The sequence below is a fragment of the Geodermatophilus sp. SYSU D01106 genome (assembly GCF_054049995.1).
Genome location: NZ_JBJGYM010000002.1, coordinates 1 through 109,885 on the forward strand (window position 1 = coordinate 1; position 109,885 = coordinate 109,885).

At 75.9% G+C, this 109,885-nt stretch carries 120 protein-coding genes and 2 tRNA genes (1 of these 122 cut by a window edge); 54 read left to right on the forward strand and 68 right to left on the reverse strand.

The window, feature by feature from the left end:
- The coding region (locus tag ACI78R_RS02090) for an HNH endonuclease signature motif containing protein (protein WP_457039494.1) at positions 1-620 on the forward strand (620 nt) is incomplete at its 5' end.
- A gap of 16 nt (positions 621-636) precedes the next feature.
- Here the strand turns inward: ACI78R_RS02090 and ACI78R_RS02095 are convergent.
- On the reverse strand, positions 637-1,314 hold the full coding sequence (locus ACI78R_RS02095; protein WP_457039495.1) for a PaaI family thioesterase: 678 nt from the start codon (positions 1,312-1,314) through the stop codon (positions 637-639).
- Positions 1,307-2,461, reverse strand: coding sequence for an acyl-CoA dehydrogenase family protein (locus ACI78R_RS02100; RefSeq protein WP_336028888.1), 1,155 nt, complete (start codon positions 2,459-2,461; stop codon positions 1,307-1,309). The genes ACI78R_RS02095 and ACI78R_RS02100 overlap by 8 nt, the downstream gene beginning before the upstream one ends.
- Before the next feature lie 202 nt (positions 2,462-2,663).
- Here ACI78R_RS02100 and ACI78R_RS02105 point away from each other — a divergent pair, with 202 nt between their 5' ends.
- Positions 2,664-3,116: an STAS domain-containing protein gene (locus ACI78R_RS02105; RefSeq protein ID WP_083628309.1), complete on the forward strand. Its 453-nt coding sequence runs from the start codon at positions 2,664-2,666 to the stop codon at positions 3,114-3,116.
- Between the two features lie 18 nt (positions 3,117-3,134).
- Here ACI78R_RS02105 and ACI78R_RS02110 read toward each other — a convergent pair whose 3' ends face one another.
- Positions 3,135-3,989: an aldo/keto reductase gene (locus ACI78R_RS02110; RefSeq protein WP_073419038.1), complete on the reverse strand. Its 855-nt coding sequence runs from the start codon at positions 3,987-3,989 to the stop codon at positions 3,135-3,137.
- A 59-nt stretch (positions 3,990-4,048) separates the two neighbouring features.
- On the opposite strand from ACI78R_RS02110, the gene ACI78R_RS02115 reads away from it, so the two are divergent.
- Positions 4,049-4,630, forward strand: coding sequence for a histidine phosphatase family protein (locus tag ACI78R_RS02115; RefSeq protein ID WP_457039496.1), 582 nt, complete (start codon positions 4,049-4,051; stop codon positions 4,628-4,630).
- Here ACI78R_RS02115 and ACI78R_RS02120 read toward each other — a convergent pair.
- Positions 4,608-5,708, reverse strand: coding sequence for an EAL domain-containing protein (locus ACI78R_RS02120; RefSeq protein WP_457039497.1), 1,101 nt, complete (start codon positions 5,706-5,708; stop codon positions 4,608-4,610). The genes ACI78R_RS02115 and ACI78R_RS02120 overlap by 23 nt on opposite strands.
- Positions 5,709-5,829: 121 nt before the next feature.
- Between ACI78R_RS02120 and ACI78R_RS02125 the strand changes: the two genes are divergently transcribed.
- The gene (locus ACI78R_RS02125; protein WP_457039498.1) at positions 5,830-6,447 is read left to right on the forward strand and encodes a TetR/AcrR family transcriptional regulator; all 618 of its coding nucleotides are present in this window, start codon (positions 5,830-5,832) and stop codon (positions 6,445-6,447) included.
- A gap of 3 nt (positions 6,448-6,450) precedes the next feature.
- Here the strand turns inward: ACI78R_RS02125 and ACI78R_RS02130 are convergent, their stop codons facing one another.
- A complete protein-coding gene (locus tag ACI78R_RS02130; RefSeq protein WP_457039499.1) occupies positions 6,451-6,948 on the reverse strand; it encodes a DUF427 domain-containing protein in 498 nt (165 codons plus the stop codon).
- Between the two features lie 4 nt (positions 6,949-6,952).
- Positions 6,953-7,213, reverse strand: a complete 261-nt coding sequence (locus tag ACI78R_RS02135) for a DUF3618 domain-containing protein (RefSeq protein WP_073419035.1) — start codon at positions 7,211-7,213, stop codon at positions 6,953-6,955.
- Between the two features lie 90 nt (positions 7,214-7,303).
- On the opposite strand from ACI78R_RS02135, the gene ACI78R_RS02140 reads away from it, so the two are divergent.
- Positions 7,304-7,384 (forward strand) — tRNA-Leu (locus ACI78R_RS02140).
- Between the two features lie 10 nt (positions 7,385-7,394).
- Here ACI78R_RS02140 and ACI78R_RS02145 read toward each other — a convergent pair.
- Entirely contained in the window at positions 7,395-8,315 is a 921-nt protein-coding gene (locus tag ACI78R_RS02145; RefSeq protein WP_457039500.1) for a DUF6910 family protein, read from the reverse strand.
- Between the two features lie 199 nt (positions 8,316-8,514).
- Here ACI78R_RS02145 and ACI78R_RS02150 point away from each other — a divergent pair, with 199 nt between their 5' ends.
- Positions 8,515-9,369 (forward strand): hypothetical protein, encoded by an 855-nt coding sequence (locus tag ACI78R_RS02150; protein ID WP_457039501.1) that lies wholly within the window; start codon positions 8,515-8,517, stop codon positions 9,367-9,369.
- A 13-nt stretch (positions 9,370-9,382) separates the two neighbouring features.
- Here the strand turns inward: ACI78R_RS02150 and ACI78R_RS02155 are convergent, their stop codons facing one another.
- The 4 genes from ACI78R_RS02155 to rph all read right to left on the reverse strand — a co-directional run bounded on the left by ACI78R_RS02155 (position 9,383) and on the right by rph (position 12,464).
- The gene (locus ACI78R_RS02155) at positions 9,383-10,474 is read right to left on the reverse strand and encodes an HPP family protein (RefSeq protein ID WP_457039502.1); all 1,092 of its coding nucleotides are present in this window, start codon (positions 10,472-10,474) and stop codon (positions 9,383-9,385) included.
- 65 nt (positions 10,475-10,539) lie between these two features.
- Positions 10,540-11,052 (reverse strand): pyridoxamine 5'-phosphate oxidase family protein, encoded by a 513-nt coding sequence (locus ACI78R_RS02160; RefSeq protein ID WP_457039503.1) that lies wholly within the window; start codon positions 11,050-11,052, stop codon positions 10,540-10,542.
- Between the two features lie 78 nt (positions 11,053-11,130).
- Complete coding sequence (rdgB, locus tag ACI78R_RS02165; protein ID WP_073419031.1) at positions 11,131-11,742, reverse strand: RdgB/HAM1 family non-canonical purine NTP pyrophosphatase; 612 nt, start codon at positions 11,740-11,742, stop codon at positions 11,131-11,133.
- Complete coding sequence (rph, locus tag ACI78R_RS02170; RefSeq protein ID WP_457039504.1) at positions 11,739-12,464, reverse strand: ribonuclease PH; 726 nt, start codon at positions 12,462-12,464, stop codon at positions 11,739-11,741. Before rph ends, rdgB begins: the two co-directional genes overlap by 4 nt.
- Before the next feature lie 97 nt (positions 12,465-12,561).
- On the opposite strand from rph, the gene ACI78R_RS02175 reads away from it, so the two are divergent.
- Together ACI78R_RS02175 and bcp are read left to right on the forward strand one after the other, a co-directional pair.
- Positions 12,562-12,966: a YjbQ family protein gene (locus ACI78R_RS02175; protein ID WP_073419029.1), complete on the forward strand. Its 405-nt coding sequence runs from the start codon at positions 12,562-12,564 to the stop codon at positions 12,964-12,966.
- Between the two features lie 48 nt (positions 12,967-13,014).
- A complete protein-coding gene (gene bcp / locus ACI78R_RS02180; protein ID WP_073419028.1) occupies positions 13,015-13,503 on the forward strand; it encodes a thioredoxin-dependent thiol peroxidase in 489 nt (162 codons plus the stop codon).
- A gap of 15 nt (positions 13,504-13,518) precedes the next feature.
- Here bcp and ACI78R_RS02185 read toward each other — a convergent pair whose 3' ends face one another.
- The 9 genes from ACI78R_RS02185 to ACI78R_RS02225 all read right to left on the reverse strand — a co-directional run bounded on the left by ACI78R_RS02185 (position 13,519) and on the right by ACI78R_RS02225 (position 20,228).
- On the reverse strand, positions 13,519-14,106 hold the full coding sequence (locus ACI78R_RS02185) for a QsdR family transcriptional regulator (RefSeq protein WP_139252822.1): 588 nt from the start codon (positions 14,104-14,106) through the stop codon (positions 13,519-13,521).
- Between the two features lie 124 nt (positions 14,107-14,230).
- Complete coding sequence (locus ACI78R_RS02190) at positions 14,231-15,046, reverse strand: alpha/beta hydrolase family protein (RefSeq protein WP_457039505.1); 816 nt, start codon at positions 15,044-15,046, stop codon at positions 14,231-14,233.
- A gap of 281 nt (positions 15,047-15,327) precedes the next feature.
- A complete protein-coding gene (locus tag ACI78R_RS02195; protein WP_073419584.1) occupies positions 15,328-15,813 on the reverse strand; it encodes a DUF4262 domain-containing protein in 486 nt (161 codons plus the stop codon).
- 116 nt (positions 15,814-15,929) lie between these two features.
- Positions 15,930-16,898 (reverse strand): DNA polymerase domain-containing protein, encoded by a 969-nt coding sequence (locus ACI78R_RS02200; protein WP_073419026.1) that lies wholly within the window; start codon positions 16,896-16,898, stop codon positions 15,930-15,932.
- Positions 16,899-16,937: 39 nt separating this feature from the next.
- Positions 16,938-17,675: an MBL fold metallo-hydrolase gene (locus tag ACI78R_RS02205; protein WP_457039506.1), complete on the reverse strand. Its 738-nt coding sequence runs from the start codon at positions 17,673-17,675 to the stop codon at positions 16,938-16,940.
- A gap of 22 nt (positions 17,676-17,697) precedes the next feature.
- Positions 17,698-18,354 carry an HAD-IA family hydrolase gene (locus ACI78R_RS02210; RefSeq protein ID WP_457039507.1) on the reverse strand — a complete coding sequence of 219 codons (657 nt, stop codon included), beginning with the start codon at positions 18,352-18,354 and terminating at the stop codon, positions 17,698-17,700.
- On the reverse strand, positions 18,351-19,301 hold the full coding sequence (locus ACI78R_RS02215; RefSeq protein ID WP_073419024.1) for a PLP-dependent cysteine synthase family protein: 951 nt from the start codon (positions 19,299-19,301) through the stop codon (positions 18,351-18,353). Before ACI78R_RS02215 ends, ACI78R_RS02210 begins: the two co-directional genes overlap by 4 nt.
- Before the next feature lie 44 nt (positions 19,302-19,345).
- Positions 19,346-19,624 carry a MoaD/ThiS family protein gene (locus ACI78R_RS02220; RefSeq protein ID WP_073419023.1) on the reverse strand — a complete coding sequence of 93 codons (279 nt, stop codon included), beginning with the start codon at positions 19,622-19,624 and terminating at the stop codon, positions 19,346-19,348.
- 130 nt (positions 19,625-19,754) lie between these two features.
- The gene (locus ACI78R_RS02225; RefSeq protein ID WP_457039508.1) at positions 19,755-20,228 is read right to left on the reverse strand and encodes a Mov34/MPN/PAD-1 family protein; all 474 of its coding nucleotides are present in this window, start codon (positions 20,226-20,228) and stop codon (positions 19,755-19,757) included.
- 97 nt (positions 20,229-20,325) lie between these two features.
- Between ACI78R_RS02225 and ACI78R_RS02230 the strand changes: the two genes are divergently transcribed.
- On the forward strand, positions 20,326-20,682 hold the full coding sequence (locus ACI78R_RS02230; RefSeq protein WP_073419021.1) for a hypothetical protein: 357 nt from the start codon (positions 20,326-20,328) through the stop codon (positions 20,680-20,682).
- Here ACI78R_RS02230 and ACI78R_RS02235 read toward each other — a convergent pair.
- Together ACI78R_RS02235 and clpS are read right to left on the reverse strand one after the other, a co-directional pair.
- Positions 20,621-21,118: a DUF2017 family protein gene (locus tag ACI78R_RS02235; RefSeq protein WP_454553630.1), complete on the reverse strand. Its 498-nt coding sequence runs from the start codon at positions 21,116-21,118 to the stop codon at positions 20,621-20,623. The genes ACI78R_RS02230 and ACI78R_RS02235 overlap by 62 nt on opposite strands.
- Positions 21,115-21,411, reverse strand: a complete 297-nt coding sequence (gene clpS / locus ACI78R_RS02240) for an ATP-dependent Clp protease adapter ClpS (protein ID WP_073419019.1) — start codon at positions 21,409-21,411, stop codon at positions 21,115-21,117. The genes ACI78R_RS02235 and clpS overlap by 4 nt, the downstream gene beginning before the upstream one ends.
- A gap of 73 nt (positions 21,412-21,484) precedes the next feature.
- Here clpS and ACI78R_RS02245 point away from each other — a divergent pair, with 73 nt between their 5' ends.
- Positions 21,485-22,786, forward strand: a complete 1,302-nt coding sequence (locus tag ACI78R_RS02245) for a nicotinate phosphoribosyltransferase (RefSeq protein ID WP_457039509.1) — start codon at positions 21,485-21,487, stop codon at positions 22,784-22,786.
- Positions 22,783-23,349 carry an isochorismatase family protein gene (locus ACI78R_RS02250; protein WP_457039510.1) on the forward strand — a complete coding sequence of 189 codons (567 nt, stop codon included), beginning with the start codon at positions 22,783-22,785 and terminating at the stop codon, positions 23,347-23,349. The genes ACI78R_RS02245 and ACI78R_RS02250 overlap by 4 nt, the downstream gene beginning before the upstream one ends.
- Before the next feature lie 145 nt (positions 23,350-23,494).
- Here ACI78R_RS02250 and serB read toward each other — a convergent pair whose 3' ends face one another.
- Positions 23,495-24,745 (reverse strand): phosphoserine phosphatase SerB, encoded by a 1,251-nt coding sequence (gene serB / locus ACI78R_RS02255; protein WP_457039511.1) that lies wholly within the window; start codon positions 24,743-24,745, stop codon positions 23,495-23,497.
- A gap of 137 nt (positions 24,746-24,882) precedes the next feature.
- Entirely contained in the window at positions 24,883-26,640 is a 1,758-nt protein-coding gene (ctaD, locus tag ACI78R_RS02260) for an aa3-type cytochrome oxidase subunit I (RefSeq protein WP_073419016.1), read from the reverse strand.
- Positions 26,641-26,841: 201 nt separating this feature from the next.
- On the opposite strand from ctaD, the gene ACI78R_RS02265 reads away from it, so the two are divergent.
- Entirely contained in the window at positions 26,842-27,123 is a 282-nt protein-coding gene (locus tag ACI78R_RS02265; RefSeq protein WP_457039512.1) for a GlsB/YeaQ/YmgE family stress response membrane protein, read from the forward strand.
- A gap of 132 nt (positions 27,124-27,255) precedes the next feature.
- Here the strand turns inward: ACI78R_RS02265 and ACI78R_RS02270 are convergent, their stop codons facing one another.
- From ACI78R_RS02270 to ACI78R_RS02280, 3 genes are read right to left on the reverse strand one after another with little or no spacing between them, the layout of a single operon-like run.
- The gene (locus ACI78R_RS02270) at positions 27,256-28,080 is read right to left on the reverse strand and encodes a putative RNA methyltransferase (protein WP_457039733.1); all 825 of its coding nucleotides are present in this window, start codon (positions 28,078-28,080) and stop codon (positions 27,256-27,258) included.
- Between the two features lie 26 nt (positions 28,081-28,106).
- On the reverse strand, positions 28,107-29,351 hold the full coding sequence (locus ACI78R_RS02275; RefSeq protein WP_457039513.1) for an MFS transporter: 1,245 nt from the start codon (positions 29,349-29,351) through the stop codon (positions 28,107-28,109).
- Positions 29,348-29,866 carry a metallophosphoesterase family protein gene (locus ACI78R_RS02280; protein WP_457039514.1) on the reverse strand — a complete coding sequence of 173 codons (519 nt, stop codon included), beginning with the start codon at positions 29,864-29,866 and terminating at the stop codon, positions 29,348-29,350. Before ACI78R_RS02280 ends, ACI78R_RS02275 begins: the two co-directional genes overlap by 4 nt.
- Before the next feature lie 80 nt (positions 29,867-29,946).
- On the opposite strand from ACI78R_RS02280, the gene ACI78R_RS02285 reads away from it, so the two are divergent.
- Positions 29,947-31,536 (forward strand): MFS transporter, encoded by a 1,590-nt coding sequence (locus ACI78R_RS02285; protein ID WP_457039515.1) that lies wholly within the window; start codon positions 29,947-29,949, stop codon positions 31,534-31,536.
- 30 nt (positions 31,537-31,566) lie between these two features.
- Here the strand turns inward: ACI78R_RS02285 and ACI78R_RS02290 are convergent, their stop codons facing one another.
- The 3 genes from ACI78R_RS02290 to ACI78R_RS02300 all read right to left on the reverse strand — a co-directional run bounded on the left by ACI78R_RS02290 (position 31,567) and on the right by ACI78R_RS02300 (position 34,622).
- A complete protein-coding gene (locus ACI78R_RS02290) occupies positions 31,567-32,469 on the reverse strand; it encodes a cytochrome c oxidase assembly protein (RefSeq protein ID WP_457039516.1) in 903 nt (300 codons plus the stop codon).
- A gap of 107 nt (positions 32,470-32,576) precedes the next feature.
- Positions 32,577-33,494 carry a cation diffusion facilitator family transporter gene (locus ACI78R_RS02295; RefSeq protein WP_457039517.1) on the reverse strand — a complete coding sequence of 306 codons (918 nt, stop codon included), beginning with the start codon at positions 33,492-33,494 and terminating at the stop codon, positions 32,577-32,579.
- Between the two features lie 114 nt (positions 33,495-33,608).
- Positions 33,609-34,622 carry a M23 family metallopeptidase gene (locus ACI78R_RS02300; protein ID WP_457039518.1) on the reverse strand — a complete coding sequence of 338 codons (1,014 nt, stop codon included), beginning with the start codon at positions 34,620-34,622 and terminating at the stop codon, positions 33,609-33,611.
- 581 nt (positions 34,623-35,203) lie between these two features.
- On the opposite strand from ACI78R_RS02300, the gene ACI78R_RS02305 reads away from it, so the two are divergent.
- The 3 genes from ACI78R_RS02305 (at position 35,204) to ACI78R_RS02315 (ending at position 38,681) form a co-directional block, all read left to right on the forward strand.
- A complete protein-coding gene (locus ACI78R_RS02305; RefSeq protein WP_457039519.1) occupies positions 35,204-36,382 on the forward strand; it encodes an alcohol dehydrogenase catalytic domain-containing protein in 1,179 nt (392 codons plus the stop codon).
- 137 nt (positions 36,383-36,519) lie between these two features.
- Positions 36,520-37,746: an MFS transporter gene (locus tag ACI78R_RS02310; protein WP_457039520.1), complete on the forward strand. Its 1,227-nt coding sequence runs from the start codon at positions 36,520-36,522 to the stop codon at positions 37,744-37,746.
- Between the two features lie 41 nt (positions 37,747-37,787).
- A complete protein-coding gene (locus ACI78R_RS02315; RefSeq protein ID WP_457039521.1) occupies positions 37,788-38,681 on the forward strand; it encodes an aldo/keto reductase family oxidoreductase in 894 nt (297 codons plus the stop codon).
- Here ACI78R_RS02315 and ACI78R_RS02320 read toward each other — a convergent pair whose 3' ends face one another.
- Positions 38,682-40,004: a D-arabinono-1,4-lactone oxidase gene (locus ACI78R_RS02320; RefSeq protein WP_457039522.1), complete on the reverse strand. Its 1,323-nt coding sequence runs from the start codon at positions 40,002-40,004 to the stop codon at positions 38,682-38,684.
- A gap of 101 nt (positions 40,005-40,105) precedes the next feature.
- On the opposite strand from ACI78R_RS02320, the gene ACI78R_RS02325 reads away from it, so the two are divergent.
- On the forward strand, positions 40,106-41,302 hold the full coding sequence (locus tag ACI78R_RS02325) for an amino acid deaminase/aldolase (RefSeq protein WP_457039523.1): 1,197 nt from the start codon (positions 40,106-40,108) through the stop codon (positions 41,300-41,302).
- Positions 41,303-41,403: 101 nt separating this feature from the next.
- On the opposite strand, the gene ACI78R_RS02330 is transcribed toward ACI78R_RS02325, so the two are convergent.
- The 6 genes from ACI78R_RS02330 to ACI78R_RS02355 form a co-directional block, all read right to left on the reverse strand.
- Positions 41,404-41,793 (reverse strand): hypothetical protein, encoded by a 390-nt coding sequence (locus ACI78R_RS02330; protein WP_073419003.1) that lies wholly within the window; start codon positions 41,791-41,793, stop codon positions 41,404-41,406.
- A 48-nt stretch (positions 41,794-41,841) separates the two neighbouring features.
- Positions 41,842-43,446, reverse strand: a complete 1,605-nt coding sequence (locus tag ACI78R_RS02335; protein ID WP_457039524.1) for an ABC-F family ATP-binding cassette domain-containing protein — start codon at positions 43,444-43,446, stop codon at positions 41,842-41,844.
- 57 nt (positions 43,447-43,503) lie between these two features.
- The gene (locus ACI78R_RS02340; RefSeq protein WP_073419000.1) at positions 43,504-43,704 is read right to left on the reverse strand and encodes a hypothetical protein; all 201 of its coding nucleotides are present in this window, start codon (positions 43,702-43,704) and stop codon (positions 43,504-43,506) included.
- A gap of 93 nt (positions 43,705-43,797) precedes the next feature.
- Complete coding sequence (locus tag ACI78R_RS02345; RefSeq protein WP_073418999.1) at positions 43,798-44,223, reverse strand: DUF1801 domain-containing protein; 426 nt, start codon at positions 44,221-44,223, stop codon at positions 43,798-43,800.
- Positions 44,224-44,233: 10 nt separating this feature from the next.
- Positions 44,234-44,359: a hypothetical protein gene (locus ACI78R_RS02350; protein WP_281248051.1), complete on the reverse strand. Its 126-nt coding sequence runs from the start codon at positions 44,357-44,359 to the stop codon at positions 44,234-44,236.
- Positions 44,356-44,946 carry a class I SAM-dependent methyltransferase gene (locus ACI78R_RS02355; protein ID WP_073418998.1) on the reverse strand — a complete coding sequence of 197 codons (591 nt, stop codon included), beginning with the start codon at positions 44,944-44,946 and terminating at the stop codon, positions 44,356-44,358. The genes ACI78R_RS02350 and ACI78R_RS02355 overlap by 4 nt, the downstream gene beginning before the upstream one ends.
- A gap of 56 nt (positions 44,947-45,002) precedes the next feature.
- Here ACI78R_RS02355 and ACI78R_RS02360 point away from each other — a divergent pair, with 56 nt between their 5' ends.
- Genes ACI78R_RS02360 through ACI78R_RS02380 form a run of 5 tightly spaced genes read left to right on the forward strand, consistent with a single transcriptional unit; the run spans position 45,003 to position 49,855 of the window.
- Complete coding sequence (locus ACI78R_RS02360) at positions 45,003-45,533, forward strand: GNAT family N-acetyltransferase (protein WP_457039525.1); 531 nt, start codon at positions 45,003-45,005, stop codon at positions 45,531-45,533.
- Positions 45,534-45,547: 14 nt separating this feature from the next.
- The gene (locus ACI78R_RS02365) at positions 45,548-46,186 is read left to right on the forward strand and encodes a hypothetical protein (protein WP_073418996.1); all 639 of its coding nucleotides are present in this window, start codon (positions 45,548-45,550) and stop codon (positions 46,184-46,186) included.
- Between the two features lie 48 nt (positions 46,187-46,234).
- Positions 46,235-47,302, forward strand: a complete 1,068-nt coding sequence (locus ACI78R_RS02370) for a winged helix DNA-binding domain-containing protein (RefSeq protein ID WP_457039526.1) — start codon at positions 46,235-46,237, stop codon at positions 47,300-47,302.
- Between the two features lie 44 nt (positions 47,303-47,346).
- Positions 47,347-48,318 carry an aldo/keto reductase gene (locus ACI78R_RS02375; protein WP_457039527.1) on the forward strand — a complete coding sequence of 324 codons (972 nt, stop codon included), beginning with the start codon at positions 47,347-47,349 and terminating at the stop codon, positions 48,316-48,318.
- 58 nt (positions 48,319-48,376) lie between these two features.
- On the forward strand, positions 48,377-49,855 hold the full coding sequence (locus tag ACI78R_RS02380) for an FUSC family protein (protein WP_457039528.1): 1,479 nt from the start codon (positions 48,377-48,379) through the stop codon (positions 49,853-49,855).
- Here the strand turns inward: ACI78R_RS02380 and ACI78R_RS02385 are convergent.
- From ACI78R_RS02385 to ACI78R_RS02400, 4 genes are all read right to left on the reverse strand, one after another.
- Complete coding sequence (locus ACI78R_RS02385; protein WP_457039529.1) at positions 49,840-50,820, reverse strand: ABC transporter substrate-binding protein; 981 nt, start codon at positions 50,818-50,820, stop codon at positions 49,840-49,842. The genes ACI78R_RS02380 and ACI78R_RS02385 overlap by 16 nt on opposite strands.
- Positions 50,821-50,893: 73 nt before the next feature.
- Complete coding sequence (locus ACI78R_RS02390) at positions 50,894-51,340, reverse strand: nitroreductase family deazaflavin-dependent oxidoreductase (RefSeq protein WP_073418991.1); 447 nt, start codon at positions 51,338-51,340, stop codon at positions 50,894-50,896.
- Between the two features lie 67 nt (positions 51,341-51,407).
- Positions 51,408-52,631 (reverse strand): glutathionylspermidine synthase family protein, encoded by a 1,224-nt coding sequence (locus ACI78R_RS02395; protein WP_073418990.1) that lies wholly within the window; start codon positions 52,629-52,631, stop codon positions 51,408-51,410.
- Between the two features lie 4 nt (positions 52,632-52,635).
- Entirely contained in the window at positions 52,636-53,025 is a 390-nt protein-coding gene (locus ACI78R_RS02400) for a hypothetical protein (RefSeq protein WP_073418989.1), read from the reverse strand.
- Between the two features lie 126 nt (positions 53,026-53,151).
- Between ACI78R_RS02400 and ACI78R_RS02405 the strand changes: the two genes are divergently transcribed.
- The 4 genes from ACI78R_RS02405 to ACI78R_RS02420 all read left to right on the forward strand — a co-directional run bounded on the left by ACI78R_RS02405 (position 53,152) and on the right by ACI78R_RS02420 (position 57,424).
- Positions 53,152-53,997: a formate/nitrite transporter family protein gene (locus ACI78R_RS02405; protein ID WP_457039530.1), complete on the forward strand. Its 846-nt coding sequence runs from the start codon at positions 53,152-53,154 to the stop codon at positions 53,995-53,997.
- 26 nt (positions 53,998-54,023) lie between these two features.
- Positions 54,024-55,625: a helicase HerA-like domain-containing protein gene (locus tag ACI78R_RS02410; RefSeq protein ID WP_457039531.1), complete on the forward strand. Its 1,602-nt coding sequence runs from the start codon at positions 54,024-54,026 to the stop codon at positions 55,623-55,625.
- Positions 55,626-55,701: 76 nt separating this feature from the next.
- A complete protein-coding gene (gene ypfJ, locus ACI78R_RS02415; RefSeq protein ID WP_457039532.1) occupies positions 55,702-56,631 on the forward strand; it encodes a KPN_02809 family neutral zinc metallopeptidase in 930 nt (309 codons plus the stop codon).
- 4 nt (positions 56,632-56,635) lie between these two features.
- Positions 56,636-57,424, forward strand: coding sequence for an enoyl-CoA hydratase/isomerase family protein (locus ACI78R_RS02420; protein ID WP_457039533.1), 789 nt, complete (start codon positions 56,636-56,638; stop codon positions 57,422-57,424).
- A gap of 24 nt (positions 57,425-57,448) precedes the next feature.
- On the opposite strand, the gene ACI78R_RS02425 is transcribed toward ACI78R_RS02420, so the two are convergent.
- Entirely contained in the window at positions 57,449-58,291 is an 843-nt protein-coding gene (locus ACI78R_RS02425) for a siderophore-interacting protein (RefSeq protein ID WP_457039534.1), read from the reverse strand.
- Between the two features lie 350 nt (positions 58,292-58,641).
- On the opposite strand from ACI78R_RS02425, the gene ACI78R_RS02430 reads away from it, so the two are divergent.
- The 5 genes from ACI78R_RS02430 to ACI78R_RS02450 all read left to right on the forward strand — a co-directional run bounded on the left by ACI78R_RS02430 (position 58,642) and on the right by ACI78R_RS02450 (position 62,529).
- Complete coding sequence (locus ACI78R_RS02430; protein ID WP_457039535.1) at positions 58,642-59,529, forward strand: hypothetical protein; 888 nt, start codon at positions 58,642-58,644, stop codon at positions 59,527-59,529.
- Between the two features lie 3 nt (positions 59,530-59,532).
- Positions 59,533-60,147 carry a phage holin family protein gene (locus ACI78R_RS02435; protein WP_083628297.1) on the forward strand — a complete coding sequence of 205 codons (615 nt, stop codon included), beginning with the start codon at positions 59,533-59,535 and terminating at the stop codon, positions 60,145-60,147.
- A gap of 39 nt (positions 60,148-60,186) precedes the next feature.
- Complete coding sequence (locus tag ACI78R_RS02440) at positions 60,187-60,888, forward strand: DUF3618 domain-containing protein (RefSeq protein WP_073418982.1); 702 nt, start codon at positions 60,187-60,189, stop codon at positions 60,886-60,888.
- A 139-nt stretch (positions 60,889-61,027) separates the two neighbouring features.
- Positions 61,028-62,242, forward strand: a complete 1,215-nt coding sequence (locus ACI78R_RS02445; protein ID WP_457039536.1) for an ATP-binding protein — start codon at positions 61,028-61,030, stop codon at positions 62,240-62,242.
- A 71-nt stretch (positions 62,243-62,313) separates the two neighbouring features.
- Complete coding sequence (locus ACI78R_RS02450) at positions 62,314-62,529, forward strand: hypothetical protein (RefSeq protein WP_139252819.1); 216 nt, start codon at positions 62,314-62,316, stop codon at positions 62,527-62,529.
- Here the strand turns inward: ACI78R_RS02450 and ACI78R_RS02455 are convergent.
- The 6 genes from ACI78R_RS02455 to ACI78R_RS02480 form a co-directional block, all read right to left on the reverse strand.
- Entirely contained in the window at positions 62,511-63,206 is a 696-nt protein-coding gene (locus ACI78R_RS02455) for a response regulator (RefSeq protein ID WP_457039537.1), read from the reverse strand. The genes ACI78R_RS02450 and ACI78R_RS02455 overlap by 19 nt on opposite strands.
- Positions 63,207-63,340: 134 nt before the next feature.
- A complete protein-coding gene (locus ACI78R_RS02460) occupies positions 63,341-64,528 on the reverse strand; it encodes an acyl-CoA dehydrogenase family protein (RefSeq protein WP_073418978.1) in 1,188 nt (395 codons plus the stop codon).
- Positions 64,529-64,563: 35 nt separating this feature from the next.
- Complete coding sequence (locus tag ACI78R_RS02465) at positions 64,564-65,088, reverse strand: methyltransferase domain-containing protein (protein ID WP_457039538.1); 525 nt, start codon at positions 65,086-65,088, stop codon at positions 64,564-64,566.
- A 12-nt stretch (positions 65,089-65,100) separates the two neighbouring features.
- Positions 65,101-65,874, reverse strand: coding sequence for a meso-2,3-butanediol dehydrogenase (locus ACI78R_RS02470; protein ID WP_073418976.1), 774 nt, complete (start codon positions 65,872-65,874; stop codon positions 65,101-65,103).
- Between the two features lie 40 nt (positions 65,875-65,914).
- A complete protein-coding gene (locus ACI78R_RS02475) occupies positions 65,915-66,796 on the reverse strand; it encodes an arginase family protein (RefSeq protein ID WP_457039539.1) in 882 nt (293 codons plus the stop codon).
- Between the two features lie 251 nt (positions 66,797-67,047).
- Positions 67,048-67,815: a MerR family transcriptional regulator gene (locus ACI78R_RS02480; protein ID WP_073418973.1), complete on the reverse strand. Its 768-nt coding sequence runs from the start codon at positions 67,813-67,815 to the stop codon at positions 67,048-67,050.
- Positions 67,816-67,916: 101 nt separating this feature from the next.
- Between ACI78R_RS02480 and ACI78R_RS02485 the strand changes: the two genes are divergently transcribed.
- From ACI78R_RS02485 to ACI78R_RS02495, 3 genes are read left to right on the forward strand one after another with little or no spacing between them, the layout of a single operon-like run.
- Positions 67,917-69,731 carry a hypothetical protein gene (locus tag ACI78R_RS02485; protein ID WP_457039540.1) on the forward strand — a complete coding sequence of 605 codons (1,815 nt, stop codon included), beginning with the start codon at positions 67,917-67,919 and terminating at the stop codon, positions 69,729-69,731.
- Positions 69,731-70,153 carry a hypothetical protein gene (locus ACI78R_RS02490; protein WP_457039541.1) on the forward strand — a complete coding sequence of 141 codons (423 nt, stop codon included), beginning with the start codon at positions 69,731-69,733 and terminating at the stop codon, positions 70,151-70,153. Before ACI78R_RS02485 ends, ACI78R_RS02490 begins: the two co-directional genes overlap by 1 nt.
- Entirely contained in the window at positions 70,150-71,451 is a 1,302-nt protein-coding gene (locus ACI78R_RS02495; RefSeq protein ID WP_457039542.1) for a hypothetical protein, read from the forward strand. Before ACI78R_RS02490 ends, ACI78R_RS02495 begins: the two co-directional genes overlap by 4 nt.
- A 12-nt stretch (positions 71,452-71,463) precedes the next feature.
- Here the strand turns inward: ACI78R_RS02495 and ACI78R_RS02500 are convergent, their stop codons facing one another.
- Positions 71,464-73,014 (reverse strand): phospholipase D-like domain-containing protein, encoded by a 1,551-nt coding sequence (locus ACI78R_RS02500; RefSeq protein WP_457039543.1) that lies wholly within the window; start codon positions 73,012-73,014, stop codon positions 71,464-71,466.
- A 190-nt stretch (positions 73,015-73,204) separates the two neighbouring features.
- On the opposite strand from ACI78R_RS02500, the gene ACI78R_RS02505 reads away from it, so the two are divergent.
- From ACI78R_RS02505 to ACI78R_RS02520, 4 genes are all read left to right on the forward strand, one after another.
- Positions 73,205-75,004, forward strand: a complete 1,800-nt coding sequence (locus ACI78R_RS02505) for an FAD-dependent oxidoreductase (RefSeq protein ID WP_457039544.1) — start codon at positions 73,205-73,207, stop codon at positions 75,002-75,004.
- A gap of 156 nt (positions 75,005-75,160) precedes the next feature.
- Positions 75,161-76,432 (forward strand): zinc metallochaperone AztD, encoded by a 1,272-nt coding sequence (aztD, locus tag ACI78R_RS02510; RefSeq protein ID WP_457039545.1) that lies wholly within the window; start codon positions 75,161-75,163, stop codon positions 76,430-76,432.
- Positions 76,429-77,295, forward strand: coding sequence for a metal ABC transporter substrate-binding protein (locus tag ACI78R_RS02515; RefSeq protein ID WP_457039546.1), 867 nt, complete (start codon positions 76,429-76,431; stop codon positions 77,293-77,295). The genes aztD and ACI78R_RS02515 overlap by 4 nt, the downstream gene beginning before the upstream one ends.
- 353 nt (positions 77,296-77,648) lie before the next feature.
- Positions 77,649-78,080, forward strand: coding sequence for an ATP-binding protein (locus ACI78R_RS02520; RefSeq protein ID WP_457039547.1), 432 nt, complete (start codon positions 77,649-77,651; stop codon positions 78,078-78,080).
- Positions 78,081-78,124: 44 nt separating this feature from the next.
- Here the strand turns inward: ACI78R_RS02520 and ACI78R_RS02525 are convergent, their stop codons facing one another.
- The 3 genes from ACI78R_RS02525 to ACI78R_RS02535 all read right to left on the reverse strand — a co-directional run bounded on the left by ACI78R_RS02525 (position 78,125) and on the right by ACI78R_RS02535 (position 81,108).
- Complete coding sequence (locus tag ACI78R_RS02525; RefSeq protein ID WP_457039548.1) at positions 78,125-79,396, reverse strand: PP2C family protein-serine/threonine phosphatase; 1,272 nt, start codon at positions 79,394-79,396, stop codon at positions 78,125-78,127.
- Between the two features lie 28 nt (positions 79,397-79,424).
- Positions 79,425-80,153, reverse strand: a complete 729-nt coding sequence (locus ACI78R_RS02530) for an ANTAR domain-containing protein (RefSeq protein WP_457039549.1) — start codon at positions 80,151-80,153, stop codon at positions 79,425-79,427.
- 220 nt (positions 80,154-80,373) lie between these two features.
- Positions 80,374-81,108, reverse strand: a complete 735-nt coding sequence (locus ACI78R_RS02535) for a GAF domain-containing protein (RefSeq protein WP_457039550.1) — start codon at positions 81,106-81,108, stop codon at positions 80,374-80,376.
- 295 nt (positions 81,109-81,403) lie between these two features.
- Here ACI78R_RS02535 and ACI78R_RS02540 point away from each other — a divergent pair, with 295 nt between their 5' ends.
- Together ACI78R_RS02540 and ACI78R_RS02545 are read left to right on the forward strand one after the other, a co-directional pair.
- Positions 81,404-81,616 carry a hypothetical protein gene (locus ACI78R_RS02540; protein ID WP_457039551.1) on the forward strand — a complete coding sequence of 71 codons (213 nt, stop codon included), beginning with the start codon at positions 81,404-81,406 and terminating at the stop codon, positions 81,614-81,616.
- A gap of 230 nt (positions 81,617-81,846) precedes the next feature.
- Positions 81,847-82,656, forward strand: coding sequence for a GAF and ANTAR domain-containing protein (locus ACI78R_RS02545; RefSeq protein ID WP_457039552.1), 810 nt, complete (start codon positions 81,847-81,849; stop codon positions 82,654-82,656).
- A 53-nt stretch (positions 82,657-82,709) separates the two neighbouring features.
- On the opposite strand, the gene ACI78R_RS02550 is transcribed toward ACI78R_RS02545, so the two are convergent.
- Both ACI78R_RS02550 and ACI78R_RS02555 read right to left on the reverse strand, forming a co-directional pair.
- Positions 82,710-82,782, reverse strand: a tRNA-Ala gene (locus tag ACI78R_RS02550).
- A gap of 105 nt (positions 82,783-82,887) precedes the next feature.
- Positions 82,888-83,823, reverse strand: coding sequence for a M23 family metallopeptidase (locus ACI78R_RS02555; RefSeq protein WP_457039553.1), 936 nt, complete (start codon positions 83,821-83,823; stop codon positions 82,888-82,890).
- Between the two features lie 608 nt (positions 83,824-84,431).
- Here ACI78R_RS02555 and ACI78R_RS02560 point away from each other — a divergent pair.
- Genes ACI78R_RS02560 through ACI78R_RS02575 form a run of 4 tightly spaced genes read left to right on the forward strand, consistent with a single transcriptional unit; the run spans position 84,432 to position 88,636 of the window.
- Positions 84,432-85,928 (forward strand): mannitol dehydrogenase family protein, encoded by a 1,497-nt coding sequence (locus tag ACI78R_RS02560; RefSeq protein ID WP_457039554.1) that lies wholly within the window; start codon positions 84,432-84,434, stop codon positions 85,926-85,928.
- Positions 85,925-86,698 carry an HAD family hydrolase gene (locus ACI78R_RS02565; protein ID WP_217651126.1) on the forward strand — a complete coding sequence of 258 codons (774 nt, stop codon included), beginning with the start codon at positions 85,925-85,927 and terminating at the stop codon, positions 86,696-86,698. The genes ACI78R_RS02560 and ACI78R_RS02565 overlap by 4 nt, the downstream gene beginning before the upstream one ends.
- Positions 86,695-87,822 (forward strand): CDP-glycerol glycerophosphotransferase family protein, encoded by a 1,128-nt coding sequence (locus ACI78R_RS02570; RefSeq protein WP_457039555.1) that lies wholly within the window; start codon positions 86,695-86,697, stop codon positions 87,820-87,822. The genes ACI78R_RS02565 and ACI78R_RS02570 overlap by 4 nt, the downstream gene beginning before the upstream one ends.
- Positions 87,809-88,636 (forward strand): phosphocholine cytidylyltransferase family protein, encoded by an 828-nt coding sequence (locus ACI78R_RS02575; RefSeq protein ID WP_073418946.1) that lies wholly within the window; start codon positions 87,809-87,811, stop codon positions 88,634-88,636. Before ACI78R_RS02570 ends, ACI78R_RS02575 begins: the two co-directional genes overlap by 14 nt.
- A gap of 15 nt (positions 88,637-88,651) precedes the next feature.
- Here ACI78R_RS02575 and ACI78R_RS02580 read toward each other — a convergent pair whose 3' ends face one another.
- Genes ACI78R_RS02580 through ACI78R_RS02600 form a run of 5 tightly spaced genes read right to left on the reverse strand, consistent with a single transcriptional unit; the run spans position 88,652 to position 93,591 of the window.
- The gene (locus ACI78R_RS02580; RefSeq protein ID WP_457039556.1) at positions 88,652-89,731 is read right to left on the reverse strand and encodes a hypothetical protein; all 1,080 of its coding nucleotides are present in this window, start codon (positions 89,729-89,731) and stop codon (positions 88,652-88,654) included.
- Positions 89,731-90,399 (reverse strand): SCO family protein, encoded by a 669-nt coding sequence (locus tag ACI78R_RS02585; RefSeq protein ID WP_457039557.1) that lies wholly within the window; start codon positions 90,397-90,399, stop codon positions 89,731-89,733. The genes ACI78R_RS02580 and ACI78R_RS02585 overlap by 1 nt, the downstream gene beginning before the upstream one ends.
- The gene (locus ACI78R_RS02590) at positions 90,396-91,130 is read right to left on the reverse strand and encodes a YcnI family protein (RefSeq protein ID WP_457039558.1); all 735 of its coding nucleotides are present in this window, start codon (positions 91,128-91,130) and stop codon (positions 90,396-90,398) included. Before ACI78R_RS02590 ends, ACI78R_RS02585 begins: the two co-directional genes overlap by 4 nt.
- Before the next feature lie 32 nt (positions 91,131-91,162).
- The gene (locus ACI78R_RS02595; protein WP_457039559.1) at positions 91,163-92,950 is read right to left on the reverse strand and encodes a copper resistance CopC/CopD family protein; all 1,788 of its coding nucleotides are present in this window, start codon (positions 92,948-92,950) and stop codon (positions 91,163-91,165) included.
- Positions 92,947-93,591 carry a zf-HC2 domain-containing protein gene (locus ACI78R_RS02600; RefSeq protein ID WP_073418941.1) on the reverse strand — a complete coding sequence of 215 codons (645 nt, stop codon included), beginning with the start codon at positions 93,589-93,591 and terminating at the stop codon, positions 92,947-92,949. Before ACI78R_RS02600 ends, ACI78R_RS02595 begins: the two co-directional genes overlap by 4 nt.
- Positions 93,592-93,661: 70 nt before the next feature.
- Here ACI78R_RS02600 and ACI78R_RS02605 point away from each other — a divergent pair, with 70 nt between their 5' ends.
- The 4 genes from ACI78R_RS02605 to ACI78R_RS02620 all read left to right on the forward strand — a co-directional run bounded on the left by ACI78R_RS02605 (position 93,662) and on the right by ACI78R_RS02620 (position 97,160).
- Positions 93,662-94,207: a sigma-70 family RNA polymerase sigma factor gene (locus ACI78R_RS02605; RefSeq protein ID WP_457039560.1), complete on the forward strand. Its 546-nt coding sequence runs from the start codon at positions 93,662-93,664 to the stop codon at positions 94,205-94,207.
- 91 nt (positions 94,208-94,298) lie between these two features.
- Entirely contained in the window at positions 94,299-94,916 is a 618-nt protein-coding gene (locus ACI78R_RS02610) for a DUF47 domain-containing protein (protein ID WP_073418937.1), read from the forward strand.
- Positions 94,917-94,922: 6 nt separating this feature from the next.
- Entirely contained in the window at positions 94,923-95,924 is a 1,002-nt protein-coding gene (locus ACI78R_RS02615; protein WP_073418935.1) for an inorganic phosphate transporter, read from the forward strand.
- 237 nt (positions 95,925-96,161) lie between these two features.
- Positions 96,162-97,160 (forward strand): sulfite exporter TauE/SafE family protein, encoded by a 999-nt coding sequence (locus tag ACI78R_RS02620; protein ID WP_073418934.1) that lies wholly within the window; start codon positions 96,162-96,164, stop codon positions 97,158-97,160.
- A gap of 118 nt (positions 97,161-97,278) precedes the next feature.
- Here ACI78R_RS02620 and ACI78R_RS02625 read toward each other — a convergent pair whose 3' ends face one another.
- Positions 97,279-98,256, reverse strand: a complete 978-nt coding sequence (locus ACI78R_RS02625) for an NAD-dependent epimerase/dehydratase family protein (protein WP_457039561.1) — start codon at positions 98,254-98,256, stop codon at positions 97,279-97,281.
- Between the two features lie 85 nt (positions 98,257-98,341).
- Positions 98,342-98,869: a DUF5994 family protein gene (locus ACI78R_RS02630; RefSeq protein WP_457039562.1), complete on the reverse strand. Its 528-nt coding sequence runs from the start codon at positions 98,867-98,869 to the stop codon at positions 98,342-98,344.
- Positions 98,870-99,085: 216 nt separating this feature from the next.
- Between ACI78R_RS02630 and ACI78R_RS02635 the strand changes: the two genes are divergently transcribed.
- A complete protein-coding gene (locus tag ACI78R_RS02635) occupies positions 99,086-99,553 on the forward strand; it encodes a YdeI/OmpD-associated family protein (protein WP_457039563.1) in 468 nt (155 codons plus the stop codon).
- Between the two features lie 50 nt (positions 99,554-99,603).
- Here ACI78R_RS02635 and typA read toward each other — a convergent pair whose 3' ends face one another.
- The 6 genes from typA to ACI78R_RS02665 all read right to left on the reverse strand — a co-directional run bounded on the left by typA (position 99,604) and on the right by ACI78R_RS02665 (position 104,572).
- A complete protein-coding gene (gene typA, locus ACI78R_RS02640; protein ID WP_457039564.1) occupies positions 99,604-101,493 on the reverse strand; it encodes a translational GTPase TypA in 1,890 nt (629 codons plus the stop codon).
- Between the two features lie 189 nt (positions 101,494-101,682).
- On the reverse strand, positions 101,683-102,210 hold the full coding sequence (locus ACI78R_RS02645; RefSeq protein ID WP_457039565.1) for a hypothetical protein: 528 nt from the start codon (positions 102,208-102,210) through the stop codon (positions 101,683-101,685).
- Between the two features lie 49 nt (positions 102,211-102,259).
- Positions 102,260-102,613: a hypothetical protein gene (locus tag ACI78R_RS02650; protein WP_457039566.1), complete on the reverse strand. Its 354-nt coding sequence runs from the start codon at positions 102,611-102,613 to the stop codon at positions 102,260-102,262.
- Between the two features lie 25 nt (positions 102,614-102,638).
- Positions 102,639-103,400: a DsbA family protein gene (locus ACI78R_RS02655; RefSeq protein WP_457039567.1), complete on the reverse strand. Its 762-nt coding sequence runs from the start codon at positions 103,398-103,400 to the stop codon at positions 102,639-102,641.
- On the reverse strand, positions 103,393-103,881 hold the full coding sequence (locus ACI78R_RS02660; protein WP_457039568.1) for a MauE/DoxX family redox-associated membrane protein: 489 nt from the start codon (positions 103,879-103,881) through the stop codon (positions 103,393-103,395). Before ACI78R_RS02660 ends, ACI78R_RS02655 begins: the two co-directional genes overlap by 8 nt.
- 127 nt (positions 103,882-104,008) lie before the next feature.
- The gene (locus tag ACI78R_RS02665) at positions 104,009-104,572 is read right to left on the reverse strand and encodes a YceI family protein (RefSeq protein ID WP_457039569.1); all 564 of its coding nucleotides are present in this window, start codon (positions 104,570-104,572) and stop codon (positions 104,009-104,011) included.
- Between the two features lie 88 nt (positions 104,573-104,660).
- On the opposite strand from ACI78R_RS02665, the gene ACI78R_RS02670 reads away from it, so the two are divergent.
- From ACI78R_RS02670 to ACI78R_RS02680, 3 genes are all read left to right on the forward strand, one after another.
- Positions 104,661-105,170, forward strand: a complete 510-nt coding sequence (locus tag ACI78R_RS02670; protein ID WP_336029086.1) for a MarR family winged helix-turn-helix transcriptional regulator — start codon at positions 104,661-104,663, stop codon at positions 105,168-105,170.
- 80 nt (positions 105,171-105,250) lie between these two features.
- Positions 105,251-106,435 (forward strand): sensor histidine kinase, encoded by a 1,185-nt coding sequence (locus ACI78R_RS02675; RefSeq protein ID WP_336029088.1) that lies wholly within the window; start codon positions 105,251-105,253, stop codon positions 106,433-106,435.
- Complete coding sequence (locus ACI78R_RS02680; protein ID WP_457039570.1) at positions 106,432-107,121, forward strand: response regulator; 690 nt, start codon at positions 106,432-106,434, stop codon at positions 107,119-107,121. The genes ACI78R_RS02675 and ACI78R_RS02680 overlap by 4 nt, the downstream gene beginning before the upstream one ends.
- Before the next feature lie 3 nt (positions 107,122-107,124).
- Here ACI78R_RS02680 and ACI78R_RS02685 read toward each other — a convergent pair whose 3' ends face one another.
- Positions 107,125-107,325, reverse strand: coding sequence for a hypothetical protein (locus ACI78R_RS02685; RefSeq protein ID WP_457039571.1), 201 nt, complete (start codon positions 107,323-107,325; stop codon positions 107,125-107,127).
- 389 nt (positions 107,326-107,714) lie between these two features.
- On the opposite strand from ACI78R_RS02685, the gene ACI78R_RS02690 reads away from it, so the two are divergent.
- Both ACI78R_RS02690 and ACI78R_RS02695 read left to right on the forward strand, forming a co-directional pair.
- Complete coding sequence (locus ACI78R_RS02690; RefSeq protein WP_245794283.1) at positions 107,715-108,488, forward strand: ABC transporter ATP-binding protein; 774 nt, start codon at positions 107,715-107,717, stop codon at positions 108,486-108,488.
- A 3-nt stretch (positions 108,489-108,491) separates the two neighbouring features.
- Positions 108,492-109,885 carry the 5' portion of an ABC transporter permease gene (locus ACI78R_RS02695; RefSeq protein ID WP_457039572.1) on the forward strand. It continues 1,072 nt past the right edge of the window, so only the first 1,394 of its 2,466 coding nucleotides appear in the window; it begins with the start codon at positions 108,492-108,494; its stop codon lies beyond the right edge, outside the window.

A 109,885-nucleotide genomic window follows, 5' to 3' on the forward strand; every position in this document is an offset into this window, starting at 1 on the left:
TGCTCGACGCCGAGCAGGCGATCGGCCGTGCCCGCCGCCTGGTGGCCACCGCCGAACGCGCCGACACCGCCGACGAGACCGCCTGGGCCGACAGCCCGGCCGGCCGCGTCACCGCCGCCGCCGACGCCCTGGACGCCCTGGCCGCGGCCACCGACGACGCCCGAATGGACCTGGCGGACCTCCTCGATCGCACCGCCGGCGGCGGCCTGGCCGACCGGCCCCGCATCGCCGTCACCCACGCCCTCACCGGCGCCCTGCTCACCCTCACCGACCTGCCCGGGCTCCGCCGCGCCGCCCGCGCCGGCACCGGACTCGCCGCACCCACGGGAACCGACGGCTACCGCCCGGGTGCCGCCCTCGACCGGCACGTCCGCGCCCGCGACCGCCGCTGCCGCTTCCCAGGCTGCCGCCGACCCGTCCCCAAGCGCGGCGAACTCGACCACGACACGCCCTGGCCGCTCGGCGCGACCGCCGCCGGCAACCTCACCGGCTTCTGCACCGGCCACCACCGCGGCAAGCACCAGGCCCCCGGCTGGACCCACACGCTGCAGCCCGACGGCACCCTCACCGTCACCACCCCCAGCGGCCTCACCGCGAGCACGGAGCCGCCCCCGTACTGACGGCGACGGGGAACCGTCAGCTCCGGCTGGTCCAGGCGCCCACCGACCGGCCGGTGGCGGCGAAGACGTCCGCGGCCTGCTCGGCGCGCAGCGCCACGAACAGGCCCTCCGCCTCCGCGAGCACCACCTCGGGGCTGTCCTCGGCCACCAGCCGGGCGTGCGCCGTCGTCCGCCGGCCGACGGTCTCGCCCATCTCCGCGGTGAGCAGCAGCGGCACCCCGAGGTGCACCGGCCGCCGGTAGCGGACGGTCAGCGCGGCCGTCAGCCCACCCCGCCCGGCCGCACGCAGGGCGCGGGCGAGCACGTGGTCGAGCAGCGTGGCCACCACCCCGCCGTGCACCAGGCCGGGCGGCCCCTCGTGCGGCTTGCGCACGGTGACCCGGCCGGTCGCCTGCCCGTCGGGGCTGTCGGTGGCCACCAGCGGCGGCGCCACCGGGCTGCCCGGCCCGTACACCGGGCTGTACCAGCGCTCCCCCGTCTCCGGGTCGTCGACGCGGGCGATGTCGTGCAGGCCGCGCCCCGCGGTGCGCAGCCGCGCGGCCAGCTCCCGCGCGGTGACCGCCGCAGCCTCGAGCTCGGCGTCGGGCACCTCGGTCCGTACGGCGGCGTCGACCAGCTCGCGCAGCGCGTCACCCAGCTCGCCGACCGCCGCCCGCCGGGCGTCGCGCCCCTCCGGCGTGAGCGGCTCAGCCACGCGGCATGCCGGCCGCACGCAGCAGCCCGCTGCCGACGATCACCCGCTGCACCTCGCTGGTGCCCTCGTAGAGCCGGTAGAGGCGGGCGTCGCGGTAGAAGCGCTCCACCGGCGTCGTGCGCAGGTAGCCCAGCCCGCCGTGCACCTGGACGGCGCGGTCGGTGGCCCGGCCGACCATCTCGCTGCACCACAGCTTCGCCGACGACGGCCCGATCGAGGTGTCCTCACCGGAGTCGTACCGCGCGGCCACCTCGCGCACCATCGCCCGGCCGGCCACCGTCTCCGCGTGCATGTCCGCGATCAGCGCCTGCACCAGCTGGAACCGCCCGATCGGGGCACCGCCCTGCTTCGCCGTCGCGGCGTAGGCCACCGACTCGTCGAGCACCCGCTGCGCCATACCCACGCACAGCGCCGCGATGTGCAGCCGCCCGCGGGAGAGCACGGTGAGCGCCTTCGAGTAGCCGCGCCCCTCCTCGCCGACCAGCGCGTCGGCCGGCACGTGCACGTCGTCGAAGAACACCTCGGAGGTCCACGCCCCCGACTGGCCCATCTTCACGTCCTTGGGCCCGAGCGTGACGCCGGGCGCCTTCGCGTCGACGACGAAGCTGGAGATCCCCCGGCCGCCCTTCTCCTCCGGGTCGGTCCGGGCGAAGACGACGAACAGGTCGGCCAGCGGCGCGTTGGTGATGTAGCGCTTGGCCCCGTTGACCACCCAGCCCTCGCCGTCGCGGCGGGCGGCGGTGCGCAGGCCGGCCGGGTCCGAGCCCGCCTCGGCCTCGGTGAGCGCGAACGAGCCGATCAGCTCACCGGCCGCCAGCCGGGGCAGGTAGGCCTTCTTCTGCTCCTCGCTGCCGAAGCGCGCGATCACCTGCCCGGCGATGCCGTTGTTGGTGCCGAACAGGGAGCGGAACGCCGGCGTCGTGTAGCCGAACTCGAACGCGAGCTCCACGTCCTCGCTCATCGAGACGCCGAGGCCGCCGTACTCCTCGGGCAGCGCGTAGCCGAACAGGCCCATGTCGGCGGCGGCGCCGCGCAGCTCCTCGGGGATGCGGTCGTGGAGGTCGATCTCCTCCTCGCGGGGGACCACCACCTCCCGCACGAGCTGGCGCACCGCGTCCCTGATCTGCGTGAAGTCCTCGGCGTCCACGCCCCCATGGTGCCGTCCGGAGGCCCTGCGGACGACCGGGGAGGACGTGGGAGATGTAACACGGACGCCGGATGTTCCCCGAGCCCGAGGCCAGGACGTTCAGCTACCGACCGAGCACTCCCCGTTGTGAGCTGCGGCTGCGCGCACTACGTTCGTCCCCGGTGCCCGAACCCAGCGGCGCCCGCAGTCCCCCGGAGTCCCCGTGCACCTCTCCGTCGCACTCGTTCCTGCTCCCGCCCAGGTGGTCGTCCGCCTCACCGGAGACGCCGGGCGGTCGACCCTCGACCGCCTGGTCGCCGCCCTGACCGACGCCGCCGGCCGCGGCACCGGCAGCGTCGTCGTCGACGTCGCCGGCGCCCGCTTCGGCGACGGCACCGGCCTGCAGGCGCTGGCCCGCTTCAGCGACACCCTCGCCGCGGCCGGCCGCCGCCTCCGGGTGGTGGGCGCGCCCGCGGCGGTCCGCCGCCAGGTCGCCGACGCCGGGCTCGGCGCGCGGCTCGAGCTCGACGGCCCGCTCAGCGGGCAGGACCCCGTGCCCCCGCGGCCGGACCGCCGGGTGCCGGCGCAGCGCCGGCACCCGGAGCCCAACCCCCTGCACGGGCGCGAGGCGCCCCTGCCCCCGACCGTCCCGTTCGTCCTCGACCGGCGGCGCTGAGCCCCCGGCCAGGACGTCTCAGGCCAGGGCGTCCAGGCGCGCCATGTCCTCGTCGGAGAGCGAGAGACCGGCGGCGCCCATGTTCTCCGTCAGGTGGTCGACCGACTTGGTGCCCGGGATGGGCAGCACCACCGGCGACTTCTGCAGCAGCCAGGCCAGCGCCACCTGCGCGGGGGTGGCGTCCAGCTCGCGGGCGATGTCGGCCACCGGGCTGTGCGGCGCGGCGAGGTCGCCGGTCGCGATCGGGAACCACGGGATGAACGCGATGCCGTTCTCCGTGGCGTAGTCGAGGACGTCCTGCGACTGCCGGTTCGTGAGGTTGTAGAGGTTCTGGACGCTGACGACGTCGACGATGTCGCGGGCGTCGCGCAGCTGGTCCACCGAGACCTCGGAGACGCCGATGTGGCGGACCTTGCCCTCCTCCTGCAGCTCCTTGAAGGCACCGAGCTGGTCGCCCAGCGGCACCTGGGTGTCGATGCGGTGCAGCTGGATGAGGTCGATGCGCTCCACCCGCAGGTGCCGCAGGGAGAGCTCCACCTGCTGCTTGAGGTAGGCCGGGCGCCCGACTGGCGTCCAGATGCCGGGGCCCTGACGGGTCAGGCCGGCCTTGGTCGCGATGACCAGGCCCTCCGGGTAGGGGTGCAGCGCCTCGGCGATGACCTGCTCGCTGACGAAGGGCCCGTAGGAGTCGGCGGTGTCGATGAGGTCGACGCCCTGCTCGACGGCGGCGCGCACGACGCGCAGCGCGCCGTCCCGGTCGGCCGGCTCGCCCCAGACGCCCGGGCCGGGCAGCTGCATGGCGCCGTAGCCGAGACGGTGGACGGTCAGGTCGCCGCCGAGGGCGAAGGTGTCGCTGAGCTGAGCAGTGGTCATGCCCGGTGCCAGCACACCAGCCCGCGCAGGTGTTCCCCGGGGCGTGTTCGATGGGCGGCGTGGGCGAGATCCTGGTGCTGCGGCACGGCGCGACCGAGTGGAGCAAGAGCGGCCAGCACACCGGCGTGACCGACCTGCCGCTGCTGCCCGAGGGCGAGGAGCGGGCCCGCTCGCTGGCCCCGGCGCTGGCGCGCCGCACGATCGTCGAGGTGTGGACCAGCCCGCGGCAGCGGGCCCGGCGCACCGCGGAGCTGGCCGGGCTGACCGCCACCGGCCTCGACGACGACCTCGTCGAGCTCGACTACGGCGGCTACGAGGGCCGCACCACCGCCGAGATCAGCGAGGAGCTCGGCCGCGAGTGGTCGGTCTGGCGCGACCCGGTCGTCGCTGGCGACACCCCGGGCGAGACCCTCGAGCAGGTCGGCGAGCGGGTGGACCGCGTGCTCGCCCGCGCCCGCGCGCGCCTCGACGACGGCGACGTCGCCCTGGTCGCGCACGGCCACGTGCTGCGCGTGCTCACCGCGCGCTGGCTGGGCCTCGAGCCCGCCGCCGGCGCCCTGTTCGCCCTCCCCGCCGGCGCCTACGGCGTCCTCGGCCACGAGCACGCGCGGCCGGTGCTCACGGGGTGGGGACTGGGCTGACCTCCCCGGCCGGCACCGGCGCGGCGGGCCGGCCGAACAGCCAGCCCTGACCCAGGTCGGCACCCAGCGCCGCGACCTCCTCGGCTGCCTGCTCGGTCTCCACGCCCTCGGCCACCACCACGGCGCCCAGCGCGTGGGCGTGCGCCGCGACCGTGCGCACGACGGCGCGGGCGCCGTCGTCGGGCAGCGCCGACACCAGCGCCCGGCCGAGCTTGACCACCTCGGGCCGGACGACGTCGAGCAGCGAGGCGCTCGACCAGCCGGCGGCGACCTCGTCGAGGGCCACCCGCCAGCCGCGCTCCCGGAAGGCCTCGAGGACGGCGAGCAGGTGGCCGCGGTCGGCGACGGCGGCCCGCTCCCCCACCTCGAGCACGAGCTGCCCGGGGGCGATCCCCGCGGCCTCGAGCGCCTCGACGGTGCTGGCGAGGTCGGCGCCGGGCTGGAGCACCGACGTCGGCTGGGTGTTGACGAACAGGTCGGCGCTCCCGAGCCACCCCACCGCGCCCGCGATCGCGCACTCGCGGCCCACCCGGTCCAGCCGCGGCAGCCAGCCCGCGGAGTCGGCGACGAAGAACAGGTCCCCGCCGTCGACGGCCCGGCCGTCGGAGTCGGCCCGGAGCAACGCCTCGTGGGCGACGACGGACCGGTCGGCGAGGTCGACGATCGGCTGGTAGGCCGACCACAGCTCCGCCTCGGCCAGCACGCCGACCTCCGCGGTGACCCCGCGCCGGGCGAGCTCCTGCGCCAGCGTGGGCGCGGTCAGCAGGCCCCGGACGAGCGCCGTGTACTCGTTCGCCGGGTCGGTGGCCACGCGCACGGACTCCGCCTCGGCCCCGGTCAGCTCCCGCGAGATCCGGTCGAAGAACAGCTCCACCCGCAGGCCGTCGCGCTCGTCGGAGAGGTCGAGCACGCCCGGGGCGGAGAACACCGACAGGCCGACCGCCCGCGCGACGGCGGCCACGGCGGGCAGCACGTGCTCGGCCGGGCTGGCCAGCAGCACCCGGGTGGCCGCCTCCGGGAGGTCCCAGGTCTCGCGCCGACGGGCCGGGGGCAGCACCGTGGACACCGGACTCGACACGCGCTGCAGGATGACCGACGGTGCGTCCCCCCGCGACCAGGCGCACCGGACGCACCAGATCCGGGACGCCCTCGCGCCGCCGGGCGACCCCGCGGGCCCCCCGAGGCCCTAGGGTCCCCCCATGGCCGCCGCACTGATCACCGAGCCGCCGGCACGCACCGGACGCGGAGGGCGCCCCCGCGACCCCAGCCGCGACGACGTCATCCGCGCCGCGATCCTGCGGCTGCTCGGCGACGTCGGCTACGGGGCGCTCACGATGGACGCCGTCGCCGCGGAGGCCGGCGTCGGCAAGGCCACGATCTACCGCCGCTGGCGCACCAAGCAGGAACTCGTCGTCGACACCGTCTCCGACCTCAACCGGTCCTGGACGGTCGACGCCGACACCGGCTCGCTCGAGGGGGACCTGCGCCAGCTGGTGCACCGGATGGTCGAGATGATGGCCAGCCCGGTCGGCGCGGCCACCCGCTCGCTGCTCGCGGCCATGCAGCACGAGCCGGCCCTCATCGAGGCCTACCGCGAGGGCCCGCTGGCGGTGTGGCGCCGCGCCTACGCCGACATGTGGGCCCGGGCCCAGGCCCGCGGCGAGGTCGGGCCGGAGATGCCGCAGTCGATCCCGGCCGAGGCGAGCACCGCCCTGCTGGTGCAGCGCTGGCTGGTCACCCGCGAGCCGGTCGACCACGAGTACGCCGACGCGGTCCTCGAGACCCTCGTCCTGCCGGCCATCCGCCGCTGCGCCTGAGGCTCACCAGCCGAGGGTGCCCGGCTCGCCCTTGAACGGGCCGACGACCTCGCCGGTGATCCAGCCGCCGTAGAAGTCGCCGGCCTGGGCGCGCACCTGCTCGCCGTCGACCGTGGCCCGCTCCACCCGGCTCGGGTAGAACGCCAGCGCGCCGCGCAGGTGCTCGTAGCCGGCGGTGGGCTGCTCGTAGGACCAGGCGACGGCGGGGTACCGGCGCCCGTCGACGACGGCGTCCCAGTAGGTGGCCGCGCCCTTCCACTCGCACCACGACGACCCCCGCGCGCGCTCCAGCACGCCGGGGGCGACGTCGTCGCGGGGCACGTAGTAGACCGGCGGGTGGCTGGTCTCGCAGACCCGCACCGCGCGGGTGGTGTCCGCGACGACCCGCCCGCCGAGCTCGACGACGACGCGCCGTGGCGTCACCTCGGCCGAGGGCGGGCGCGGGTAGTCCCAGACCGACTCCTGCCCGGGGCCGGCCGGGTCGCGTCGCGGGGTGCGCACCGGCTCAGCGGGTGCGGCGCACGACCGTCCGCTTCGTGCGCCTGCGCTGCCGCACCTTCTGGGCGACGACCAGCGACGTCAGCAGGCCGAGGCCGCCGATGGCCGCCTTGCCGGCCGGCGACTGCAGGAACCGCACGACGGCGGCCTGACCCTGGGCCTTCAGGCGCGTGGGGCTGCCGCGGAAGGCCAGCTGGTCCAGGGTGGCCGCCAGCGACTCGCGGGCGGCGTCGATCTCCAGCTGGATCTCTCGTGGGTCGCGAGGCACGGCGACAGCCTGCCAGACGCCGCGCCGACCGGCCCGTTCCGGCGATCACGGGCACCCGGCCGGGCGATCCTGCCTAGACTCGGCGGCCACGCGGGAGTGGTGTAACGGCAGCCACGCCAGACTTAGGATCTGGTGCCCTCGGGCGTGCGGGTTCGACTCCCGCCTCCCGCACCCGGCCGGCTCAGCCCGGCGAGACGGTCAACTCCACCTGGGGCGACGGCAGGTCCGGGTCGTCGGCGTCGACCACGGCGAGCAGGTGGACGGCGTCGCCGTCGGTGCCGCGCAGCGCCAGCCCCTCGACCTTGGCCACGCGGCCCCCGACCTCCGGCACCGGCGCGACGTCGAGGACCCGGCCGCCGTCGGCGAGCACCAGCGCGGTGGCCACCACCGGGCCGTCGTCGACCGCGTTGGGGGTGTCCTCCGCCGCGGCCGACAGCAGCTCGCGGCCGTCGGGCAGGGCGACGGCGTCGGTGACCGCCAGCCCCACGCCGGCCACCTCCCCGAGGTCGAGGACGTGCACCCGCCCGAGCGGCACCGCCTCCGCGCCGGCGCGGCCCAGCAGCACCGCCACCAGCGGCGCGAGCGGCACCTCCACGGCGGCGTTCGGCACCCCGGCGGCGAGGTTGCCGCGCTGGTACCAGCGCAGCACGTCGCCCGCCCGGCTCGCCCCCTCCAGGTTCAGCTGCCCCGCCGGCACGCCGAGGCGCGCGGCGACGGCGGCGTACAGCGGGGCGAGGTCGGCGGTGCGGACCGCCGGCCGCCCGCCGTCGAGGGTGACCAGCGCACCCCGCGTGCGCCGCGCGGCCGACCCGGAGCCGAGCAGCAGCACGCCGGGCTCCCCGCCGGCCTCCACCGGGCACGCGACCTCGAGGTCGGGCTTGAGCGCCTTCGTCCCGGCCGCCTCGGAGAAGCGGTCGTGGCCCTCGACCGGCGGGAACAGCCGCACCGGCCCGACACCGCCGGGGCGCTGCCAGGCGGCCCACGTCGCGTCGTCCTGCACGACCAGCCAGCCGTCGCCGAGCGGGGCGATCCCCGAGGCCGCGGTCACCGGGGTGCCGTCGTCGAAGCGCAGCTCGCGCACGGCCGTGACGTCGATCCGCACCGCTCCTGACTGCCCACCGGGCCCGGCGTGACACACCTGTCTTTCCGCAGGTCGGCACGCTGAGGTCGGGTCCGGGGCCGCTGCAGACGGCCGCGAGCCGTCGTACGGTCGGGAGGACCGCCCGGTCGTACAGCGAGGTCCGCCGGGCCGGTCCCTCTTCCCCGCACGCTCGTCCTCCGGACACGACCCGTCGGAGCCCATGACCTCCCCGCGCAGCGAGAACGCCCCCCGTCCCGGCCCCGCCGACGAGACGCCCGACGAGAAGGCCGACGAGAAGCCGGCCCGCCTCCAGCTCAGCCCCGTGCAGGTGGCCGCCGGTGCGCTCGCCGCGGTCTCCTCCGCGGTGGTGCTGTCCTTCTTCGGCGTCGCCGGCACCGTCATCGGCGCGGCGCTGGCGAGCATCGTGAGCACCGTCGGGTCGGCGCTCTACAGCGCCTCGCTCACCAGCACCAGCGAGAAGCTGCGCAGGGCCCGCGAGCACCGGCCGGCCCCCGCGCCGGGCACCGTCGGCGAGGCGGCGACCCGCGAGCTTCCGCCCGCCCTCGACCCGCGCCGGGCGCCCGCCCGGCGGCGGCCCCGGTGGGTGCGCGTGGGGGCGTACGCCGCGGCCGTCTTCGTCACCGCGATGGTGATCGTCACCGGCATCGAGCTGGTGGGCCAGCAGCCGGTGTCCGCGCTGGTCGGCGGCACGGAGACGTCCTCGTCCTCGACCACCATCGGCGAGCTGTCCAACGCCTCCTCCTCGCGGGACACCACCGACGACCCCGCGGAGACCGGCGACCCCGCGGAGGGCACGACGGAGGCCCCGGCGAGCACGACACCGGCCGACGGGACGCCCGCGGACGAGACGTCCACCGACGACGCCGACGAGACCGGCACGCCGACCGAGGAGCCCGAGGAGAGCACCCCGGCGACGGAGAGCGGCAGCGAGGGTTCCGGCGAGGGCTCCGAGGAGCCGGGGTCCGGCGACGACGCCGGGGAGACCGCGCCGGCGGAGCCCACCACCCAGTCGCCGCGGACCGGGGCCGGCACGACCGGCGGGCCCACCGGCTGACCCGCCGGGGCGCTCAGGAGCCGACGAGCGCCCGGTGCAGCACCGCCACCAGCTCGGAGCGGGTGACGATCCCGGCGAGCCGGCCCGCCCCGTCGACGACGGGCAGGTGCCGCAGCCCGCGGTCGGCCATGAGCGCGACGAGCTCGGAGACCGGGGTGTCCTCGCCGACGGTCGTGACCGGGCTGCTCATCACCTCCGACACCGGCGTCAGCGCCACGACGTCGAGGTTGAACAGGTCGTACACCGTCACGATGCCGACCACGTGGCCCTCCGCGTCCACCACCGGCAGCGCCTTCACCGCGTGCTGGTTCATCAGCATCCGGGCGCGGTAGAGGGTCTCCTGCTGCTGGACGGTGCGCACGTCGCGGGCCATCAGCGCGCCGACGCGCAGCTGCCCGAGCCGGCGGTCCAGCGCGTGCGCCTCGGCGTCGCGGACCAGCGCCAGCACGTCCCCGGGCAGGACGTCGAGGCCGCGGTCCAGCCGCTGCATGGCCGCGCGGACGTCCTCGGCCCGCAGCCCGACCCGCTCGGTGGGCGGCGCGTCCGTCCCCGGGGCCGGCGCCGGCGGCTCGGGCACGTGCGGGTAGGGCCGGCCGGTGAGATTGTTGACGACGGCGGCGACGGCGAGCAGCACGACCGTGTCGACGCCGACCGGCCACAGCGCGAACAGCCACCCGTGGTCGGCCACCGCGGACGTGCCGACGGCGGCGAACAGCGCGCAGGCGCCGCCCGGTGGGTGCACGCAGCGCAGCACCATCATCAGCGGGATGGCCACCCCGACGGCGACCGCGGCGGCCAGCGTGACGTCGTCGAGCAGCTTGCCGGCGGCGACCCCGACCAGCGTGGACAGCGTGTTGCCCACCAGCACCGGCCACGGCTGGGCCAGCGGGCTCGCGGGCGCGGCGAAGAGCAGGACGGCGGTGGCGCCCATCGGCGCGACGATCCACGGCAGCCCGGCCGGACCGCCCGGGACCACCGACGCGCTCAGCCCCGCCAGCCCGATGCCGAGCAGCGCGCCGAGCCCGCCGCGCAGCACCTCCGAGCGGCGGTAGCCCACCGGCCCCGGCCGCAGCCCGCCGATCCACGCCCGCCGGTCCGCGCGCACGCCGCTCCTCCCCCGCGGGTGCCCGTGCCCGCCGCGGGCGGCACCCTACGCGGCGGGGTGCCGGATCAGGCCGGGCCGAAACGCCACCGGGTCTGGCCAGCCGGGGAACGCGCGAAGCCGAACACCGTCACCGGCGCGACGCGGAACACCAGCGCGCCGCCGTAGGGGTCGACGAACGCGCCGTCGGCCACCTCGAAGCGCCACTCCGGGCCGTGGTCGGCCTCCCACGCGGCGGCCAGCCCGCGCAGCCGGTCGTCGTCGGCGACCCGCTCGGCCACCCCCTCGACGACGACGTCGAGGCCGCCGCCCGCCGGGCTGCTCACCGTGAGCACCACGGCCGGGTTCGCCTCCAGGTTGCGGGCCTTGCGCTCGTGCGCGCCGGTGCAGAAGTGCAGGGCGCCGTCGCGCCACACCGTCAGCAGCGGGGTGACGTGCGGGCGGCCGTCGGGCCGGACGGTGGAGATCCAGGAGATCTGCGCGCGGCGCAGCGCGTCCTCGGCCTCCTCCCAGGGGCGGGCGGTCGCGCCGGGCTCGCCGTAGCGGACGTCGACGTCGGTGCGCGGGACGATCGTGGTCACGGCTCCTCCTCGGGGGTCGGAGTGCAGACCCCCGCGGCGCCCGGGACTCATCGCACCCGCCGGCGCCCCCGCCGGCGCTCAGCCCGCGCGCAGCACCCGGGCGACCTCCGGCACCAGCGCGGCGAACGCCTGGCCGCGGTGGCTGCGGGCGTCCTTCTCCGCGGGCTCGAGCTCGGCGGAGGTGAGCTCGAGGCCGTCGGGCACGAAGACGGGGTCGTAGCCGAAGCCGTGGGTGCCGCGCGGCTCGCGCACCACCCGCCCGCGCCACTGCCGCTCCAGCACCGCCTCGGCGCCGTCCGGGGTGACCAGCGCGGCCGCGCAGACGAACGCGGCGCCGCGCCGCTCGTCGGGGACGTCGCCGAGCTGGCCGAGCAGCAGCGCGGTGTTCGCGGCGTCGTCGCCGTGCCGGCCCGACCAGCGCGCCGAGAGCACCCCGGGCATGCCGTTGAGGGCGTCGACGGCGATCCCCGAGTCGTCGGCGACGGCCGGCAGCCCGGTGTACCGGACGGCCTCGCGGGCCTTGAGCAGGGCGTTCTCCGCGAAGGTCGCGCCGGTCTCGGGCGCCTCCGGGTACTCGGGGACGTCGCGCAGGCCGACCACCTCGACGCCGGGGACGGCGTCGGCGAGCAGCCGCTGCAGCTCGGCGAGCTTGCCGGCGTTGCGGGTGGCGAGGAGCAGGCGGGTGGTCATCGCTGCAGGGCCTCCTGCTGGATCCGGGTGAGCTCGGCGCAGCCGGCGACGGCGAGGTCGAGCAGCCGGTCGAGGGTGGGCCGGTCGAACACCGCGCCCTCGGCGGTGCCCTGCACCTCGACGAAGCCGCCCTCGCCGGTGCAGACGACGTTCATGTCGGTGCCCGCACGGACGTCCTCCTCGTAGGCGAGGTCGAGCCGGGGCTCGCCGTCGACCACCCCGACGCTGACCGCCGACACCGACTGCATCAGCGGCGCCTTCTTGCCGGCGAGCTTCTTCCGGTCACCGAGCCAGGTGACGGCGTCGGCGAGCGCGACGTAGGCGCCGGTGATGGCCGCCGTCCGGGTGCCGCCGTCGGCCTGCAGGACGTCGCAGTCGAGGGCGATGCTGTTCTCACCCAGGGCGCCGAGGTCGACCGCGGCGCGCAGCGAGCGGCCGATGAGCCGGCTGATCTCGTGGGTGCGGCCGCCGATCTTGCCGCGCACCGACTCACGGTCGCCGCGGGTGTGCGTGGCGCGCGGGAGCATGGCGTACTCGGCGGTGACCCAGCCCAGGCCCGAGCCCTTGCGCCAGCGCGGGACGCCCTCGGTGACGCTGGCCGCGCACAGCACGCGGGTGCGGCCGAACTCGACGAGCACCGAGCCCTCGGCGTGGTCGAGCCAGTTGCGGGTGATCTTGACCGGGCGGAGCTGGTCGGCCGCGCGGCCGTCGGGGCGGGTCACGGGCCCCGACAGTAGTGCCGTCGAGGAGGGGGCCCGGAGGGTCCCGCGACGAGGTGGCCGCCCGGCCGCCCGCCGGGCGAGATGCCAGGATCGCCCGGTGCGATCGGAGCTGCGGACGGTCCGGACCGGCGGGGTGCCCACGGTGGTGGACCTGACCGGGGAGTGCGAGGAGTTCGTGCGCGGGGAGGGCGACGGGCTGCTGCAGGTCTTCGTGCCGCACGCGACGGCGGGGCTGGCGATCATCGAGACCGGGTCGGGCAGCGACGACGACCTGCTCGCCCAGCTCGACGAGCTGCTCCCCCGCGACGACCGCTGGCGGCACCGGCACGGCAGCGCCGGCCACGGCCGCGACCACGTGCTGCCGGCGTTCGTGCCGCCGCACGCCACGGTGCCGGTGCTCGACGGGCGGCTGCAGCTGGGCACCTGGCAGCGCATCTGCCTGGTCGACCCCAACCGCGACAACCCGCAGCGGCAGGTGCGGCTGTCGTTCCTGCGGGGCTGACGCGCCCCTCCCCCCGCGGCGTCGGCGGGGCACGGCAGGATGCCGGTCATGAGCGAGACCGCGCCCGCACCCGTCCGCCTGGCGCCCGGTGACCCGGCGCCGGACTTCACGCTGCCCGACGCCGACGGCACCCCGGTCTCCCTCGCCGACCGCCGCGGCCGGCGGGTGATCGTGTACTGCTACCCGGCGGCGCTGACCCCCGGCTGCACCACGCAGGCGGTCGACTTCACCGCGGCGGCCGGCGAGCTGGCCGAGGCCGGGCTCGACATCATCGGCATCTCGCCCGACCCGCCGGAGAAGCTGGCCCGCTTCCGGGAGCAGGAGGGCCTGGGCATCACCCTGGTCTCCGACCCGGACAAGTCGGTGCTCGCCGCCTACGGCGCGTTCGGCACGAAGAAGCTGTACGGCAAGGAGGTGCAGGGCGTGATCCGCTCCACCTTCGTCGTCGACGCCGAGGGCCGGATCGAGCGGGCCGCCTACAACGTCAAGGCCACCGGCCACGTCGCGAAGCTGCGCCGCGACCTCGGGCTGGGCTGAGCCGGTCGCCCCGGCTCAGTCGCGCACCCCGAGCACGCCGGTCACCAGCGCGTCGATGACGGTGGTGGCCGCCTTGAGGTCGGGGTCGCGGGAGACCATGACGTCGGAGTAGAGGAACGACTCCCCTAGCCGCACCACGGCGTAGGAGAGCAGCGGCAGCGCGATCTCCGGCGTCAGCCCCCGCTCCTCGACGTCGCGCTCGAACAGCGCGGTGTAGGCCTCGGCGAGCCGGGGCTGCACGCGGCCGCGGGGGTCGGTGAGCACCCGCAGCGCGGTGGTCGGCTCGTCGTCGATGAACCGGCGCAGCGACGGCGCGGTGCCCAGCACGTGGCGGAAGTCCTCGGCGATCGCCAGGCTGCGCAGCCGGCCCGGCGGCTCGGCGCCCTCGGGGCGGGCGTCGTGGGCCTCGGTGGCGCGGCGCAGGGTGCGCTCGGCGAGCCACCACATGGCCTCGCCGAGGATGGCGTCGCGGTTGCCGACCCGCCGGAAGAGCGTCACGCGGGAGATGCCGAGCTGCGCGGCGAGCGTCGTGGTGTCCAGGCGCTCGCCCGCCAGGAGGGTGCGCGCCGCCCGGTGGACGACCTCTTCCCTCGGCGCGATCACGGCCCGAGCCTAGGGGCCGGGCGAGCGGCGGGGACACGGTGCACGGGCGCCCCTCCCCCGGACGCGGGAGGGGCGGCCACCGTGCGAGGACGGTGGCCGCCCCCGGGGGCGGTGCGCGGCTCGGTCAGACCGGGCAGGTGTTCCGGTAGTCGGAGACGTCCCCGAACGCCGAGACCGACGGGCCGGGGCAGATGAACTGCGAGTACCGGGTGTCGGTGTCGACGAACCGCTTGAGCCAGGCGATCGTGTTGGCCGCGATCACCGTGTTCGGGCTGTTGGGCGCGAAGTGGCTGGCGCCGTTGAGCTCGAGGTAGGCCCGCTCGGGCGCGTTGGTCAGCGAGTTGTAGAACGGGATCGAGTGGCTGCTGACCGACGCGACGCTGTCGTTCTCGGCGCCGATGACCAGGGTGGGCGTGCGCACCTCGGGCCAGGTCTTGTCGGTGTTCCAGCCGGTCAGCGGAACGGCGGCCCGCAGCGTCGGCCGGTCCTTGGCCGCCTCGAGCGTGCCGCCACCGCCCATGGAGTGGCCGACGACGGCCAGCCGGTTGGCGTCGACCCGGGCGCGGACCGAGCTCGAGCGGGTCAGGTAGTCCAGCGCGGCCAGCAGCTGGTCACCGCGCGCGGAGGGCTGGTCGTAGCGGGAGTTGGTGTCGAAGACGATGACGACGAAGCCCTGCGAGGCCAGCCGCGGGCCGAGCCAGGCGACCGTCTCCCGGCCGGCGGTGTAGCCCGGCGAGATCGCGACGCCACCGAAGGTCCCCTGCGTGGTGGTCGTCGGGTAGTAGATCGTCGCCGCGCCGAAGCCCGGGGTGGAGAAGTCCGAGACGGTGGTCGACGTGCTGGCGAACGGCCCGGTGGCCGCGGAGATGCTCGCCTGCGTGGGCGCCGGCCCGCGCCACCAGGACTCGTCGGCGCTGGCCGGGGAGGCGCCGGCGACCACGGTCGCCAGGGCCGTGACGGTCGCCGCGACAGCGCCCGTCAGGAGACGTCGGATTCGCACGGAGGTCCTTTCGAGGAACCGCGGGCACGCAGCACCCACCGCGGGAGGGGACGGACCGCTTCGGCGCCGGGCCCACTCTCTGTGGTCTGCGTCACGCCTCTGCGTGACCGAAACGTAACGGGCGGGTCCGCCCGGCGGAAGGGGTCGCTGGAACATTTCTCCGGGATGTTCCACTCCGGGCGTGTCGCGCCCCCACCTGCGTCTTCGCTGGGCCGGCGGCGTCAGGCGGTCCAGGTCCCGGGCCGCGGCTGACCGTACCGACCGCCGTCCCAGCCCGGGTCCCACGGGAACGAGCCGGGCGGGGAGGACCACGTCAGCTGCAGGGCGGGCACGGAGTACTCGGGCGGGCGGCGGTACCAGCGGTTCGCGCCGAAGAGGACCTCCCCCGGGTTCGGGCACTCCTCCACCACCAGGCCACCCCGCACGGCGGGTTCGTCGAGCAGCTCGCCCGGCACCAGGGACCGGCCGAGGACGACCTCGCCGGCGACCGCGTCGAGCAGCGCGTGCGTGGTGGTGGCGCCGAGCCCGACGACGACCAGCTCCGGGTGGCCCAGCCCGAACAGGCCGATCGTGTAGCCGAAGGCCGGCTCGCCCGGCTGCTCGCCGGGACCCACGTACTGCACGGCGAAGCGGGAGCGGCGGATGACGGCGGCGAGGTGGGCGTCCTCCTGGTCGAGCCAGGCGGTGGTCTGCGGGTCGGACGTCATGCCGGAGAGCCTGCGGTCGGGCACCGACAGGACGGCCGGGCGTTCCCCCGGTCGTGGACGGCGGGCGCGCCTGTGGACGGCGGTGCCCAGAACGTCGGTGCCCGGATCGTCGGTGCTCAGTCCCCCGCCGCCCCCTCCCCCGCTTGCCGCTTCGCCCGGGCCCGCCGCTTGCCCTCGTGCATCGCCTGGACGCGGGCGACCGGGATGGTGTGGCCCTCCGCGAGCAGGTCCGCCGGCAGCTCCTGCGGGTCGGGCAGCAGCGCCGTCCACGGGTCGCCGTCGCCCAGCCGCCCGGACGCCGTCGTCACCGTGACGTCGCCGGGGCGGACGGCGGCCAGGTCCTCCCACGACACCGGCGCGGACACCGGCAGTCCGGGACGGATCCGCGGGCTGTAGGCGGCCACGATGGTCGAGGAGCCCGAGCGCGTGGAGTCCAGGAAGACGCGGCCGTGCCGGTCCTCCCTGATGTAGGCGGTCGTCGCCACGTCCGGGTCGAGGGCGGCGGCCCGGGCGGCCAGCGCGCGGGTCGCGGCCGCCGCGTCCTCCGGGCCGACGCCGCGCACCGGCACCACGACGTGCACGCCCTTGGACCCGCTGGTCTTCACCGCCCCGGCCAGGCCCGCCGCGTCGAGCGCCTCGCGCACCAGGCCGGCGGCGGCCACCACGACGTCGAAGTCCGCGCCCTCCGGCGGGTCGAGGTCGAGCACGATGCCGGTCGGCGCGGTCTCCGCACCCGCCTGGAAGAAGGGGACGTGGAACTCCACGGCACGCTGGTTGGCCAGCCACAGCAGCGTGCGGCGGTCGTCGCAGAGCACCTGGTGCACCTCGCGGTGCGCACCGTAGGACCAGACCGGCACGGTGCGCACCCAGTCCGGGGCCCCCTTGGCCACGTTGCGCTGCATGAACGGCTCCTGGCCCGGCCGCACCCGCTTGACCGACAGCGGCCGCCCGGCCAGCTGCGGCACGATCCGGTCGGCGAAGCGGTCCAGGTGGTCGACCAGGTCCCCCTTGGTCACCCCCAGCCCGTCACCGAGGGGCTGGTCGAGGCTGGTCAGCCGGACCCCGTCGCGCTCCTCGTCGGCCACCGGGCCACCGTGCCCGCCGGCCGCGCGGCGGGCAAGCGCTCAGACGACGTACGTGGCGCCCGGCCGGACCAGCTCGGCGGCGGGGAACACCGCCTGCGCGGCGGCGAGCTGAGCCGCCGGGTCGACCCAGGCGGGCACGTGCGTGACCAGGAGCCGGCGCACCCCGGCGGCGGCCGCGGCCTCGCCGGCCTGCCGGCCGGTCAGGTGCAGGTCCGGCGGCAGGTCGTCGCGCTCGGGGTGGGCCGCCTCGGCGAGCAGCACGTCGGCGCCCCGCGCGAGGTCGACCACCGCGGCGCTCGGCCCGGTGTCGCCGGTGTAGACGAGCGACGACCCCTGCGCCGTCAGCCGGATGGCGTGGCACTCGGCGGGGTGCGCGGTGCGCGCCGTCCGCACCTCGAACGGCCCGAGGACGGCGGAGACCGGGGTGACGGCGAAGTCGAAGACGTCGGTCAGCGGGGCGCCGTCGGCGTCATACGCCTGCGCCAGCCGGCGGTCGGCCCCGGCGGGCGCGATGAGCGGCACCCGGCGGCGCGAGGAACGGCCCGACCAGCGGTGCCACACGACCATCGGCGCGACGTCGAGGCAGTGGTCGGCGTGCAGGTGGGTGAGGTAGACGGCGTCGATCGAGTCCGGGTCCGCCAGCGCCTGCAGCGCGCCGAACGCGCCGTTGCCGAGGTCGAGGAGCACCCGGAACCCGTCGTGCTCGACGAGGTAGCAGGAGGCCGCCGACGTCGGCCCCGGGCCGCTGCCGGAGCAGCCGACGACCGTGAGCCTCACGGCGTCAGGCTAACGACCGGGCTCAGCGGGCGTGCAGGACGGCGTCGGCCGGGACGGTCAGCACGCCGTCGGCCCAGGTGACGCCGGTGAGGTCGGCGACGACGACGTCCGCCTCGCCGGTGGCGACCGCGCGCTCGCCGATCCCGAGCACGCGGGCCCCGGCGGCGCGGCCGGCGGCGATCCCGGCCGGGCTGTCCTCGACGACGACGGTCTCCGCAGGCTCCAGCCCGAGCAGGCGGGCGCCGAGCAGGTACCCCTCCGGGTCGGGCTTGCCGGTGCGCACGTCGCGGCCGGTCACCATCGCGCCGGGCAGCGGCAGGCCCGCCGCGCGGAGCCGGGCGCCGGCCAGGTCGGGGGTGCCGGAGGTGACCACGGCCCAGACGGCGGGCGGTAGCGAGGCCAGCAGCTCGGCGGCGCCGGCGACGGCCGGGACGGTGTGGGCGTCCTCGAGCTCGTAGCGGTCGATCAGCGCGGTCGCGGCGTCCCGCCGGTCGGCGGCGACCAGGTCGGCGACGGTGTCGGCGGCGCGGCGGCCGTGCACCACGGCCATGACCGCCACCGGGTCGAGGCCCTGCTCGAGCGCCCAGCGCGACCACGACGTCGTGACGGCGGAGTCGGAGTCGACCAGGACCCCGTCGTTGTCGAAGAGCAGTCCGCGGGCGGGCAGCGCGATGCTCACGCCCAGAGCTGGCCCTCGAGCGCGGCGGTGGCCTCCTCCAGGGTGCCCGCGTAGGCGCCGGTGGACAGGTACTTCCACCCGCCGTCGCAGACGATGAACACGATGTCGGCCCTGCGGCCCGCGGCCACCTCGCGGTCGGCGACGCCGAGGGCGGCGTGCAGGATCGCGCCGGTCGAGATGCCGGCGAAGATCCCCTCGCGCTCGACGAGCTGCCGGGTGCGGTGGACGGCGTCGTCGGGGCCGACGGAGAAGCGCGAGTCGAGCAGCTCGGGGTCGTAGAGCTCGGGGATGAACCCCTCGTCGATGTTGCGCAGCCCGTAGACGAGCTCGCCGTAGCGCGGCTCGGCGGCGATCACCTGGACGCCGGGCTTGTGCTCGCGGAAGTAGCGCGAGCAGCCCATGAGCGTGCCGGTGGTGCCGAGGCCCGCGACGAAGTGGGTGATCGACGGGAGGTCGGCGAGGATCTCCGGCCCGGTGCCGGTGTAGTGCGCCTCGGCGTTGGCCGGGTTGCCGTACTGGTAGAGCATCACCCAGTCGTCGTGCTCGGCGGCGAGCTCCTTGGCCATGGCGACGGCCTGGTTGGAGCCGCCGGCGGCCGGCGAGCTGATGATCTGCGCGCCGTACATCTGCAGCAGCTGCCGGCGCTCCACCGAGGTGTTCTCCGGCATGACGCAGATCAGCTTGTAGCCACGCTGCCGGGCGACCATCGCGAGCGAGATCCCGGTGTTGCCGCTGGTCGGCTCGAGGATCGTGTCGCCGGGCTGGAGCTCCCCGGCCTTCTCCGCCGCCTCGATCATCGAGATGGCGGCGCGGTCCTTGATCGAGCCGGTCGGGTTGTGGTCCTCGAGCTTGGCCCACAGCCGCACGTCGGACGTCGGCGACAGGTTGGGCAGCCCGACGAGCGGGGTGCCGCCGAGCGAGTCGACGAGGGAGGCGAAGCGGGCCATGCGGGGGCTCTTCCGGGAGGAGGGGTGGGTCGGGGTGGGCGGCGTCAGCAGCCGCCGGCGACCGCCGGGAGGATCGTGACCTGGTCGCCGTCCTTGACGGCGGTGTCGAGCGCACCGGTGAAGCGCACGTCCTCGTCGTTGACGTAGACGTTGACGAAGCGGTGCAGCTTGCCCTCCTCGGTCACCAGGCGGCCCTTGATGCCGGGGTGCTTGGCGTCGAGGTCGTCGACGAGCGCGGCCAGGGTGTCCCCGCTGCCCTCGACGGTCTTGTTGCCGCCGGTGTGGGTGCGCAGGATGGTCGGGATCCGGACCTCGATGGCCATGGCGTGCGGTTCTCCTCGGGAGGGTGGGGACGTGCGGGGCGCCTCGGGGGCGTGGGCTTGCCAGGGGGAACGCCGGTCCGCCGCGGGGGATTCCGTGCCCCGCGGCATCAGGAGCCGGGTCGGTCGCCGCTCAGTCGTAGACGACGGTGGTCGGCGAGTGGCCGAACAGGTAGGACTCGACGACCTCGACGTCCTCCTCGCTCACCTCGCCGTCGACGATCCGGAAGCTGCGGAACTCGACCTCGTCGCCCTTGAGCCCGGTGCGGTTCCCGTGCTCCCGCGTGGAGACGAGCACGTAGTGCGCGTTCGGCTCGGAGGCGTAGCTGACGTCGGTGCGCGACGGGTGCGCCTCGGTGGCGGTGTGCGAGTGGTAGATCACCACCGGCTCCTCGTCCCGGTCGTCCATCTCCCGGTAGAGGCGCAGCAGGTCGGCCGAGTCGAACTCGTAGAACGTCGGCGACCGGGCGGCGTTGAGCATCGGGATGAACCGCTCGGGACGGTCGCTGCCCTCGGGACCGGCGACGACGCCACAGGCCTCGTCCGGGTGGTCCTCCCGGGCGTGGGCCACGATGGCGTCGTAGGTCGCGCGGTCGATGCGCAGCACGGGCCCAGTCTAGGTGGCGCCCCCGCGGTGCCGGGACGACGGTCGCCCGACCGGGGCCGGACACCGCGCCGATCCCCACCGGATACGGTGCGGACCCGTGGCGGTCGAGCTGGTCATGGTGGCGGGGGTGCTCGCCGTCGCGCTCCCCGCACTGTGGCTCGGCCTGCGCGGGCTGTCCCGCCGGAGCGGGCACTACAGCAGCGACGTCACCGCCGACCGGGTGTCGCTGGCGCTGCTGGTCGCCGTCCGCTCCCTGACGCTGCTGCTCGTGCTGGCGCTGTCGGCCGTCGTGCTCGTCTCCGCCGTCGGCGCGATGGTGCGCGACCTCGAGCTGCCGAGCCTGGTGCCGGTGTTCTTCGTGCTGGACCTGCTGCTCGCGGCGCTGGTGCTGCTCACCTTCGGGCGTCGCGTGCGGCGGCGACCGCGTCGACCAGCGAGCCCTGCAGCCCGGTGAGCCAGTAGTAGACGGCCAGCTGCTGGCCCTCCTCGCCGGCCGGGTCCTCCGGCGGCTCGGTCTCCTCGGTGATCCCGATCCGCTCGCCGAGCGCGAGCCGCAGGTCGTTGGTGGTGCGCAGCCATGCGCCGGCCTGCTCGGGGTCCAGGCGCACCTCTCCCCCGCCGGCGGGCAGCGAGGCACGGACGGCGGCGAGGTCGTCGGTCTTGCCGCCGCGCAGCGCCGTCTCGGTCAGCTCGCGGTAGTCGGCGGCCAGCGCGGGGTCGCTGCGGTGCCCGGCCGGGAGCAGGCGGGCCAGCACCGGGTCGCCGTCGACGTCGTCGGGGTCGGCGGTCAGCAGCTGCTCGAGCTGGTCGAGCAGCATCCCGAGCACGCCGGACTCGGCGGGCTCGAGGCGGGCGACGACGTCGCTGCCCCTGCGGCGGAACGGCCTCATGCGTCCTTCTGGTAGGTGGCCCACAGGCCGTAGGCGTGCAGCCGGCTGGTGTCGTGCTCCATCCGCTCCCGCGGGCCGGAGCTGACCACGGCCTTGCCGTCGTTGTGCACCTGCAGCATCAGCGTGGTCGCCGTCGGCTCGTCGTAGCCGAACAACTCCCGCAGCACGTGCGTCACGTAGGTCATGAGGTTGACGGGGTCGTTCCAGACGATGGTCACCCACGGGCGGTCGAGGTCCTCGACCTCCTCCACCGTGGGATCGGGCGTCCGTGTCGGCGCGAGCGGTCCGGCCACGCGACCACTCTAGGACGGCGGCCCCTCCGGTCCCCGCGGGTGCGCCCCCGGCGGCCGACCTAGGGTCGGGATCATGCCGACGGGTCCCGCACTCCTCACCGACCGGTACGAGCTGACGATGGTCGCCGCCGCGCTCGCCGACGGCACCGCCGACCGCGACTGCGTCTTCGAGGTCTTCTCCCGCCGGCTGCCGCACGGCCGCCGCTACGGCGTCGTGGCCGGCACCGGCCGGCTGCTGGAGCAGCTGCCCGCCTTCCGCTTCGGCGACGAGGAGCTGGCCACCCTGCGCGAGCAGGGCCTGACCGACGCCCGGTTGCTGGACTGGCTGGCCGACTTCCGCTTCACCGGCGACGTCGACGGCTACGCCGAGGGCGAGTTCTTCTTCCCGCACTCCCCCGTGCTCACCGTGCGCGCGCCCTTCGCCCAGGGCGTGCTGCTGGAGACCCTGGTGCTGTCGGTGCTCAACCACGACAGCGCCATCGCCTCGGCGGCCGCCCGGATGGTCGGCGCGGCGTGCGAGCGGCCGTGCATCGAGATGGGCTCGCGGCGCACCCACGAGCAGGCCGCCGTCGCCGCCGCCCGGGCCGCACACCTGGTCGGCTTCGTGGCGAGCTCCAACCTGGAGGCTGGCCGGCGCTACGGCGTCCCGACGACGGGCACCAGCGCGCACGCCTTCACGCTCCTGCACGACGACGAGGCCGCCGCCTTCCGCGCGCAGGTCGACACCCTCGGCGTCGGCACCACGCTGCTGGTGGACACCTACGACGTCGTCCAGGGCATCCGCACCGCCGTCGAGGTGGCCGGGCCGGAGCTCGGCGCGATCCGGCTGGACTCCGGCGACCTGCCCACGCTGGCCACCGCCGCGCGCCGCCAGCTCGACGAGCTCGGTGCGGCGAAGACGAAGATCATCGTGACCAGCGACCTCGACGAGTTCGCCATCTCCGGGCTCATGGCCGCGCCGGTCGACGGGTACGGCGTCGGCACCTCGCTGGTCACCGGCTCCGGCGCCCCGACGGCCGGGATGGTCTACAAGCTGGTCGAGCGCGACGGCGTGCCGGTGGCCAAGCGCTCGGAGGGCAAGAACTCCACGGGCGGGCGCAAGTCCGCCGTCCGCCGGCACGACGCCGACGGCACCGCCGTCGCCGAACTGGTCACCGCGGGCCCGGTCGAGCCGCGCGACGGCGACCGCTCGCTCGTGGTGCCGCTCGTGCGCGGCGGCGCGGTGGTGTCCCCGGCCTCGCCCGCGGAGGCGCTCGCCGCGGCCGCTGAGCACCACCGGCGGGTGCGGGAGGCGCTGCCGGCCGAGGCATGGGCGCTGTCCCGCGGGGAACCGGCCCTGGAGACGGTGAACTCGGGAACGGAGGTCACGCGGTGACGCGCGCACTGGTGGTCGTGGACGTGCAGAACGACTTCTGCGAGGGGGGCAGCCTGGCGGTGGCCGGCGGCGCGGCGGTGGCGGCGGCGGTGACCGCCCACGTGCGCTCCGGCGGGTACGACCACGTGGTGGCCACCCGCGACCACCACGTCGACCCGGGCGGCCACTTCGCCGAGCAGCCGGACTACCTGGAGACGTGGCCGGCGCACTGCGTCGTCGGCACCGGCGGGGTGGAGCTGCACCCGGCGCTGGACCGCGAGCCGATCGAGGCGGTCTTCGACAAGGGCGAGTACGCCGCCGCCTACTCCGGCTTCGAGGGCCGCGCCGACGGGGTGCCGCTCGCCGACTGGCTGCGCGGGCGCGGCGTGGACGCCGTCGACGTCGTCGGCATCGCCACCGACCACTGCGTCCGGGCCACCGCGCTCGACGCCGTCGCGGAGGGCTTCGCCACCCGCGTGCTGCTGCACCTGACGGCCGGCGTCGCCGAGGGCTCGACCGCGGCGGCCCTCGACCAGCTCCGCACCGCCGGCGTCGAGCTGGAGGGCAGCGTGCACCGCCCCTGAGGCGGGCCACCAGGGAGGTGAGCCGCCCCTGCGGAGGACGGCGGACCGGTCGCGGGGCCGGAGGCTCCCGACCGGGACGACGTGACGGGGCTCAGCTCAGCCGGGGGACGGCACGTGGCCGCGGTGCGGTCCGGAGGACCGCAATTCACAGACTCTCGAGCACCTCGTCCCTCGTGAAGCCGAGGACCTGCAGGACGGCGTCGAGGTAGGGCTGGTTCAGCGCGGTGTGCGCCTGCTCGCGCACCATCGGCTTGGCGTTGAAGGCGATGCCGAGGCCCGCGGCGTTGAGCATGTCGAGGTCGTTGGCGCCGTCGCCGACGGCCACGGTCTGCTCCAGCGGGATGCCGTGCTCGCCGGCGAAGCGGGCCAGGGCCCGGGCCTTGCCGGCGCGGTCGACGATCTCCCCCACCAGGCCGCCGGTGAGGCGCCCGTCGGCCACCTCGAGGGTGTTGGCGGCGGCGAAGTCCAGGCCGAGCGAGGCGGCCAGCGGGTCGGTGATCTGGGTGAAGCCGCCGCTGACGATGCCGCAGCGGAAGCCGTGCCGCTGCAGCGTGCGGATGAGGGTGCGGGCCCCGGGGGTCAGCTCGAGGTGCTCGCGGACCTCGTCGAGCACCTCGACCGGCAGGCCGGCCAGGGTGGCCACGCGGGCGCGCAGCGACTCGGCGAAGTCGAGCTCGCCGTTCATGGCGGCGGCGGTGATGCGCGCGACCTCGGCGGCGCGCCCGGCACGGGCGGCCAGCTCGTCGATGACCTCGCCGCGCACGAGCGTGGAGTCGACGTCGAGGACGATCAGCCGCTTGCTGCGCCGGGCCAGGCCCACGGGCTCGACGGCGAGGTCGGCGCCGGTCGCGGTGGCGACGGCGGCGAGCGCCGTGCGCAGCGCGGTGGCCTCGGCGCCGGAGACGGTGAGCTCGAGGGCCGTGACGGGGTGGTCCGACAGCCGCCGGATCGCGTCGATGTTGCCCCCGACGCCGGCGATGGCGGTGGCGGCGCCCGCGACGGCCGACGGCGGCACGGGGCGGCCGAGCAGGGTCACGTGGTGGGCGCGGCCGGGCGCCGCGGCCCGGCGGTCCGACGCCGACTCGACCGCGACCCGCACGCCGGTGGCGGCCTCGACGCCGTCGGCCAGCGTGCCGAGCGCGGCCAGGAAGGCCTCCTCGTCGACCGGCCCGTCCGCGGGCAGCGCCCCGACGACGACGCCGAGCACGAGGTGCCCGTGCACGACGACCTGCTCGACGTCGACCACCTCGAGCGGCGGCACGCCGGCGTCCCCGGCCAGCGCGCCGAACAGGCGGGCGGTGACCCCGGGCCGGTCGGCGCCGGTGACCGTGAGCAGCGCGCGCGGTCCGTCGCTGGGGCTGTCCGGCCGGACGCGGGGCGTGGGGTCGAGCGGCACGGCGGTCATCGTGCCGCACCGGTCTGCGGCGCCCGGGCGGTGGTCCCGCGGAACGACGACGCCCCGCCGGCCGGGGCCGACGGGGCGTCGTGGTGACGTGCGATCGCGCGGTGGCCGTCAGGCGACGGCCGGGCGGGTCAGAACGGGTCGGGGTCGTTCGGACCCTGACGCGGGCCGGTGCCGTTGGCGAGCTCGCTGACCCCGCCGTAGGGCTCGTGCCGCTTGCCGACGTGCGCCTCGGCGTGCAGCCGCTCGATGAGGTGCGGGTAGTGCGCCTCGAACGCCGGGCGCTCCGACCGGATCCGCGGGATCTCGGTGAAGTTGTGCCGCGGCGGCGGCGAGGAGGTGGCCCACTCGAGCGAGTTGCCGTGGCCCCACGGGTCGTCCCGCAGCGCGAGCCGGCCGTACTTCCACGACTTGGCCACGTTGTAGAGGAACGGGATGGTCGAGGCGCCGAGGACGAACGAGCCGATCGTCGAGATGACGTGCAGCGTCGTGAAGCCGTCGGTGGGCAGGTAGTCGACGTACCGGCGCGGCATGCCCTGGGTGCCCAGCCAGTGCTGGACCAGGAACGTGGCGTGGAAGCCGATGAACGTCAGCCAGAAGTGCAGCTTGCCCAGCCGCTCGTCCATCATCCGGCCGGCCATCTTCGGGAACCAGAAGTAGATGCCGGCGTAGGCGGCGAACACCACGGTGCCGAAGACGACGTAGTGGAAGTGGGCGACGACGAAGTAGCTGTCGTTGACGTGCCAGTCCAGCGGCGGGCTGGCCAGCAGGACGCCGGTCAGGCCACCGAGGAGGAAGGTGACGAGGAAGCCGATCGAGAACAGCATCGGCGTCTCGAACGTCAGCTGGCCGCGCCACATGGTGCCGATCCAGTTGAAGAACTTGATGCCGGTGGGGACCGCGATCAGGTAGGTCAGGAACGCGAAGAACGGCAGCAGGACCGCGCCGGTGGCGTACATGTGGTGCGCCCACACCGTCAGCGACAGGCCACCGATGAGCAGCGTCGCGCCGACCATGCCCTTGTAGCCGAACAGCGGCTTGCGGCTGAACACCGGGATGACCTCGGTGATGATGCCGAAGAACGGCAGGGCGATGATGTAGACCTCGGGGTGGCCGAAGAACCAGAAGAGGTGCTGCCACAGCATCGGGCCGCCGTTCTCGTCGGAGAAGACGAGGGCACCGAGCTGGCGGTCGGCCAGCAGCGCGAGCAGCGCGGCGGTGAGGATCGGGAAGGCCAGCAGCACCAGCAGGCTGGTGACCAGCGTGTTCCAGGTGAAGATCGGCATCCGGAACAGGGTCATGCCCGGCGCCCGCAGGCAGACGATCGTGGCGGTGAAGTTGACCGCGCCGAGGATGGTGCCCAGACCCGAGACGGCCAGGCCCGCGATCCAGAGGTTCGCGCCGGCACCCGGGCTGTGGACCACGTCGGACAGCGGGGTGTAGGCGTACCAGCCGAAGTCGGCCGCGCCGCCCGGCGTGAAGAAGCCGGAGACGAGGATCAGGCCACCGAAGAGGAACAGCCAGTACGAGAAGGCGTTCAGCCGCGGGAACGCGACGTCGGGGGCGCCGATCTGCAGCGGCATGATCAGGTTCGAGAACGCGAAGAACAGCGGCGTCGCGAACATCAGCAGCATGATCGTGCCGTGCATCGTGACGAGCTGGTTGTACTGCTCGGGCGAGAGGAACTGCAGCCCGGGCTGGCCGAGCTCACCGCGGATCAGCATGGCCATGAAGCCACCCACGATGAACCAGGCGAACGAGGTGGCCATGTACATCAGGCCGATGGTCTTGTGGTCCGTGGTCCGCAGCAGGTTCGAGAGCCGCGCACCCCGCTGGACCTCGCGAGCCGGGCTGGGCCGGCTCACGATCGGTGCAGGCGCGATCGTCACGGCCGCAGCTTAGACCGACTCGGCGGGACACGTCCGGCCCGCCCGGGCAGGCGCGCCGCCGCACGCGGGACCCCTCCGGCGCGACGCAGGGTCACATCATGATCACGATGGTTTCCGCCCTGCTCAGGCCGGGAACAGGAACGTCCGGCTCTGGAGATCCCAGGCCCCGGCCACCAAGGCCACCTGCTCGGGAGGTCCACCGTGGAGATCCTCTGGAACATCATCGTGCTGATCGTGGTCGGCGCCATCGCCGGCTTCATCGCCCGCGCCATCGTCCCCGGCAAGCAGTCCATGAGCATCGGCATGACGATCGTGCTCGGCATCATCGGCTCGCTCGTCGGCAACCTGCTCGGCAGCCTGATCTTCGAGGGGCGCTTCGAGCTCGGCACCTCGGGCATCATCGGCTCGATCATCGGCGCCATCGTGGTGCTGCTGGTCTACGTCTTCGCCACGCGCGGACGGGCCCGCGGCACGCGCGTCTGACCCGGTGACGGCCCCCCCGCGGGGCCTGACCCACCAGCCCCGGAGGGGCCCGGCCACGTCGGCCGGGCCCCTCCGGCGCGTCCGGGGTCGGGGAGTACAGGGTCAGGGAGTACAGGGTCAGGGAGTCCGCGGTCAGACGGTCCAGGTGCTGACGTCGACGGCGAGGGTCACCCGGACCCGCGGCGGCAGCCCGGCCAGCCGCCCGGCCAGCTCCCCCGGCGCGAGGTGGCGGGCGTGCGGCCCCATGCCGACGACGGCGGCCACCGCGCGGGCGTCGAGCTCCAGCTCCTCCCGGTGCGCCGCCGCGCCCGCCGGCCGCAGGTGCGGCTCCAGCGAGCCCGACAGGCGCGCCGCCTTGTCCGGGTCGACGCGCAGCAACCCGAGCGGGCCCACCAGCTCGGCGAGGTGGTCGGGCGCCGGGGTGGCCACCACCAGCCGCCCGCCGGGGCGCAGCACCCGCGCCGTCTCCGGGCCGTTGCGCGGCGCGAAGACGACCATGGCCCGGTCGACCGCGCCGTCGCGGACCGGCAGGCGCGCCCAGGTGTCGGCGACGACGGCCATCGCGCGCGGCGAGGCCCCGGCCGCCCGGCGCGCGGCGTACCGCGAGGAGTCGAGCACCACGCCGACCGCCTCCGGCAGCGCGTCGAGCACGCCCGCGAGGTGGTGGCCGGTGCCGCCGCCGAGGTCGAGCACGGACCCGACCGGCCCCTCCCCCGCGGCCACCGCGGCGGTGAGCGCCGCCGTCAGCCCGGCGTAGGTGCCCGCGGCGAGCACCTCCGCCCGGTCGGCGACCATCTCCGCGCTGTCGCCCGACGGCGGCGTGTGCCCCGGCGGCAGCAGCGTGACGTGGCCCTGCCGGGCCCGGTCGAAGGAGTGACCGGCCGGGCAGCGCAGGCCGGTGTCGGCGGGCAGGGCCGCCAGCGGCGCGCCGCACACCGGGCAGGCCAGCAGCCGCACGGCGCGCGGCGGCCAGGACCGGCGGCTCACCGGGCCGCCGCCGTCGCGGGCAGCGCGGGCGGGGGCGGCGCCTCGGCCGCCCGCCCGGGGACCACGGCGACGGCGGCGAGCGCGGCGGCCGCGCCGACCGCGAACGCCGCCCAGTAGCCGGGCCCGCCGTCGACGAGCAGGGCCGCGGCCGGGACGGTGAGCGCCGCCGCCAGGTTCTGCACGGTGTTGTGCGCGCCGAGTGCGCGCCCGGCCCAGGCGCTGCCGGCCTGCTCGGCCACCGAGGTGAAGGCCACGCCGTTGGGGCTGACCGTGGCGACCGCGGCGACGGCCACCGCCCCGGCCGCGACCGCGGGGCCGAGGACGCCCGGGGTCAGCGCGGCGACGACGGCGAGCACCCCCACGACGACGGCGACCGCCGCGGCCACCCGGCGCAGCGGCCCGAGCCTGCTGCCCACGCGGTCGGACCACGTGCCCGCGCCCAGCCGCGCGGCCACCCCGCCGGCCTGGGAGGCGGCCAGCAGCGTGCCGGCGCCGGCCGCGCTCCAGCCGCCGTCGCGCACCAGCCAGTCGAAGGCGAGCCCCGCGACGGCGAACTGCGGCACCACGAGCAGGGTGCTCGCCGCGTGCACCCGCCACAGCACCGGGCCGCGGTAGGGCGAGGCGGGCCGCGCGGCGCCGGGGGCGCGCGGCGGGCGGGCGGGGTCGCGCACCAGCACGCCGACGAGCACAGCCGTCGCCGCGCAGCCGGCCGCGAGCAGGGCGAAGGCGCCGCCGGGACCGTCGCCGGCCAGCCGCGGCAGCAGCAGCCCGGCCAGGCCCACGCCCAGCGGCTGCCCGGCCTGGCGGACGCCCATCGCCAGGCCGCGCTGCTCGGGCGGGAACCAGCCGAGGACGAGGCGGCCGCTGGCGACGTGCACCGAGGCGCTGCCGCCGCCGGCCAGCAGCAGCCAGAGGCCGGTGGCGAGGGCGCCGTCGGCCAGGGCCGCCCCGGTGAGCGCGCCGGCGGCCACGGCCAGGCCGGCGGTGAGCACGAGCCGCTCGCCGTACCGGTCGGCCAGCGCTCCCCAGAGGAGCAGCGTGCAGACCAGCCCCGCCGTCGGGGCGCTGACGAGCAGGCCGACCTGCGGCAGGGTCAGCCCCTCGGCGCGCAGCGCGACGGTGAGGAAGGGCAGGCCGTTCTGCGCCGCGCAGGCGGCGACCAGCCCGGTCAGGCCGACGCCGAGGTGGCGCCAGCGGGCGCGGGACGGCCCGGCGGCGGGCTCGGCGGCCGGCCTCTTCACCGCGGGACGGGGTGGAACGTGACCCCGGTCAGCGCGCCGGCGTCGGCGACCGCGGTCACGAAGGTGCCGTGCGGCTGGCGGCGGCGGTCGGTGGGCGAGCCGGGGTTGACCAGCCGGAGGCCGGAGGGCGTCCCCTCGCTGGGCGCCACGGTGTCCCACGGGATGTGGCTGTGGCCGAAGAACAGGACGTCGGTGTCCGGGAACCGCGCGGCGCAGCGGCGCTCGCGGTTCTTCGCGTCCCCGGTCTCGTGGACGACGGCGATCCGCAACCCCTCCACCTCGGCGCGGGCCACCTCCGGCAGCCGCTCGCGCAGCGGGCCGTGGTCGTTGTTGCCGTGCACGGCGAGCAGCCGGCGGGAGCGGGCCTCGAGGAGGTCGAGCAGGGCGACGTCGACCCAGTCGCCGGCGTGCACCACGAGGTCGGCGGCGTCGATCGCGGCCCAGAGGGGATGAGGTAGGTCACGCGCACGCTTCGGCAGGTGCGTGTCGGCGGTCACCACCAGCGAAACGGCCACGACGACATGGTCGCAGGGGGCTAGTTTGCCTGGCGGCCGATGACCTCGGCCGCTCCCCGCACGAGTCCCCGAGGACCCCCATGACCCACCCGTCGTCCCCCTCCGCGCAGCCGGTCACCCCGGCGTCGGAGCCCTACGAGAAGCGCTGGCTGGCGCTGGGCGTCATCGCGATGACCGTCCTCCTGGTCATCCTCGACGCCACGATCGTCAACATCGCGCTGCCCGCCGTGTCGTCCGACCTCGGCATCAGCGCGGCCACGCAGCAGTGGATCGTCACCGCCTACACCCTCACCTTCGGCGGCTTCCTGCTCCTCGGCGGCCGCATCGCCGACTTCTGGGGCCGCAAGCGCACCTACCTCGTCGGCGCCGCGGGCTTCGCCATCGCCTCGGCCCTCGGCGGCATCGCCCAGAACGAGGGCATGCTCTTCGCCGCCCGCGCGCTGCAGGGCGTCTTCGGGGCGCTGCTCGCGCCCGCGTCGCTGGCCCTGCTGACCGTCCTGTTCACCGACCCGAAGGAGCGGGCCAAGGCCTTCGGCGTCTACGGCGCGATCGCCGGCGGCGGCTCGGCCGTCGGCCTGCTGCTCGGCGGCGTCCTCACCGAGTACGCCGACTGGCGCTGGTGCTTCTGGGTCAACCTGCCGGTGGCGCTGCTCGCCGTCGTCCTGGCCATCCCGATCGTCCCGGAGAGCAAGGCCCCCGGGGACACCAAGTACGACATCCCCGGCGCGGTGCTCATCACCGTCGGCCTCGCCGCGATCGTCTACGGCTTCACCCGGGTGGCCGAGGCGTCGCAGACCAACGCGGGTGAGGCGCAGGCCGCCAACGGCCAGATCGCCGCGCAGGGCGGCCGGGACTTCGTGACACCGGCCAGCGGCTGGACCGACGGCCTGGCGTGGGTGTTCATCGTCGGCGGGCTGGTGCTGGTGGCGCTGTTCGTGCTCCTGGAGCTGCGCACCCGCAACCCGCTGCTGCCGATGCGCATCGTCCTCGACCGCAACCGCGGCGGCGCCTACCTCACCTCGACGCTGGTCGGCGCCGGGCTGATCGGGGCGTTCTTCTTCCTGAGCCTGTACTTCCAGCAGGTGCTCGGCTACGAGCCGGTGGTCGCGGGCGTCGCCTCGCTGCCCACCACGCTGGGTGTGTTCATCTCCGCCGGCGCGGCCAGCGCCCTGGTGCCGCGGATCGGCCCGAAGCCGCTCATGGTGCTCGGCGGGCTGCTCGCCGCGGCGGGGCTGTTCACCATGTCGTTCCTCGGCGTCGACAGCGGCTTCTGGGCCCTCGCCTTCCCGGGCCAGCTGCTGCTGGGCCTGGGGCTGGGCTTCACCTTCGTGCCGCTGTCGAACCTCGCGCTCGTGGGCGCCGGCGAGCACGACGCCGGTGCCGCGAGCGCGATGCTCAACGCCACCCAGCAGGTGGGCGCCTCGATCGGCACCGCCGTCCTGGCCTCGCTGTCGGTCGGCGCGATCAGCGCCTACTCGGCCGACGTCCTGGCCTCGCCGACGCCGCAGGACCCCGCGGCCGTCGCGCTGCAGGCGCAGGTGGAGGGCTACACGACCGCCTTCACCTGGGCCGCCGCGCTGCTGGTGCTCGGCGCCGTCGCCGCGGCGCTGCTCATCAAGGCGACCAAGGACGACCTGCCCACCGGGGACGCCCCCGTCCACGTCGGCTGACGCGCAGGCCGACCTCGCAGGGCCGCCCGCTCAGCTCCCGGAGCGGGCGGCCATCGCGCGGAGCCGGGCGTTGTAGGCCTCGAGCTCCGCGTCGTCGGTGCGCACGGCGGCCCGGTCGATCCGGCGGCCGCGGCGCTCCTCCGACCCCATCCAGCTGAACAGCACCACGGCCAGCACGAACACGGTCGGCAGCTCGCCGAAGGACCAGGCGATGCTGCCGGCCGTGTTCTGGTCGGCGAGCGGGTCGACGCCCCAGCCGGCCGGCGGCTCGGCGAAGGTCCGCACCACCAGCGACGTCGACATCATGATCGCGACGCCGAAGAAGGCGTGCAGCGGCATCGGGATGAGCAGCTCGAGCATCCGCCCGGCGTGGCCGACCTGCCGGGGCCACGGGTCCTGGGCGAGGATCGGCCCGAAGAACAGCAGCCCGGTCACGGTGAAGTGGGCGAGCATGAACTGGTGCCCGAACGGGTCGCCCATGAGGGCGTCGAACACGGGCGTGAAGTAGACGCCGTAGAGGCTCACCAGGAACAGCGGCAGCGTGAACAGCGGGTGCGAGACGAACCGCGCCACCCGGCTGTGCAGGGCGTCGAGCAGCAGCGCCCGCGGCACGCCGGCCACCCCCCGGCCGCGCGGCAGCGCGCGCAGGGCGAGGGTCACCGGCCGGCCGAGGAGCAGCAGGAGCGGCGCCACCATCGACAGCACCATGTGCTGGGCCATGTGGACGCTGAACAGCACCATGCTGTAGCCGTTGAGCCAGGTCCCCGTGACGGCGAACAGCGACAGGCAGCCGGCGACCCACGCCGCGGCGCGCCACCACGGCCAGGCGACGCCCGAGCGGCGCACCCGGACCACGCCGACGGCGTAGGCGGCGATCCCGAGCAGCGCGAGCACGGGCAGCACCGACCAGGCGTCGAGGTGCGGCAGGAACATGCGTCCCCACGTGGGTGGCTCGCCGGGCACCCACATGCCCGAGTGGTGCCCGTGCTCCACCAGTACCTCCGGTCCGATCCGTCTCCGTCGTCCACTGTCCCACTCGGCTAGTCGTGGACGGGCGCCTCGTGACCGGCGTGCGCCTCGGCCTCCAGCTGGAAGGTGCAGTGGTCGACGTCGAAGTGGGCGCCCAGGCAGGTGCCCAGCGAGTCGAGGATCCGCCCGCCGTGGCCGTCGGCGAGCGCCTCGTCGGTGACGACGACGTGCGCGGACAGCACCGGCAGGCCCGAGGTGATGGTCCAGGCGTGCAGGTCGTGGACGCCGATGACGCCCTCGACGCCGAGGACGTGCGCGCGCACCTCGTCCAGGTCGACGCCGCGCGGTGCTGCCTCGAGCAGCACGTCGAGCGACTCGCGCAGCAGCGACCACGCCCGCGGCAGGACCAGGCAGCCCACGACGAACGCGGCGACGGTGTCGGCCGGCGTCCACCCGGTGAGCGCGACGACGGCGCCGGCGACGAGGACGGCGACCGAGCCGAGCGCGTCGCCGAGCACCTCCAGGTGCGCGCCGCGGACGGCCAGCGAGGTGCCCCGGCCGCGGTGCAGCAGCGCCAGCCCGGCGAGGTTCGCGGCCAGGCCCCCCGCCGCGACGACGAGCACCACGCCGGAGTCGATCTCCGGCGGGTCACCGATCCGGCGGACCGCCTCCACCAGCACGAACACCGCGACCCCGGCGAGCAGCAGCCCGTTGGCCACCGCGGCGAGGATCTCCACCCGCTGCCAGCCGAACGTGCGCCGGCCGCGGGCGGGCCGCTGCGCCAGCGTGACCGCGCCGAGGGCGAGGCCCACGCCGAGCGCGTCGGTGGCCATGTGGCCGGCGTCGGCGAGCAGTGCCAGCGAGCCGGACACCACCGACCCGACGACCTCGGCCGCCAGCACCGCCAGCGTGAGACCCAGCACGACCGCCAGCCGGCCGCGGGAGGCCCCCGCGGCGGTGCCGTGGTCGTGCGCGTGCCCGGCTCCCATCGGCCCACCTCCCCCACCAGTGTCCTCCGGGAACGGCACGGCCCCCTGCCCGACGTGCGGGGAGGGGGCCGGGGGCCGGCTCGCGGCGGCTGGGATGGCGACCTGGACGGCGGCCTAGATCGTGACGCCGCGCTCCCGCAGCCACGGGATCGGGTCGACCTTCTGGCCGTCGATGCCGCCGACGTGCACCTCGAAGTGCAGGTGCGGGCCGGTCGACTGACCGCGGTTGCCGAGCAGGGCGATGGTGTCCCCGGCGCGGACCACCTGCCCGGGCTGCACGAGGACCTCCTCCATGTGCCCGTAGACGGTGACGTCGCCGTTCTCGTGCTGGATGTAGATCACGTTGCCGTAGCCGCTGGCGGGGCCCGCCTCGAGGACGACCCCGTCGGCGGCGGCGTACTCCGGCGTCAGCATGGGGGCGGCCAGGTCGATGCCGGCGTGCAGCGTGCCCCAGCGGGCCCCGAAGGTGCTGGTGAGCCGGGCGCCGTTGACCGGCAGGACCGTCTTGGGCCGGGCGGCCTCGGCCGCTGCCGCGGCGGCGGCCTCGGCGGCGGCGCGGTCGGCGTCGGCCTGCACCTGGGCGGCGGTGGCCTGCTCGGCCTCGCGGGCGGTCCGGCTGGCGGTGACCGCGCCGAGCAGCACCGCGTCGGAGCGCAGGGTGGCCTGCTCGGCGGCGGCCGAGAGCTCCCCGCCGTCGATGCCGAGCTCCTGCGCGACGCTCACCGAGGTGCTGGTCGCGTCCGGGCCGTCGGCCTGGGCGACCCGGTCGCCGACGGAGAACGTGGCCACGCCGACCGCGCCGACGAGGGCCGCGGCGAGGTAGAAGGCCGGGCGGCGGCGCGGGAGACGCAGGCCGCGGTCGCGGTGCCGGCCGTGGCCCGCGACGACGGTGACGGGAGCCCGGTCGGGCCGGTCGTCGCTGTCGTCGTCCGTGGCGGCGGGGATGTCGACCTCGCCCGCGGGGTCGTCCGTGGCGGGCGCCTCGACGGTCTCGAGCGGCGCGGCGGCCACGGCCTCGAGGGCCTGGGCGCCGGCGGCCTCGGCCAGCCCGGCGGCGTCGGCGACGCCGGTCACCGGCTCGGCCGCGAGGACCTCCTCGACGACGTCGGCGGGCACCTCGGTGGGCACCTCGTCGCACGCGTCGACGACGACCGTGCGGACCTCGAGGGCGGCGGGTGCCGAGCGGGGGTGCGGCGTGGGCCGCGGGCGCGGGCTCGGACGGCGGGCGGGACGGGATCCCGGACGGGGCTCTCCGGTCGGCGACGTCTCCCCCTGACGTCGCTGCGGGGCCGTGCGGGCGGCCGCTCCGGCCGGGGAGCGACGCCGGTCGGACGTCGCCGCCGCGGCCTTCCGGAGGGGGCCGGCCTCGCCGTGCTGCGGGGCCTTCCCTCCGTCGAGGAGGCGGTCGGGGTGGAGCTCGGTCATGCACCTGACTTCCGTCGGGGACAGGGACGTACTGCGGTGCCCGGGGGAGCGGGCGGGGCCCATGTAAACACGTCGTGACCGGTTCGTGATCTGCAGAGGTGGGTATCGAGGACCGGATGTGTGGCCCGTGCCACAGAGCTGCACGGATGTCATTCGACGGCCCGTCGACCCCGCGTCACGGTCGGTGACGAACACGCCGGTTGAGCGTTGAACCAGGGGCGATCAGGCCCACAGCGGGCAGGAGGCCCTCCGAGACCCCGCTCGACGACCCGAGGAGCAGACTCGTGCGCGCAGTCACCTGGCACGGACGTGCCGACGTCAAGGTGGACACCGTCCCCGATCCGAGGATCGAGGAGGACACCGACGTCGTCGTCGAGATCACCTCGAGCGGCATCTGCGGGTCCGACCTCCACCTCATCGAGGTCATGGCCCCGTTCATGTCGAAGGGCGACGTCATGGGCCACGAGCCCATGGGGGTCGTCCGCGAGGTGGGCTCCGCGGTGACCGCCGTGAAGCCCGGCGACCGGGTGGTCGTCCCCTTCAACATCTCCTGCGGCACCTGTTGGATGTGCTCGCAGGGCCTGCAGTCGCAGTGCGAGACCACGCAGAACCGCGAGCAGGGCTTCGGCGCCTCGCTGTTCGGCTACACGAAGCTCTACGGGCAGGTCCCGGGCGGGCAGGCCGAGTACCTGCGGGTGCCGTTCGGCAACACGCTGCCGATCAAGGTGCCGGACGGCCCGCCGGACGACCGGTTCGTCTACCTCTCCGACGTGCTGCCGACCTCCTGGCAGGCCGTCCAGTACGCCGCGACGCCGCCCGGCGGGACGCTGCTCGTGCTCGGGCTCGGCCCGATCGGCGACATGTGCACCCGCATCGCCTCCCACCTGGGCTTCCGGGTCGTCGCCTCCGACGTCGTCCCCGAGCGGATCGCCCGGGCGACCGCCCGCGGCACCGAGGTCATCTCCTCCACCGACCAGGACGACGTCGTCGGCGAGATCCGCGAGAAGACCGACGGCCGCGGCGCGGACGCCGTCATCGACGCGGTCGGCATGGAGGCGCACGGCTCGACCGGCGCCCAGCTGGCCCAGAAGGCGACGGCGATCCTCCCCGACGCGCTCATGGCGCAGGTGATGAAGGTCGCCGGCATCGACCGGCTGGCCGCCTTCAACACCGCCATCGAGGCGGTGCGCCGCGGCGGCACCGTCTCGCTGTCGGGCGTCTACGGCGGGGCCACCGACCCGGTGCCGCTCATGCGCATGTTCGACAAGCAGGTGCAGCTGCGCATGGGCCAGGCCAACGTGTGGCGGTGGGTGCCCGACATCCTGCCGCTGCTGGCCGACGGCGACCCGCTCGGCGTCGACGACTTCGCCACCCACCGCGTGCCGCTGGAGCAGGCGCCGCAGGCCTACGCGGACTTCCGGGAGAAGAAGGACGGCGCGGTCAAGGTGCTGCTGCAGCCCTGACCCGCACTGTGAGCACACCCACCGGCCGCGCGGGGCATGTCCCGCGCGGCCGGTGCCTTGCCGTTGGGTAGGGCAACCACCCGGACGACGACGTCCGCACCGCCCCCGTCCGCCGTCGTCCTCCCTGGAGTCCCCCCGTGCCCCGCGGTCTGCTCGCGCTCGCCATCGGCGCCTTCGGCATCGGCACCACCGAGTTCGTGGTCATGGGCATGCTGCCCGAGATCGCCGCGGACCTCGGGGTGTCGGTGTCGGCGGTCGGCCTGCTTATCTCCGCCTACGCGATCGGCGTGGTGATCGGGGCGCCGACCCTGACCGCGCTCGGCGTCCGCTTCTCGCCCCGCCAGACGCTGGTCGCGCTGATGCTGGTGTTCGTCGCCGGCAACGCCCTGTCGGCGGTGGCCCCGACCTACGAGACGCTCGTCGCCGCCCGGGTGCTGACCGCGCTGGCGCACGGGTCGTTCTTCGGCGTCGGGGCGGTGGCAGCCCGGCGGCTCGTGGCGCCGGAGCGGGCGACCCAGGCGATCTCGCTGATGATGGTCGGGCTGACGTTGGCCAACGTCGCCGGCGTCCCGCTGGGCACGCTCGTCGCCCAGCAGCTGAGCTGGCGGCTGGTGCTCGGCGGCATCGCCGTCATCGGGCTGCTCACCATCGCCGGGCTGCTCGCCTGGCTGCCGGCGGGGGCCGGGGAGCGCAGCGACCTGCGCAGCGAGCTGGCCGCGTTCCGCCGCCGGCAGGTGTGGCTGGTGCTGGGCCTGACGATGGTCGGCTTCGCCGCCCTGTTCTGCGTCTACAGCTACGTCAGCCCGATCCTCACCGACCTCGCCGGGCTGCCCGAGGCGTGGGTGACGCCGGTCCTGGCCCTGTTCGGCGTCGGGACGACGGTCGGCACGCTGGCCGGCGGGCGGCTCGGCGACCGCTTCGGCTTCTCCCTCGTCGTCGCCGGACTGCTGGTCACCGCGGTCCTGCTGGTCGTGTTCGCGCTGGTCGCCCGCGTCCCCGCGGCCGCCGTCGCGCTGCTGGTGGTGTTCGGCCTGGTCGCCTTCGCGATGGGCCCGGTGGTGCAGAACGGCGTCATCGAGGCCGCGCGGGTGCCCGGCGGCAGCCTGGTGTCGGCGGCCAACCAGGCGGCGTTCAACCTGGCCAACGCCATCGGCGCGGCGCTCGGCGCGCTCGTCCTCTCCCGCGGCCTCGGCTACACCGCGCCGATGTGGGTCGGTGCGGGCCTCGCGCTCGCCGGCGCCGCGCTGGCGCTGGTCGCCCGCCGCGCCGGCCGCCGCGAGGACGCGGTGGTCGACGCCGACGTCCGGGCGTGGCGGCGGGCCGTCGCCCGCGACCTCGACGCCGCGGCGCGGGACGCGGCCTGAGACCTGCGACTGGATCGCGCCCGGCGGGTAGGAGGGCCGTCATGACGACGACCACCGCCGAGAGGTCAGGACAGTTCGCGCTCGGGGACCGCACGGTCAACCGGCTCGGCTACGGCGCCATGCAGCTCGCCGGGCCGCACGTGATGGGCCCGCCCGCCGACCGCGACGCCGCCGTCGCCGTCCTGCGCCGGGCCGTCGAGCTGGGCGTGGACCACATCGACACCAGCGACTACTACGGCCCGCACGTGACCAACGAGGTCATCCGCGAGGCGCTGCACCCCTATCCGGAGCAGCTGACGATCGTCACCAAGGTCGGCGCCCGGCGGACGCCGGAGGGCGAGTGGCCCGAGGCCCTCTCCCCCGAGGAGCTCCGGCAGGCGGTGCACGACAACCTCGAGCACCTCGGCGTCGAGGCGCTCGACGTGGTCAACCTCCGGATGCCCGGCTTCGCCGCGCCGGTGGAGCGCTCGCTCGCCGAGCCGTTCGGCGCGCTCGCCGAGATGCAGCAGGAGGGGCTCGTCCGGCACCTCGGCGTCTCCAACGTGACGACGCAGCAGTTCGCCGAGGCCCGCGCCATCGCGCCGGTGGTGTGCGTGCAGAACCACTACAACCTCGTGCACCGCGACGACGACCCGATGCTCGACGCGCTGGCCCGGGAGGGCGTGGCCTACGTGCCGTTCTTCCCCCTCGGCGGGTTCAGCCCGCTGCAGTCGGCGGCGCTGGAGACGGTGGCGCGGCGGCTGGAGACCACGCCGATGCAGGTGGCGCTGGCGTGGCTGCTGGCCCGCTCCCCCAACATCCTGCTGATCCCCGGCACCTCGTCGGTGGCCCACCTGGAGGAGAACCTGCAGGCGGCGATGCGGGTGCTCGGGCCCGCCGAGCTGGAGGAGCTCGACCGGATCGGCGGCAGCGGGGAGCCCGACGTCGACCTGTGATCAGGCCTGGCCGACGCCCGCCCCGACCGGGCCCAGCACCCGGTCGCGGTGGGCGTTGGCGAACACCCCGGCCGGGTCGAGCCGCGCCCGCAGCGCGGTGAACTCGCCGAACCGCGGGTAGCGGCCGGCCAGGGCGGCGGCGTCGAGGCCGTGCTCCTTGCCCCAGTGCGGCCGCCCGCCGGCCGCCCCGGCGATCGCCTCGAACGCACGGAAGTACGCGCCGGGTTCGGTACGGGCGGGCACGTGCACGGCCACGTAGGCGGTGTCACGCCCCGACGCCGTCGACAGCGGGACGTCGTCGGCGGCGGCCACCCGCACCTCCACCGGGAAGGCGACCCGGTGCGGCCCGGCGTCGACCACCCGCCGCAGCTCGGCGAGGACCGCCGGCGCCGCCGCCCGCGGCACGGCGTACTCCATCTCGCGGAACCGGACCCGGCGGCGGGAGACGAACACCCGGTGCGCGGCGTCGGTCCACGTGCGCGCGCCGAGCGCCCGGGCGGAGAAGCGGGCCAGCGGCGGCACCAGCGCGGGCACCCGCCGGCCCGCGGCGACGACGGCGGCGAGCCCGGCGTTGGCGAGCACCTCGTCGTCCCACAGCGCCCGCGCGCGGGACAGCGGCGCCAGCTCGTCGAGCGGCACCCGGGTGTTGCGCTTGAGCAGGCACCGGTCGGTGTGCGGGAACCAGTAGAACTCGACGTGGTCGGTGGAGGTCATGACCTCGTCGAAGCGCTCGAGGAGGTCGGGCAGCCGGGCCGGCCCCTCGTCGGCGCGCAGCGCGAAGGCCGGCACCGCCTGCAGGGTCACGGTGGACAACACGCCGAGCGCGCCGAGGCCGACGCGGGCGGCGCAGAAGACGTCGGGGTGCTCGCCGGGCGAGCAGCGCAGCACCTCGCCGTCGGCGGTGACCAGCTCCAGCGCCCGGAGCTGGGTGGCCAGGCCGCCGAAGCGGGCGCCGGTGCCGTGGGTGCCGGTGGACAGCGCGCCCGCGACGGTCTGCCGGTCGATGTCGCCGAGGTTGGTCAGCGCCCAGCCGCGCGCGGCGAGCTCCGCGTCCAGCCGGTGCAGCGGCGTGCCGGCGCGGACCGTGGCGAGGCCGGCGTCGTCGACGTCGACCAGGCCGGCGTGCCGGTCGAGGCGGAGCGCGACGTCCTCGGGGCGGCCGATGCCGCTGAAGGAGTGCCCGCTGCCCAGCGCGGTGACCCGGCGGCCCGCGGCGGCTGCGGCGCGCACCGCGTCGGCGATCCCGCCGGCGTCGGGCGGGGCGACGACGGTGAGGCCGCCCGCTCGCTGGTTGCCCGCCCAGTTGCGCCAGCTGTCCGCCACGCGGCCTCCTCGGTGTCCGCGGCAGTGTGGCCGTCCCCGGGCGGCGCGTCGAGGACCCCGCGCTTGCCCCGCCCGGCGCCGGCCCGGGAGGCTGCGCTGCCGTGACCCCCGACCGGCTCGACGACCTGACCGCGGACCTCGACCCGCCGTTCGCCGTCCTCGACCTCGACGCGCTCGACGCCAACGCCGACGACCTGGTGCGCCGGGCGGGCGGGCGGCCGGTGCGGGTGGCGAGCAAGTCGGTGCGCAGCCGGGCGGTGCTGCGGCGGGTGCTCGCCCGGCCGGGCTTCGCGGGGGTGCTGGCGTACTCGCTGGCCGAGGCGCTGTGGCTGGCCGGCGGGGACGACCCGGTGAGCGACGACGTCGTCGTGGGCTACCCGTCGGTGGACCGGGCGGCGCTGCGCCGGCTGGTGGCCGACCCGGTGCTCGCGTCGCGGGTGACGCTGATGGCCGACTCGCCCGAGCACCTCGACGCCGTCGACGCGGTGGCCCCGCCCGGCCGGCGGCCGCCGGTGCGGATCTGCCTGGACCTCGACGCCTCGCTGCGCGCCGGGGGCGGGCGCGTGCACGTCGGCGTGCGGCGCTCGCCGGTGCACGACCCGGCGGGTGCCGCGGCGCTGGCGCGCGCGGTGCACGGGCGGCCGGGCTTCGTGCTGGCCGGGCTGATGGCGTACGAGGCGCAGGTGGCCGGGGTGCCCGACGCCCCGCCCGGCCGGCCGCTGCGCGGGCTCGCGGTGCGCGGGGTGCAGGCGCTGTCGGTGCGCGAGCTGGCCGGGCGCCGGGCCGCGGCGGTGGCCGCCGTGTCCGCCGTCGCGCCGCTCGGGTTCGTCAACGGCGGGGGCACCGGCAGCCTGGAGCGGACCGCCGCCGACCCGTCGGTGACCGAGGTGGCCGCCGGGTCGGGGCTCTACCAGCCGACCCTGTTCGACGGGTACCGCGCCTTCCGCGGGCGGCCCGCGCTGCTGTTCGCGCTCGCGGTCACCCGCCGCCCGGCGCCCGGGGTCGTCACGGTGGCGGCCGGCGGCTGGATCGCGTCGGGCCCGCCCGGCCCCGACCGCTCGCCGCGGCCGGTGCACCCGGCGGGGCTGCGGCTGCTCGGCACCGAGGGCGCCGGCGAGGTGCAGACGCCGCTGCGCGGGCCGGGCGCCGCCGGGCTCGGGATCGGCGACCGGGTCTGGTTCCGGCACGCCAAGGCCGGGGAGGTGTGCGAGCACGTCGACGAGCTGCACACGGTGGCCGGCGGCCGCCTGACCGGCGCGGTCGCGACCTACCGCGGCGAGGGGCAGGCGTTCGGCTGAGCAGGGCGGGCTCGCCCATCGATCATCGGATGCGTGCACGCGACACGGCGGGACACGCCGGCCGGCTGTGCACACGTCCGATGATCGACTCGAGCGCCCCCTCAGTCGGCGTCGTTGGCCAACAGCGCCCGGGCCTCGGCGGCCTCCTCCTCGGTGAGCCCGCCGGAGCCCTCCGGGTGATCGACCTGGGTGTCGATCCAGCGCTTGTGCGCCTCCCAGGCCGACTGCCGCGTGGCACCGAGCGCCCGGCCGATCTGCGCCCACGAGGCGCCGGTGGAGCGCGCCGTCCGGACGGTGAGCTGGCGGCCCTGACCCGCCCGCCGGGCGATCACCTCGCCGAGGGCGAGCAGCTCGAGCGCCTCGTCGCGCGTCAGCGGGCGGGGGCCGGTGGGGTCGTCGGGATCGGCCAGCGAGTCACGGGAACGCAGCTCGTCGAAGCGGATGACGGCGCTGGCGAGGGTGTGCCGGCGTTCGAGGTCGTCGACGTCCATGACCCAGCGTCCGTCAGGCCCGCCTGACAGTCAAGCGGGCCTGACGGCTCAGCGGGCGCGGGCGACGCGCTGCTCGTCGAAGACCGGCTCGTCCGACTCGTACACCCGGCCGTCGCCGCCGAAGACGAGGAAGCGGTCGAAGGAGCGGGCGAACCAGCGGTCGTGGGTGACCGCCAGGACCGTGCCGTCGAAGGCCGCCAGCGCCTCCTCCAGCGACTCCGCGGACAGCACGTCGAGGTTGTCGGTCGGCTCGTCGAGCAGCAGCAGCGTGGCGCCCGAGAGCTCCAGCATCAGCACCTGCAGCCGCGCCTGCTGCCCACCCGAGAGGGTGCGGAACGGCTGGTCGGCGGAGTCGGTGAGCCCGTACCGCCGCAGCACCGCCATCGCCCGCCCGCGGTCGACGCCCGGCCGTCCCGGTTCGCCGTGCCACAGCAGGTCCACCGGCGTCCGGTCCAGCCACTCCGGGTGCGCGTGCGTCTGGGCGAAGAAGCCGGGGACGACGCGGGCGCCCAGCCGCCACGAGCCGGTGTGCGCGACCTCCTGGCCGGCGAGCAGCCGCAGGAAGTGCGACTTCCCGGCCCCGTTCGCGCCGAGCACACCCACCCGGTCGCCGTAGAACAGCTCCAGGTCGAACGGCCGCATGAGGCCCGACAGCTCCAGCTGCTCGGCGGTGACCGCGCGGACGCCGGTGCGCCCGCCGCGCAGCCGCATCGCCACCTTCTGCTGGGGCGGCCGGTCCGGCGGCGGCCCGGCCTCCTCGAAGCGGGCCAGCCGGGTCTGCATCGCCCGGTAGCGCGAGGCCATGTCCGGGGAGTTGGCCGCCTGCTGCTGCAGAGTGCGGACCAGCTCGACGAGGCGCGCGTGCTCCTCCTCCCAGCGCCGGCGCAGCTCGGCCATCCGCTCGTGCCGCGCCTCGCGGGCCTCGGGGTAGGAGGCCCACCCGCCGCCGTGCACCCACGCCGTCCGGCCCTCGACGGTGACCACCCGGTCGGCCACGCGGGCGAGCAGCTCGCGGTCGTGGCTGACGAACAGCACCGTCTTGCGGGTCTCGAGCAGCCGCTCCTCCAGCCACCGCTTGCCCGGCACGTCGAGGTAGTTGTCCGGCTCGTCGAGCAGCAGCACCTGCTCCGGCCCGCGCAGCAGCGACTCCAGCGCCAGCCGCTTCTGCTCCCCGCCCGACAGCGTCGACAGCTCGCGGTACTTGCAGCGGTCGTAGGGGACGCCGAGCGCCGCGACCGTCACGGTGTCCCAGGTGACCTCGGCCTCGTAGCCGCCGGCGTCGCCCCACTGGCCGAGCGCGTCGGCGTAGGCGAGCTGGGCGGCCTCGTCGTCGGTCTCCATGAGCGCCAGCTCGGCCGCCTCGACGGCGTCCCACGCGGCGCGCACCGCGGGCCCCGACAGGTCGACGAGGAACCGCTGGACGGTCGTGTCGTCGCGCACCGAGCCGATGAACTGCCGCATGACGCCGAGGCCGCCGCTGCGGGCGACCGCGCCCGCCTCGGGCACCAGGTCCCCGGCGATGATCCGCAGCAGCGTCGTCTTCCCCGCCCCGTTCTCGCCGACCAGCGCCGCGCGGGCGCCGTCGCCGATCCGGAAGGAGACGTCGTCCAGCAGCACGCGGCCGTCGGGCAGCGTGTGCCGGACCCCGCTCACGTCGACCGATCCCACCCGGTCAGTCTCCCGGGCCGGACAAGCGCTTTCCGGCGGCGGTCAGCCCACCGACTCCAGCCGGGTGCGGGCCAGCCGCTCGACCAGCTCGGGCAGCGCGGTGGCCGGGACGCCGCTGAGGTCGCGCCGGCAGGAGGCGACGACGGTGCCGACGACCTGGGGCCGCATCCGGAACTCCGCCACCAGGCGGGCGACGGCCTCCTCCACGGAGGCGTCCTGCGCGAGGTCGTCGGTCGTCGTCATGCGGCGCGGCCCCTTCGTCCGATCCGGTTTCGGTATCGCGAGCAGCGTCGCCGTCCGCCGGGCCCGGCACCAGGGACCAAGGACCCGGTGTGATCAGGTCGCGAAGTACCCGTTGGTCCCGTCGGCGGTGGCCGCGGCGGCGTCGCGGACCAGCGCCGCGAGCTCGCCGGCGTCGACGCGGTCGAGGGAGGTGAAGCGCACGCAGCTCTTCCCGCAGGAGACCCGCCCCAGCCGTTCCGCGCGCGCCTCGGGCAGGTACGTCCCGTCGACGACGGCGCAGACGTAGAGCGACAGGTGCCGCTTCTGGGCGGCCAGCGACACCAGCGGCCACTGCGTCGTCTCCCGCGCCGACCGGGGCCGGTAGGGCATCAGCCCGTAGCCCAGCATCGACCCGGCGCCGACCGGGACCAGCTGCCGGTCGAGTCCGGGCGCGGCCTCGCGGACCAGCGCGTCGACCCGGCGCAGCTCGGCCTCGCGCGGGCCGGCCGCGGCGAACCACTCCTCGATCGGGTCGCCCACGGCGGCCTCCTCAGTCCAGGACGAGGGAGAGCACGGTGGCGCCGGCGGTCAGCACCATCGCGAGGACGACGACCGCGGCCACCAGCCGCCGTCGCCGCTCGGCGTCCGGGCCGCCGGCCCCGCCCATGCCCATCACGACGGCGACGCTACCGGCCGCCGGCCCCAGAGCAGGGTGTCCAGCGCCGTGCCCGATGGCGTCGCGCGCGGCACCGTCCCGAGGCGCTCGACGTCGAGCAGCGCGGCCACCGGCGCCAGCCGGGCGGGGCTGTGCAGGATCGCCGGGTCCTGCGGCCCACCGACGCCCTCGGTGGGGTTCCGGGCGTCGTGGCCGAGCAGCAGGAACCGCCCGCCCGGCCGCAGCCAGCCCACGGCGCGGGTCAGCAGGCCGGTCATGTCCGGGTCGGGCAGGTGCAGGTAGGCGACGAGCACGAGGTCCTGCGACGACGGCGGCGCGTCCCACGCCGTGGCGTCGGCGGTCACCCACGTGACGGCGCCGGCGCCCGGCTGCGCCCGCCCGCGGGCCAGCCCGGTGGCGGAGAAGTCGACCGCGGTGGCCCGCCAGCCCAGCCGCGCGAGCCACAGGGCGTGCCGGCCCTCCCCCGCCGCGACGTCGACGGCGTCGCCGGGTGGCAGGTCCCCCACCAGCTCGGCCACCAGCGGGTTCGGCTCGCCCGACCACTGCTGCCGCTCGGCGTAGCGCGCGTCCCAGTCCGCTGCCTGCACGGGCGCGAGTGTGGCAGCGGTGTGCGCGCCGGCCGGGCCGGGGCCAGGGTGGTCGGGTGCCCACCGTCTCGCTGGTCCCCTTCGAACCGGAGCACCTGCTCGCCGTGCAGCCGTGGTTCGACGACCCCGAGACGCGGCGGCGGCTGGGCGGGCGCGAGTGGCCCACCCGCGAACTCGCCGTGCGCAGCACCCGGTGGACCGAGGAGTTCCGCGGGCGACGGGTGCTGCGCTCGTGCACCTGGGTGGCCCTCGACGACGACGGCGTGCTGGTCGCCCAGGTCGGCGGGGACGTCTACGACCGCTGGACGACGTGGGACCCGGCCGCCGAGCGGGTCGTGGAGACCGACGACCGGCGGACGATGGGCGCGGCCTACGTCGTCGCGCCGTCCCGCCGCGGGCAGGGCGTCGGCGCGGCCACGCTGCGCGCGCTGGTCGCCGATCCGGGCACCGCCGACGTCGAGCAGTTCGTCCTCGGCATCGAGCCGGACAACACCGCCAGCCTGCGCGCCGCGGCCGCCGCCGGCTTCACCCGACGCACCGCCGAGCCCGACGCCGAGGACATGGTCTACCTGCACCTGCGCCGCTGACGGAGGATCGCTCCGTGCGCGCCGCCGTCTCCGCCGTCGACGACCTCGTCCTGCACGCACCGCGTGTCCTGGGGTTCGCCCCCACCGACCGCATCGCCGCCCACTACGGGCTCGACCCGGACGACGTGGAGGACCACCTCCTCGGGTACGGCGCCCGCGGCTGGGTGGGCACCGCCGCGTTCGACGGGACCTCCGGCTGGTTCGTGACCGCCGAGGGCCGGGCCGAGGACGAGCGGCGGATGGCCGCCGAGCTCGACCGGTTCGGCGCCCGCGACGTCGCCGTCGCCGCCTACGCCGACTTCCTGCCGCTCAACGCCCGCTTCGGCCGGGTGTGCACCGACTGGCAGGTGCGGCCCACCCGCACCGACCCGCTGGCCGCCAACGACCACACCGACCGGCGCTGGGACGAGCGCGTGCTGCGCGCCCTCGGCACGCTCGGCCGCGAGCTCACCGCGGCCACCGCCGCGCTGGCCGGGCGCCTGCAGCGCTTCGACGGCTACGCCGCCCGCTACACCTCGGCGCTGGCGCGGGTCGACGGCGGGCAGTGGCAGTACGTGGCCGGCGTCGGCCTCGAGTCCTGCCACACCGTGTGGATGCAGCTGCACGAGGACCTGCTGGCCACGCTCGGCATCCCTCGCGGCGCCGAGGACTGACGGGACCGACCGGCCGGACCGTCGGCCCCGGCTGGCAGCATCCGGCGCATGCCGACGGTGCCGCCCCGCGAGGTCGCGCTGCTGCGGCTGGTCGCCCAGCGGGTGGCCGGCCCGCCGTTCCCCGACGCCGCGGCAGCCGTCCGCGGGCTGCTCGCCCTCCAGGGGCAGGAGCTGCCCGGCGCGCTGACGTCGGTGGCGCTGCGCACCCCGGACCGCTCGCGGGCCGGCGTCGAGGCGGCGCTGGCCGACGGCACCGTCGTCCGCTCCTGGCCGATGCGCAGCACCCTGCACCTCACGCCCGCCGAGGACCTGCCGTGGATGCTCGACCTGCTCGGTCCCCGCGTGCTCGCCGGCGCGGCGAGGCGGCGGGAGGTCGTGGGCCTGACCCTCGACGACCTCGAGCGCGCCCGCGGGGTGGCGGTCGCCGCGCTCTCCGGCGGGCGCCGGCTGGGCCGGAAGGAGCTGCTGGCCGCCCTCGCCGACGGCGGCTGCGACGTCGCCGGGCAGCGGGGCTACCACTCGCTGTGGTTCCTCGCGCAGACCGGGACCCTCGTCCTCGGCCCGCTGGAGGGCGGGGACCAGGCGTTCGTGCTCCTCGACGAGTGGGTGCCCGCGCCGCGGCGGCCCGACCGGGAGGAGGCCCTGGCCGAGCTCGCGCTGCGCTACTTCACCGGGCACGGCCCCGCGGGCGTCGCCGACCTGGTCCGCTGGGCGGGCACCACCGTGCGCGACGCCCGCGCCGGGCTCGCGGCCGTGCGCGACCGGCTGGCCGCCGTCGACGTCGACGGCACCGAGCTGTACCTCGACCCGGAGGTGCCCGACCGGCTGGCCGCCTGCCGCGCGGAGGCCGAGGGCCTGCACCTGCTGCCCGGCTTCGACGAGGTCGTGCTCGGCTACGCAGACCGCACCTGCACCGTGCCCGCGGAGCACGCCGACCGGATCGTCCCCGGCGGCAACGGCGTCTTCCGCCCCACCGTCGTCGTCGGCGGGACGGCGGTGGGCACCTGGCGGTGGACCGGGACGGGCACGAGGCGGGTGGCGAGCGCGGAGCCCTTCACCGCCTTCCCCGACGGCGTCGCGGAACGCGTGCCGGAGCTCGCCGCCGCACTGCCCTGAGCGCTGCGGAGGCGGCCCCCGCACCGCCGGGCGAGGGTGGGGCCATGGAGTACACGCGCCTGGGCGCCACGGGTCTCGAGGTCTCCCGGATCTGCCTCGGGATGATGAGCTTCGGCGAGCCCGGCCGCGGGATGACGCCGTGGAGCCTGCCTGAGGACGAGGCGATGCCGCTCATCCGGTCGGCGCTCGAGGCCGGCGTCACCTTCCTCGACACCGCCAACGTCTACTCGGCCGGCTCCAGCGAGGAGATCACCGGGAAGGCGATCCGGGAGTTCACCACCCGCGACGACGTCGTCCTGGCCACCAAGGTGCACGGCCGGATGCGCCCCGGCCCCAACGGCGGCGGGCTGTCCCGCGTCGCGGTCCTGCGCGAGCTCGAGGCGAGCCTGCGCCGGCTGCAGGTCGACCACGTCGACCTCTACCAGATCCACCGCTGGGACCCGGCCACGCCGATCGAGGAGACCCTCGAGGCGCTGGACTCGGCCGTCCGCAGCGGCAAGGTCCGCTACCTCGGCGCGAGCAGCATGTGGGCCTGGCAGTTCGGCAAGGCGCTGCACACCGCCGGCGAGCGCGGCTGGCACCGCTTCGTGTCGATGCAGGACCACTACAACCTGCTCAACCGCGAGGAGGAGCGGGAGATGCTGCCGCTGTGCGCCGACCAGGGCATCGGCGTCATCCCCTGGAGCCCGCTGGCCCGCGGCCGGCTCGCCCGCGACTGGGACGAGACGACCCACCGCTCGGAGAACGACGCGTTCGGGGGCCGCCTCTACGACGAGCGCAGCGACCGCGCGATCGTCGAGCGGGTGGCCGACGTGGCCGCCGGGCGGGGCGTCCCCCGGGCCCAGGTGGCGCTGGCCTGGCTGCTGGCCAAGCCGGTGGTGACCGCGCCGATCGTCGGGGCGACCAGGCCGGGACACCTCGACGACGCGCTCGCCGCCGTCGACCTGCGCCTCACCGACGACGAGGTCGCCCGGCTCGAGGAGCCCTACACGCCGCACGCCGTCGCCGGCTTCTGACGGAGATCACGCCCGCGCCACGCCGGTCGGGGGTGCGGGCCCGGGAACGATGGGTGCCGTGTCCGTCGTCCGCCCGCTGCTCGGCCCGCCGGTGCCCGGGCCGCGCGCGCTGTGGCGGGCCGGCGGGCGGCGCGGCGTCACCGCGGCGGTGTGCCTGGCCGTCGCGCTGGGCACCGGGGCGGCGCTGGGCCGCGTCGACCTCGGCTCGGCGGCGGCGCTCGCGTCGTTCACCGCCGTCTACGGGCACGCACTCCCCTACCGCCGCCGCGCCGGCGTGGTCGCCGCCGTCGGCGCGGCGCTGGTGGCGAGCAGTGCGCTCGGCGCCCTGACCGCCGGGCACCCGGTCGCGCTGGTCCTGGGCTGCGCGGCGCTCGCGGCCGCGGCGGTCGCGGCGGGCGTCGTCTGGCGGGTGGGCCCGCCCGGCCCGCTCGGCGTGGTGCTCGTCGCCGGCGGGTCGAGCGCCCTGGGCACCGCCCCGGGCGGGACGGGGCCGCACGTGCTGGCCGCCGCGGCCGGCGCAGCGCTGGCCTGGGCCGGCTGCATGCTGCCCTGGCTGTGGGACCCCAGCGGCCCGGAGCGCCGCGCGCTGGAGGCGGCCGAGGCCGCGCTGGGCGGCAGCCCGGCCGGCGCGGCCCGGGCGGTGCGGCTGGCCGACGTCGCCGTGCGCGGGGGCAGCCGACGCGGTCGCGCGGACCTGCGCCGGCGGCTCGGTGACGTCGAGGCGCGCTTCCTGGCCGCCCTGCCGGACGCGGTCCCCGACGCCGGCGCGGCCGCGCCGCCGGGTCCCGCGCCCGCCCGCTGGTGGCACGTGCCGGCGGCCGCGACCGCCCTGCGCCTGGGGGCGGGCGGCGCCGCGGCGGGGCTGGCCGCCGTCGCGCTCGGCCTGGCGAGCCCGTACTGGGCGGTCACCACGGCGGTGGGCGTGCAGCTGGGCACCGACGCCCGGGCGACGCGCGCACGCGGGCTGCAGCGGGCGCTCGGCACGGCGGTCGGCGTCCTGCTGGCCGGCGTGCTCGTGGCGCTCGACCTCCCGCTGCCCGCCGCCATCGCGACCGCGGCGCTGCTGCAGCTGGTGGTGGAGCTGCTCGTCGCCGCGCAGTACGTGCTCGCCGTCTCCTTCATCACCCCGCTGGCGCTGCTGCTCGTGCACCTGGGCAACCCGGCGACGACGGCCGGCGGGCTGGTGGCCGAGCGGCTGGCCGAGACCGGCGTGGGCGTCGTCGCAGCGCTCGCCGCGGGCCTCGCGCTGCTCCCCCGCGCGTCGAGCCGGCGGCTGCCCGCGGCGGTGCGCGAGGTCACCGCCGCGGGCGCGGCGGCCGACGACCGCCGGCTGCACGCCGCTCTCGACCACCTGGCCGAGGTGTCGGCCGGCGCCCGCGCCGAGCTGCTGCCCACCCCCGCCGTCACCGCGGGGGTGCACCGCGCCCGCGCGGTGGCCGACCTGGGCTGGGCGTTGCTCGGCGCCCGCGCCCGCGGCGACGGCCCCCTGGCCGCGGAGCTCGCCCGCCGGCTCGCCGCCGGTCAGCCGGCCAGCTGAGGCGCCAGCTCCTCGAGGTCGTCGAGCACCAGCCCGGCGCCCAGCGGGCCGAGGCCGAGGAACCACCGGTCGTCGTCGACGGCCACCGAGCGGTCCTCGGCGACCGCCGGGATCGACGCCCACAGCGGCCCGGCGGTGACCTGCTCGGCCGCCGTCGCGCCGTCGGCCCCGTAGGCGCCGTAGAAGAGCAGGTCGCCGTCGGCGGAGGTCACCTGCTCCGGCGAGACCTCGACGAAGGTCTCCGACGTGCGCTGCAGCTCCGGCCGGGCGAAGCCGACCTCGGCGAGCACCGACCCGATGAAGGACCCCTCGCCGTAGAGGCGGATGAGCGTCCCGTCGAGGAAACGGGCGACGCTGACCTCGGTCTGCGCCGGGTCGCCGTACAGGCCGCCGACCTCCTCGGCGCGGGCGGTGAACTCGTCCAGCAGGTCCTGCGCCTGCTCCTCGCGGCCGAGGGCCTCGCCGGCGAGCAGCAGGTTCTCCTGCCAGGTCTCCCCGATCGCCTCGGCGAACACCGTGGGGGCGACCTGGGCGAGCTGGTCGTAGAGGTCGGCGTGCCGCACGGAGTTGGACAGGATGAGGTCCGGCTCCAGCGCGGCGATCGCCTCGAGGTCGGGCTCGGCGATCGTGCCCACGGCGGCGATGTCGGCGGGGTCGACGCCGGCCTCGGCGACGAACCCGGGCAGCTCGTCGCTCACGTCGGTGCGGACGGCCCCGACCGGGGTGACGCCGAGCGCCAGGACGGCGTCGAGCTCACCGGTGTCCAGGACGACGACCCGCTCGGGCGAGCCGGTGACCTCGGTCGTGCCCGCGGCGTGCGCCACGGTGCGGGTCTCCGCCGACGCCGGGGCCTCCGGGGCCCCCTCGGCCCCCGCCTCCGCCTCGGTCGACCCGCACCCGGCGAGCACCGCCACCACCGCCACCGCACCGGCCACGCGTCCGCGCGCCGTCCGTCCCCAGAGCACCGTCGCTCCTCCTCCCGGCGCCGGACCGTCCGGCACCGGGAGACAACTTAGGGCAGCCTTGCCTGACCTCGAGTCAGGGCCTCCGCTCGACGAGGAAGACGGGGATGACCCGGTCGGTCTTCTGCTGGTACTCGGCGTAGGGCGGGTAGGCGGCCACGGCGCGCTCCCACCACTGCGCCTTCTCCTCGCCGGTGATCTCCCGGGCGACGCCGTCCCACGGCTCCGGGCCGTCCTGCACGGTGACCTGGTCGGGGTGCTTGCGCAGGTTGGCCACCCACGCCGGGTCCTTCGGCGCCCCGCCCTGCGAGCCGACCATCGCGTAGACGCCGCCCTCCTCGACCCGCATCAGCGGCTGCTTGCGGACCTTGCCCGTCGTGGCCCCCCGGGTCGTGAAGATGACGACCGGCAGGCCGGTGTCGCGCAGCGTGTTGGCCTCGCGCCCGCCGGTGGCCTCGTAGCGCTCCACCTGGTCGCGGACCCACTGCTGCGGACTCGGCTCGTACTCACCCTCCAGCGGCATGTCCCGACCGTAGGTCGCGGCCGCGCGGGCGGCACGCCGGCCCAGCGGGCGCCGTCAGCGGGCGCCGTCAGCGGGCGTCGACGGTGTGCGGGACGAAGAAGCTCAGGTTGTCGGTGATCAGCCCGTCGCTCTCGCGGATGCCGAGGCCCGCGGGCTCGCCGTCGACCACCCAGGCGCCGAGCACCGGGTGGTGCGGGCCGTCGACGCCGGCGAAGTCGGGCAGCGGCGCGAACTCCTGGACGACGAAGCCCTCGGTGCCGTACCGCCCGGGCAGCGAGGTGACGACCCGCCCGTCGCGCACGATCTCCACGTTGGCGCCCTCGCGGCCCCACAGCGGCTTGCGCACGTAGTCCCGCCAGCTCGAGGGCATCTCGTCGGCGAAGTAGGCCGGCAGCAGCAGCTGGGAGAGCACCGGGTCGCCGCCGAAGAGCCGCCACAGCACCGGCAGCAGCGCCTTGGTGCTCCACAGCATCTTGTAGACCGGCTCGACCCAGGTGGTGCCGCCCGGCCGGGCCGCGTCGGCGAGGACGGCGGCGCCGAACTCGTCGTCGACCAGCCACTCCCAGGGGTAGAGCTTGAAGACGACGTCGAGGTGGCGGCCCGCGGGGTCGTAGAAGCGGCCGTCGCCGGAGTCCAGGGCGATGTCCTCGACGACGACCTCGACGGCCTCGTAGCCGGCCTGCACGACGGTGTCCATCAGGTAGGCGACGGTCATCCGGTCCTCGCCGGAGACGTCGCTGGTGGACCAGGCGAGGTGCACCCGCGGGCGCACGCCGGTCCGCCGCTCCCAGCGGGTGAGGTTGCGCTGCCACGCGGCGACGAGCTTCTCGTGCAGCGCGTTCCACTGGTCGCGGCCCTGGCCGGTGAACAGGTGCCAGTTCCACTGCGCGACCGCCGCCTCGACCAGCCCGGTCGGGGTGTCGGCGTTGAACTCCAGCAGCTTCGGCGGACCCGAGCCGTCGTAGCGCAGGTCGAAGCGGCCGTAGACGCTCGGCGGCTCGCCCTCCCAGGTGGCCCGGATGCCCGAGCGGGCGATCAGCGGGATGCCCATCCGGTCGAACAGGTCGTTCTCGACGACGTGGTCGCCCGCGGCCACGCACATCTCGAACAGCTGCGACACCCACCCCTCGAGGCGGGCGACCTCGTCGGAGGTGAAGTCGTAGTACGGACCCTCGCGCCAGTAGCTGCGCACGTCGCCGCCGGGCGTCGTGGTGCGGTTGTAGACCAGGCCGGAGGACTCGATCTCGGCCTCCCAGCCGGGCCGGACGACGCCGGCCTCGACGCGGCGCACCGGCTCAGGACCCCGAGCTGCCGGTGCCGCCGGTGCCGGAGCCGATGCCGCCGGTCACCCGCGTGCCGCTGGCCACCGACCCGGTGCCGGGCAGGCCGTAGCGCTGGCGGGCGGCGGTGTCGCGCGGGTCGACGCGGGTGCCGCCGGAGGGCAGCACGGTGCCGACGGGCAGGCCCGGGCGGAAGCCGCCGAGGTAGAGGAAGAACAGCCCGCCACCGCCGCCGCGGTAGTCGTCGTCGCAGTAGTCCTCGTCGACGATCTCGCCGTCCTCGTTGGTGCAGTAGGCGACCTGCTCCTCCTCGTCGTCGCTGCCGCAGCCGGCGAGGAACCCGGTGGCGGCGGTGGCGAGCACCGTCGTCGTCAACGCGCTGCGCACCCGGTTCGAGAACGCCATGGACCCCTCCCGGCTCGGTGGACGCCCTGACCCTAGGTCCCCGGCGGTACCGGCCTGCCCTCCGGGCGGCACGGACGGTCCCGTTCCACTAGCGTGCGGCTCGTCGCCGAGCCCCGGGGAGGCGCGATGGCCGCCAGGGAACCCGCCGAGATCGCCCGCGTCGCGAGCGCGACCGGCGCGAAGAAGGTGCACCGGACGTGGGACCGGGTGCTGGTCAGCGCCTTCCTCGCCGGCGCCTACATCTCCTTCGGCGCGCTGGTGGCGATCACCGTCTCCTCCGGCCTGGACGCGGGGACGTGGGGCACGCTGCCCACGCTGTTCATGGGCGCGGCGTTCACCCTCGGCCTGGTCCTGGTGCTGATCGCCGGGTCCGACCTGGCCACCGGCAACATGATGCTGGTCCCCCTGGGCGCGATGAACGGCAAGCTCGGCATCGGCGACGTCGTCCGCAACCTCACCCTGGTGCTGCTGGGCAACCTGCTCGGCGCCCTGTTCGTCGCCTACTTCCTCGCCGTCTCCACCGGCGTCATCGGCGACCCGGACAGCACCGGCAGCGCGGGGCTGACCTTCGCCCGGCTGGCCGAGATCGCCGACGGCAAGACCCACCACACCGCGTGGGAGACGTTCCTGCGCGGCGTCGGCTGCAACTGGCTGGTGTGCCTCGCGGTGTGGATGTCGCTGGCCGCCACCAGCGTCTCGGGCAAGATCCTCGCGGTCTTCTTCCCGGTCATGGCCTTCGTCGCCATGGGCTTCGACCACGTCGTCGCCAACATGTTCTTCCTGCCCGCCGCGGTGTTCGCCGGCGTCGAGGGCGCCAACTGGGGCGACACCGTCGTCAACTGGCTGCTGGCCGGCGCCGGCAACCTCGTGGGCGCGGTCGTCTTCGTCGGGACGTCGTACTGGTACCTGTTCCTGCGCGACGAGCCGCAGGCCGCGCCGCACACCGGGGCGGAGCCGGCCGAGCGCGCCTGAGGCCGCGCGTCGCTACGGTCGCCCGCGTGAGCGAGACCAGCACACCTCCCCCGGACGACGACGCCGCCGCGGCGGCCCGGATCGCCGCCGGCTACGCCGTCGAGGGGGCCGCGCTCGACCTGGGCGCCGTCTCCGCCGGCGGCCGCACCCACCCGGGCGCGCAGGTCCGGCTGCCGCTGTCGTCGCTCAACCGGCACGGCCTGATCGCCGGGGCCACCGGCACCGGCAAGACCCGCACGCTGCAGCTCATGGCCGAGCAGCTGTCGGCCGCGGGCGTCCCGGTCGTCCTCGCCGACCTCAAGGGCGACCTCGCCGGCCTCGCCGAGCCCGGGGAGGCCGGCGAGCGGGTCACCCGCCGGGCGGCCGAGACCGGCGACGCGTGGACGCCGGCCGCGTTCCCCGTCGAGTACCTGGCGCTCGGCGGGCTCGGCACCGGCGTCCCGGTGCGCGCCACCGTCAGCGACTTCGGCCCGACGCTGCTGGCGAAGGTGCTGGGCCTCAACGCGACGCAGGAGAGCTCGCTCGGCCTGGTCTTCCACCACGCCGACGAGGCCGGCCTGCCGCTGCTCGACCTCGCCGACCTGCGGGCGCTGCTCACCTGGCTCACCCGGCCGGAGGGCAAGGCGGAGCTCGCGGGCCTCGGCGGGCTGTCGAAGGCGACGGCCGGCGTGGTGCTGCGCGAGCTCGTGGCGCTGGAGGACCTCGGCGGCGACGCCTTCTTCGGCGAGCCCGCCTTCGACCCCGCCGACCTGATCCGCACCGCGCCCGACGGCCGCGGCGTCGTCAGCGCCGTCGAGCTGCCCGCCGTCGCCGACCGGCCGGCCCTGTTCTCCACCTTCCTCATGTGGCTGCTCGCCGAGCTCTTCGAGGAGCTGCCCGAGGTCGGCGACCTCGAGAAGCCGAAGGTGGTGTTCTTCCTCGACGAGGCGCACCTGCTGTTCAGCGGCGCGAGCAAGGCGTTCCTGACGGCGGTCACCCGGACCGTGCGGCTCATCCGGTCCAAGGGCGTCGGCGTCTTCTTCGTCACCCAGCAGCCCACCGACGTCCCCTCCGACGTCCTCGGCCAGCTCGGCAACCGGGTGCAGCACGCGCTGCGCGCCTTCACGCCGGAGGACGCCGACGCGCTGAAGAAGACCGTGCGGACGTTCCCCCGCAGCGACGTCTACGACGACGTCGCGGAGCTGCTCACCTCGCTCGGCACCGGCGAGGCGGCGGTGACGGTGCTCTCCGAGCGCGGGGCGCCCACCCCCCTGGCCCGCACGGTGCTGCGCGCGCCGCGGGCCTCCATGGGCACCGTGGCGCCCGACGCGATGGCCGCCGCGGTGGCCGCCTCGCCGCTGCAGGCGCGCTACGGGACCGCCGTCGACCGGGAGTCGGCGAAGGAGCTGCTGGCCGCGCGGCTGGCGCCCCCGCCGGAGGCCCCCTCCCGGCGGCAGGAACCGCGGCGGGAGCCCGTGCCGCGCCGGGAGCCCGCCTCCCGCGGGCGCGGGGAGGAGCCGGCCGCCGACGGCGGGCTGCTCGCCGACGTCATGGCCTCCCCGGTGTTCCGCAGCTTCGCCCGCTCGGCCGCCTCGGCGCTGGGCCGCGAGCTCACCCGCGGCCTGTTCGGCACCCGCCGGCGCCGCTGACGCCGCTCCCCGGGTGCGGGCCGCCCGCCCGGGTGGCACCGTCGAGCGGCACGCGGAACCGGGGAGGCACAGGGCGATGCGGTACAGGGAGGGCGGCGACCTCGACACGTCGTCGATCCAGGACCGGCGCGGCCGCGGAGGCGGCGGCGGGTTCGGTGGTCGCGGCGTCGCGGTCGGCGGCGGCGGGCTCGGCCTGGTCGGCATCCTGGTCCTGGTGCTGTTCCAGGTCCTCGGCGGGGGCGGCGGAGGCGGCACCGGCGGCGGTGGGCTCGGCGCGCTGTCCGGCGGGCTCGGCCCGGGCGAGACGGCCGACAACAGCGCGCTCGAGCAGTCCTGCGACGACAGCGGCGACGCCAACACCTCCGTCGAGTGCGCCGTCGTCGCCAACATCGACTCGATCCAGGACTACTGGTCGCAGGCGCTCGACGGCTACGTCCCCACCGACACGGTCTTCTTCTCCGACCAGGTCAGCACCCAGTGCGGCGGCGCCACCAGCGGGTCGGGCCCCTTCTACTGCCCGGCCGACCGGCTCGTGTACATCGACCTGACCTTCTTCGACACGCTGCGCAGCCAGTTCGGCGCCGAGGGCGGCGCGTTCCCGAACGCCTACGTGCTCGCCCACGAGTACGGCCACCACGTGCAGAACCTGCTCGGCACCAACCAGCAGGTGACGCCGGGCGAGACCGGGCCGACCAGCGGCACCGTGCGGCTGGAGCTGCAGGCCGACTGCTACGCCGGCGCCTGGGCCAACCACGCGACGACGGTGCCCGACGAGTCCGGCGCCCCGCTGATCACCGAGATCACACAGGCCGACATCGACGCGGCGCTGGACACCGCGGGCCGCATCGGCGACGACTTCATCCAGGAGAACCTCGGCGGCGGCCGGGTCGACCAGGACGCCTTCACGCACGGCTCCTCCGAGCAGCGGCAGCGCTGGTTCCTCACCGGCTACGAGACCGGGGACCCCGCGCAGTGCGACACCTTCGCCACCGACGACCTGGGATGACCCGGTGACCGAGCACCTGCGGGTGACCCGGGACGGCGCCGTCGCCGTCCTCACCATCGACCGCCCGGACAAGCGCAACGCCATGACGGCGGCCATGTGGGCGGCGCTGCCCGGCGTGCTCGCCGGCCTGGCCGGGGACCCGGACGTGCGGGTCCTCGTGGTCACCGGCGCCGGCCCGAGCTTCTGCGCCGGCGCCGACATCGCCGACCTGCTCGGCGGCCCCGACGCCGAGGACCCGATGGCCCGGCTGCGCCGCGACAACCTCGCCGCCCAGGCGGCGCTGCGCGACTTCCCCAAGCCGACGATCGCGATGGTCCGGGGCCACTGCATCGGCGGCGGCGTGGAGCTGGCCACCTGCTGCGACCTGCGGTTCACCGACCCGACCGGCGTCTTCGGCGTCACCCCGGCGAAGGTGGGGATCGTCTTCACCCCGACGTCGACCCGCCAGCTCGTGCAGCTGGTCGGGCCGGCCACCACCCGCTACCTGCTCTACTCCGGCGAGCTCGTCGACGCCGAGACCGCCCTGCGCACCGGCCTGGTCGACCGGCTGCTGCCCGCGGGCGACCTCGCCGGCGAGGTGCGCCGGTTCGCCGAGGTGCTCGCCACGCGCTCGGCGCTCACCCAGCGCGCGGCCAAGGAGATCACCGCCGCGCTGGCCGCCGGCACCCCCGGCGACGACGTCGAGGAGCTCGCAGGGCGCTGGTACCGGGAGACCGCGGCGGCCGGCGAGCTCGCGGAGGGCGTGGCCGCGTTCGCCGAGCGCCGGGCGCCGCGCTTCCCCTGGCGGGGCTGACCCGGCTCCCCCGGCGGGGCCGGGTCAGGCGACCGACAGGCCCTGCTCCTCGGCCTCGACGGCGGCGTTCCACTCCGGCTTCTCGGCCTGCCAGCGGTCCTCGGTGCGGCCGATGCGCCAGTAGCCCGACACCGACAGCCGCTCGCGCGGGACGCCGAGGCCGGTGCGCACGAACCGGCGGAGCTCCCGGACCGAGCCCGCCTCGCCGTGCACGAACACGTGGACGTCGCCCTCGGGAAGGTCGGCGCCGAGCACGGCGGCCACCAGCGCCACCCCGGGCGCCGCGCTGCGGTGGACCCAGGTGACCCGCACGCCGTCGCCGGCGGTGAGCTCCTGCTCCTCCTCCGGGCCGGCGACCTCGAGGAACACCTCGGCGCGGGCGCCGGCGGGCAGCACCTCCAGCGCGGCGGCGATCGCCGGGAGCGCGGTCTCGTCGCCGGCCAGCAGGTGCCAGCCGGCCGTCGCGTCGGGCGTGTAGGCCCCGCCGGGGCCGAACAGCTGCAGCGTGTCGCCCGGCCGGGCGGCCAGCGCCCACGGGCCGGCCACGCCCTCGTCGCCGTGGACGACGAAGTCGAGGGTCAGCTCGCCGGCGTCGGCGTCCCACGCACGCACCGTGTAGGTGCGGGTCACCGGCCACTGCTCGCGGGGCAGCCGCTCCTGCACGTCCTCGACGTCGAAGGGCGCGGCGTAGCCGGCGCCCGGCGGCGGGAAGAGCAGCTTCACGTACGAGTCGGTGTGCTGCGGCGCGAAGCCGGCGAGGCCCTCGCCACCGAGCACGACGCGGACGACGTGCGGGGTGAGCCGCTCCGTGCGCACGACGGTGCCGGTGCGCGGCGTCCGGCGGCGGCGGGGGTTCGGGTCGGCCACGGGCCCTCCTCGAGTCAGGGAAGGCTCACCTTACTCCGAGCGGCGGGGGCCTCCTCGGCGCGGGCGGGGGCTCTCCCAGCAGACCCGCAGGCCGGAGCCCGTTTCCGGACAGTCCCGTCCGGGTAGCCGGTGGCCTGCGGGAACGACGCCGTCCCGGCGCTGCCGCCCGGGCGAGCACTGCTGCCCGGACGGCGTCCGACCCGCACTTCCCCACGGCTCAAGCCGAGCGGTGTCCCCACCGCCGGCGTGCTCCACGCGCATGCGCTCCGGCGACGACCGTCGATCCGGGATGTGTGCGTGATCGCTTCCCGGGTAGCGAGATGCCGACCGAGATCCACTCAGGAGGAACGATGACCCACTCCATCGACGCCCCCCTCCCGCCGCCGCCCTCCTCGGGCGCGACCGGCTACGGGGACACGAGTACGACCTCGACCACCACCTCCGGCTCGCCGTCGACCACCGACGTGGCGAAGGACGAGGCCCGCAACGTCGGCCAGACCGCCAAGCAGGCCGGCAGCCAGGTCGCCTCGACCGCCGCCGACCAGGCGAAGAACGTCGTCGCCGAGACCAAGCAGCAGGCGCAGAGCCTGGTCGAGCAGGGCCGCACCCAGGTGCGCCAGCAGGCCGTCTCGCAGCAGCAGAAGGCCGGGCAGAGCCTGGCCGGGCTCGCCGAGCAGCTGCGCAACATGGTCGAGGGCAACGCCCCGGCCCCCGGCCCCGCCCGCGACCTCATCACCGAGGGCGCCGGCCGCGTGCAGCAGTTCGCCGACGTGCTGCAGAACCGCGAGCCCGCCGACCTGCTCGAGGACGTGCGCAGCTTCGCCCGCCGCAAGCCCGGCGTCTTCCTGCTCGGTGCCGCCCTCGCGGGCGTCGTCGCCGGCCGGCTGACCAGCGGCGTCAAGGCCGCCCACACCGACGACTCGTCGTCGCGCCAGGGCCTGTCGTCGACGACGTCGACCTACGGCTCGGGCAACTACGTGGACCCGGCGCCGGCCTACTCCGGCTACGAGACCACGACGACGACCGGCTACCAGACCACCGGCGCCGGCTACGGGACGACCACGGGCTACGAGAGCACCGGCTACGAGACGACGACCGGGTACGAGACGACCGGGACCACCGGCACCCCGCTGCCGCCCCCGCCGTACGGCACCGTGCCGCCCGAGGGCAGCGTCGTGCCGCCGGCCGCCCCCGCCGGCTGGGACGACCCGACCCGCCGTCCGGGCCAGGGGGTCTGAGCCATGTCCTCCCCCTACTCCGGCGCGACGCCGGTGGGCGGCCAGAGCGGCTACCCGCCGGAGCCGCCGCAGGCCAACTACGCGGTGACCCCCGGCTACGAGCAGGGCACCGGCTACGACCAGGGCACCGGCTACCAGCAGGGCGCCACCGCCTACGGCCAGGACACCGGCTACACCGACGCCTCCTACGGGGCGCACGCCGGTGACCGCGGCACCCCGATGACCGAGGCCGGCCGGCCCGACGTCGAGGGCGCCTCCGTGGGCGAGCTCATCAGCGAGGTCACCAAGGACTTCTCCGTCCTGATGCGCCAGGAGATCGCCCTGGCGAAGGCCGAGGTCACGACCGAGGCGAAGAAGGCCGGCCAGGGCGCGGGCATGCTCGGCGCCGCCGGGTTCGCCGGCTACATGACGATCCTGTTCCTCTCCTTCGCCCTGTGGTGGGCGCTGGAGAACGTCATGGACGCGGGCCTCGCCGCGCTCATCGTGGCCGTCCTCTGGGGCGTCATCGGCGCCGTCGCCTTCGTGATGGGGCGCAAGAAGTTCCGGCAGGTCAACCCCAAGCCCGAACGGACCGTGGAGACCCTCCAGCAGGTCCCCGGCGCCCTCAAGCCCCACTGACCCCGGCCCTGCGGGCCCCTCACCCTCCCTGGAGCAGACATGACCAGCAGTGACCCGGACGTCATCCGCCGGCAGATCGAGGAGACGCGGCGCGAGCTCAGCTACGACGTCGACGCCCTCAACGAGAAGGTCAACCCGGCGCGCGTCGTCGACCGGCGCATGGCCTCGGCCAAGGGCCGCTTCGCCAACGTCAAGGACCGCGTCATGGGCTCCGCCCACGACACCCGGTCCTCGGCCCGCGGCACCACGCAGAACGCGCTGAGCTCGGTGCAGGGCACCGCGCACGACGCGGTCGGCTCGGTGCAGGGCGCGGCCAGCAGCGCGGCCGGCACCGTGCAGGACGCCGCCTCGCAGGCCGCCCACGCCGTCCAGCAGGCCCCGGACGCGGTGGTCCGCCAGACGCAGGGCAACCCGCTCGCGGCCGGGCTCATCGCCTTCGGCGTCGGCTGGCTGGTCTCCAGCCTGCTGCCGGCCTCGCAGAAGGAGCAGCAGCTGGCCCAGCAGGCCGAGGCGGCCCTGCGCGAGCACAAGGACCAGCTCCTCGCCCCGGCCAAGCAGGCCGCGCAGGAGGTCGGCGAGCAGCTCAAGCCGGCCGCCCAGCACGCCGTCGAGGAGGTCAAGGGCACCGCCCAGGACGCCGCCCAGACGGTGAAGAGCGAGGGCCAGTCGGCCGCGCAGGACGTGCAGGGCCAGGCCCAGCAGTCCCGCGAGTCGGTGCAGAGCCAGGCCAGCGGCAGCTGACCACCGCACTCCCCGCACTCCCTGCAGCGCCCCGCCGGGTCCTCCCGGCGGGGCGCTGCCGCGTCCGGGGCTCCCCCCGCCCGGGTGAGCGACCGGCGGCCGGCTGCACCGCCGCGCCGTCCCGGCCGATCCCTCCCCCGTGACGACGGCGACCGCCCCCGACGCCGCGCGGCTGCGCGCGCTCGAGGCCCGGGTCGCGGAGCTCGAGGCGGAGCGGGCCACGCTGACCGCGCTGGTCGACGCCCGCGGCGAGGAGCTGGCGGTCGCCGCCCGCATGCTGCGCGCCCGCGCCGCCACGATGACCGGCGTCGTCGACGCGATCACCCGCCAGTCGGTGGTGGGCACCGACCTCGACGGCGTCGTGCGGGTGTGGAACCCCGGCGCCGAGCGGCTGCTGGGCGTGCCGCGCGCCGCGGTGGTGCGCCGCCGCCGGATCACCGACTTCCACGACCCCGCCGAGCTCGGCGGCCGGGGGCTCGACGCGCTGGTGCGCACCGCCGCCGAGTGCGGCAGCGACATCCGCGACTGGACCTACGTGGCCGCCGACGGCACCCGCCGCACCGTCTCGGTCGCGGTCACCCCGCGCTCCGACGGCAGCGGCCCCGGCGGCGGGCAGGACGGCTGGACCTTCGTCGGCACCGACATGACCGAGGTGCGCGCGGCCGAGCGGCTCAAGGACCAGTTCGTCGCGCTGGTCAGCCACGAGCTGCGCACCCCGCTGTCCTCGGTGCTCGGCTACCTGGAGCTCGTGCTGGACGACCCCGACCTCGGTGCCGGCACCCGCCGGCATCTCGGCACGGTGCAGCGCAACGCCGCCCGGCTCGAGCGCCTGGTCGGCGACCTGCTGTTCACCGCCCAGGTCGAGGCCGGCCGGTTCGCGCTCACCCCGGGCGAGGTCGACCTGGCCGCGCTGCTGCGCGCCGCCGGCGAGTCCGCGCAGGTGACCGCGGACGGCGCCGGGGTGACGCTCGCGGTGACCGCGCCGGCGTCCGGGCCGGTCGTGCCCGGCGACGCGCTGCGGCTCGGCCAGGCCGTCGACAACCTGGTGTCCAACGCGGTGAAGTTCACGCCCCGCGGCGGGCGGGTGGAGCTCGGGCTCGGCGCCGTGGGGAGTCCCGCGGGCGGCGAGGTCTCGATCGAGGTCCGCGACACCGGCGTCGGCATCCCCGGCGCGGAGCGGGCCGGCCTCGGCACGCGCTTCACCCGCGCGACCACCGCGGTGCGCGCCGGGGTGCCCGGCGTGGGGCTCGGGCTGTCCATCACGCACGCCATCGCGGCGGCGCACGGAGGGCGGCTGGAGCTGGCCAGTACGGAGGGGCGCGGCACGACCGCGACGCTGGTCCTGCCGCGCTGAGCACACCGTCCTGCGCCGGTCGTGCGGGGGTCCCGCGGAGGACCTGCGCGGGCGGTGGCAGGCTGATGATCGTGAGCACCACGCAGGACGGCGACACGGCGCGGAGGACCCCGGGCCCCGACGGCGAGCTGCCGGCCCGGCTGCTGGCCTTCCTCGACGACGCCCCCGCGCCGGACCTGCCCGCGGCCGACCCGGTGCTGGTGCGGCGGCTGCGCGCCCGCGCCACCGGCTGCGCCGGCACCCGCGTGGTGCCCGAGCCGCGGCGCGGTCAGGCCACCAGCCGGTAGCCCACCCCGCGCACGGTCCGGATCTCGGCGGCGGACAGCCCCGCGGCGGAGAGCTTGCGCCTCAGGTTCGACATGTGCGCCTCGACCAGGCGCAGGCTCCCGGCCCAGTCGGTGCGCCACACCTCGCGCAGCAGCGTCTCGCGCTGCAGCACGCGGCCCGGCCGCGACGCGAGCGCGGCGAGCAGGTCGAACTCGGTGCGGGTGAGGGCGACCGGCGCGCCGTCGACGCGCACCTCGCGGGTGTCCTCGTCGACCTCCAGGTCGGCGAGCCGCACGACGGCGTCCTCGGGGACCGGCACCACCGCCGCGGCCGCGGGCCGGCGCAGCAGGGCCTGCACCCGCGCCACCAGCTCACGCGGGGAGAACGGCTTGGCCATGTAACCGTCGGCGCCCACCGCGAGGCCCACGAGCAGGTCGACCTCCTCGGCCCGCGCGGTCAGCATGAGGACGTAGCAGCCGCTCTCGGCGCGCAGCTGCCGGCACACCTCCGTGCCGTCGCCGTCGGGCAGCCCGAGGTCGAGGACGACGAGGTCGGGCGCCGACCGGCGCACCTCCGCCAGGCACTCGGTACCCGAGCCGACGGCGCGGACGTCGAGCCCGGCCCGCTCGAGCACCGTGACCACGAGCTCGCGGATCTCCTCGGTGTCCTCCACGACGAGCACCGACTGCGCGCCCACCGCGCCTCCCGTCCCGGCGGCCCCGGTGGCCGCCCCGGGGGAGCAACGGCGGCGGCGCCGCCCGTCTCCACCCGGGCCGGGGCCGCCTCACCCGGGCGGGGTGGCGTCAGGCGGGTGGCGCCGGACGGGTGGGCTCAGACGAAGGCGCTCACCCCGGTCAGCGCACGCCCGACGATCAGGCTGTTGATCTCGCGGGTGCCCTCGTAGGAGTACAGGGCCTCGGCGTCGGCGAAGTACCGCACGACGTCGTTCTCCAGCAGGATCCCGTTGCCGCCGAACAGCTCGCGGGCGAGGGCCACGGTCTCGCGGGCCCGGCCGGTGACGAACGCCTTGGCCAGCGCGGCCTGCTCGTCGCGGAACACGCCCTCCTCCTGCAGCTGGGACACCCGCACCGCCATGCCGAGGCTCGCGGTCACGTTGCCGGCCATGCGGGCGAGCAGGTCCTGGATCAGCTGGAAGCCCGCGATCGGCCGGCCGAACTGCTGGCGCTCCTTGGCGTAGGCGATGGCCGCCTCGAACGCGCCCATCTGGCAGCCCACCGCCGACCAGGCGACGCCGCCGCGGGTCAGCTTGAGCACCCGGTTGACGTCCTTGAAGGAGTTGCCGTGCTCGAGCTTGTTCTCCGCCGGCACCCGGCAGCCCTCGAAGACGATGTCGGCGTTCTGCACGGTGCGCAGCGCGTACTTGCCCTCCATCTTCGTGGGCGTGAACCCGGGGGTGCCCTTCTCGACCACGAAGGTCTTCACCGAGTCGTCGGCGACGTCGCGGGCGAACACGACGACGACGTCGGCGATGGTGCCGTTGCCGATCCACCGCTTGGCGCCGTCGATCACCCAGCCGTCGCCGTCGCGGCGGGCGGTGGTCTCCAGCCCGCGGGCGACGTCGGACCCGCCGTGCGGCTCGGTGAGCGCGAAGGCGCCGACCGTGTCCAGCGCCACCATGTCGGGCACCCAGCGGGCGCGCTGCTCGTCGGAGCCCAGCAGCACGATCGAGCCCATCGACAGGCCGTTGTGCACGCCGAGGAAGGTGGCCATCGACGGGTCGACGCGGGCGGTCTCCAGGGCGATGAAGCCGGTGAACAGCCGCGACGCCCGCGGCCGGTGCTCCAGGTCGTAGCTGCGCCCGACCATCCCCTCCTCGGCGAAGCGCGGCACGAGGTCCAGCGGGAACTCCGAGGACGCCCAGGCGTCGTTGACCCGCGGGCGGACCTCCTCGTCGAGGAAACGCCGGATGCCCGCCAGCTCCTTGCGCTCGTCGTCGTCCAGCAGCGTCTCGTAGCCGTACAGGTCGCCGGTCAGCGCGCCGGTCGTGTCGTCGCTCATCGCAGGGGTCCTCCCGTCGGTGGGTGCCCCCTCCCCTACCCGGGACGGCGCAACTCCATCGCGGCCGTCGGGAACGGCGCGGTGGGCGCCTCCGCCGTCGCGGTGACCGCGAACCCGCGCCGCCCCGCCGCCTCCGTGACGGCCGCCCGCACGCGCTCCCGGTCCTCCGGGCGCATGACGGAGAACCCGAGGACCACCCGCCCGCCGGGGGCCAGCACCCGCGCGAGGACGTCCCACTCCGGCGCCGGGGGCGTCCAGAACGCCCGGACGTCGACGGCGACCGCGGCGTCGAAGCGCTCCCCGGCGAGGTCGGCGTCGAGCAGCGGGACGGCGTGCGCCCGCACCCGGCCGGCGTCGACCGCCGCCCGGTTGCGCCGGGTCGTGGCGGCGGCCATCCGCGCCGACCGGTCGACGGCGACCACCGTCCCGTCCCCGACCGCGGCGGCGAGCTCCGTCACCAGGACGCCCGCGCCGCAGCCGACCTCCAGCACCCGCTCCCCCGGCGCCGCCGCCACCACGCCGGCGACGAACGCCAGGCGGTCCGAGGCGCGGGCGGTCACGCGGGCGTCGTCTCAGGCGTGGGCCTGGCCGGTGGACGCGCTGGTGCCGCCGTCGACGGGCAGCACCGCGCCGGTGACGTAGCGGGCGCCCTCGCTCGCGAGGAAGAGCACCGCGGGCGCGATGTCCTCCGGCTCGCCGATGCGGCCGAGCGGGACGCGGTTGACGTGCGGCGCGAGGGAGGCCTCGTCGCGCGGGACGTCCGCGTTGATCTCGGTGAACGTGAAGGCGGGGGCGACGGCGTTGAGCCGCACGCCGCGACCGCCCCAGTCCAGCGCCAGCGACTGCACGAAGACGGTCACCGCCGCCTTGGACGCGTTGTAGGCGGCCTGTCCCCAGTCGCCGCGCAGGCCGGAGACCGAGGAGACGGCGACGAGGTTGCCGCGCGACTCCGCCAGCACCGGCAGCGCGGCCTTGGCCAGGTGGAAGAAGGCGTCGACGTTGGTGGCGCGCAGGTGCTCCCAGGCGTCGTCGGCGAGGTCGGTGAGCTCTCCGCTCTCGTACGCGGCGGCGTTGCTCACCACGACGTCGATGCGGCCGAACCGGTCGACGACGTCGGCGACGAGCTGCCGCACCTGCGCGGGGTCGGAGACGTCGGCCGGGAGGGCCGCGGCGCGGTCCGCCGGGACGCCCTCCAGCGCCGCCTCCAGTTTCTCCCGCCTGCGGCCCGTGACCGCGACGGTGGCGCCGGCGTCGAGGAAGGCGCGGGTGATGGCCAGGCCGATGCCGGAGCCGCCCCCGGTGACGAGGACGACGGAGCCGGTGAAGTCGAACGAGGAGGTCGCCATGGCCTGCTCCTCCCCCGCTCCGGGCACGCGGAACCCCGGATCAGCCCAGCGCGTCGGTGAGGACCGCCACGAGCCGCCCGACCTCGCCCGGGTCCGGCGCGTGGTCCGGGTTGACCTCGGTGACGCACAGCCCGCGGAACCCGCTCGCCGCGCACAGCCGGCGCAGCACCGCGGCGACGTCGTCGAGCGGCAGTCCCCGCCCGTGGTCGGGCACGTCCGCCAGTGGCAGGTCGAGGAACTCGACGACGTCGACGTCGAGGTGCACGAGGAAGCCGTCGGGCCCGTCGACGGCCGCGGCGGCCCGTGCGGCGGAACCCTCCGGGTCGGCCGCGACCGCGCCGGCCGGGATCGCCCGCAGGCCGATCCGGCCGGCCGTCGTGGCGTCCGGCTCGGCAGCCCGCACGCCGACCGCGACGACGTCGTCCACCGCGAGCAGCGGGCGGGCCGTGCCGGCGGCGAGCAGGCCGGGGTCACACCCGGGCAGCGCGAGGACGTGCGCCAGCGCCATGGAGTCCGCGACGCCGGTGGGGTTGTCGGCCGGCGTGCGCAGGTCGACCCCGCCGTCGACGTAGACCAGGCCCGGACGCAGCCCGGCCGCGCGGGCGCCGGCGACGAGCCCGACCGTGGTCGTGCACTCCCCGCCGACGACCACCGGCAGCCGCCCCGCCGCCAGGGATCCGGCGACCGCGTCCCGCACCGCGACGAGGCCGGCGGTGACGCGCCCGGCATCGCGCACCCGGCTCTCGGGGGCCCGGCCCGCCGCCCAGCGCGCCGGGGCGAACAGCTCGCGCACCGCCACCTCCCGGGTGCGGGCCAGCGCCGCGGGCAGGCCGGCCTCCGCCAGCGCCGCCCAGGACCGCTCCTGCCCGGGCCAGTGCGCGGCCGCGCTCGACGGGGCGGCCAGCAGGTCGAGCGCGCTCATGCCGCGGTCCTACCGCGGGGCGCCGACAGGACCGGTCGCGGTTGACACGTGACATCGAGCGGTGTCACATGGAGGCGTGTCCGGTCCGACCGCCCTCGCCACCGACGGGCTGAGCCTCGTGGCCACCGCCGGCTTCTCCGTCCCCGCGGCGCTCCTGGTCGCGGGCGTGGTCGCTGCCGTGGTGCGCGACCGGCGGCTGGCCGCCCGGGAGCGGGCGACGCCCGACGGCGCGCACGGGCGCCCGGAGCCGCTCAGTCCCCCGCGAGCGCCCGGAGCTCCGCCTCGACCGCCGCGCTGACCGCCGCCGCCATCTCGGTGCGGAAGCTGGCCAGCAGCGCCTGCGCGGCCGCCGGCTGGAGGCGGGACATCACGTCGCCCACCCGGTCGAGCTGCTCGGGCGGCGACGCGGACTCGACCAGGGAGCGCCAGCCGGTCTCGAGGAACATCCCGACGTAGGTGGCGGCGATCTCGCGCACCAGCTCGATCACCCGCGCCTGCGCCGTGATGAGCGCCGACGGCGGCACGCCGAGCTGCATGACCTGCAGGCCGGCGGTCAGCAGCGACGGGTCGGTGACCCGCAGCCGGTCGCCGTCGAGCCGCTCGACCAGGCCGAGGCGGACCAGCTCCTCGACGGTGGCCGGGTCGATCGGCACGCCGGCCCGCGCCGTGAGCTCCCCGGCGGTGGTGTCCTCGGGCTCCGGCGGCAGCCAGGGCGCGAGCAGCGCCCGGTGCAGCGCCAGCGACGCCGATCCGCCGATGGCCGGGGCGGTCGCCAGGGTGCGCTCGATGACGGCGAGCGAGTAGCCCTCGGCGAGCATCTCGCGGACCAGCAGCAGCCGGGCGACGTGCTCGGGGCCGTAGTAGCCGGTGCGCCCGACCAGCCGCGGCGGCGGCAGCAGGCCGCGCGCGGCGTAGGCGCGCACGTTGCGCACCGTGATGCCGACCCGCGCGGCGAGCTCGTCGACCGTGAACTCCCGGTCGCCGTCGTCCGCACCGGGGGTCTGCTCCTGTGCCTCCATCAGGACGGCATCGTAACGGGATCCACATGTGTCACTTGCCGATGTAACGTCAAACGGTGTCTCATAGGGCCGTGATGTCCATGGGACCAGCGTTGCTCGCCGTGGAGGACCGTCCCGCCGGAGGGGCCGCCCTCGGTGAGGTCGCGCTCGCCACCGCCCTCGGTGCCGGCCTGATGGCCGCCCTGCTCGCCCTCGTGTGGGCCCACCGCACGCGGCGCACGACCGTGCTCGCCCGCGCCGGCGACGCGCTCGGCCGCGCCACCCACGTCCCCGGCTGGGTGGCCCTGCCCACCGTCCTCACCACCGCGTCGCTGCTCGTCGCGCTGCTCGGGATGCTCTGGGACATCGCGCTGCACATCGGCGTCGGCCGCGACGAGGGGCCGCTGGCCAACCCGGCCCACTACCTCATCCTGTTCGGCCTGTTCGGCGTCTTCGCCGGCGGCGTGCTCGCCTGCTCGATGCCGCTCGGCGGGCGCCCCGGCCCGGCCGCCGTCCGCTTCGTGCGCGGCTGGGACGTGCCGGTCGGCGGCGTCCTGCTCACCGCGTCGGGCTCCTACGCGCTGCTCGGCTTCCCCCTCGACGACGTCTGGCACCGCCTGTTCGGCCAGGACGTGACGCTGTGGGGTCCCACCCACCTGATGCTCATCGGCGGGCCCGGCCTGTCGATCGTCGGACTGCTGGTGCTGGAGATGGAGGGCCGCGGGAGCCCGTCCACCGACGACGGCGACCGGCGGGCCGGCGACCGCGCCCGGTTCGTGCGCCGGGCCTCGGCGATGGGCGGCCTGCTGCTCGGCCTGTCGGTGTTCCAGGGCGAGTTCGACTTCGACGTCCCGCAGTTCCGCCTGGTGCTCGAGCCGTTCATGGTCGCCGCGGCCGCCGGCGCCGCGCTGGTCGCCGCCCGGCTCTGGATGGGCCGCGGGGGCGCGCTGGCCGCCGCCGTGTTCTTCCTCGCCGTCCGCAGCACGATCGCCGTCCTCGTCGGCCCGGTGTTCGGCGAGATCACGCCGACGTTCCCGCTGTACCTGGGCTCGGCGCTGCTGGTCGAGCTGCTCGCGCTGGCCTGGCCGCCCACCCGCCGCCCGCTCGCCTTCGGCGCCGTCGCGGGCGTGCTGGTCGGCACCGCGGGCACCCTCGTCGAGGCGCTGTGGACCGGCCTGACCCGGGTGCTGGAGTGGAACGGCGACGTCCTGGTCGAGGGCACGCTGATGGCCGTCGTCGGCGGGGTCGCCGGCGGCCTGCTCGGCGCCCTGCTCGCGCTGGGCCTGCGCCGGCGGCTGCCGCGTCCCGCCGTCGCCCGGGGCGTGCTGGCGCTCGCGCTGGCCGCGATCGCCGGCGGGGTGGCCAACGGCCTGGTCGCCACGGTGCCGGGCGACCTGCGGGCCACCTTCGCCGTCGACGAGGTCACCGCCGACCCGCGCACCGCCGACGTCACCGTGACGCTCGATCCGGCCGGCGCCCTCGACGACCCGGCCTGGGTGCAGATCACCGCCTGGCAGGGCCAGGGCCTGGTGGTCACCGACCTCGAGCGCACCGGACCCGGGCGGTACCGCACCACCGAGCCCGTGCCGGTCGACGACGACTGGAAGACGCTGCTGCGCCTGCACGACGGCCGGGTGCTCGCCGCGGTGCCGGTCCACCTGCCCGAGGACCCGGCGATCCCGGCGGAGCAGGTCCCCGCCACCGACGGCGTGACGCGGTCGGCGGTCCCGGAGATCGACGTCCTGCAGCGCGAGCTGACGGCCTCCGGCGGCGGGCTGTGGGCCGCGGCCAACCTGGTGGTGCTCGCCTGCACGCTCGGGGTGGTCGGGGCGATCTCCTGGGGCGTCGGGCGGTACGCGCGCCGCGGCGGCCCCGGCGGGCGCCTCCCCGGTCTACCCGTCGACGGCCCTGTCGCGGCCGGCGTGGGCGGCCGGTGATGCGCCGCGCCCTCCCGCTCGCCGGCGCCGTGCTCGCCCTCGTCCTGAGCGGGTGCGCGGGGACGGCCCCCGCGGAGGCGGGCACCCCGTCGTCGGCTCCGTCGACCTCCTCGTCCGCCCCGTCGTCGGGCTCCTCGTCCGCTGCGCCCTCCTCCCCCGCCGTCCGGGCGGTCGCCGTCGAGGTGGCCGGCGGGCGGGTCACCGGCGACACCGGCCGGGTGGTCGTGGCCGCCGGCGAGCGGGTGGCGCTCACCGTCACCAGCGACGTCGCCGACGAGCTGCACCTGCACGGCTACGACGTCACCGCCGACCTCGCGCCGGGCACGCCCGCGACGGTGGAGTTCACCGCCGATCTCCCCGGCGTGTTCGAGGCGGAGCTGCACGGATCGGGCACGGTGCTGCTGTCGCTGCAGGTCGGGTGAGCGTCCTCGCCCACGGGGTGGGGTCGCGCACCGACCTGCCCCTCCCCCTGGGCCTGGCCCTCTACGGCGCGGGCGCGGCCATCCTGGTCAGCTTCGCCGTGCTGCTGCTCCTGTGGCGCCGGCCGCGACTCGGCGGCGCGCACTCGGGGCACCCCCTGCCGCCCCGGGTGCAGCGCGCGGCCGCCAGCGCGCCGCTGCGCCGGGGCCTGCAGGCGCTCGCGCTCGCCGTCGCCGTCGTCGTGCTGCTCGTGGCCCTGGCCGGTCCGGAGGAGACCGACCGCAACCTCGCGCCCTGGGCGCTGTACGTGACGGCCTGGGTGGGCCTGGTGCCGGCGAGCCTGCTGCTCGGGCCGGTGTGGCGGGTGCTCAACCCGCTGCGGCTGCTGTCGCGCGCGCTGCGCCCGCTCACCGGCCCGCCGCGGGGCGCCGCCCGGCTGCCCGCGCTCGGGCTGTGGCCCGCGGCGGTCTCGCTGCTGGTCTTCGTCTGGCTGGAGCTGGTGTTCCCCGGCCGGGCGGAGCCGGTCACCGTGGGGGTGTTCCTGCTCGCGTACGCGGTCGTGCACCTGGCCGCGGCCGCGTGGTTCGGCGAGGGCTGGTTCGCCCGCGGCGACGGCTTCGAGGCCTGGTCGACGCTGCTCGCCCGGCTGTCCGTGGTCGCCCGCCGCGACGACGGCGTGGTCGTCGCCCGGTCGCCGCTGGCGAACGCGATGTCCACGCCCGACGAGCGCGGGCTGGCCGCCGTCGTCGTGGTGCTGCTCGGCTCCACCGGCTTCGACGGGCTGTCGCGGACCGTGTGGTGGCAGACCGGCGCCGGCGCGGCCGGCGACACGCTGTCGGGCACGCTCGGGCTGGCCGCCTGCACGGCCGTCGTCGCCGTCCTGTACCTGTTGGGCACGCGGCTGTCGGGGCGGCTGGGCGGGCTGCCGCTGGGCCCGCAGCCCCGGCTCTACGCCGCCACGGTGGTGCCGATCGCCGTCGGCTACACCGTGGCGCACTACTGCTCGCTGCTGCTCCTCGACGGGCAGACGACGTGGATCCTCGCCAGCGACCCGTTCGGCACCGGCGCCGACCTGTTCGGGACGGCGGCGAACGTGGTCGACCTGCGCGCGGTCGGCCCCGACCTCATCGCCTGGGTGCAGGTGGGCGCCGTCGTGCTCGGCCACGTCCTCGGCGTGGTGCTCGCCCACGAGAAGGCGCTGCGGGTGGCGCCCCGGGCCCCGGCGTCGGACCAGCTGCCGCTCGTGCTGGTCATGGTGGCGTTCACCCTCGCCGGGCTCGGCCTGCTGTTCGGCTTCTGAGGCGCGCCCCGCTCAGCCCCGCTGGCGCCGGCGCCGCCCGGCGAAGGCCTGCTTGACCCGCCGCCAGCGGTTGGGCGTGTGCTCGGCGTCGAGCAGCTCGGTCTCGGCGAGGAAGCGCTCGACCGGGTCGAGCTCCGGCGGCTCGAAGGGCACCAGCGAGCGGCCGGTGGGCCGCATCAGGGCGTCGATCGCGCGTACGAGCGAGCCGCCGTGCTCCTCGACCGCCTCGGCCACCCGCTCCGGCTCGACGCCGAGGTGCTCGCCGAGCAGGCGGTGGCGCAGGCCGAGCACCGCCGCCCGCAGCTCCTCCTCGCGCGGCTCGCCGGTGCGGGCCTCGATCGACACGTCGCACTCGGTGTCCAGGCCCATGGACCGGTTGTTGAGGTTGGACGAGCCGATCCGCAGCAGCCGGTCGTCGAGGCAGGTCACCTTGGCGTGCACGTAGATCGGCCGGCGCCCCTCGGCCACCGGCACCAGCAGCCGGAAGCGGTCGTACCGGTCGGCCTCGCGCACCAGCTCGAGCAGCTTGGCGCGGGCGGTGTCCATCGACTTCACCTCCAGCCAGCTGTCGGCCGTCAGCGGGTTGAGGACGACGAACTCCGGCCCGTCCTCCTCCCCCAGCCGGTCGGCGATGGCCTCGGCGATGCGGCGGTTGGCGAAGTACTGGGTCTCGATGTAGACGGTGCGCCGGGCGGCGGCGATCACCGCCAGCCACAGCAGCTCGATCTCGTGCACCAGCTCCGCGCCGCCGTGCTCGGGGCGGGTGCGGGAGATGGCCACGTCGACGTCGGTGAGGAAGGTCTCGGCACCCTCGGGCCAGCACGCCTCGACGTCCTCCACCGGGTCGAGGTGCTCGCCGGTGCCGCTCTCCCACCGCTCGCGGGCGAGGTCGCCGAGCGCACGCGCGGCCGGGCCCGAGACCAGGCTCGTGACGTCGTGCCACGGCCCGCGCAGCCGCGTGGAGTGCGGCCGGTGCCGCAGCGGGTGCCGGTCGCGGTGCTCGGAGGTGTCCCAGCGGTCGGCGGTGACGTCGATGCCGCCGGCGAAGGCCAGGCAGTCGTCGATGACGACGATCTTCTGGTGGTGCGCGCCGCCGAGCGGGTGGTGGGTGTCGACGGCGAACCGCAGGCGGTCGGGCGTGCGCCGGTTGAGCAGCACGATCGGGGCCATGCGCCGGTTGAGCGCCACGACCATCCCGAGGTCCCACTGCAGGACGCCGATCTCCAGGCGCGGGTTGGCGGCCACCGCCTGCTCCAGCACGTGGCCCAGGCGGTCCTCGCGCGGCCGGCCGGGGGTGCGCGGGTCCATCCGGATGCGGGGGTCGAAGTCCCAGCCGATGAACAGCACCCGGCGCTCGGCGGCCAGCACGGCGCGCTTGAGGGTGGCGAAGTAGTCGGCCGCGTCCACGAAGACGGCGTGCCGGTCGGCCCGCTCGATGCGCCAGCAGGTCTCCCCGGGCACGAGCAGCGTGTCGTCGGTGGGGCGCGGGACGGGCTCGGTCCGGGGCGCCGGGACGGCGGGGGCGCGGGAGGTCGTCCCGGCGGCGTCGGCGCTCTCGATCACCCCGGCAGTGTCCCCGCCTGCGCAAGCACCGTGCCCGGCGCCTCGCCGGACCGGGTGACGGCGGCGCCGGGACGTGACGCCGACGCCGGCGTCGGCGAGCGCACGGGTGTGACGCTTGACACCGGACGCGTCCCTCACTCGACTACGCGGCAGTGGACGCCCGTCCGCCCCGTCGCCCCGAGAGGACGTCATGACAGCTCCCCCCGTGCACACGACCGGCCCGTCCGCACCCGCGGTCACCGTCGACGTGCTGGTCGTGGGGTCGGGACCGGCAGGCGCCTCGGCGGTGCTGTTCCTGGCCACCTACGGCGTCTCGACGCTCCTGGTCACCAAGTACGCCCGGCTGTCCGACACGCCCCGTGCGCACATCACCAACCAGCGCACGATGGAGGCGATGCGGGACGTGGGCCTCGAGGAGCGGCTCCTGCGCGAGGCGACCCCCTGGGAGTACATGGGCAACACGACGTTCTGCACCAGCCTGGCCGGCGAGGAACTGGGCCGCATCCCGTCCTGGGGCACGGACACCGTGCGGCACGCCGACTACGAGCTGCAGAGCCCGACCTCGATGCTGGACGCGCCGCAGACGATCACCGAGCCGGTCCTCGTCCAGGCGGCGCAGGAGCGCGGCGCCCGCGTGCGCTTCGACACCGAGTACCTCTCCCACGTGCAGGACGACGACGGGGTCACCACCACCGTCCGCGACCGGCTCACCGGCGCCGAGTACGCCATCCGGTCCCGGTACCTCGTCGGCGCGGACGGCGCGCGCAGCACGGTGGCCGCCGACCTGGACCTCCCGTTCGAGGGGCCGGGCGCCGTCGCCGGCACGCTGAGCATCGTCTTCGAGGCGGACCTGTCGCGGTTCGTCGCGCACCGGCCCTCCGTCCTCTACTGGATGCTCCAGCCCGGAGCCGAGCGCGAGGGCGTCGGCCTCGGCGTGCTCCGCATGATCAGGCCCTGGGACGAGTGGATGCTCATGTGGGGCTACGAGATGGCGGCCGGGCCTCCCGACCTCACCGACGACGTCGTCCGCGAGCTCGCGGTCGCGCTCGTCGGGACCGACGACTTCGAGATGCGGGTGAAGTCGCGCTCCCCGTGGACGGTCAACCACCACTACGCCACCCGGCTCGCCGAGGGACGCGTCTTCTGCGTGGGCGACGCGGTCCACCGTCACCCGCCCACGAACGGCCTGGGCTCCAACACCTCCATCCAGGACTCCTACAACCTGGCCTGGAAGCTGGCCCACGTGCTGTCGGGTGCGGCGTCCCCGGCACTCCTGGAGTCCTACGACGCCGAGCGGGCCCCCGTCGCCCGCCAGATCGTCGAGCGTGCCAACCAGAGCATCGCGGACACCGGGAAGATCCTCGCCGCGCTGGACCTGTCCGACACCACGGACGTCGCGAAGCTCGAGGCGCAACTGGCCCTGCGCAAGGCCCCGGGGCCGGAGGGCGAGAAGGTGCGCGCGGCGCTGCGCGAGGCGATCGCCTACAAGGCGTACGAGTTCGACGCCCACGGGGTCGAGCACAACCACCGGTACGCCTCGTCCGCCGTCGTCCCCGACGGCACGCCGATGCCGGAGTTCCGGCGTGACCCGGAGCTGTACGCCCAGCCCACCACCTGGCCCGGCGCCAAGCTGCCGCACACCTGGGTCACGCGCGACGGCCGCCGGGTGTCCACCCTCGACCTCGTGGGGCACGGCCGGTTCAGCGTGGTCACCGGCATCGGCGGGAGGGCGTGGCTCGACGCCGCCCGGGTCCTCGGGTCGGACCTCGGCCTGGAGGTCACCCCGGTCTCGATCGGTCCCGGGGAGGAGTTCGAGGACCCCTACGGGACCTGGGCCGACCTGCGGGAGATCGAGGACGGCGGCGTGCTGCTCGTGCGTCCGGACGGCTACGTCGCGGCCCGGTCCCCGTCCTCGCCCTCCTCGGCCGACGACGCGCTCGGGTGGTTGCGCGGTGCGCTGACCGCGGTCCTCCGCCCCGACGCCGCCTGAGGTACCGGCCGGAGGCCGGCGCACAGGGAACGGCACAGGGCGTCCTCCCTCGGGAGGGCGCCCTGTGTCGTCCGGTGGGGATCTGAGGGTGCTTACTAAGAACGATTCTCGTTTGCGATAGGTTCACGGCCTTCGATCCCGACCCGAGGAGCCCCCGTGAACCGCTCGCGCCTCCGACGCGCCCCCGCCCTGGCCGCCGCACTCCCCCTCGCCCTGGTGGTGGGTTGCGCCTCCGCCGACACCGGCCGACCGGCCGCCGCCCCCTCGTCCACCGGCGACGGGCACGAGGCCGAGGACGCCTCGGCTCTCGAGGTGGGGGCCAACGCCCCGCGGCTGGCGATCACCTACGACGGCGGCGTCCAGGTCCTCGACGCCGCGACCCTGGAGGTCCTGGCCGACGAGCCGCTGCCCGGGTTCAGCCGGCTCAACCCGGCCGGCGACGGCCGGCACCTGCTGGTCTCGACCCAGGGCGGCTTCCGCGCCCTCGACGCCGGCGCCTGGGCCGAGCCGCACGGGGACCACGCGCACTACTACACCGCCGACCCCCGGCTCACCGACGTCGTGTTCCCGGCCGAGGAGCCCGGCCACGTGGTGACGCACGCCGGCCGCACCGTGCTCTTCGACGACGGCACCGGCGACGTCACCGCGTTCGACAGCGCCGACGTCTCTCGTCCCGACCGGGAGACGCGCGAGTTCAGCACGCCGTCGGCGCACCACGGCGTCGCCGTCGAGCTCGCGGACGGCCGGGTGCTCGTCTCCGACGGCACCGAGGACGAGCGCTCCGGGGTCCGCGTGCTGGACGCCGGCGGGCAGGAGATCGCCGCCCGCGACGACTGCCCGAACGTGCACGGCGAGACCGTCGCGGCCGGCGAGGCGGTCGTCGTCGGCTGCGAGGACGGTGCCGTCCTGTACGCCGGGGGCCGGCTCACCAAGATCGACAGCCCGGACGAGTACGGCCGCATCGGCAACCAGTTCGGCACCGGGACCTCGCCCGTCGTGCTCGGCGACTACGAGCGCAGCGCGGAGGACCGCTCCAGCACGGTCGCGCTGATCGACACCACGACGGCCTCGCTGCGCCTGGTCGACCTCCCCGCGCCCTACTGGTACCGCTCCTTCGGCCGCGGACCCGGCGACGAGGGACTGGTCCTGACCTACGACGGCGCGCTGCAGGTCATCGACCCCGCCAGCGGCACGATCACCCGCTCCATCCCCGTCACGGCACCCTGGGAGGAGTCGGAGGACTGGCAGGACCCGCACCCCCAGGTCTTCGTGGTCGACGGCATGGCCTACGTGACCGAGCCCGCCAGCCGGCAGATCCACGCGGTGGACGTCGAGGGCGGTGCGGTCTGGAGGAGCGCGCCGCTGGACGTGACGCCGAACGAGCTGCGCGGCGTCTCCGGTGACGTCGAGGGCGAGCACGCCGAGTGAGCGGGCACCGCGCCCGCGCCGTCGCGGCCGGGCTCGCCGCGGTCGCCCTGGCCGGCTGCACCGACGCTGCGGCGCGGGACGGGAACGGCACGGTGGACGTCGTCACGACGTCCTACCCGCTGCAGTGGGTGATCGAGCAGGTCGCCGGCCCGGACGTCGCCGTCACCAACCTCGTGCCACCCGGCGGGGACACGCACGGGTTCGAGCCCGCCCCGGCCCAGGTCGTCGAGCTGGCCGAGGCCGACCTGGTGGTGCACCTGTCCGGCGGCCTGCAGCCCGGCGTCGACGCGGTGCTCGAGCAGCAGCCGCCGGCGCACCTGGTGGACGTCGCCGACTTGGCGGACCTCGACGGCGACCCCCACTTCTGGCTCGACCCGCTCCGGCTGGCCGACGTCGCCCGGGACGTCGGCGCGGTGCTGGCCGAGCTCGACGTCGCAGCGGCGGAGGACGTCGCGGCCCGGGTCGCGGAGGTGGAGTCCACCCTGGCGGCCCTCGACGAGGAGTACGCCACGGCCCTCGCCGGCTGCCGCGGGGCCACGCTGGTGACCGGGCACGAGGCCTACGGCTACCTGGCCGACCGCCACGGCCTGCGGCAGCTGGGCGTCGCCGGCATCGACCCGGCGGTGGAGCCCTCGCCGGTCCGGCTGCGGGAGGTGGCGGAGACGGTCCGGGAGGCGGGCGTGCGCACGGTCTTCTTCGACGCCGTCGCCTCGCCGGCGACGGCGGCCGCCCTGGCCGACGACCTCGGCATGACCACCGACGTGCTCGACCCGATCGAACGCGTCACGCCCCCCGACGACTACCTCGACCGGATGCGCGACAACCTGGCGGCACTGCAGCGGGGACTGGCCTGCGGGGGATGACGGCGGACTCCCCGCACCGGCGGGGAGTCCGCTGACGCCCGGTGCGACGGGGCCGACCGGGACCGGATGCGATCCAGGCCGTTCCCCGTGGGGGAACGGCCTGGGTCGTCGGGGTGGAGCCGAGGAGACACGAGCCGACCTCGCGATCCGCCCGTGTCGCCGCTCCGAGCAGGGCGCTCACGTCATCGGTCACCGTCGGCCGTGGACGGCCGGGATGGGCCTTCGTCGACGCTTCTGCGGACCGGATGCGGACCACGGCGCACGGCCGGGCACCGGCGATGGTCCGGTCGCGCTGGTTCGACGGGTCCGGCGCGGGGAACGACTCGGCGGAGGCTGCCGACCGGGACGGGGACATGGACGAGGAGCTCTGGCCACGACGGCCACGTCCTGAGGCCGCGGGACGCCACTTCGAAGCCGAGATCTCCCACCTCGCGGAGCTGCGCTCCGTGCGCGCCGGGTTGCGGGCGTGGGTGGCCGGCGAACTCCGCCGGGCCGGCGCCGACGGAGTGGTCCTCGACGACCTCGTCGTCGCTGTGGACGAGCTGGCCTCGAACGGACTCCGGCACGGTCGGGCGCCGGTGCTGGTGCGCGCGGTCCGGACGGCGGAGTCGCTGCTCCTGGACGTCAGCGACGGGGATCCGCAGCACGCGCCCGTGCCGGCCATCGGCCGTGATCCCGCACGCGGAGGCATGGGGCTGCGCATGGTCGCGCACCTGACCGTCGACCGCGGCTGGACCGTCGCGGGCCACCGCAAGCACGTGTGGGCCCGCTTCCCCACCGGCTGAGTCGAGGGGGCGCCGGCCCGTCGGGGAGTCGGCCGGTCCGCCGCTCAGGCGTCCCCGCGTCGTGCGGGCCGAGCCGACGACGCCCGTGCGACGTCGGCCCCGTGTGCGCTGTCGCTGCGGCGTGGCGGGCCGCCGTACCAGTCCAGGCAGACCAGCGTCGCGTCGTCGCGGAGGTCACCGCCGGTCGCGCGCAGCACCGCCGCGCCCAGCTCCTGTACGACCTCCCGCGGGTGCAGGTCGGTGGTGTGGCGCAACGCCGCCGCCACGTCGAGGACGGCGGCGTTGCGCTCCTGCATGCCGTCGGTGAGGAACACGATCCGGTCCCCCGGCTCCAGGGGGAGGCGCTGCACCTGGAACGACCTGCCGGGCACCACGCCGAAGGGCGGCTCGATCTCCAGTGCCAGGTCCTGCACGCGGCCGTTGCGCACCAGCAGCGGGAACGGGTGCCCGGCATTGACGATCTCAGCGGTGCCGGCCGCCAGGTCCACGCGGACCAGCTGCCCGGTGACGAACCGCCCGACGTCTGCGTTGTCCGCGAGCGCGTCGTTGGCGTACCGGGCCTGCGCATGGAGGGACAAGCCCCTGCGGCGCGCGTTGCGCAGGGCCCCGACAAGCAGGGTGGCGAGCAGCGCGGCCTCGACCTCGTGGCCGACGGCGTCGGTGATCGACACGTGCAGCGCGTCGTCGTTGAGCGTGAAGTCGAAGGTGTCACCGCCCACCGAGGCAGCGGGCTCCAGCCAGCCGGCGAGGGTGAACTGCCCGGCTTCGCAGGTGTACGAGGCAGGCAGCAGCCTGCGCTGGATCTCCGCCGCCAGGGAGAACGGTGTGGTGCGCTGGCCCCACTCGAAGACGTCGGTGTAGCGGCGAGCGGCGATGACGACGTAGGCCAGCGCGTGGGCGGCCGCGGCGACCTCGGCGATCGACGCCGGCCCCGGCTCTCCGGGCAGGACCAGTTCCAGCAGTCCGATCGCGTCCCCGCGGTCGCTGACCGGCGCGATCACCCGGGCCCCGTCGTCGAGCGGCTGCACGTCGACCTCCTGGCTGCGCAGCACCCGCTCGTAGACGGTGCCGGCCATCGGCACCGTCTCCGCCCGCGCCCCGGCCTGGGCCCGTGCGCCTCCGGCACCGACAGGTCCCGTCGTGAGACGCACGACGGCGCGGCCGCTGAAGTCGGCGATGAGGAAGGTCAGCTCGCGCGCCCCGAGTCTCTGCGCCAACGTCTCCGCTGCTGCCGCGACGGCCTGGCTGGGGGCGCGCCCCTCGAACCCGGCGAGCAGCGTGCCGATGTCCAGACCGGCGACGGGCGAGGTCGGCATGGAGGGACTGTAGGACGGGCGCGTCTCACTACTCGGTGGGCACCTCGCCGGTGCGGACCAGGTGTTCGGCGATGTCCCTGACCTTCCGGTTGGCGTGCATGGACGCCCCGGCGAGCATCTCCCACGCCTGATCAGGCGTGATCCTGAACCGCTCGACGAGGATGCCCTTCGCCTGGTCGATGACCGCCCGCGAGTCGAGCGCGGTCCGCAGGTTCTCGGCCGTGCGGCGGGCGCTGTCGTAGGCGTGCAGGTTCGAGGCGGCCATCGCCGCGCACGGGCCGAAGTGGGACGCGGCCGCGCGGGCGTCGTCGTCGAAGGCGTACGCCTGCCGGGCGTAGATGTCGAGGGCGCCGGAGACCTGCTCGTCGACGTCGATCGACAGCGGTACGGAGAAGGAGCTGAGGGCGCCACGTTCGGCCGCCCGGGGCATGTAGTCCGGCCAACGGCTGTCGTTCCGGGTGTCGGCGACGTGGACCGGTGCGCCGGTACGTGCGGCGTGCAGGCAGGGCCCGTGGTCGCGCTCGTCCTGCGCCTCGTCCACGTCGACGGCCAACTGGCCGGTGGAGACCACGGTGGTCGGGCGGTCTCTGACCAGGAGCGACACCGACGTCTCGGTGTCGCCGGGCATCACCGACCTGGCCAGGTCGGCCACGGTCTGCAGCAGGTCGTCCATCGACAGCCCTCGCAGGGACAGCCTGGCCAGGTGCTCGAGCGCCTGCGCGACGTCCGCGGGACGAGGGGCATGGCTGCTGGGCATGGCGCGGCTCCGGTCTCACTGCACCGGGGCGGATGACCTCGGCCACGGAATCCGAACTGGAGTCCATGCTGGCTCGGCACGCCGTGGTCGGACGCACACCGGCGTGCGGTGGTCGCCACGTCCACGCCCAGCCTACGCACGTCGGCCGGGGACGGGCGCTGCCGAGCGGGGACACCCAGGTCGAGGACCGCGGGTCGTCCCGGGGGCGACCTCGACGCGGCTAGGGCTTGCTGCCCTGGTCGAGGGCGAGGCTCTCCAGGGGCAACTCGCCGTCGATGATGCGGCGCGCGAGGTCGTCGAGGTCTCCACCGTTGGCGAAGGCATGGGCACGCAAGAGGGACAGTGCGTCGGTGCTGTCGAGTCCCAGGCCGGAGTTCAGGCAGCCCATCGCCTGCCAGACGACCGACCGCCGTCCGGCGGCCGGGGCGTCCAGCCAGACCGGCCCATCGACGAGCCGGCGCGTTGCCCGGTCGTGGGTCCGGAAGGTCGCGGCCACCTCGGCGCCGATCTCCAGCGCCTCAGCGAGACCGAGCGCCCCGACGTCGGTCGGCGGGACCGTGTACAGGTCGAGCACCCCCAGACCACGGAGCTCGTCCTCCAGGGGCAGCGAGATGACCCCGCGGATCGGCGTGTTCGTCACCAGTGCGTCGTAGAAGGCCGGCCAGCGCGAGCGGATCGACGCCTCGTCGGCCACCTGGGGGCGGCCCTCGGCGTGGGCGGACAGGCACGGGCCGGCGCCGACGGTGAACTGCAGCCGTTCCGCGGCCGCCGCTGCCGGGTCACTGGCACCGAGCGGCAGCCGGCGGCCGTCGGCGAAGAAGAGGCCGATGCCCGCCCCGTCGACCGGGAGCACCCGGGCGCAGGCCCGGGCCAACCGTTCCGGCAGCAGCTCCGGCTCAGGCACCTCGACCGCGAGGTCGGCGAGGACAGCACGGAGATCCTCGACGACCGTCACGGTCCTCCCTTCCCTGGGCGCCTCGTTCGACGGAGACCAGCCGGCGGCCGCCCGCCGGCCACCCGTCCTGGGCAGCTGTCAGCGTCCGAGCGGGAGGACGCCTCCGTTCTGTCCCGCGATGGCGACCCGCTGGAACGTCCGGTGTGCCGTCCGGGTCCTCCGGGTGGTGCCGGATCCGCCCGGGGCGGCTCGGGCTCTCGTCCCCGAGCAGCCTCCGCACGAGGCGTACTGTCGAGGTGCTCGAGCCACGGGCGTCGCTCGACCAGAGGTCGTCGCCCTGACCACGGACACGCTCGTGCTCGCCTGCCGCCTCAGCGGCCTCTCCATCGCCGACCTGTACTGGGAGTACCTCGCCCTCGGCGGCACCCGGACGCGCGCCGAGCTGATGGCCCGGATGACCCTGGGCCACGAGTGGCCGGCCCTCGAGGACCTCGTCCTCTCGGCCGTCGCAGACGAGGCCCTCATCAGCGGCGGCTTGCCGCCTCTCGCTCGCCACCCGGCCCCCTGACCCCTCGCCCACCCGCGCCAGGGGGATCAGGCGCACGTCGGCGACGCCGGGCGTCCGCGTGCCCCGGCCGGCCGGCCGCAACCGTCACGACGAGTTCCCCGGCGCCCGGTGCCTGCGGTGTCTCGGACTCGCGTGTGCGACTCCTCCTGTGGGAGGCAGCCGGATCGAGGTCACTGGACTGCGCCCCACGAGGCGTTCCTCCTCCAGGAGGAGAGCGCTAGCGTGGCGCGGTGACAGGCCCCGGCGACCCCACGGAGACCGGCGCGTCGACCGACCGCCCCGATGCGCTGCTGAGCCGCATCGCCCGCCGGCTGCAGCGTGAGCACGGCGACGTGGAGAGCCTGCTGGCCGCCCTCACGCACGCGGCCGTCACCTCGGTGCCCGGTGCCGAGGCCGCCAGCATCAGCTACATCCACGAACGGCGGCACGTGACGTCGCGGGCAGCGACCGCCGACCTGCCCCGGGACCTCGACGAGGCGCAGGACCGGCTGCACGAAGGCCCGTGCCTCGACGCGGTGTGGGACCACCGTTTCGTCCTGGTCGAGGACATGGCGTCCGAGCCGCGGTGGCCACGATTCGCCGCCGAGGCATCCGCACTGGGCGTGGGCAGCAGCCTGAGCCTCCAGCTGATCGTCGCGGGCGACCGCCTCGGCGCGCTCAACCTCTACGCACGCACGCCAGGCGCCTTCGGGGTGGAGTCCGTCGACACGGGGCTGGCGATCGCCTCCCACGCGGCGATCGCCTTGGCCGGCGCGCAGACCGAACACCACCTCCGGACGGCCATCGACAGCCGCGATCTGATCGGCCAGGCCAAGGGCATCCTGATGGAGCGGTACAAGTTGACCGCCGCGCAGGCGTTCGCGGTGCTGGTGCGCGCCTCTCAGGAGGCCAACCGCAAGGTCGTCGACGTCGCCATGCAGCTCTGTGACACCGGAGCGTGGTCCGGGTCGCCGAGATCCGGGGACCGACTGGACGCTGCTGCGCAGACCTCGCGTCACGATCATGCGGACCATCTGCGGGCCAGACCTGACCGCGGCTGACGACCAACGAGGGCCTGACCTGCGAAGCCGCAGGTCAGGCCCTCGTCAACGGGTGGAGCTGAGGGGACTCGAACCCCTGACCCCCACACTGCCAGTGTGGTGCGCTACCAGCTGCGCCACAGCCCCGTTCCCCGGCCCGACCGCTTCCGTCCGAGCCAGGGAGAACTGTACATCGCCTCCCGGCGGCCACTGTGGAGGGGGGGGTGACCGCGCGTCGCCCGGGCGGCCGGGTCAGATCTCGACGCCTCGCTCGGCCAGCCAGTCGACCGGGTCGATGCGGCGGCCGTCCATGCCGCCCTGGTGCACCTCGAAGTGCAGGTGCGGGCCGGTGGACTGGCCGCGGTTGCCGAGCAGCGCGATGGTCTCGCCGGCGTCCACGTACTGGCCGACCTCGACGAGGATCTCCTCCATGTGGCCGTAGACGGTCACGTCGCCGTTCTCGTGGAGGACGTAGACCGCGAGCCCGAAGCCGCTGGCCGCGCCCGCGCGCAGCACCACGCCGTCGGCCGCCGCGTACTCCGGCGTGCCGATCGGGGCGGCGAGGTCGATGCCGTAGTGGAAGGTGCCCCAGCGGGACCCGTAGCCACTGGTGAAGCGGGCGCCGCTGACCGGCAGCACCGTCTTGGGCCGGGCGGCCTCGGCGGCGGCCTCCGCGGCGGCGGCCTCGGCCGCGGCGCGCTCGGCGCGGGAGGCGGCGACCTCCTGCAGGCGGGCCTGCGCCTCGGCCTCGGTGATCGAGGCCATAGGCATGGCCTCGAGCACCTCCTCGCCGGTGGCGAGCTCCATCTGGGCGCCGAGCACCGAGGTGGGCTCGGCGGCGGCCTGCTGCGAGCCGGGGACCCCGACGACGGCGGCCCCGATCGCGCCGGCGACGAGCGCGGCGATGAGCAGGTACGGACGGCGGTCCCGCAGCGCCCGCGGCCGGCGGGCGACGGGCGCAGGGGACGCGACGGCGGGCACGGCCGTGGTCGCGGGGGTGGCGACCTCGGCGGCGGGCGCGGGCGCGGCGACATCGGCGGGGGCGGGCTCCGCCGGCAGCACCGTGGTGACCAGCGCCGCGAACTCACGGTCGAGTTCGTCGGCGGACGGGCGCGGGGCCGGGAGCACGGCCGGGAGCACGGCCTCGTCGGCGGCCGGCACGGGCGGGAAGCCCCGCAGCGGGGACACCGGCCGGCCCGCCGGGCGCCGGTGGGCGCCGGACCGCGGAGCGGGGACGCCCGCGGGAGAGCCGTTCGAGGGGCGGGACAGGAGACCCGCGTCGCTCCGGTGACTGGCCAATGCGTGAACCCCGCTCGTTCGTGGGAAGTGGCCCGGCGGGCCCGATCGAGTCGCAGCGATCCAAACACACCGTGACCCGTTCGTGACCCCACGTACGGCGTGTCCGAAGGTGACACGCCATGTGCCCTGCGTCACGAGCGACTCCTGTGTTTGCCGTGACGGCGGCCCGGGCATGCTGCTCCTCCCGGCGTGGAACACACCGCGCCGGTCCGACGTGACCTCCCGCCGGGCCGACGCCTCCGCCGACGCCCGCACCCTGCGTGCCCCCCGCTCCCCCGGCCGGGCCGCGACCTGCCGCCAGGACGGGGCCGCCCCCGGCCGTGCACCGGATGTGCACCCGGGGACCGCCTCGTGGTCCCATGATCGTTCCCCGGCGCGGTCCGCAGGTGCCCCCTCGGCGGCGAGAACCGGTCGGGCACCGACCCTGGACAGGAAGGACCGATGCCTCGATGGCCCAGCCCGAGCGCCCTCTGCGGGAGGTCCCGTGGAGCCGGAGCGTGCCGGCGGCAGTACCGCCCCACCGCGTCCGGCCGCTGACCAGCGCGACGCTCGAGCAGCACGGGGCCCGGCTGACCGTCCCCACCTACGACCGCGGCGCGCTGGTCCCCGCCGTCGTGCACATGAGCGTGGGCGGCTTCTCCCGCGCCCACCAGCTCATCTACCTCGACGAGATCGCCCAGCAGGGCATCTCCGCCGGCTGGGGCGTCGTCGGTGTCGGGCTGCGCGCCCGGCGGCTGCGGGAGGCCCTCGCGCCGCAGGACAACCTGTACACCGTCGTCGAGCGCAGCCCCGACGGCGAGCGTGCCCGGGTGGTCGGCGTCCTCACCGACTACCTGTTCGCCCCCGACGCCCCGTCAGCGGTGCTCGACCGGCTCGCCGACCCGCGCACCCGCGTCGTGACGATGACCATCACCGACGCCGGGTACCTGCTCGATCCCGTCACCCGCGCCTTCACCCCCGACGGCGACGTCCGGCACGACCTCGCCCACCCCGCGGCGCCGCGCACGGTCTTCGGCTTCCTCGTGGAGGCGCTCGACCGCCGGCGCCGGGCGGGCCTCGCGCCGTTCACCGTCGTGTCCTGCGACAACCTGCACCGCAACGGCGACGCCACCCGCGCCGCCGTCGTCGGGTTCGCCGCGCTGCGCGACGAGGTGCTGGCCCGGTGGATCACCGACCGGGTGGCCTTCCCGAGCAGCATGGTCGACCGGATCACCCCGCAGACCACGCCGGAGGAGCGGGAGGCGGTGGCCCGCCGGTACGGCGTCGACGACCGCTGGCCGGTCGTCACCGAGCCGTTCTCCCAGTGGGTCATCGAGGACGACTTCTGCAACGGCCGCCCGCCGCTGGACGCCGTCGGCGTCCGCTTCGTCCGGGACGCCACCGGGTACGAGCTGATGAAGACGCGGCTGCTCAACGCCAGCCACTCCGCGCTGGGCTACCTCGGCACCCTCGCCGGCCACGAGCGCATCGACGTCCTCATGGGCGACCCCGTCTTCGCCGCCTACGTGACCCGCCTCATGGACGCCGAGGTGACCCCGCTCGTCCCGTGCCCCGAGGGCATCGACCTCGACGAGTACAAGGCGATCCTCGTGCAGCGCTTCGCCAATCCCGCCATCGCCGACCGGCTGTCCCGGCTGTGCCGCCGCGGTTCCACCAAGCTGCCGCAGCACCTCCTCCCCTCGCTGCGCCAGGCGCTGGCCGAGGGCCGGCCGCACGCGCTGCTGACCCTCGCCCTGGCCGGCTGGGTCGCCTACCTGCAGCGCACCGACGACGCCGGTGTCCCGCTGCCGGTCGAGGACGACGCCGGGCCCCGCCTGCAGGCGCTCGCGCTGGCCGGCGACACCGACCCGCGCCCGCTGCTCGCCGAGACGACGGTCTTCGGCGACCTCGGCGAGGTGCCCGGCTTCGCCGACGAGCTGGCGGCGGTGCTCACCCGCCTGCGGCGCGACGGCGTCCGCGAGACCGTCGCGACGCTGACCGCGAGCGCCCGGTGAGCGCGCCCCGCGACGGCGGGGCGGCGCTGCCCGCCGGCGTCGTCCGCGGCCTGACGGCGCTGCTGTGCGACGCCGACGGCAACCTGTTCCCCTCCGAGGAGCCGGCGTTCGTCGCCTCCGCCGAGGTCACCAACCGCTTCCTCGCCGAGCTCGGCGACCCACGCCGCTTCACCCCCGAGGAGCTGCGGCTGGCCACCACCGGCATGAACTTCCGGACGACGTCGCGCCGCCTGGCCGCCGAGGCCGGGGAGCCGGAGGCCGACGTCGAGCCATGGGTGGCCGAGGAGAAGCGCGCGGTGACGGCGTACCTCGGCGAGCACCTGCGCCCGCACGGGCCGACCACCGCGGCGCTCACCGCGCTGGCCGCCCACCTGCGGCTCGCCGCCGTGAGCTCCAGCGCGCTGGCCCGGCTGGCCGCCTGCTTCACGGCCACCGGCCTCGACGCGCTCATCCCGCCGGAGGTCCGGTTCAGCGCCGAGGACTCCCTGCCCACGCCCACCAGCAAGCCCGACCCGGCGGTCTACCTGCACGCCTGCGAGCAGCTGGGCATCACCCCCGCGCAGGGCCTGGCGGTCGAGGACTCCGTGCCCGGGGCACTCTCCGCCGTCCGCGCGGGTTGTCCCACCGTGGGGAACCTGCTCTTCGTCCAGCCCGCCGAGCGCGCCGAGCGCGAGGCAGCGCTGCGCGAGGCCGGGGTCCTCACCGTCGTCTCGTCCTGGCAGGAGCTCGCCGGCCTGCTCTCCCCCGTCCTGACCGGAGGTGGCCGATGAAGGTCGTCTACACCAGCTTCCGCGGCCTGTTCTCCGACAGCCCGCGCGCCATCTACGAGGCGCTCGTCGCCCGCGGCGACGACATCGAGCACACCTGGCTGACCGCGCCGGTCGCCGAGCACGCGTTCCCGGCCGGCGTCGCGACCGTCCCGTTCGGCAGCCCGGAGTCGATCGCCGCGCTGGAGGCGGCCGACGTCGTCGTCTCCAACGACCACGTGCCGCTGGACTGGGACAAGCGCGCCGACGCCTTCTACCTGCAGACCTGGCACGGCACCCCGCTCAAGCGCATCCACAACGACGTGCTGTGGGCGCCGGAGGGCCGGCTGGCCTACCTCGAGCACGACATCGCGCGCTGGGACGTGATGCTCTCCCCCAACGCCTACAGCACCGGCCGCTTCCGGCAGGCCTTCGGCTTCCCCCGGCCGATCCACGAGACCGGATACCCCCGCAACGACCTGCTCAGCAGCCCCCGGCGCGAGCAGGTGCGGGCCGAGGTGCGCGCGCAGCTGGGCATCGACGAGGGCAGGACCGTCGTCCTCTACGCGCCGACCTGGCGCGACGACCTGGTGTTCGAGGGGAAGGGCGAGCGCGACTTCGAGTTCCCGGTCGACCTCGCCGCCTTCACCGAGCGGCTCGGGGAGGACCACGTGCTGCTCCTGCGGCTGCACAACATGGTCTCCGACCGGCTGGAGTCGATCGAGGGCCTGCCGGTCCGCGACGTGTCCAACCACCCGGACATCCGCGACCTCTACCTCGCCGCCGACCTGCTGGTCACCGACTACTCGTCGACGATGTTCGACTTCGCCGTCACCGGGAAGCCGATCCTGCTGTTCACCTACGACCTGGCCGACTACCGCGACCGGCTGCGCGGCTTCTACGTCGACATCGAGGAGATCGCCCCCGGGCCGCTCCTGTCGACCAGCGACGAGCTGCTCGACGCGATCGCCGACCTCGACGCCGTCCGCGCCGCCTCCGCCGACCGCTACGCGGCCTTCCGGGAGACCTACACCTCCCTCGAGGACGGGCACGCCACCGACCGCGTCCTCGACCTGTTCTTCCCGCGCGGCACCTCCGCCGCCGGGGTCCCGACGACCCGAGGAGGGGACGACGATGCGCTTCGCTGACCTCGCACACACCACTGCCCAGGTCACCGGCCTGGCGCCGCTGGGCAGCCGGCCGGCTGCCGCACCGGAGCCGCGGCCCCTGCAGGTGGTCGTCCTGGCCGCCGGCATGGGCACCCGGCTGGGCCGCCCGCTGCCCAAGCCGCTGACCCCGCTGGTGGACGGCCGCAGCATCCTGCGCCGCCAGCTCGACACCGTCGAGGACGTGTTCGGCGGTGCCGCCCAGGTCACCGCCGTCGTGGGCTTCCAGGCCGAGCTGGTCATGCAGGCCGCGCCCGACCTGCGCTTCGCCTACAACCCGCACTACGCGCGCACGAACACGTCCAAGAGCCTGCTGCGCGGGCTGCGCGCGGCGGGCCCGGGCGGGGTGCTGTGGCTCAACGGCGACGTCGTCTTCGACGCCGCCGTCCTGGAGTCCGTGCTGCCGGAGCTGCAGGCCGACCAGAGCTTCGTCTGCGTCGACACCTCGGTGGTCGGCGACGAGGAGGTCAAGTACACCCTCGACGCCGAGGGCTGGATCGACGGGCTGTCGAAGACGGTGCGCGGCGGCCTCGGCGAGGCCGTGGGCATCAACTTCGTGTCCTCCGCCGACAAGGACGTGCTCGTCGAGCACCTCGAGGCGTGCGGCGACCAGGACTACTTCGAGCGCGGCATGGAGACCGCCATCGCCGAGGCCGGGCTGCGGTTCCGTCCGCTCGACATCTCCCGCTGGGCCGCCGTCGAGGTCGACTTCGAGGCCGACCTCGACCGGGCGAACGCGCTGTTCTCCACCAGCCGTCCCCGCCTGCACCCGGTGCCGGACGGCACCCGCCCCTGAGTCCCCGCCGGGGCCTCAGCCGACCGGCTGGGGCTCCGGCGCGGGGGCGGCGCGCTCCGGGTCACGGAAGCGCCGCACCGCGGCCAGCCCGCCGACGACCAGCCCCGCTCCCCCGGCCACCAGCACCGCCACGGCGAGCCGGGTGAGGACGGCGGGACCGCTGCCGGCCACGTTCGCGCTCCACAGCACGTCGACGTCGGGCAGGCCCTGCACCAGCAGCAGCCAGCCGAGGACGAGGGCGGACAGGCCCGCCATGACACCGCGCCCGCGCACGGCCGCCCGGACGCCGAGCAGCGCCACGAGCGCGGCCGTGACCGCCGGGAGCGACGCGGAGACCAGCGCGGCCGCGTGCGAGGACACCGTCACCGGCGGCTCGGGCGTGGCCGCGGCGTGCCACAGCGCGGCCGCGGCGCCGGCGCCCAGCGCCCAGGCCAGCGGCCGCGGCCCGCGGGCCAGCAGCCCGGCGGCGGCCACGAGGGCGAACAGGCCCCCGTGCAGCACCCAGGTGAGCGCGGTCGACGGCGGCGGCTCCCAGGTGAGCTCCCCGCGGACGGTGAACGCGGTGTCGCCGTGGCGCATCGGCACGGTCCAGTCGAAGACGGTGTGCTCGTGCGTCGGGTCGGCGGCCACCGCCGGCGGCAGCACGCCCTCGCTCATCCAGTGGGTGCGGTGGTCGTGCCAGGTGTACTGCGGCTCGGTGCTCACCAGGACCCACTCGGGCTCCGCGCGCGGGTCGGCGCCCTCGGGCAGGGTGACCCGGCCGAACCGGTCGAGGTTGATGTGGGTGGCCGGGCTGTGCGCGTTGCGCCACACGCCGTCGGGGCCGATCCGCAGGTAGGGCTCGTCGGAGTAGCCGGGCACGGTGACCTCGGTGCCGGTGGTGTTGACCACCTCGAGGGCGTCGCCGAACTGCAGCACGCGCACCGAGACGCCGCCCACCTGCGGCTGCACCGAGGTCACCCGGCCGTCGAAGTCGTTGCCGGCCACCTCGCCGCCGACGTGCGCCGACGCGGGGCCGGCCACCGCGAGCGCGGCGAGGACGCCGAGGACGACGACGAGCAGGCGGGCGGCCGCCCGCGCGGGACGCCCGCCCATCACGCGCCCGCGACGGTCTCGAGGTCGCCGGCGATGTCGCGCGAGGTGTTGCCGGCGTCGAAGGCCACGTGCGCCTCGTCGTCGGCGCCGTAGAGCAGCAGCAGCGAGCTGTGCAGGCGCCCGTCGTCCTCCGCCAGCGGCACGCCGGCCGACAGCTGCGCCTGGTCGACGACCTCCTGCGCGCCGGTCAGCCCGACGAACCGGGTGGGCAGGTCGGCGTCGAAGCGGCCGAGGTACTCGCCGAGCACCTGCGGGGTGTCGAAGCCGGGGTCGGTGGTGACGAAGACCACCTGCACCTGCTCGGCCAGCGCCGGGTCGACGTCGCGCAGGGCGAGGGCGACGTCGGCCATCGTCGTCGGGCAGATGTCGGGGCAGTTCGTGTAGCCGAAGAACAGCAGCGTCGGCTTCCCCGCCGTGGCCGAGGCGAAGTCGTACTCCGCGCCGGTGGTGTCGGTGAGGGTGAACGACGGCCGCTGGAAGGGGTCGCGCAGGTCGATGCCGGCGTAGTCGTCGCCGGGGCCCTCGAGCTCGGCGACGGCACCGCCGCCGCCGTGGTCGTGGCCCTCGGCGGCCGCTGCCTGCTCGCCGTCGTCGGAGCCGCAGGCGGTGAGGCCGAGCCCGGCGGCGAGGAGCAGGGCGGCGAGCCGGCCGCGGACGGGAGCGGTCACGAGGACACGGTACGTCGGCCGGCCCGGTACCCGAGGACGACGCCCGCGAGCCCGACCGCGAGGGCGAGGATCGCGACGAACAGCGCCAGGCCCGCCGGCTCGTTGCTCACCGGGCCGCCGTGGCCGTGCCCGGCGGAGGCGGCGGTGTCCGTGCCGGCGGCGGTCGCGGCGTCCCCGCCGGTGAGGGTGAGCACCGGGGCGGGGCTCGCCGGCTCCTCCTGGCCGTCGACCGTCGGCTCGATCCAGGCCGACTCCGTGCCGTCGCTGTAGGTCTGCACGGCCGGGTAGGACAGCGTGGCGGCGTCCGGGAACGGCCCGCCGGACAGCGAGAACTCCTGGAACTGGCCGGGCGCGATGCCGCCGCCGGCGTCGGCGCGGAACTCCACGACCGATACGTAGGTGCTGATCTGCTGGCCGTGCACCTCCACCGGCTCGGCGAGCTGCGCCGACGTCGTCGTGACCGTCCAGCCGGGCACCGGCTGCGCGCGCAGCGAGGCCATGGCCGCGTCCTCCGGGACGGAGATGCGCAGCGCCACGGTGCTCGCGGTGTCGCTCTCGTTGGGCACCCGGAAGGTGAGCTTCCCGTAGCCGCCGGCCGCGGCGTCGGCCGAGGACACCGTCACGTGCGCCGACGCGCCGGCGGCTCCCGCGACGGAGGCGACCAGGGCGGCCAGCAGCGCGGCGAGCACGACGCCGGCGCGGGCTACCGACCGCAGGGAGGTGGGGGGCACGGTTCTCCTTCTGTCGTCCCGCTCGCGCGGGCTCAGCGCACCGGGAAGTCGGTGCTGGCGGTGGTGGCGGTGAACTCGTCGAGCCGGACGCTCACGGCGACCGTCCACGTGCCGGCGCCCGGGATCGACATCCCGTCGGCCACCCAGTGGCCGGGGCCGGCCGGCTCGAGGTCCACGTCGAGGGGGCCGATCTCCTGCTCGGGCTCGGTGAGCGTCACGCGGAGGTCGGCGGGCTGGGCGAGCTGCCCGTCGTCGTCGAAGAGGTAGAGGTGCAGCGTGTTGGCCCCCGGACGGGCCGGGTCGACCGACACCTGGACGCTGCCGGACTCCCCCGCCGCCGACTGCAGGGGCAGGGTGACGTCGACCGGCTGGGCCACCGAGGCGCGCGCCGGCGGGGTGCCCACGAGCACCGCCGACAGCACCAGCACCGCCGCGGCGACGGCCGCCTCCACGAGCACCGAGCGGCGCAGCGGGCCGACGTCCTCCACCGCGCCGCGGGCCTGCACGGCCGCGCGGGCGCGGGCCGCGGTCTCGACGGGGCCGTCGGGGTCGCCCGCGGCGAACGCGTGCGCGGTGACCCGGCGCCGGGAGCCCGGCCGCGGCCGGGAGACGCCGAGGTGCTGCTGCACCCAGACGCGGGAGACGCCGGCGGCGGCCAGCAGGAGCAGGACCAGCGCCAGCTTGCCCAGCAGCAGCCAGCCGTACGTCGTGGACACCAGGGCGGCCGGGGAGCCGACCTCGCGCACCGACTGGACGACGCCGGTGACCACCAGCGCCGCCACCGACCCGGACGCGATCCGCGACCACCGCGGCAGCGCGCCGGCCAGCTCGCCAGCCTCCGCGCCGGGCCGCACCAGCCCGGCGAGCAGCGCGGCCAGGCCGCCCAGCCACAGCGCCATCGCGGCGACGTGCACGGCGGTGACCGCGGTGGCGAACACCGGCACGGGCCCCGCGACCGGGTGCCCGACCGCCGCGGTGGTGAGCACCACCCCGGCGCCGATGACGGCGAGGCCGGCCTGCTCCTGCGCCGAGGGCTGCGCGCCGCGCCGCCACAGCGGCACGAGCAGGCCGAGCAGCACCAGGGCGAGCGCGGCCCGGCCGAGCGTGGTGAGCCCGAAGGACGACGACGCCGTCGTGGACACCAGCGCGGGGTCGAGCAGGGAGCCGAGCCCGGCGCCGGCGGCGTAGGGGCCCTGCAGCAGGAAGGTGAGGACGGCGGCGCCGGCGGCCGTGCCCAGGCCGGCGGTGGTGATCCGCCGCATGCGGGCCGAGGCCCAGCCCGCCGGCCAGCACAGGACGAGGAAGGCCGGGACGCCGAGGCCCGCGGCCAGCCCGGCGAACCCGAGCGAGCGGGCGGCGGGGAGGGCGGCGGTCACGAGCGGGTCGACGTCGGCGTCGTCGGCCACGGCGCCCGCGTCGGCGAGCTCGCCGTCGCCGACGACGAACGCGAAGGCGCCGCTGATCGGGTGCGAGTCGGCCGAGACGATCCGGTAGGTGACGACGTAGCTGGCGTCGGGCAGGTCGTCGCGCAGCGGCACGGTGACGGTGCCGCCGTCCACCTCGGCCGCGCCGGTGTCGACCCGTTCCCCGCCGTCGCCGAGGACGCGCGCGTAGCCCGCGCCGAGGGAGACGCCCTCGCTGAAGGTCAGCGTGACCTGGCCGGGTACCTCGTCGAGGCGGGCGCCCTCCCCCGGGTCGGTGGACACGAGCTCGGCGTGCGCGGCGGCGGGCCCGGCGGTGGCCACGCCGAGGGACAGCCAGCCGGCGAGCAGGACGAGCAGCAGCAGGACCGGGCGCGCCGGCCGGGCAAGGGTGCTCACGCGGTCACCCGCTCGCGGGCGACGAGGGCCGCGGCGCGGCGCGGACGGCCGCGCCAGGCGACCACCGCGATGAGGACCACACCGGCGAGCAGCAGCAGGTGCGCGGCCGCCCGGTCGGCGTGCACGTGCCCGGCCTTCAGGTCGCGCACGGTGGCCACCGCGAGCAGCACGGTGAACGTGGCGAGGAAGGGCAGGGCGCCGGCGGCCAGCCGCGGGACGGCGGCGACGGCGACGAAGGCCGCGGCGACGGCGAGGTTCCAGGCGCCGGTCTCGTGCGCCACGTGCACCGGGGCGCTCATCGCGGCGGTGCCGGCGGTCAGCGACGGCCAGGCCAGGCCGGCCTGCGCGACGCCGACGGCCAGCAGCGCCAGGCGCAGCGCCGACGCGAGCAGCCGGGCCCGGGCCGCCGCGGCGGTGCCGGGGAGCTCGCGGGGCAGCGCACCGAGGACGGCCGCGGTGAGGTCGGGCACCGGCGGTGCGGGGGCCAGCCGGGCGCGCCGGGTGACCGCGCCCGCGGCCTCGGCCCAGGCCGTGCAGCCGGGGCAGCCGTCGAGGTGGCGGTCCAGGTCGGCGGCGGGCATGCCGAGCGGCTCGCCGTCGAGTCGCGCGGAGAGCGCCTCGCGGAACGGTGCACACTGCATGTGTCAGATAGTCGTCGCAAGGGGTCCGTCCGGTTCCCGGTGAGACGGGGATCGCAGCCGGAGGGGTGCAGTGGACGAGCTCGCGCGGGTCGCCGCGGCCGCCGTCGACGGCGACCCGCTCGCGGCGGCGACCCTCGTGCGGTCCACCCAGTCCGACGTGTGGCGGTTGTGCGCGGCGCTCGGTGACCGGGACTCCGCCGACGACCTGACGCAGGAGACCTACGCGCGGGCGTTCGCCTCGCTGCACCGCTTCGAGGGCCGCTCGTCGCTGCGCACCTGGCTGCTGTCGATCGCCCGCCGGGTGTGCGCCGACGCCGTCCGCTCGCGCCGCCGTCGCCGTCTGACGCTGGTCCGTGACGACGCCGATCTCGAGGCGCTGGGCCCCGCCGACGGCGCCGACCGGGTGGGCGAGGGCGCCGCCGTCACCGACCTGCTGGGCCGGCTCGACGCCGACCGGCGCGAGGCGTTCGTGCTCACCCAGCTGCTCGGGCTGTCCTACGCCGAGGCCGGCGAGGTGGCCGGCTGCCCGGTCGGCACCATCCGCTCCCGGGTCGCCCGCGCCCGCGGGGACCTGCTGGCGGCCCTCGGGGACGACACGGAGGCCAACGCGCTCTGAACGGCCGGTGAACGGGTATCTAGGCTGCCCGACGGCCGTACGACCGCTCCCGCGTCGGCGACCTCCCCCACCGCCGACCCGGAGCTCCCTCGTGCCCTTCAGCCTGACCCCCAAGGACAACGCCTTCTACGGCCTGTTCACGGCCTCCGCGCAGAACCTGGTCGAGGCGACCACCGTGCTCGGGGAGTTCATCCACGACAACCGGCGCCGGACCGAGCTCGCGGACCGGCTGCGCGAGCTCGAACACGTCGGCGACCAGTCGACCCACGCCGTCTTCCGCCAGCTCAACTCCAGCTTCGTCACGCCGTTCGACCGCGAGGACATCTACAGCCTCGCCAGCCACCTCGACGACGTCATGGACTTCGTCGAGGCCGCCGCCGACCTCGTCGTCCTCACCCGGCTGGGCACCCTGCCGCCGGAGATGAGCCAGCAGACGGCGCTGCTCCAGCGGGCCGCCGAGACCACCGCCGAGGCGATGCCGCGGCTGCGCACCATGCGGGACCTCCCGGACTACTGGATCGAGGTCAACCGCATCGAGAACGAGGCCGACAAGCTCTACCGCCGGCTGCTCTCCCGCCTCTACAGCGGCGAATTCGAGGCCCTCGAGGTGCTGCGCCTCAAGGAGGTCGCCGACCAGCTCGAGGAGGCCGCCGACGCCTTCGAGAAGGTCGCCAACGTCGTCGAGTCCATCGCCGTCAAGGAGTCCTGACCGCCGATGGACGCGGCCTTCGTCGCCCTGGTCGTCATCGTCGCGGTGGCCCTGGCCTTCGACTACACCAACGGCTTCCACGACGCCGCCAACGCGATCGCCGTCGCCGTCTCCACCAAGGCGCTCACCCCGCGGGTGGCCCTCGCCCTCGCGGCGGTGATGAACCTCGTCGGCGCGCTGCTGTCGACCGAGGTGGCCAAGACCGTGGGCGCCGGGATCATCGAGCCGCCGTCGGGCACCGAGGGACTGGAGATCGTCTTCGCCGCCCTGGTGGGGGCGATCGTGTGGAACCTCGTCACCTGGTACTTCGGGCTGCCGTCGTCGTCGTCGCACGCGCTGATCGGTGGCCTGGTCGGTGCGGCGCTGGCCGCGGTGCACGACGTCCAGTGGCTGGGCGTGCTCGACAAGGTGGTCGTCCCCATGGTCGTGTCGCCGCTGGTCGGCTTCGGCCTGGGCTACCTGTTCATGCTGCTGATCCTGTGGACGTTCCGGCGGGCCAACGTCAGCCGCGCCAACCGCGGCTTCCGCTACGCCCAGATCGTCAGCTCGGCCACGATGGCGCTCGGCCACGGCCTGCAGGACGCGCAGAAGACGATGGGCATCATCACGCTGGCGCTGTTCACCGCCGGGGAGATCGACTCCTTCGAGGTGCCCTTCTGGGTGGTGCTGGCCGCGGCGGGCGCGATCAGCGCCGGCACCTACGCCGGCGGGTTCCGGATCATGCGGACGCTGGGCCGGCGGATCATCCAGCTCACCCCGGCCGGTGGCTTCGCCGCCCAGACCGTCGCCTCGGGCGTCATGGTCACCACGGCGACGGTCTTCGCCGTGCCCGTCTCGACGACGCACATCACGACGACGTCGATCATGGGCGTCGGGTCGACCCGCCGGCTGTCGGCCGTCCGCTGGGGCGTGGCCGGCAACATCGTCGTCGCCTGGGTGGTGACGCTGCCCGCGGCGGGAGCGGTCGCGGCGCTCGCGTACCTGGTCACCGACCTCGTCGTCGGCTGAGCGGAGGAACCCCGGCCCGCGGTCGGCGATAGTCGATCGATCTGGTAGACATAGACCCCGTGGCGGCGACGGCGGTGCTCCTGGTGGGGCGGATCCACGTCGACCTGCTGCGTGTGTGCACCGCCGCCTGTCCGGTCTGACGAGTCCCGGCGCCTCCCCGGCGCACTCCTCCCCGCTCGTCCCTGCCGAGAGCTGCGCCGACGCGCGCCCGGCACCTCCTGACCGGAGCCCTCCCCCGTGAAGACCCTGATCCTGCTCGCCCTCGCCGGCCTGGGCGCCCAGCTCGTCGACGGCAGCCTCGGCATGGCCTACGGCGTCACCTCGACGACGCTGCTGCTGGCCATCGGCACCAACCCGGCCGCCGCGTCGGCCACCATCCACCTCGCCGAGATCGGCACGACGCTCGCGTCGGGCCTGTCCCACTGGAAGTTCGGCAACGTCGACTGGAGGGTCGTCGCCAAGGTCGGCGTCCCCGGCGCGGTCGGCGCGTTCGCCGGCGCCACCGTGCTGTCCAACCTCTCCACCGAGGTCGCGGCCCCGGTGATGTCGCTGATCCTGCTCGGGCTCGGCATCTACCTGCTCGTGCGCTTCACGCTGCGCGGCATCGACCGGCGCAACCTCGGCAAGCCGGTGCGCAAGCGCTTCCTCGGCCCGCTGGGCCTGGTCGCCGGCTTCGTCGACGCCACCGGCGGTGGCGGCTGGGGCCCGGTCGGCACCCCGGCGCTGCTGGCCAGCGGCCGCATGGAGCCGCGCAAGGTCATCGGCTCGATCGACACCTCCGAGTTCCTCGTGGCGCTGGCGGCCAGCCTCGGCTTCCTCCTCGCGCTCGGCTCGCAGGGCATCGACTTCGCCTGGGTCGCGGCGCTGCTGCTCGGCGGGCTGGTGGCCGCCCCGCTCGCCGCGTGGCTGGTCCGCCACGTGCCGCCGCGGCTGCTCGGCTCGCTGGTCGGCGGGATCATCGTGCTGACCAACAGCCGCACCCTGCTGCGCAGCGACTGGATCGACGCCTCCGACCCGGTCCGGTACGCGGTCTACGCGGTCATCTACGCCGTCTGGGCCGCCGCCGTCGCCCACTCCTACCGCCAGTACCGCAAGGACCGGGCGCAGGAGTCGGCCGACGCCCTCGCCGCCGAGGCCGCCCGCCTGGCCGAGGACCTGCACTCCCCGGACGCGGCCGACGCCGCGGACCTCGAGCGCAGCCTGCGCGCCGGCCGCCCCGCCGACCCGCGCGACTAACGAAGGACCTCCCTGCCCCCCACCGCTCGCGAGCTCGCGGCGGGCCCCTGCAGGGAGGCCGCACCCACAGCTCACCTGAGGCCCCGTCCGGCACCGCCGGGCGGGGCCTCCTCGCGTCTCAGCGGCCGGCCAGCAGGGTCTCCTCCAGCTCGGCGGGCAGCCCCGGCTCGGGCAGGCCGGGCCGCCTCGGCTGCCGCGGCGGGTCGCCCCGGAGCCAGGCCCAGGTGTCGGCGACCGTCTCCCCCACCGGCCGGACCGGCAGCCCCAACTCCCGCGCCCGGGTGGTGTCGACGTCCCACGCCGTCGCCGCCGTCTCCCGGGGCAGCCAGAACGGCAGGTGCAGCCAGGGCTCCACGCCGGCGGCCAGCAGGTCCCCCTCCGGCACCGGCACGAGCTCGGCGTCGCCTCCGGTGACCTCCCGGCAGGTCTCCAGCAGCCCGCCCAGGGTCGTCATCCCGGCCGGGCCGGTGGCGTTCACCGGGCCCGCGGCGCCGTCCTCGGCCATCGCGACCAGCCAGCCGGCGAGGTCGCGGGCGTCGACCAGGGCGATCGGCTGCTCCAGCGCGTCGGGGACGACGACCCGGCCACCCCGGGCGATGCGCTCGAGCCACCAGGGCAGCCGGCGCACGTTGTCGTGGCTGCCGAGGACCAGCCCCGCCCGCGCGGTGAGGAACCGCCCGGGCAGCGCGGCGCCCAGCACCCGCTCGGCGTGCGCCTTGTTCGGCCCGTAGTCGTCGTCGGGGGTGTCCCACACCGGGTCGTCCTCGCCGCGGACCGGGCCCGGTGGCCAGCCGGAGTAGGCGTTGAGGCTGCTGGTGAAGGCGTAGCCGCGCACCCCGGCCAGGGCGGCCGCGGCGTTGTCGGCGGCCGGGCGGGTCTGGCAGGAGGTGTCGACGACGAGCTCGGGCGCCCAGCCGTCCAGCGCGCGCGGCAGGGCCGCGGGGTCGTCGCGGTCGCCGTGCAGCGCACGGACGCCCTTGGGGGGCGCGCCGCTGACGCCGCGGGTGAAGGTGGCCACCTCGTGGCCGCGGGCGAGCGCGGCGGTCACCACGTGCCGGCCGAGGAAGCGGGTGCCGCCGAGGACGAGGAGTCGCATGCCCCGCAGCCCAGCCGAGCGGCTCCCCCGTCGTCCAGCCGGTTCGCGGACGGCGCAACGTAGCGTGCGCGGAGCGCGCGCCCCCTCAGCCGGCCCGCGACACCTGCCCGGCCGGGGACACCTGGACGGCCCGGGACACCCGGACGGCGGGCACCTGGGGCAGCGGCTGGGAGCGGGCGGCGGCGAGCACCATCTGCGGCGAGCGCGGCAGGCCGCGGCGGGTGCACAGCCGCAGCGCCCGCACGCCGGTGATGACGTCGGTCTCCGGCGGGACGACGAGCAGGTCGGCGCGGCGGTTGCCACCGGCCCAGCTCAGGCACACCACGCCCGGGTCCATGCTGCGGAACCCGCCGGTGCGCACCACCCGGCCGTCGACGACGACCTTGCGCGGTGCGGGCTGCCAGCCGTCGAGGGGGTGGGTGAAGCGCTCGATGCGCACGCCGCGCCGGTCGAGGGCGGCCACCAGCTCCGGCACCTCGACGGCGAGGTCGCGGCTGCGCGGGTACCACGCGCCGTCGAAGGTGTTCTCGCCCGACCCGGCGTCCGCGCGCAGGCTCACCCGGACGTCGATGCCGCCGCGGAAGCCCTCCGGTCCCCACACCGCCTGGGTCATCTGCTGTCCCCGCCTCCCGCTCGTCCCGCGGTGGGCCCGCGTCCGGGCCCACCGCAGCGACCGTAGGTCGGCGCGGTGGGGCGGCCCGGCGAGGCGGCGACCGGCCTGTCGAGCCCGTACGGCCCGCCGTCACGGGAGGTCACGATCCGGTCACGGGCATCCGGGAGGCCGCCGTCCGGCGAAGATGCGGCAGGGAACCGTCCCCGGGGAGGCCGCATGACCCGTGAGTCCGTCTTCGACGGCGTCCTCGAGCCCCTGCCGTGGGGGCGGAACGTCTACCTGGTCATCCGCGTCCCGGCCGCGCTGGAGGAGGCGGCCCGGGCGGAGCGGACCCGGCGGGTCGAGGGCCGCGTCGACGACGTCGAGGTCAACCTGGGGCTGAACCGGGCCGAGCCGGCCGTGCTGGCCGACGCCTTCGTCTACGTCGGCCCGGGGCTGCGCCGCCGGCTGGGGCTCGCCCCCGGGGACGCGGCGGCGTGCCGGCTGCGCCCGGCCGACCCCGACACCGTCCTGGTCCCCGACGACGTGCGGGCGGCGCTGGCGGACGGCGGCCGCCTGCCCGCGTTCGAGCGGCTGACGCCCGGCCGGCGGAGGCAGCTACTCACGCCGGTGGAGAACGCGGCCCGAGAGGCCACCCGGGCGCAGCGGATCGCCGCCCTGCTGCGGGAGCTGGCGGCCGGGTAGCGCGAGAGCCCCCGCCCGGCGGACCGGACGGGGGCTCTCGGCGGCCTGGCTCAGGCCTTGGGCTTGCGGTTCTTCGCCTTGCCGCGCTCGGTCTGGTCGAGGACGACCTTGCGCACGCGGACGGCGGCCGGGGTGACCTCGACGCACTCGTCCTCGGCACAGAACTCCAGCGCCTGCTCGAGGTTGAGGATCCGCGGCGGCACCAGGCGCTCGAGCTCCTCCGCGGTCGAGGACCGCATGTTGGTGAGCTTCTTCTCCTTGGTGATGTTGACGTCCATGTCGTCGGGCCGGGAGTTCTCGCCGACGATCATGCCCTCGTACACCTCGGTGCCCGGGGCGACCATCATCGAGCCGCGCTCCTGCAGCGAGAACATGGCGTACGACGTCGCCACGCCCTGCCGGTCGGCCACCAGCGAGCCGGTGGGACGGGCGCGCATCTCGCCCATCCACGGCTCGTAGCCCTCGAGGTTGTGGTTGAGGACGCCGGTGCCGCGGGTCTCGGTGAGGAACTCGGTGCGGAAGCCGATCAGGCCGCGCGAGGGGACGACGTACTCCATCCGCGCCCAGCCGGTGTCGTGGTGCACCAGGTTCTCCATGCGGCCCTTGCGGGCGGCCAGCGCCTGGGTCAGCGTGCCGACGTACTCGCCGGGGGTGTCGATGGTGACCCGCTCGACCGGCTCGTGCAGCGAGCCGTCGATGGTCTTGGTGACCACCTGCGGGCGACCGACGGTGAGCTCGAACTCCTCGCGGCGCAGCTGCTCGACGAGGATGGCCAGCGCGAGCTCGCCGCGGCCCTGCATCTCCCAGGTGTCCGGGCGCTCGGTGGGCAGCATGCGCACCGACACGTTGCCGACCAGCTCCTGGTCGAGGCGGTTCTTGATGAGCCGGGCGGTGAGCTTCTTGCCCGAGCGGCCGGAGATCGGCGAGGTGTTGATGCCGATGGTGATCGAGATCGACGGCTCGTCGACGGTCAGCGGCGGCAGCGGGCGCGGGTCGTTGGGGTCGGCGAGGGTGTCGCCGATCATGATGTCCTCGATGCCGGCGATGGCGACGAGGTCACCGGGGCCCGCGCTGTCGGCCGGGGTGCGGGTGAGGCCCTCGGTCACGAGCAGCTCGGTGATCTTGACCCGCTGGATGGTGCCGTCGGTCTTGCACCAGGCCACATGCTGGCCGTTCTTCATCGTGCCGGAGTGGATGCGCAGCAGCGCCAGCCGGCCGAGGTAGGGCGAGGCGTCGAGGTTGGTGACCTGCGCGCGCAGGGGCTCCTCGGCGTCGTAGGTCGGCGCCGGGATGGTGTCGAGCAGCGTCTTCACCAGCGGGCCCAGGTCCGGGCTGTCGGGGCTGGTCCCGTCGGCGGGCCGGGTGAGGGAGGCCTGCCCGGTCTTGCCGTTGCTGTAGACGATCGGGAACTCGAGGGCGTCGGTGTCGAGGCCGTTGTCCTCGAGCAGCTCCATGAACAGCTCGTAGGTCTCGTCGACGACCTCGGCGATGCGCGCGTCGGAGCGGTCGGTCTTGTTGACCACGAGGATGACCGGCATCTTCTTGCCGAGCGCCTTGCGGAGCACGAAGCGGGTCTGCGGCAGCGGGCCCTCGGAGGAGTCCACGAGCAGCACGACGCCGTCGACCATCGACAGGCCGCGCTCGACCTCGCCGCCGAAGTCGGCGTGGCCGGGGGTGTCGACGATGTTCACCGTCACCGGGTTGCCGTCCTCGTCGGCCAGCCGGATGGCGGTGTTCTTGGCGAGGATGGTGATGCCGCGCTCACGCTCGAGGTCCATCGAGTCCATGACGCGGTCCTGCGTGGAGTCGTTGTCCGTCCCCTCGCCCTTGGCGCGCCCGAGGGCGCCCGCCTGGCGGAGGAGGGCGTCGACCAGGGTGGTCTTGCCGTGGTCGACGTGGGCGATGATCGCCACGTTGCGCAGGTCGTCGCGGGTGGGCATGCGGAAGGGCACCTCAGGGGGAGTCAGGGGGATCCCGCGGCGGCGGCGCACGCGGTACCACGAACAACGGCCGCCGGCCCGGCGACCTTCCCAGCTTAGGCGCTGCGCGCGCCGGCCCTCCCCCGCTACGGGCGGTCGGCCACCGCGTACGTCACCCCGGCGGCGGCGATCGTGACCAGACTCACGGCCTCAGACCCGGGTGAGCCGCTCCTGCAGTCCTCGGTGCATCCGGTCCACTGCCGCCAGCCGCAGACGCTGATGCCGGACGGCGACGCCGCCGACGAGCAGGAGGGCGAGCGCGAGGACCCACCCCCATCCGCCCGGACCGTCCCGGAGAGGTGTCACGACGGCGACCAGCAGCGCCCCGAGGACCGAGATCGCCAGCGCGCCCGTCCCGTTGCTCCGGAGACGTCGCCGCTCGGCCTCCAGCCGTCCCCACCACTCCCGGTCGGATCCCGCGGGGAGGACCCCCGACGCCACGACCCGCGCCACCTCCGCGCGCTCGCGTCCTCTCACGGTGAACCGGTACTGCGCGGCCATCGCCAGGCCGAAGACGGCGGCGAAGGCGGTTCCCGTCACAGCGGCCCTGCCCCAGCTCCACACCTCGTCGAAGGCGAGCACGTCGAGGCTCTGCATCGCCGTCGCGTAGAAGGTCCCGCCGAGCAGGGTCGGCACGAGCACGTCGGACGGCCATCCCCGGACGGCTCGGGTCGTCATGCCCGCAGTGTGCCGGGCCGCGGCCTCCGCGCGCCGACGGACACCCGGGTCAGCGCAGCGATGCGCCGGGGACCTCCCGATCGGCCACGACGAAGGTCACGCCGGCCGCGACCACGGTCACGAGCCCGACGGCCAGCCAGGCCGGCAGGCCCACGCCGAGCGCGAGCACGTGCGCCAGGACGAAGGCCCCGACGTAGAGCGCGCCGAGGCCCAGCGCCACCGCCCAGCCGCGCCGCTGGAGCCACAGCCACCCCGCTGCCAGGCCGCCGGCCAGGAACACCGCGCCGCCGAGCGCCCGGATCCCGGTGCCCTGCGCGACGCCGAAGCCGGCCGCGAGTCCCACGGCGACGAGGGCGGCGGAGGACAGCCGGGTGCGGGCGCGGGAGAGCACGGACGTCGTCATGTGCCCAGTGTCCCCGCACCGCCGGTCACGGCGCCGCGCCCTCCACCGCCGCGCGGACGCCGTCGGCGGTGAGCTCCTCGGCGGGTAACGGCTCGCCGTCGACGAGCACGGTGGGCGTGCCGGTCACCCCGGCGCGGCTGGCGGCGTCGGTGACCTGCTCGGTCCAGTCGGCGAAGCGCAGGTCGCGGATGCCCCGCTCGACCTCCGCCCCGGTGGCCCCGGCCTGCGCGGCCAGCTCGACCAGCCGGTCGTCGTCGAGCCCTGGCCCGCCCTCGGCGGGTTGCTCGGCGAACAGCGCGTCGTGGAAGCGCAGCCAGGCCTCGACGCCGGCCGCGTCGACGACGACGCCGGCGGCGTTGAGCGCGCGGGTGGAGTAGTCGTCGGTGGAGGCACGGTCGAGGAAGGCGATCGTGCGGTAGCGCACCTGGACCGCGCCGTCGGCGGCCAGCTGCTCGAGGGTGTCGCCGGCCGCGGCCTCGAAGCGGGCGCAGTAGGGACACAGGGGGTCCTCGTAGACGTCCACGGTCACCGGGGCGTCGTCCGGGCCGAGGGCGACGACCGTGCCGCCGTCGGCGGTGCCGGCCGGGACGGCGGCGGCCGGGGACGTCTGCGTGCGCTGGGTCTGCACGACCACCACCACGACGACGGCGACCAGGACGAGCACCGCCGCGACGACCCCGCCGACGACGGTGCGCCGGCGCCGGAGCGCGGCCGCCCGCGCCGCCGCCTCCGCGGCCCGCCGTTCCGCGATGCGCCGCCGCGCCGAGGTGCGCCGGGGATCAGACACGGGCGGGCTCCCGGACGCCGGCCGCCGGGCCACCGAGGGCCAGCCGCGACCGCGGCCACCGGGCGAGGGCGACCGCCACGAGCAGCAGCGCGACGTCGCGGGCCACCTCGGCCGGGTAGCCGGTCTCCCCCGCGGCCACCTCCCCGCCGCCACCGAAGCAACCGCAGTCGATCTGCAGGCCCCGCGCCCAGGCGGAGGCCACCGCGGCGGTGAACACCGCCATCAGCACGGCGGCGGCCAGCGCGGCCGTCCGCAGGAACACCCCGGCCAGCAGCGCGAGGCCGACGGCGACCTCGACCACCGGCAGCCCGAAGGCCACCGGCCCGACGAGCCCCTCGGGCAGCAGCCGGTAGGCGCGGACGGCCCGCACCGCCTCGGCCGGGTCGGGCAGCTTGAGGGCGCCGGCGACGACGAGCACGCCGCCGAGCAGGAGGCGGGCGGCGGTCGACAGCCACGGCTGGGCTCTGCGGACGCTCTGCACGACTCCCTGGTCGTCCCCGGGACGCTCCTGGTTCCCGGGACGCGCTCCCGGGACGCGCGAGGGCCCCGGACGCGGGGTGCGTCCGGGGCCCCTCGGTCGGGTCCGCCGCGGGTGCGGCGTCCGGGGATCAGGCGGTGCGGAGCACGGCCTCGATCTCGAGCTCGACCTCGATCTTGTCGCCGACGACGACGCCGCCGCCGTCCATCGGCATGTCGATGTCGACGCCGTAGGCCTTGCGGGAGATGGAGGTCTTGGCGCTGAAGCCGGCGCGCGTGCCGCCGTAGGCGTCGGGGCCGAAGCCGTTGACCTCGAGGGCCAGGGTGACGGACTTGGTGATGCCCTTGATGGTCAGGTCGCCCTGGACGGTCCAGTCCTCACCGTCGGCGACGACGCCGGTGGAGCGGAAGGTCATGACGGTGTGGTTGCCGACGTCGAAGAAGTCCGCGGAGCGGATGTGCGCGTCGCGCTGCTCCTGGCGGGTGTCGATCGAGTCCATGTCGATCGTGGCGTTCACGGTGGACTGCGCCGGGTCCTCGGCGGTGACGATCTCGCCGGAGAACTGGGTGAAGTAGCCGCGGACCTTGCTCACCATCATGTGGCGGACCGAGAAGCCGACGGTGGAGTGGCTGGCGTCGATGTCCCAGGTGCCGGCGACGTAGCCGGGGATCTGGACGGCGGTGGTGCTGGTCATTGCTGGCTCCCAGGTGGTTGAGCGTTGTACTTCCGTGCCGCCAGTAGCGTAGTTGAGCGCTTGACTATTCCGCCAGTACCCTGAGGGCATGACGACGCAGGTGTCCCCTCCCGGCGAGGGAGACGTCGAGCACCCCGCGGGCGGGACGCGCTGGCTCGACGCCGAGGAGCAGCGCGCCTGGCGGGCGTGGCTCTACAGCACGCAGCTGCTCAACGACCGGCTCGAGCGCGAGCTCATGCGCGCCACCGGCATCCCGACCGCCTACTACGAGATCCTCGTGCAGCTGTCGGAGACGCCCAGCCGGCAGATGCGCATGAGCGAGCTGGCCGACCGCTGCCTGTCCTCCCGCAGCCGCCTCTCGCACGCGGTGTCGCGGCTCGAGGAGCGCGGCTGGGTGCGCCGCCAGGAGTGCGCCGAGGACGGCCGCGGCCTGCTCGCCGTCCTCACCGACGAGGGCTTCGCCGCCCTGGAGGCGGCCGCGCCGGTGCACGTCGAGGGCGTGCGCACCCACCTGTTCGACCAGCTCACCCCGGAGCAGGTCGCGGCGATGCGCGACCTCGGCGAGACGCTGCTGCGCCACCTCGACCCCTCGCGCTGAGGGTCCGCCCGCGGCACGACACGGGGTCCTCCCGCGGGTGGACGACGGGACGCCCGGCGCTGCCTAGGGTCGGTCCCGACATGGACGGACCCCTGCTCGAGCACGCCCTCGACCGGCTGCGCGCCCGCCCCTTCGAGGTCGACGTCGCCCTGGCCTGCCTGGTCGGGCTCGTCACCGTCGTCGCGCCGGCCTCCTCCTACTACGCGTCCGAGGGCATCGCCTTCGTCCTCGGCGTCGCGCTGGTGGCCCCGCTCGCCTGGCGGCGGCGGGCCCCGGTGCAGGCCGCGGCGGTCGTCACCGTCGCGGGCCTCGCGGAGCTGGTGCTCGGCACCGACTTCCTCGCGGCCAACGTCTCGGCGCTGCTGATGGTCTACGCCCTGGCCGCGTACGCCGAGCGCTGGGCCTCGCGGGCGGGGCTGGCGCTGGGGTTGTTCGGCGCGGTCCTGGCCTCGCTGCGCTGGTACTCGGCGAACTCCAGCGACGCGCTGCTCGTCACGGCGAGCGCGATCGGCGTCTCCGTCGTCGCGGCGTGGGCGCTGGGCCGCGTGCGCCGCTCGCGGCTCGGCGAGGTCGCCGGCCTGGCCGAGCGGGCGCGCCTGCTGGAGGTCGAGCGCGAGCAGGAGATGCGGCTGGCCGCCACCGCCGAGCGCGCCCGGATCGCCCGGGAGATGCACGACGTCGTCGCGCACTCCCTGTCGGTCGTGATCGCGCAGGCCGACGGCGGCCGCTACGCCGGGCGCACCGACCCGGAGGCCGCCACCGGCGCGCTGGAGGCCATCGCCGCCACCGGCCGGCAGGCGCTCACCGACATGCGGGCGCTGCTCGGGGTGCTGCGCGAGGGCCCGGGCGAGGAGTACGCGCCGCAGCCCGACGTCGCGGCCGTCCCCGCGCTCGTCGAGGACGTGCGGGCCAGCGGCCTGGACGTCGACCTGCTGGTCGAGGGCGAGCCGCGCCCCATGGCCGCCGGTCCGCAGCTGGCGGCCTACCGGATCGTGCAGGAGTCGCTGACCAACGTGCTCAAGCACGCCGGCCCCAACGGCCGGGCGTGGGTGCGGCTGCACTGGCGGCCGGACTCCCTCGAGCTGTCGGTGCTCGACGACGGGCGGGGCGCGGCCGCCGCCGTGGCGGAGAGCGACGGACGGGGCCAGGGGCTGCGCGGGATGCACGAGCGCGCGCAGCTGCACCGCGGCCGCATGGAGGCCGGCCCGCGGGCCGGCGGCGGGTGGCGCGTGCACGCCGTCCTGCCCCTGGGAGGTGCGCGGTGACGATCCGGGTGGCCCTGGTCGACGACCAGCAGATGGTGCGGGCCGGGTTCCGCATGGTGATCGACTCCCAGCCCGACCTCACCGTCGTCGGCGAGGCCGGCGACGGCGCCGCCGCGGTGGCGATGCTGCGCTCGACGCCGGCCGACGTCGTCCTGATGGACGTGCGCATGCCCGGCACCGACGGCATCGAGGCGACCCGCCAGGTGACCGCGCTGCCCGACCCGCCGCGGGTGGTCGTGCTGACCACCTTCGACCTCGACGAGTACGTGGTCGCGGCGATCGGCGCCGGCGCCAGCGGGTTCCTGCTCAAGGACGCCCCGCCCGAGGAGATGCTCGCCGCGGTGCGCACCGTGCACGCCGGTGACTCGGTGATCGCCGCCAGTTCCACCCGGCGGCTGCTGCAGCACGTGGCGCCGATGCTGCGCGGTTCGGCGGCGGCCCCGGCCGGCGGCGGGGGCGCGGAGCTCGGCGAGCTCACCCCCCGCGAGCGCGAGGTGCTCGTGCAGATGGCCCTGGGCGCCACGAACACCGAGATCGCCGGGCGGCTGTTCGTCAGCGAGGCGACGGTGAAGACCCACGTCGGCCGGGTGCTGGCGAAGACCGGCTCGCGCGACCGCGTGCAGGCCGTCGTCCTCGCCTACCGGACCGGCCTGGTCTCCCCCGCCGACCTGCTCCGCGACGCCTGACCGCTACGGGCACGGGGGCTCGCGCGGGCCGTCCACCGGGCAGACGACCAAGCCCACCTCCTGCTCCGGTGCGGCGGGCCGGTCGTCGGGGAGCGCCGGCGCGTAGAGCCCGATCCCGGCGGCCGTGCCGAGCGCGGCCAGGCCGCCGAACACCGCCGCGACCACCCGCCGCCGCCCGCGCAGGGCCAGCAGCGCCCCGGCCACGGGCAGCACGGCGGCCGGCGCCGTCGCCTGGAGAGCCGCACCCTGCGCGCGACCCCGCCAGACGTCCGCTGCCGGTATCGCCTCGTCCTGCCAGGCGGCCGCGGGTCGAACCGGATCGACCCCAGGGCGTCGAGGAGGGACACCGGCACCACGAGCGCCCAGAGCACCCCCACCGCGGCCAGCACGAGGACCGGCCCGGGTGTCGCCCTCACCCGTCGCCGGTCCGTCCCCGTCACGCGTCCTCCCCGTGTCCGACCGGAGGATGACAGGCCCTCCGCCCGCGGGCGCAGCGGCGCGGCCGCGGGAACCGGTCCCCGCTCCGACGCGGGAGGACGCCGCCGGGCGCGAGGGTCGTCAGCGTCCCGAGAAGCGATCCGCGGAGGTCAGCAGTGTCCGTCCCCGTCATGACCGTCCCCGGCGAGCCGCCGGCGCCGGTGTCGTCCGCCGCCGTCCGCGCCACCGGCCTGACCAAGGTCTACGGCTCCGGTGAGACGGCGGTGCACGCGCTGGCCGGCGTCGACGTCACCTTCGAGCGCGGCGGCTTCACCGCGATCATGGGCCCGTCCGGTTCCGGCAAGTCGACGCTGATGCACTGCCTCGCGGGTCTCGACGCCGCCACCTCCGGGCAGGTGTGGCTGGGTGGCACCGAGCTCACCCGGCTGCGCGACGACCAGCTGACCCGCCTGCGCCGCGAGCGCATCGGCTTCGTCTTCCAGGCGTTCAACCTGCTCCCGGTGCTCGACGCGCGGGAGAACATCGTGCTGCCGATGCAGCTGGCCGGCCGCCGTCCCGACCCGGCCTGGTTCGACGCCGTCGTCGCCCGGCTCGGCCTGCGCGAGCGGCTGCGTCACCGCCCCTCGGAGCTCTCCGGCGGCCAGCAGCAGCGGGTGGCCATCGCCCGGGCGCTGCTCCCCCGCCCCGACGTCGTCTTCGCCGACGAGCCCACCGGCAACCTCGACTCCCGCGCCGGCGCCGAGGTGCTCGACCTGCTGCGCAGCAGCGTCCGCGAGACCGGCCAGACCGTCGTCATGGTCACCCACGACCCCACCGCGGCCTCCTACGCCGACCGCGTGGTCCTGCTCGCCGACGGCCGCCCGGCCGGCGAGATCGACCGGCCCACCGCCGCGTCCGTGCTCGAGGCGCTCCGCGGGCTCGGGGGCTGACCGGTGCTGTCCACCACCCTGGCCGGCCTGCGCGCGCACCTACCGCGGCTGGTCGCGGCCACGCTCGCGGTCGTCATCGCCACCGCGTTCGTCGCCGCCACGCTCGTGCTCAACGAGACAGCTCGCGCCACGCTGCTGCGGGCCGCCGGCGCCCAGTACGTCGGCGCCGACGCCGTGGTCACCGCCCGCGACGGCGGCTCCCTGGCCGGCGATGTCGCGACCCTCACCGCGCTGCCCGGCGTCGCCGCGGTCGACCCCACCGCCACCGCCGACGTGCAGGCCGCCCTCCCCGGCCGCTCGGCCGCCTACCTGCAGGTCGGCAGCGTCGCCGCCGACCCGGAGCTGCGCTGGCAGCGGGTGACCGCCGGCACCCTGCCCGACCGTCCCGGCGAGCTCGCCCTGGGCCTGCCGACCGACGCCGAGGTCGGCGACGTCGTCGCGGTGTCCGTGCTCGACCCGGCCACCGGCGACGTCACCGCGACCGCCGAGGCCACCGTCACCGGGCTGGTCGACCTGGCCGGCGACCCGGCCGCAGGCGTGTACGCCCACGGGTACGCCGTGCCCGCCCAGGTGTCCGCCTGGGGCGCCACCGACCCGACGGAGCTGCGCGTCGCCGCGGCACCCGGCACCGACCCCGCCGGGTTGGTGGCGACCGTCGCCGCGGCCCTCGACGGGCGCGACGTCACCGTGAGCACCGGGGAGGAGGCCGCGGCGTCCGCCGTCGCGTACGTGACCGGCAACCGGCTCGCGCTCACCGCCGTCCTGCTGGTGTTCGCCACCGTCGCGGTGCTCGTGGCGGGGCTGGTCATCGCCAACACGCTCGCCGTGCTGGTCGCCCAGCGCACCCACGACCTCGCGCTGCTGCGCTGCGTGGGCGCCACCTCGCGGCAGGTCCGGCGCAGCGTGCTCGCCGAGGCCGCGGTCACCGGGCTGGTCGCCTCCGCGGTGGGGGTCGGCGCCGGCATCGGGCTGGCCGCCGTCGTCTCCGCGCTCGTCGGCACCGACTCCCCGATCCCGCTGGAGGGCGTCACGGTGCCGCTGTACGCCGTCGCCGCGGGGCTCGCCGTCGGCACGCTCACCACGCTGGTCGCGGCGCTCGGCCCGGCCCGGGCGGCCACCCGGGTGGCGCCGCTGGCCGCGCTGCGGCCGGCCGACCCCGCCCCGCTGCGCAGCCGCGGCGGCCTGCTCCGCTTCGCCACCGGCCTCGTGCTGGTGCTCGGCGGGTCGGCGCTCATGGCGCTCGGCGTGGTGATGGCGCAGATCTACCCGGCGCTGGCCGGCGGGGCGGCGAGCTTCCTCGGCGTCGTCCTGCTCGCCCAGCGCGCGGTGCCCCCGGTGGTCGCCGCCGCCGGGCGGGCACTGGGCCGCGCCGGCGGCCTGCCCGGCCGGCTGGCCGC

Bases quoted from the DNA above. Each gene is read 5' to 3' on its own strand.
- ACI78R_RS02575 (WP_073418946.1), top strand. From the start codon at position 87,809: ATGCGCTTCGCTGACCTCGCACACACCACTGCCCAGGTCACCGGCCTG.
- ACI78R_RS02460 (WP_073418978.1), bottom strand. From the start codon at position 64,528: ATGAGCGACGACACGACCGGCGCGCTGACCGGCGACCTGTACGGCTAC.
- bcp (WP_073419028.1), top strand. From the start codon at position 13,015: ATGAGCGAGACCGCGCCCGCACCCGTCCGCCTGGCGCCCGGTGACCCG.
- ACI78R_RS02220 (WP_073419023.1), bottom strand. From the start codon at position 19,624: ATGGCCATCGAGGTCCGGATCCCGACCATCCTGCGCACCCACACCGGC.
- ACI78R_RS02665 (WP_457039569.1), bottom strand. From the start codon at position 104,572: ATGACCAGCACCACCGCCGTCCAGATCCCCGGCTACGTCGCCGGCACC.
- ACI78R_RS02215 (WP_073419024.1), bottom strand. From the start codon at position 19,301: ATGGCCCGCTTCGCCTCCCTCGTCGACTCGCTCGGCGGCACCCCGCTC.
- ACI78R_RS02615 (WP_073418935.1), top strand. From the start codon at position 94,923: ATGGACGCGGCCTTCGTCGCCCTGGTCGTCATCGTCGCGGTGGCCCTG.
- ACI78R_RS02530 (WP_457039549.1), bottom strand. From the start codon at position 80,153: ATGCCCAGCAGCCATGCCCCTCGTCCCGCGGACGTCGCGCAGGCGCTC.
- ACI78R_RS02635 (WP_457039563.1), top strand. From the start codon at position 99,086: ATGACCCGTGAGTCCGTCTTCGACGGCGTCCTCGAGCCCCTGCCGTGG.
- ACI78R_RS02650 (WP_457039566.1), bottom strand. From the start codon at position 102,613: ATGACGACGTCCGTGCTCTCCCGCGCCCGCACCCGGCTGTCCTCCGCC.
- ACI78R_RS02570 (WP_457039555.1), top strand. From the start codon at position 86,695: ATGAAGGTCGTCTACACCAGCTTCCGCGGCCTGTTCTCCGACAGCCCG.
- ACI78R_RS02290 (WP_457039516.1), bottom strand. From the start codon at position 32,469: ATGTTCCTGCCGCACCTCGACGCCTGGTCGGTGCTGCCCGTGCTCGCG.
- ACI78R_RS02600 (WP_073418941.1), bottom strand. From the start codon at position 93,591: ATGCAGTGTGCACCGTTCCGCGAGGCGCTCTCCGCGCGACTCGACGGC.
- ACI78R_RS02525 (WP_457039548.1), bottom strand. From the start codon at position 79,396: ATGCCGACCTCGCCCGTCGCCGGTCTGGACATCGGCACGCTGCTCGCC.
- ACI78R_RS02390 (WP_073418991.1), bottom strand. From the start codon at position 51,340: ATGCCGCTGGAGGGTGAGTACGAGCCGAGTCCGCAGCAGTGGGTCCGC.
- ACI78R_RS02475 (WP_457039539.1), bottom strand. From the start codon at position 66,796: ATGAGCGCGCTCGACCTGCTGGCCGCCCCGTCGAGCGCGGCCGCGCAC.
- ACI78R_RS02400 (WP_073418989.1), bottom strand. From the start codon at position 53,025: ATGGCGTTCTCGAACCGGGTGCGCAGCGCGTTGACGACGACGGTGCTC.
- ACI78R_RS02670 (WP_336029086.1), top strand. From the start codon at position 104,661: ATGACGACGCAGGTGTCCCCTCCCGGCGAGGGAGACGTCGAGCACCCC.
- ACI78R_RS02580 (WP_457039556.1), bottom strand. From the start codon at position 89,731: ATGGGCGGGCGTCCCGCGCGGGCGGCCGCCCGCCTGCTCGTCGTCGTC.
- ACI78R_RS02330 (WP_073419003.1), bottom strand. From the start codon at position 41,793: ATGGACGTCGACGACCTCGAACGCCGGCACACCCTCGCCAGCGCCGTC.
- ACI78R_RS02520 (WP_457039547.1), top strand. From the start codon at position 77,649: ATGGACGAGGAGCTCTGGCCACGACGGCCACGTCCTGAGGCCGCGGGA.
- ACI78R_RS02370 (WP_457039526.1), top strand. From the start codon at position 46,235: ATGCCGACGGTGCCGCCCCGCGAGGTCGCGCTGCTGCGGCTGGTCGCC.
- ACI78R_RS02645 (WP_457039565.1), bottom strand. From the start codon at position 102,210: ATGACGACCCGAGCCGTCCGGGGATGGCCGTCCGACGTGCTCGTGCCG.
- rdgB (WP_073419031.1), bottom strand. From the start codon at position 11,742: ATGACCACCCGCCTGCTCCTCGCCACCCGCAACGCCGGCAAGCTCGCC.
- ACI78R_RS02315 (WP_457039521.1), top strand. From the start codon at position 37,788: ATGACGACGACCACCGCCGAGAGGTCAGGACAGTTCGCGCTCGGGGAC.
- ACI78R_RS02430 (WP_457039535.1), top strand. From the start codon at position 58,642: ATGACCCACTCCATCGACGCCCCCCTCCCGCCGCCGCCCTCCTCGGGC.
- ACI78R_RS02625 (WP_457039561.1), bottom strand. From the start codon at position 98,256: ATGCGACTCCTCGTCCTCGGCGGCACCCGCTTCCTCGGCCGGCACGTG.
- ACI78R_RS02340 (WP_073419000.1), bottom strand. From the start codon at position 43,704: ATGACGACGACCGACGACCTCGCGCAGGACGCCTCCGTGGAGGAGGCC.
- ACI78R_RS02440 (WP_073418982.1), top strand. From the start codon at position 60,187: ATGACCAGCAGTGACCCGGACGTCATCCGCCGGCAGATCGAGGAGACG.
- ACI78R_RS02490 (WP_457039541.1), top strand. From the start codon at position 69,731: ATGCGCCGCGCCCTCCCGCTCGCCGGCGCCGTGCTCGCCCTCGTCCTG.
- ACI78R_RS02235 (WP_454553630.1), bottom strand. From the start codon at position 21,118: ATGAGGCCGTTCCGCCGCAGGGGCAGCGACGTCGTCGCCCGCCTCGAG.
- ACI78R_RS02150 (WP_457039501.1), top strand. From the start codon at position 8,515: ATGACCTCCCCGCGCAGCGAGAACGCCCCCCGTCCCGGCCCCGCCGAC.
- ACI78R_RS02505 (WP_457039544.1), top strand. From the start codon at position 73,205: ATGACAGCTCCCCCCGTGCACACGACCGGCCCGTCCGCACCCGCGGTC.
- ACI78R_RS02295 (WP_457039517.1), bottom strand. From the start codon at position 33,494: ATGGGAGCCGGGCACGCGCACGACCACGGCACCGCCGCGGGGGCCTCC.
- ACI78R_RS02285 (WP_457039515.1), top strand. From the start codon at position 29,947: ATGACCCACCCGTCGTCCCCCTCCGCGCAGCCGGTCACCCCGGCGTCG.
- ACI78R_RS02245 (WP_457039509.1), top strand. From the start codon at position 21,485: ATGCCGACGGGTCCCGCACTCCTCACCGACCGGTACGAGCTGACGATG.
- typA (WP_457039564.1), bottom strand. From the start codon at position 101,493: ATGCCCACCCGCGACGACCTGCGCAACGTGGCGATCATCGCCCACGTC.
- ACI78R_RS02435 (WP_083628297.1), top strand. From the start codon at position 59,533: ATGTCCTCCCCCTACTCCGGCGCGACGCCGGTGGGCGGCCAGAGCGGC.
- ACI78R_RS02470 (WP_073418976.1), bottom strand. From the start codon at position 65,874: ATGGCGACCTCCTCGTTCGACTTCACCGGCTCCGTCGTCCTCGTCACC.
- ACI78R_RS02630 (WP_457039562.1), bottom strand. From the start codon at position 98,869: ATGACCCAGGCGGTGTGGGGACCGGAGGGCTTCCGCGGCGGCATCGAC.
- ACI78R_RS02125 (WP_457039498.1), top strand. From the start codon at position 5,830: ATGGCCGCCGCACTGATCACCGAGCCGCCGGCACGCACCGGACGCGGA.
- ACI78R_RS02375 (WP_457039527.1), top strand. From the start codon at position 47,347: ATGGAGTACACGCGCCTGGGCGCCACGGGTCTCGAGGTCTCCCGGATC.
- ACI78R_RS02195 (WP_073419584.1), bottom strand. From the start codon at position 15,813: ATGACGTCCGACCCGCAGACCACCGCCTGGCTCGACCAGGAGGACGCC.
- ACI78R_RS02675 (WP_336029088.1), top strand. From the start codon at position 105,251: ATGGACGGACCCCTGCTCGAGCACGCCCTCGACCGGCTGCGCGCCCGC.
- ACI78R_RS02405 (WP_457039530.1), top strand. From the start codon at position 53,152: ATGGCCGCCAGGGAACCCGCCGAGATCGCCCGCGTCGCGAGCGCGACC.
- ypfJ (WP_457039532.1), top strand. From the start codon at position 55,702: ATGCGGTACAGGGAGGGCGGCGACCTCGACACGTCGTCGATCCAGGAC.
- ACI78R_RS02110 (WP_073419038.1), bottom strand. From the start codon at position 3,989: ATGACCACTGCTCAGCTCAGCGACACCTTCGCCCTCGGCGGCGACCTG.
- ACI78R_RS02480 (WP_073418973.1), bottom strand. From the start codon at position 67,815: ATGGAGGCACAGGAGCAGACCCCCGGTGCGGACGACGGCGACCGGGAG.